The organism is Ancylobacter moscoviensis, from assembly GCF_007559435.1.
Lineage (GTDB): Bacteria > Pseudomonadota > Alphaproteobacteria > Rhizobiales > Xanthobacteraceae > Ancylobacter > Ancylobacter moscoviensis.
This window is the reverse complement of the sequence record NZ_VMBP01000003.1, coordinates 395798-484525: the sequence shown is the minus strand read 5'-3', so window position 1 is coordinate 484525 and position 88728 is coordinate 395798. Positions and strand designations below refer to the sequence as shown.

At 67.7% G+C, this 88728-nt stretch carries 87 protein-coding genes, 1 tRNA gene and 1 riboswitch; of the genes, 47 read left to right on the top strand and 41 right to left on the bottom strand.

Annotation, left to right across the window (positions count from 1 at the left end; translation table 11 throughout):
- Nucleotides 1-356: 356 nt before the first annotated feature.
- The 10 genes from gyrB to FO470_RS12315 form a co-directional block, all read right to left on the bottom strand.
- A complete protein-coding gene (gyrB, locus tag FO470_RS12360) occupies nucleotides 357-2795 on the bottom strand; it encodes a DNA topoisomerase (ATP-hydrolyzing) subunit B (RefSeq protein ID WP_144343248.1) in 2439 nt (812 codons plus the stop codon).
- Between the two features lie 57 nt (nucleotides 2796-2852).
- On the bottom strand, nucleotides 2853-3467 hold the full coding sequence (locus FO470_RS12355; RefSeq protein ID WP_144343247.1) for a LysE family translocator: 615 nt from the start codon (nucleotides 3465-3467) through the stop codon (nucleotides 2853-2855).
- Nucleotides 3468-3600: 133 nt separating this feature from the next.
- Complete coding sequence (recF, locus tag FO470_RS12350; protein ID WP_144343246.1) at nucleotides 3601-4785, bottom strand: DNA replication/repair protein RecF; 1185 nt, start codon at nucleotides 4783-4785, stop codon at nucleotides 3601-3603.
- Entirely contained in the window at nucleotides 4782-5897 is a 1116-nt protein-coding gene (dnaN, locus tag FO470_RS12345; RefSeq protein WP_144343245.1) for a DNA polymerase III subunit beta, read from the bottom strand. Before dnaN ends, recF begins: the two co-directional genes overlap by 4 nt.
- Before the next feature lie 273 nt (nucleotides 5898-6170).
- Entirely contained in the window at nucleotides 6171-7592 is a 1422-nt protein-coding gene (gene dnaA, locus FO470_RS12340; RefSeq protein WP_144343244.1) for a chromosomal replication initiator protein DnaA, read from the bottom strand.
- A 1240-nt stretch (nucleotides 7593-8832) separates the two neighbouring features.
- A complete protein-coding gene (gene rpsT / locus FO470_RS12335; protein ID WP_144343243.1) occupies nucleotides 8833-9099 on the bottom strand; it encodes a 30S ribosomal protein S20 in 267 nt (88 codons plus the stop codon).
- 204 nt (nucleotides 9100-9303) lie between these two features.
- Nucleotides 9304-10077 carry an enoyl-CoA hydratase gene (locus FO470_RS12330; RefSeq protein WP_144343242.1) on the bottom strand — a complete coding sequence of 258 codons (774 nt, stop codon included), beginning with the start codon at nucleotides 10075-10077 and terminating at the stop codon, nucleotides 9304-9306.
- Nucleotides 10078-10139: 62 nt separating this feature from the next.
- Nucleotides 10140-11039: a bifunctional DNA-formamidopyrimidine glycosylase/DNA-(apurinic or apyrimidinic site) lyase gene (gene mutM, locus FO470_RS12325; RefSeq protein ID WP_144343241.1), complete on the bottom strand. Its 900-nt coding sequence runs from the start codon at nucleotides 11037-11039 to the stop codon at nucleotides 10140-10142.
- Between the two features lie 47 nt (nucleotides 11040-11086).
- The gene (locus tag FO470_RS12320; protein WP_246659575.1) at nucleotides 11087-11734 is read right to left on the bottom strand and encodes an HAD-IA family hydrolase; all 648 of its coding nucleotides are present in this window, start codon (nucleotides 11732-11734) and stop codon (nucleotides 11087-11089) included.
- Between the two features lie 10 nt (nucleotides 11735-11744).
- The gene (locus FO470_RS12315) at nucleotides 11745-12260 is read right to left on the bottom strand and encodes an invasion associated locus B family protein (protein ID WP_144343240.1); all 516 of its coding nucleotides are present in this window, start codon (nucleotides 12258-12260) and stop codon (nucleotides 11745-11747) included.
- A 308-nt stretch (nucleotides 12261-12568) separates the two neighbouring features.
- Between FO470_RS12315 and coxB the strand changes: the two genes are divergently transcribed.
- From coxB to FO470_RS12240, 15 genes are all read left to right on the top strand, one after another.
- Nucleotides 12569-13474 (top strand): cytochrome c oxidase subunit II, encoded by a 906-nt coding sequence (gene coxB, locus FO470_RS12310; protein WP_144343239.1) that lies wholly within the window; start codon nucleotides 12569-12571, stop codon nucleotides 13472-13474.
- 65 nt (nucleotides 13475-13539) lie between these two features.
- Nucleotides 13540-15132: a cytochrome c oxidase subunit I gene (gene ctaD, locus FO470_RS12305; protein WP_144343238.1), complete on the top strand. Its 1593-nt coding sequence runs from the start codon at nucleotides 13540-13542 to the stop codon at nucleotides 15130-15132.
- Between the two features lie 196 nt (nucleotides 15133-15328).
- Entirely contained in the window at nucleotides 15329-16282 is a 954-nt protein-coding gene (locus tag FO470_RS12300; RefSeq protein ID WP_144343237.1) for a heme o synthase, read from the top strand.
- Nucleotides 16283-16304: 22 nt separating this feature from the next.
- A complete protein-coding gene (locus tag FO470_RS12295) occupies nucleotides 16305-16526 on the top strand; it encodes a hypothetical protein (RefSeq protein ID WP_144343236.1) in 222 nt (73 codons plus the stop codon).
- Between the two features lie 7 nt (nucleotides 16527-16533).
- Nucleotides 16534-17154: a cytochrome c oxidase assembly protein gene (locus FO470_RS12290; protein WP_144343235.1), complete on the top strand. Its 621-nt coding sequence runs from the start codon at nucleotides 16534-16536 to the stop codon at nucleotides 17152-17154.
- Between the two features lie 72 nt (nucleotides 17155-17226).
- Nucleotides 17227-18075 (top strand): cytochrome c oxidase subunit 3, encoded by an 849-nt coding sequence (locus FO470_RS12285; protein ID WP_144343234.1) that lies wholly within the window; start codon nucleotides 17227-17229, stop codon nucleotides 18073-18075.
- A 155-nt stretch (nucleotides 18076-18230) separates the two neighbouring features.
- On the top strand, nucleotides 18231-18617 hold the full coding sequence (locus FO470_RS12280; RefSeq protein ID WP_144343233.1) for a DUF983 domain-containing protein: 387 nt from the start codon (nucleotides 18231-18233) through the stop codon (nucleotides 18615-18617).
- On the top strand, nucleotides 18614-19393 hold the full coding sequence (locus FO470_RS12275; protein WP_144343232.1) for an SURF1 family protein: 780 nt from the start codon (nucleotides 18614-18616) through the stop codon (nucleotides 19391-19393). Before FO470_RS12280 ends, FO470_RS12275 begins: the two co-directional genes overlap by 4 nt.
- Nucleotides 19394-19572: 179 nt before the next feature.
- Nucleotides 19573-20982 (top strand): threonine synthase, encoded by a 1410-nt coding sequence (gene thrC / locus FO470_RS12270; RefSeq protein ID WP_144343231.1) that lies wholly within the window; start codon nucleotides 19573-19575, stop codon nucleotides 20980-20982.
- Entirely contained in the window at nucleotides 20979-22265 is a 1287-nt protein-coding gene (locus FO470_RS12265; protein ID WP_144343230.1) for a M16 family metallopeptidase, read from the top strand. The genes thrC and FO470_RS12265 overlap by 4 nt, the downstream gene beginning before the upstream one ends.
- A gap of 20 nt (nucleotides 22266-22285) precedes the next feature.
- A complete protein-coding gene (locus tag FO470_RS12260; protein WP_144343229.1) occupies nucleotides 22286-22942 on the top strand; it encodes a GNAT family N-acetyltransferase in 657 nt (218 codons plus the stop codon).
- Nucleotides 22943-23108: 166 nt separating this feature from the next.
- On the top strand, nucleotides 23109-23423 hold the full coding sequence (locus FO470_RS12255; RefSeq protein ID WP_144343228.1) for a (2Fe-2S)-binding protein: 315 nt from the start codon (nucleotides 23109-23111) through the stop codon (nucleotides 23421-23423).
- A gap of 115 nt (nucleotides 23424-23538) precedes the next feature.
- Nucleotides 23539-24015: a bacterioferritin gene (bfr, locus tag FO470_RS12250; RefSeq protein ID WP_144343227.1), complete on the top strand. Its 477-nt coding sequence runs from the start codon at nucleotides 23539-23541 to the stop codon at nucleotides 24013-24015.
- Nucleotides 24016-24264: 249 nt separating this feature from the next.
- On the top strand, nucleotides 24265-25314 hold the full coding sequence (locus FO470_RS12245; protein WP_144343226.1) for a Fe(3+) ABC transporter substrate-binding protein: 1050 nt from the start codon (nucleotides 24265-24267) through the stop codon (nucleotides 25312-25314).
- Between the two features lie 84 nt (nucleotides 25315-25398).
- Complete coding sequence (locus FO470_RS12240) at nucleotides 25399-27117, top strand: ABC transporter permease (protein ID WP_144343225.1); 1719 nt, start codon at nucleotides 25399-25401, stop codon at nucleotides 27115-27117.
- Here the strand turns inward: FO470_RS12240 and FO470_RS12235 are convergent.
- Nucleotides 27087-29054, bottom strand: coding sequence for an acetoacetate--CoA ligase (locus FO470_RS12235; RefSeq protein ID WP_144343224.1), 1968 nt, complete (start codon nucleotides 29052-29054; stop codon nucleotides 27087-27089). The two genes, FO470_RS12240 and FO470_RS12235, sit on opposite strands and share 31 nt — an antisense overlap.
- A 261-nt stretch (nucleotides 29055-29315) precedes the next feature.
- Here FO470_RS12235 and FO470_RS12230 point away from each other — a divergent pair, with 261 nt between their 5' ends.
- The 4 genes from FO470_RS12230 to FO470_RS12215 all read left to right on the top strand — a co-directional run bounded on the left by FO470_RS12230 (nucleotide 29316) and on the right by FO470_RS12215 (nucleotide 34876).
- Nucleotides 29316-31172, top strand: a complete 1857-nt coding sequence (locus FO470_RS12230; RefSeq protein ID WP_144343223.1) for an AsmA family protein — start codon at nucleotides 29316-29318, stop codon at nucleotides 31170-31172.
- Between the two features lie 721 nt (nucleotides 31173-31893).
- Nucleotides 31894-32892 (top strand): hypothetical protein, encoded by a 999-nt coding sequence (locus FO470_RS12225; protein ID WP_144343222.1) that lies wholly within the window; start codon nucleotides 31894-31896, stop codon nucleotides 32890-32892.
- A 116-nt stretch (nucleotides 32893-33008) separates the two neighbouring features.
- Complete coding sequence (locus tag FO470_RS12220; RefSeq protein WP_335880692.1) at nucleotides 33009-33746, top strand: recombinase family protein; 738 nt, start codon at nucleotides 33009-33011, stop codon at nucleotides 33744-33746.
- Nucleotides 33747-33814: 68 nt separating this feature from the next.
- Nucleotides 33815-34876: a type IIL restriction-modification enzyme MmeI gene (locus FO470_RS12215; protein ID WP_246659574.1), complete on the top strand. Its 1062-nt coding sequence runs from the start codon at nucleotides 33815-33817 to the stop codon at nucleotides 34874-34876.
- Here the strand turns inward: FO470_RS12215 and FO470_RS12210 are convergent.
- Together FO470_RS12210 and FO470_RS12205 are read right to left on the bottom strand one after the other, a co-directional pair.
- Nucleotides 34845-35966, bottom strand: a complete 1122-nt coding sequence (locus FO470_RS12210) for a DUF6538 domain-containing protein (protein ID WP_144343221.1) — start codon at nucleotides 35964-35966, stop codon at nucleotides 34845-34847. The two genes, FO470_RS12215 and FO470_RS12210, sit on opposite strands and share 32 nt — an antisense overlap.
- A gap of 69 nt (nucleotides 35967-36035) precedes the next feature.
- Nucleotides 36036-38762, bottom strand: a complete 2727-nt coding sequence (locus FO470_RS12205) for a PAS domain-containing sensor histidine kinase (protein WP_144343220.1) — start codon at nucleotides 38760-38762, stop codon at nucleotides 36036-36038.
- A gap of 318 nt (nucleotides 38763-39080) precedes the next feature.
- On the opposite strand from FO470_RS12205, the gene FO470_RS12200 reads away from it, so the two are divergent.
- From FO470_RS12200 to groL, 4 genes are all read left to right on the top strand, one after another.
- Nucleotides 39081-39464: a phasin family protein gene (locus tag FO470_RS12200; protein ID WP_144343219.1), complete on the top strand. Its 384-nt coding sequence runs from the start codon at nucleotides 39081-39083 to the stop codon at nucleotides 39462-39464.
- 242 nt (nucleotides 39465-39706) lie between these two features.
- On the top strand, nucleotides 39707-40195 hold the full coding sequence (locus FO470_RS12195; protein WP_144343218.1) for a phasin: 489 nt from the start codon (nucleotides 39707-39709) through the stop codon (nucleotides 40193-40195).
- 296 nt (nucleotides 40196-40491) lie between these two features.
- Nucleotides 40492-40788 carry a co-chaperone GroES gene (gene groES, locus FO470_RS12190; RefSeq protein ID WP_013165451.1) on the top strand — a complete coding sequence of 99 codons (297 nt, stop codon included), beginning with the start codon at nucleotides 40492-40494 and terminating at the stop codon, nucleotides 40786-40788.
- 46 nt (nucleotides 40789-40834) lie between these two features.
- A complete protein-coding gene (gene groL, locus FO470_RS12185; protein WP_144343217.1) occupies nucleotides 40835-42472 on the top strand; it encodes a chaperonin GroEL in 1638 nt (545 codons plus the stop codon).
- Between the two features lie 85 nt (nucleotides 42473-42557).
- Here groL and FO470_RS12180 read toward each other — a convergent pair whose 3' ends face one another.
- Nucleotides 42558-43181 carry a MarC family protein gene (locus tag FO470_RS12180; RefSeq protein ID WP_144343216.1) on the bottom strand — a complete coding sequence of 208 codons (624 nt, stop codon included), beginning with the start codon at nucleotides 43179-43181 and terminating at the stop codon, nucleotides 42558-42560.
- Between the two features lie 158 nt (nucleotides 43182-43339).
- Between FO470_RS12180 and FO470_RS12175 the strand changes: the two genes are divergently transcribed.
- The gene (locus tag FO470_RS12175; RefSeq protein ID WP_144343215.1) at nucleotides 43340-44008 is read left to right on the top strand and encodes a ribonuclease HII; all 669 of its coding nucleotides are present in this window, start codon (nucleotides 43340-43342) and stop codon (nucleotides 44006-44008) included.
- On the opposite strand, the gene cydB is transcribed toward FO470_RS12175, so the two are convergent.
- The 3 genes from cydB to FO470_RS12160 all read right to left on the bottom strand — a co-directional run bounded on the left by cydB (nucleotide 44005) and on the right by FO470_RS12160 (nucleotide 47492).
- Nucleotides 44005-45027, bottom strand: a complete 1023-nt coding sequence (gene cydB / locus FO470_RS12170) for a cytochrome d ubiquinol oxidase subunit II (protein ID WP_144343214.1) — start codon at nucleotides 45025-45027, stop codon at nucleotides 44005-44007. The two genes, FO470_RS12175 and cydB, sit on opposite strands and share 4 nt — an antisense overlap.
- 3 nt (nucleotides 45028-45030) lie before the next feature.
- On the bottom strand, nucleotides 45031-46443 hold the full coding sequence (locus FO470_RS12165; protein ID WP_144343213.1) for a cytochrome ubiquinol oxidase subunit I: 1413 nt from the start codon (nucleotides 46441-46443) through the stop codon (nucleotides 45031-45033).
- Nucleotides 46444-46568: 125 nt separating this feature from the next.
- Nucleotides 46569-47492: a uracil-DNA glycosylase gene (locus FO470_RS12160; RefSeq protein ID WP_144343212.1), complete on the bottom strand. Its 924-nt coding sequence runs from the start codon at nucleotides 47490-47492 to the stop codon at nucleotides 46569-46571.
- A gap of 104 nt (nucleotides 47493-47596) precedes the next feature.
- On the opposite strand from FO470_RS12160, the gene FO470_RS12155 reads away from it, so the two are divergent.
- Both FO470_RS12155 and FO470_RS19695 read left to right on the top strand, forming a co-directional pair.
- Nucleotides 47597-49273 (top strand): electron transfer flavoprotein-ubiquinone oxidoreductase, encoded by a 1677-nt coding sequence (locus FO470_RS12155; RefSeq protein ID WP_144343211.1) that lies wholly within the window; start codon nucleotides 47597-47599, stop codon nucleotides 49271-49273.
- 7 nt (nucleotides 49274-49280) lie between these two features.
- Nucleotides 49281-50303 carry a hypothetical protein gene (locus tag FO470_RS19695; protein WP_246659573.1) on the top strand — a complete coding sequence of 341 codons (1023 nt, stop codon included), beginning with the start codon at nucleotides 49281-49283 and terminating at the stop codon, nucleotides 50301-50303.
- Here the strand turns inward: FO470_RS19695 and FO470_RS12145 are convergent.
- Complete coding sequence (locus FO470_RS12145; RefSeq protein ID WP_144343210.1) at nucleotides 50300-50761, bottom strand: DUF6790 family protein; 462 nt, start codon at nucleotides 50759-50761, stop codon at nucleotides 50300-50302. The two genes, FO470_RS19695 and FO470_RS12145, sit on opposite strands and share 4 nt — an antisense overlap.
- 293 nt (nucleotides 50762-51054) lie before the next feature.
- On the opposite strand from FO470_RS12145, the gene phnC reads away from it, so the two are divergent.
- From phnC to FO470_RS12125, 4 genes are all read left to right on the top strand, one after another.
- Nucleotides 51055-51897: a phosphonate ABC transporter ATP-binding protein gene (gene phnC, locus FO470_RS12140; RefSeq protein ID WP_144343209.1), complete on the top strand. Its 843-nt coding sequence runs from the start codon at nucleotides 51055-51057 to the stop codon at nucleotides 51895-51897.
- Between the two features lie 14 nt (nucleotides 51898-51911).
- Entirely contained in the window at nucleotides 51912-52916 is a 1005-nt protein-coding gene (phnD, locus tag FO470_RS12135) for a phosphonate ABC transporter substrate-binding protein (protein ID WP_144343208.1), read from the top strand.
- Nucleotides 52917-53122: 206 nt separating this feature from the next.
- The gene (phnE, locus tag FO470_RS12130; RefSeq protein WP_144343207.1) at nucleotides 53123-53965 is read left to right on the top strand and encodes a phosphonate ABC transporter, permease protein PhnE; all 843 of its coding nucleotides are present in this window, start codon (nucleotides 53123-53125) and stop codon (nucleotides 53963-53965) included.
- A gap of 105 nt (nucleotides 53966-54070) precedes the next feature.
- Complete coding sequence (locus FO470_RS12125; RefSeq protein WP_144343206.1) at nucleotides 54071-55813, top strand: ABC transporter ATP-binding protein/permease; 1743 nt, start codon at nucleotides 54071-54073, stop codon at nucleotides 55811-55813.
- A gap of 7 nt (nucleotides 55814-55820) precedes the next feature.
- Here the strand turns inward: FO470_RS12125 and clcA are convergent, their stop codons facing one another.
- From clcA to FO470_RS12105, 4 genes are all read right to left on the bottom strand, one after another.
- Nucleotides 55821-57101 carry a H(+)/Cl(-) exchange transporter ClcA gene (clcA, locus tag FO470_RS12120; RefSeq protein ID WP_246659572.1) on the bottom strand — a complete coding sequence of 427 codons (1281 nt, stop codon included), beginning with the start codon at nucleotides 57099-57101 and terminating at the stop codon, nucleotides 55821-55823.
- A 177-nt stretch (nucleotides 57102-57278) separates the two neighbouring features.
- The gene (locus FO470_RS12115) at nucleotides 57279-58229 is read right to left on the bottom strand and encodes an ABC transporter substrate-binding protein (protein ID WP_144343204.1); all 951 of its coding nucleotides are present in this window, start codon (nucleotides 58227-58229) and stop codon (nucleotides 57279-57281) included.
- Between the two features lie 80 nt (nucleotides 58230-58309).
- Nucleotides 58310-58426, bottom strand: a riboswitch (TPP riboswitch).
- A 44-nt stretch (nucleotides 58427-58470) separates the two neighbouring features.
- Nucleotides 58471-59673 (bottom strand): winged helix-turn-helix domain-containing protein, encoded by a 1203-nt coding sequence (locus FO470_RS12110; RefSeq protein ID WP_144343203.1) that lies wholly within the window; start codon nucleotides 59671-59673, stop codon nucleotides 58471-58473.
- Between the two features lie 61 nt (nucleotides 59674-59734).
- Nucleotides 59735-60487, bottom strand: a complete 753-nt coding sequence (locus FO470_RS12105) for an ABC transporter permease (protein WP_144343202.1) — start codon at nucleotides 60485-60487, stop codon at nucleotides 59735-59737.
- A 161-nt stretch (nucleotides 60488-60648) separates the two neighbouring features.
- Between FO470_RS12105 and FO470_RS12100 the strand changes: the two genes are divergently transcribed.
- The 3 genes from FO470_RS12100 (at nucleotide 60649) to FO470_RS12090 (ending at nucleotide 62994) form a co-directional block, all read left to right on the top strand.
- A complete protein-coding gene (locus FO470_RS12100; protein WP_144343201.1) occupies nucleotides 60649-61488 on the top strand; it encodes a universal stress protein in 840 nt (279 codons plus the stop codon).
- 159 nt (nucleotides 61489-61647) lie between these two features.
- A complete protein-coding gene (locus tag FO470_RS12095; protein WP_144343200.1) occupies nucleotides 61648-62748 on the top strand; it encodes a choloylglycine hydrolase family protein in 1101 nt (366 codons plus the stop codon).
- A 96-nt stretch (nucleotides 62749-62844) separates the two neighbouring features.
- Nucleotides 62845-62994, top strand: a complete 150-nt coding sequence (locus tag FO470_RS12090; RefSeq protein ID WP_186291937.1) for a hypothetical protein — start codon at nucleotides 62845-62847, stop codon at nucleotides 62992-62994.
- On the opposite strand, the gene FO470_RS12085 is transcribed toward FO470_RS12090, so the two are convergent.
- From FO470_RS12085 to FO470_RS12070, 4 genes are all read right to left on the bottom strand, one after another.
- Complete coding sequence (locus FO470_RS12085) at nucleotides 62991-63380, bottom strand: A1S_2505 family phage non-structural protein (protein WP_144343198.1); 390 nt, start codon at nucleotides 63378-63380, stop codon at nucleotides 62991-62993. The genes FO470_RS12090 and FO470_RS12085 overlap by 4 nt on opposite strands.
- Before the next feature lie 126 nt (nucleotides 63381-63506).
- Nucleotides 63507-63583 (bottom strand) — tRNA-His (locus FO470_RS12080).
- A 108-nt stretch (nucleotides 63584-63691) separates the two neighbouring features.
- The gene (locus tag FO470_RS12075) at nucleotides 63692-64456 is read right to left on the bottom strand and encodes a TIGR02186 family protein (protein WP_144343197.1); all 765 of its coding nucleotides are present in this window, start codon (nucleotides 64454-64456) and stop codon (nucleotides 63692-63694) included.
- The gene (locus FO470_RS12070; protein ID WP_144343196.1) at nucleotides 64453-65379 is read right to left on the bottom strand and encodes a sulfite exporter TauE/SafE family protein; all 927 of its coding nucleotides are present in this window, start codon (nucleotides 65377-65379) and stop codon (nucleotides 64453-64455) included. The genes FO470_RS12075 and FO470_RS12070 overlap by 4 nt, the downstream gene beginning before the upstream one ends.
- 337 nt (nucleotides 65380-65716) lie before the next feature.
- On the opposite strand from FO470_RS12070, the gene FO470_RS12065 reads away from it, so the two are divergent.
- Nucleotides 65717-67003, top strand: a complete 1287-nt coding sequence (locus FO470_RS12065; protein ID WP_144343195.1) for a PQQ-dependent sugar dehydrogenase — start codon at nucleotides 65717-65719, stop codon at nucleotides 67001-67003.
- Between the two features lie 62 nt (nucleotides 67004-67065).
- Nucleotides 67066-67392 (top strand): c-type cytochrome, encoded by a 327-nt coding sequence (locus FO470_RS12060; protein WP_246659571.1) that lies wholly within the window; start codon nucleotides 67066-67068, stop codon nucleotides 67390-67392.
- Here FO470_RS12060 and FO470_RS12055 read toward each other — a convergent pair.
- The 3 genes from FO470_RS12055 to meaB all read right to left on the bottom strand — a co-directional run bounded on the left by FO470_RS12055 (nucleotide 67370) and on the right by meaB (nucleotide 69516).
- Entirely contained in the window at nucleotides 67370-68026 is a 657-nt protein-coding gene (locus FO470_RS12055) for a pyroglutamyl-peptidase I (RefSeq protein WP_144343194.1), read from the bottom strand. The two genes, FO470_RS12060 and FO470_RS12055, sit on opposite strands and share 23 nt — an antisense overlap.
- Before the next feature lies 1 nt (nucleotide 68027).
- Nucleotides 68028-68414, bottom strand: coding sequence for a response regulator (locus FO470_RS12050; RefSeq protein WP_144343193.1), 387 nt, complete (start codon nucleotides 68412-68414; stop codon nucleotides 68028-68030).
- Between the two features lie 109 nt (nucleotides 68415-68523).
- Nucleotides 68524-69516, bottom strand: a complete 993-nt coding sequence (gene meaB, locus FO470_RS12045) for a methylmalonyl Co-A mutase-associated GTPase MeaB (RefSeq protein WP_144343192.1) — start codon at nucleotides 69514-69516, stop codon at nucleotides 68524-68526.
- A 203-nt stretch (nucleotides 69517-69719) separates the two neighbouring features.
- Between meaB and FO470_RS12040 the strand changes: the two genes are divergently transcribed.
- Nucleotides 69720-69923 (top strand): CsbD family protein, encoded by a 204-nt coding sequence (locus tag FO470_RS12040; protein ID WP_144343191.1) that lies wholly within the window; start codon nucleotides 69720-69722, stop codon nucleotides 69921-69923.
- Nucleotides 69924-69993: 70 nt separating this feature from the next.
- On the opposite strand, the gene FO470_RS12035 is transcribed toward FO470_RS12040, so the two are convergent.
- From FO470_RS12035 to FO470_RS12025, 3 genes are all read right to left on the bottom strand, one after another.
- Nucleotides 69994-70851, bottom strand: coding sequence for a branched-chain amino acid aminotransferase (locus FO470_RS12035; RefSeq protein WP_144343190.1), 858 nt, complete (start codon nucleotides 70849-70851; stop codon nucleotides 69994-69996).
- A gap of 11 nt (nucleotides 70852-70862) precedes the next feature.
- Complete coding sequence (locus FO470_RS12030; protein WP_144343189.1) at nucleotides 70863-72245, bottom strand: M20/M25/M40 family metallo-hydrolase; 1383 nt, start codon at nucleotides 72243-72245, stop codon at nucleotides 70863-70865.
- Nucleotides 72246-72371: 126 nt separating this feature from the next.
- A complete protein-coding gene (locus FO470_RS12025; RefSeq protein WP_144343188.1) occupies nucleotides 72372-73901 on the bottom strand; it encodes a helicase HerA-like domain-containing protein in 1530 nt (509 codons plus the stop codon).
- A gap of 199 nt (nucleotides 73902-74100) precedes the next feature.
- Here FO470_RS12025 and folP point away from each other — a divergent pair, with 199 nt between their 5' ends.
- Entirely contained in the window at nucleotides 74101-74943 is an 843-nt protein-coding gene (gene folP / locus FO470_RS12020; protein WP_144343187.1) for a dihydropteroate synthase, read from the top strand.
- Nucleotides 74933-75472, top strand: a complete 540-nt coding sequence (gene folK, locus FO470_RS12015) for a 2-amino-4-hydroxy-6-hydroxymethyldihydropteridine diphosphokinase (RefSeq protein ID WP_144343186.1) — start codon at nucleotides 74933-74935, stop codon at nucleotides 75470-75472. The genes folP and folK overlap by 11 nt, the downstream gene beginning before the upstream one ends.
- A 62-nt stretch (nucleotides 75473-75534) precedes the next feature.
- On the opposite strand, the gene FO470_RS12010 is transcribed toward folK, so the two are convergent.
- Nucleotides 75535-75867 carry a hypothetical protein gene (locus tag FO470_RS12010; RefSeq protein WP_144343185.1) on the bottom strand — a complete coding sequence of 111 codons (333 nt, stop codon included), beginning with the start codon at nucleotides 75865-75867 and terminating at the stop codon, nucleotides 75535-75537.
- 179 nt (nucleotides 75868-76046) lie between these two features.
- Between FO470_RS12010 and FO470_RS12005 the strand changes: the two genes are divergently transcribed.
- A complete protein-coding gene (locus FO470_RS12005) occupies nucleotides 76047-77033 on the top strand; it encodes a zinc transporter ZntB (RefSeq protein ID WP_144343184.1) in 987 nt (328 codons plus the stop codon).
- An 84-nt stretch (nucleotides 77034-77117) separates the two neighbouring features.
- Nucleotides 77118-77489 (top strand): hypothetical protein, encoded by a 372-nt coding sequence (locus FO470_RS12000; RefSeq protein WP_144343183.1) that lies wholly within the window; start codon nucleotides 77118-77120, stop codon nucleotides 77487-77489.
- A 66-nt stretch (nucleotides 77490-77555) separates the two neighbouring features.
- Here FO470_RS12000 and FO470_RS11995 read toward each other — a convergent pair whose 3' ends face one another.
- Nucleotides 77556-78152 (bottom strand): superoxide dismutase, encoded by a 597-nt coding sequence (locus tag FO470_RS11995; protein ID WP_144343182.1) that lies wholly within the window; start codon nucleotides 78150-78152, stop codon nucleotides 77556-77558.
- A 378-nt stretch (nucleotides 78153-78530) separates the two neighbouring features.
- Here FO470_RS11995 and FO470_RS11990 point away from each other — a divergent pair, with 378 nt between their 5' ends.
- Nucleotides 78531-79484: a hypothetical protein gene (locus FO470_RS11990; RefSeq protein WP_144343181.1), complete on the top strand. Its 954-nt coding sequence runs from the start codon at nucleotides 78531-78533 to the stop codon at nucleotides 79482-79484.
- A 54-nt stretch (nucleotides 79485-79538) separates the two neighbouring features.
- Here the strand turns inward: FO470_RS11990 and FO470_RS11985 are convergent, their stop codons facing one another.
- The gene (locus tag FO470_RS11985) at nucleotides 79539-81650 is read right to left on the bottom strand and encodes a S9 family peptidase (protein WP_144343180.1); all 2112 of its coding nucleotides are present in this window, start codon (nucleotides 81648-81650) and stop codon (nucleotides 79539-79541) included.
- A complete protein-coding gene (gene msrB / locus FO470_RS11980) occupies nucleotides 81647-82084 on the bottom strand; it encodes a peptide-methionine (R)-S-oxide reductase MsrB (protein WP_144343179.1) in 438 nt (145 codons plus the stop codon). Before msrB ends, FO470_RS11985 begins: the two co-directional genes overlap by 4 nt.
- Before the next feature lie 366 nt (nucleotides 82085-82450).
- Between msrB and FO470_RS11975 the strand changes: the two genes are divergently transcribed.
- Nucleotides 82451-82873 carry a Ros/MucR family transcriptional regulator gene (locus FO470_RS11975; protein ID WP_144343178.1) on the top strand — a complete coding sequence of 141 codons (423 nt, stop codon included), beginning with the start codon at nucleotides 82451-82453 and terminating at the stop codon, nucleotides 82871-82873.
- A 56-nt stretch (nucleotides 82874-82929) separates the two neighbouring features.
- On the opposite strand, the gene FO470_RS11970 is transcribed toward FO470_RS11975, so the two are convergent.
- Nucleotides 82930-83232, bottom strand: coding sequence for a hypothetical protein (locus tag FO470_RS11970; protein WP_246659579.1), 303 nt, complete (start codon nucleotides 83230-83232; stop codon nucleotides 82930-82932).
- A gap of 270 nt (nucleotides 83233-83502) precedes the next feature.
- On the opposite strand from FO470_RS11970, the gene FO470_RS11965 reads away from it, so the two are divergent.
- On the top strand, nucleotides 83503-83799 hold the full coding sequence (locus FO470_RS11965) for a helix-turn-helix domain-containing protein (RefSeq protein WP_246659578.1): 297 nt from the start codon (nucleotides 83503-83505) through the stop codon (nucleotides 83797-83799).
- The gene (locus FO470_RS11960; protein ID WP_144343176.1) at nucleotides 83792-84340 is read left to right on the top strand and encodes a DUF6456 domain-containing protein; all 549 of its coding nucleotides are present in this window, start codon (nucleotides 83792-83794) and stop codon (nucleotides 84338-84340) included. Before FO470_RS11965 ends, FO470_RS11960 begins: the two co-directional genes overlap by 8 nt.
- On the opposite strand, the gene FO470_RS11955 is transcribed toward FO470_RS11960, so the two are convergent.
- Together FO470_RS11955 and FO470_RS11950 are read right to left on the bottom strand one after the other, a co-directional pair.
- Entirely contained in the window at nucleotides 84334-84768 is a 435-nt protein-coding gene (locus FO470_RS11955) for a SufE family protein (protein WP_144343175.1), read from the bottom strand. The two genes, FO470_RS11960 and FO470_RS11955, sit on opposite strands and share 7 nt — an antisense overlap.
- 94 nt (nucleotides 84769-84862) lie before the next feature.
- Complete coding sequence (locus tag FO470_RS11950; RefSeq protein ID WP_144343174.1) at nucleotides 84863-85360, bottom strand: DUF5330 domain-containing protein; 498 nt, start codon at nucleotides 85358-85360, stop codon at nucleotides 84863-84865.
- 218 nt (nucleotides 85361-85578) lie between these two features.
- Here FO470_RS11950 and FO470_RS11945 point away from each other — a divergent pair, with 218 nt between their 5' ends.
- Both FO470_RS11945 and FO470_RS11940 read left to right on the top strand, forming a co-directional pair.
- Entirely contained in the window at nucleotides 85579-86271 is a 693-nt protein-coding gene (locus FO470_RS11945; RefSeq protein ID WP_144343173.1) for a peptidoglycan-binding domain-containing protein, read from the top strand.
- A 1-nt stretch (nucleotide 86272) separates the two neighbouring features.
- On the top strand, nucleotides 86273-86623 hold the full coding sequence (locus FO470_RS11940) for a DUF1491 family protein (protein ID WP_144343172.1): 351 nt from the start codon (nucleotides 86273-86275) through the stop codon (nucleotides 86621-86623).
- Here FO470_RS11940 and FO470_RS11935 read toward each other — a convergent pair.
- Entirely contained in the window at nucleotides 86620-87822 is a 1203-nt protein-coding gene (locus FO470_RS11935; RefSeq protein ID WP_144343171.1) for a DUF2336 domain-containing protein, read from the bottom strand. The genes FO470_RS11940 and FO470_RS11935 overlap by 4 nt on opposite strands.
- A 143-nt stretch (nucleotides 87823-87965) precedes the next feature.
- Here FO470_RS11935 and FO470_RS11930 point away from each other — a divergent pair, with 143 nt between their 5' ends.
- Nucleotides 87966-88160, top strand: coding sequence for a hypothetical protein (locus FO470_RS11930; RefSeq protein WP_144343170.1), 195 nt, complete (start codon nucleotides 87966-87968; stop codon nucleotides 88158-88160).
- Here FO470_RS11930 and FO470_RS11925 read toward each other — a convergent pair.
- Nucleotides 88155-88700, bottom strand: a complete 546-nt coding sequence (locus FO470_RS11925) for a DUF1254 domain-containing protein (RefSeq protein WP_144343169.1) — start codon at nucleotides 88698-88700, stop codon at nucleotides 88155-88157. The two genes, FO470_RS11930 and FO470_RS11925, sit on opposite strands and share 6 nt — an antisense overlap.
- Nucleotides 88701-88728 lie beyond the last annotated feature (28 nt).

The following is an 88728-nucleotide window of genomic DNA, read 5'->3' as shown; positions in this document are numbered from 1 at the left end:
CGGGGAAGCGGGGGTGCGCGGGCCCGACCGGGGCTGTGCGGTGGTGCGGGGGGGGCGGGCCGCGAAAAGACCGCCCCCAGGGGCCCCGGGCCTGGGCCCGGCCACCCATGACGTCGACGGGATGGGGAAACGGATGAGCGCAAGACCACCCGATCAGGATATTCACCGAGGGGCGTGCCCCGGGAGCCGCTCTTAACCTCTCCCCACCGGGGAGAGGTCGCCGCGCAGCGGCGGGTGAGGGGGGCGCACGCTTGCGGAGCATCGACGCCCCTCACCCCAACCCTCTCCTCCACGGGAAGAGGGAGTTCGCCGCAGACGACCTCGGCTCTCGCCGCAGGACGGCGACGATCTTTCGGTCAGACGTCCACGCTCGCCCGCAGCGCGTTGTCCTGGATGAACTCGCGGCGGGGCTCCACCACGTCGCCCATCAGGCGGTTGAACAGGTCGTCGGCATCGGCGACCTCCTTCACCTTCACCTGCAGCAGCGAGCGGGCGTTGACGTCGAGCGTCGTCTCCCACAGCTGCTCGGCGTTCATCTCGCCGAGGCCTTTGTAGCGCTGCAGCGCGATGCCCTTGCGGCCGGCGTCGGTCACCGCGTCGAACAGGTCCATCGGGCCGTAGACCACCGTGTCGGCGCCCTTGCGGCGCAGCGTGGCCGGCTCGGCGTGCACTTCCTGAAGTTCGGCGGCGAGCGTGTCGAGGCGGCGCGCCTCGGCCGAGCCGACGAAGGTGGCGTCGAGCACCGCCACTTCCTTCACGCCGCGCACCGTGCGGGTGAAGGTGAAGCCGGCGCCGTCCGCCGTGCCGGTCCAGCCGCGCTCGGTGTCATCGGCGATGGTGTCGAGCCGCCCGGCGATGGCCGTGGCGGTCGCGGCGGCCCGCTCCTCGTCGAGCAGCAGGCCGGGGGCGAAGGCGCCGGCGATGGCGGCCTGCTCGACCACGGCGCGGTTGTAGCGCGGGTGCAGCACGTTCATCACGTGGCGGAAGGTACGGGCGGCCTCCAGCGCGTGGCGCAGGTCGCCGCCGGCGCGCACCTCGCCGGAGGTGAGCAGCAGCGAAGCGTCCTCGAGGCCCTGGTTGATCAGGTAGTCCTCGAGCGAGCGCTCGTCCTTCAGATACTGCTCGGACTTGCCGCGCGAGACCTTGTAGAGCGGCGGCTGGGCGATATAGACGTGCCCGCGATCCAGAAGTTCCGGCATCTGCCGGAAGAAGAAGGTCAGCAGAAGTGTGCGGATATGGGAGCCGTCCACGTCCGCGTCCGTCATGATGATGATCTTGTGGTAGCGCAGCTTGTCGACGTTGAAGTCGTCGCGGCCGATGCCGGTGCCGAGCGCGGTGATCAGCGTGCCGATCATCTCGGAGGACAGCATCTTGTCGAAGCGCGCGCGCTCCACGTTCAGGATCTTGCCGCGCAGCGGCAGGATCGCCTGGAAGGCGCGGTTGCGGCCCATCTTGGCCGAGCCGCCGGCCGAGTCGCCCTCGACGATGAACAGCTCGGACTTGGCCGGGTCGCGTTCCTGGCAGTCGGCGAGCTTGCCGGGCAGGGAGGCGACGTCGAGCGGGTTCTTGCGGCGGGTGAGTTCACGCGCCTTGCGCGCGGCCTCGCGGGCGGCGGCGGCTTCCACCACCTTGGTCACCAGCGACTTGCCCTCGGCGGGGTGCTCTTCCAGCCAGGCGCCGAGCGCCTCGTTGACGAGCGCCTCGACCACCGGGCGCACCTCGGAGGAGACCAGCTTGTCCTTGGTCTGCGAGGAGAATTTCGGGTCCGGCACCTTCACCGAGAGCACGGCGGTCAGGCCCTCGCGGCAGTCCTCGCCGGTGGGCTCGACCTTCTCCTTCTTGGCGATGCCCGAGCGCTCGGAATAGCCGATCACCTGCCGCGTCAGCGCGGCGGCGAAGCCGGTGAAGTGGGTGCCGCGGTCGCGCTGCGGGATGTTGTTGGTGAAGCACAGCACGTTCTCGTGGTAGCTGTCGTTCCACGACATCGCGCATTCGACGCTGATGCCGTCCTTCTCGGCGCGGATCACGATCGGCTTGGGCAGCAGCGCCTGCTTGGAGCGGTCGAGATACTGCACGAAGGCCTCGACGCCGCCCTCATACATCATCTCCTCGCGCTTCACCTCGGCATGGCGCGCGTCGGTCAGCACGATGCGCACGCCCGAGTTCAGGAAGGCGAGCTCGCGCAGCCGGTGCTCCAGCGTGGCGTAGTCGAATTCGATATGGGTGAAGGTCGCGGGGCTCGGCACGAAGGTGACCATGGTGCCGCGCCGGCCCTCAGGCGCCGGGCCCTTCACCGCCAGCGGCGCCTCGGCGTCGCCGTGGCGGAAGCGGATGTGGTGCTCCAGCCCGTTGCGCCAGATGGTCAGGTCGAGCGTGGTGGACAGCGCGTTCACCACCGAGACGCCGACGCCGTGCAGGCCGCCGGAGACCTTGTAGGAGTTCTGGTTGAACTTACCGCCGGCATGCAGCTGGGTCATGATGACCTCGGCTGCGGACACGCCCTCTTCCGGGTGGATGTCGGTCGGGATGCCGCGGCCGTTGTCGGTCACGGTGACCGAGCCCTCGGCGTTGAGCGTCACCGTCACCTCGTCGGCATAGCCCGCCAGCGCCTCGTCGATGGCGTTGTCCACCACCTCGTAGACCATGTGGTGCAGGCCGGAGCCGTCATCGGTGTCGCCGATATACATGCCCGGGCGCTTGCGCACGGCGTCGAGGCCGCGGAGCACCTGGATCGACTGCGCGCCATAATCCTCTCCATTCGAGGACGGGGCGGCGGCGTTGTCGGGTTCGGCCATGGATATCAGCTCTACGAATCGTTTGAATTGACAGAGATTTATAGCGCAATCGCGCGGTTATTTCGTGGCCACCAGAACCGCCGCGCCCGCCATGGCGGTGCCGCAGGCCCGGTTCACCAGCCGCACGCCGCGCGCGCTGCCGACGAAGTGCCGGGCCCGGTGCGCCAGCGCCACATAGGTGCTGAACACCAGCGCCAGCACCACGGCGATGATGCCCGAAAGCTCGGCGAAGCCGAGCACGGTCAGGCGGTTGAGGTCGACGATGGTCGGCAGCAAAGCGAGATAGAAGGCCATCGCCTTGGGGTTGCCGAGCGTCATGCCGAGCCCGGTGAGGAACAGGCCGAAGCGGGAATCCGTCTCGCGGATCTGCACGGCCTCGCCGATCTGCGCCTGTGCCGTCCAGAGCTTCCAGGCGAGATGGACGAGATAGCCGGCCGCCGCGAGCCGCACGAGGAAGAACAGCGAGCCCAGCGCCGCCGCCAGCGCCGCCAGGCCCAGTGCCGCGGCCGCCAGCCACACCATGTCGCCCAGCACGATGCCGGCGACCAGCGGCGCCGCGCCCTCGCGTCCGCGCACCAGCGTCCGCGCGATGATCGCGATCACGCTCGGTCCGGGGGAGGCGGCGGCCAGCGCCAGCGCGGCGGCGAAGATGAGGAGGTCGATGACGGCCATGATGCCCTAACGTGCGTGCGCACTTGCGTGCACGGCTGTTCACACGCGTACGTACGCGCGCGAGGCCCCTCAGATACGCCTTCGGGGCGCGGAATTCAAGATTCCGCGCCGTATGCAGGGCACGCCGCGCGGCCTATCGCGCATCCGGGGGCATCGCCTCGACACGCCCCGGCGTCACCGCGAAGCGTTCGGCCCGCGCGTCCAGCGCGGCGAAGGCGGAAGGGTCGGCGCCGGTCATCCACACCTGCCCGCCCAGCGCGTCGAGCGCCTCGAACAGCGCGGCCCGGCGGGCGGGGTCGAGATAGGCGACGACGTCGTCGAGCAGCATCACCGGCGCCATGCCGGCCATCTCGCCGACGAGGCGTGCATGGGCGAGGGCGAGGCCGATCAGCAGCGCCTTCTGCTCGCCCGTCGAGCCCTGCGCAGCCGAAATCGCCTTGGGGCCGTGGCCGACGATCAGGTCGGTGAGGTGCGGGCCGTCCAGCGTGCGGCCGGCGGCGCGATCGCGGGGACGCGCGGCGCGCAGCGTGGCGCGGTACTGGTCCTCGACCACGGTCGCCGGCTCGCGCCCCAGCGCCCGCTCCACCTCGCCCTCCAGCGCCACCGTCGCCCAGGGAAAGGGGGAGGCGTTGTCGGGGGCGGCCTCGCGCCCCTTCGCGATGCCGGCGGCGAGGCGCCGCACGGTTTCCAGCCGCGCCGCCGCCACCGCCACGGCCAGCGCCGCCAGTTCCTGCTCGACGGCGTCGAGATAGCGCGGATCGGTGGAGGGCTCTTCCAGCAGCCGGTTGCGCGCCCGCAGCGCCCGCTCCAGCGCGTTCACCCGCGCGCCGTGCTCGGCGTCCACCGCCAGCACCAGCCGGTCGAGAAAGCGGCGGCGTTCGGAAGGCGGGCCGAGGAACAGCCCGTCCATGTCCGGCGTCAGCCATGTCACCCGCACATGGTCGGCGAAGGCGGCGGCGGAGCCCACCGGCTCGCCGTCGACGCGGCAGCGGCGCGTGCGGGCCTCGCCGTCGGGCTCGACGCCGGTGCCGAGCGTGACCTCGCCATAGGCGCCCTCGACCACCGCCGAGACCGCCCATCCGGCCGCCGGCGTCCCGTCCGGCCCGCGCGCGGCGAACTGGTCGAGCGAGGCGCGCCGCAGCCCGCGCCCCGGCGCAAGCAGCGAGATGGCTTCGAGGAGGTTGGTCTTGCCGGCGCCGTTGGGGCCGGTCAGCACCACCGGCCCGGCACCGGCCCGCAGCTCCGCGACATGGTAGCTGCGGAAATCCGTCAGTCGCAGGCGGGTGATGCGGGCGGGCGGGGTCGTGCGGGGGCTCACACGCGCATCGGCATCAGCACGTAGAGCGCGCCGCGCTTGTCCGGGTCCTGCACCAGGGTGGGGGAGCCCGGATCGGCGAGCTTCAGCTCGGCCGTGCCGCCTTCGATCTGCGAGGTGATGTCGAGCAAATAGCGGCTGTTGAAGCCGATATCGATCGGCTCGGCGGCATACTCGACCTCGATCTCCTCGGTCGCGCTGCCCGAATCCGGGTTGGTGACGGAGAGGGTCAGCTTGCCGTCGGCGATGGAGAGCTTCACCGCCCGGCCGCGCTCGCTCGCCACGGTCGACACGCGGTCGACGGCCGAGGCGAAGTCGGCCTTGTCCACCACCAGCGTCTTGTCGTTGCCGAGCGGGATCACGCGGCCATAATCCGGGAAGGTGCCGTCGATCAGCTTGGAGGTCAGCACCACGCGGTCGAGCGAGATGCGGATCTTGGAGCTGGAAAGCTCCACCGTCACTTCGGCGTCGGCGTCCTCGGCGAGGCGCTGGATCTCGGCGACCGCCTTGCGCGGCACGATCACGCCGGGCATGCCGGTGGCGCCGGCGGGCGCCGTCGTCTGCGCCTGCGCCAGGCGGTGGCCGTCGGTCGCCACCGCGCGCAGCACCGGGCCGCCGGCGTCGGCGACGTGCAGGTAGATGCCGTTCAGATAATAGCGGGTCTCTTCGGTCGAGATGGCGAACTGCGTCTTGTCGACGAGCCGCTTCAGCTCGCCGGCCGGCAGGGTGAAACTGTGCGTCATCTCGCCGGCGGCGAGGTCCGGGAACTCGGTCTCGGGCAGGGTCTGCAGCGCGAAGCGCGAGCGGCCGGCGCGCACGGTCAGCGTGCCGCGGTCGCCGGAGGTCTCGATCTGCACCTGCGAGCCCTCGGGGAGCTTGCGGACGATGTCGTAGATGGTGTGCGCCGGCACGGTGGTGGCGCCTTCCTGGCCCACCTCGGCCGGGATCGTCTCGACGATCTCGATGTCGAGGTCGGTGGCGCGCAGCGCGAGGCCGCGCGCATCGGTGCGCATCAGCACGTTGGCGAGGATCGGAATGGTGTTGCGCCGCTCGACGACACGATGAACGTGGGCCAGAGACTTGAGCAACTCGGCCCGCTCGACGGTGACCTTCATGGCCGCGACACCCGTGGCTTTACGAGAAAAGGAACGCGCACGGGGCGCGGCTGGCTGGGCTCGCCCGGCCATGCGCCCCGGGCGGACGGCGCGGGCGCGCCGCCGGGGGCGTCGACATTGCCGTCAGCGGCGTGCCAAGGCAAGCGGCGCTCCCTGTGGAAGCGCTGAATTGGTGGGGAAATCTGCGGGAATGACGGGGAAAGCGCCCGGCGGCCCGCAATGCGGCCTCGCCCGGCGCTCGCTCCGATGGGCGCCGGCGCGCGGCGCCCCTTCTCACTCGTCGTTCACCAGTCGCTTCAGCGTCTCGACCTCTTCGGCCAGCACGCGGTCGGTGCCCACCAGCCCGTCGATCTTGCGCACGGCGTGCAGCACGGTGGTGTGGTCGCGCCCGCCGAAGCGCCGGCCGATCTCCGGCAGCGAGCGCAGGGTCAGCGTCTTGGCGAGGTACATCGCGATCTGGCGCGGCTTCACCACATTGGCGGTGCGGCGCTGCGAAAGGATGTCGGCACGGCTGACATTGTAGTGCTTGGCGACGATGCGCAGGATGTCGTCGACGCGCACGCGCTTGGGCTCGCTGGAGCGCACGAGGTCGCGCACGGCGGTCTCGGCCATTTCCAGCGTGATGGCGCGGGAGGTGAGTTGGTTGTGCGCCAGCAGGCGGTTCAGCGCGCCGTCGAGGTCGCGGCCGTTCTGGCCGCAATTACGGGCGATGAAGTTCAGCACGTCCGGCGGCACGGTGAAGCCGGGATGCTGCTGGGCGAGCATGGCGACGCGGGCCGAGAGTATCTCCAGCTTCAGTTCCTCGTCGAGCGGGGCGATCTCCACCACCAGCCCGCCGGCAAGGCGCGAGCGCACGCGCTCTTCCAGCGCGTCGAGTTCCGCCGGCGGACGGTCGGCGGCGATCACCACCTGACGGCCGGAATCCATCAGCGCGTTGAGCGTGTGGCAGAATTCCTGCTGCACGCTCTTGCCCTGCAGGAACTGCAGGTCGTCGATCACCAGCGTGTCGATGCCGCGCAGCTGCTCCTTGAAGGCGAGCGCCGACTGGCTCTTCAGCGCGGCGACGAAGCCGTACATGAAGCGCTCGGCGGTGAGGTAGACGACGCGGCGGCCCTTGTCGGCGCCGGCGGCGGCGATGGCCTGCAGGAGGTGCGTCTTGCCGAGGCCGACGGCGGCATGGAGATAGAGCGGGTTGAACACCGGCCCACTGCCGACCGCCGCGTCCGCCACCTTCTGCGCCGCCGCATGGGCGAGGCGGTTGGAGTCGCCCAGCCGATAGGTCGCGAAGGTCAGGCGCGGGTCGAGCGGCGAGCCGTTCGAGACCTCGGCCGAATTGGCGGTGACCGCGGCGGACGCGTTCGCCGGCTCGGCGGCGGGGGCGCGGGTCGCGACGGCCGGCGTCACGGTGCGGATGGTCGCCGGCGCGCTGCCGGGCGCGCGCAGCACGGCGGTGCGCACGATCAGCTCGACGCGGTCGGCCGAGGCCTCTTCCTGCCAGAGCGAGGCGAGGCGCTCGATATAGTGCTGCTGGATCCAGGTCTTCAGGAAGCGCGTGGGCACGGAGAGCCGCACCGTGCCGTCATGGATGCCGTCCAGTTCGAGGCGCGGGAACCAGCTCGAATAGACCTCTTCGCCGATCTCGGCGCGCAGGCGCCGGCGAACGCGGTCCCAGGCCCCACGGGCATCGGCGTCCAAACCTGCCCGGGCTCCGGCTCGTGCGGCCGCGCCGGAAAACGGGCCCTGGCCTGAGGGTTCGATGCCATCGGATTTGAACATGATCGCTCCGCGTTTCTTGTGCGGTTGTTGGGAAAGCACGAAGGGGGACGACACCGCAGCGATGGCTTGCGCGGCCATCGGGGTCGGGCACCCTTCAATGCGCATGGAAAGGCTGACGCGCCTTCAGCAGGCCGTCCGTCAATCGCTCGGCGATGTCCTTAGACGACCGGAGTGGAAGCCTCAACCGGGAGGCTTGCCGAAGAAGACCTGGGGCTCGGAACAGACGTCGCCTGACAGAGGGTCCGGTGATTGATCGTGGCAGATCTGCATGTTCGCCGTGGGATCGGCGATGCAATCTGGGCACGCACCCTCGCGCGCGTTCGTTCGCGTCATCATAGCAGCCCCTTTACGGCAAGTTCGTTTGCCGCCCTAAACAGTCTTCGTTTTTATAAGTGCAACTATATAAGCACGCTGTTACGCACTACACGTGTGGGTTCTCCCCGGTTGCCCGAGGAGACGTGTGGTTTCGCAAGAAACATTGCGAAATGCCGAGGAGTACGGGTGATGATTACAGCACACGACGCGCTCCTCACGGTGAAATGAGCAGTTCGAAAACTCAACTTTTCGCTGAGGTGCCCGGCGGAACCGGATGAACTCACCATACACAGGCCCCCCCTCCGGTGCAACGCCGTTGGTGCAGATGAGAGCTGTTCGAGGCGCGCAGGCGGGGTGATTCGGCCGCCCAAAAAAGAACCATCAGTCGGCAAATCTCTGAGTCACTTGCAAGATTCAGCGGGCTCGGATGACGGGTCTTTCCGCAGCTAATTTTCCCTCCCGCAGCGCGGTCGGGGCGTGGGGCGTGCCGATTCGGAAGGTGGGTTCCGGCGTGGGGAATAAGGTATTGAGATATATTGCATATTTTTGCGCGACGGATTGCGGCGAAATCGGCTCCGTATGAGCTGCTGCGCCTGCTTCGTGCGTTCGGAAGAGTCAAGTCTGCGCGGGAGTCATTAACCGGTTCCTTCCGGTTCGTTAACGTCGTGTGACAGTTGGGCAACGGCGTCCACGACGGCTCCATGACATCCCGCCCCGCGCCTCCCGCCGCCCGTCCGGAGGCGCTGGCCTCGGCGGTGGCAAACGCAAAAAGCCCGGCACGACGGCCGGGCTTTCTGCAAACTTGCGGTTGTGTGTCGCTAGGGAAGCGACCGGCCGCCGAAACTCAGGCGCTGAGCTTGGCGAGGCGCTGCGTCAGGCGCGAGACCTTCCGCGAAGCGGTGTTCTTGTGCAGCACGCCCTTCTGGGCGGCGCGCATGATTTCCGGCTCGGCGGCCTTCAGCGCGACGCCGGCGGCGTCCTTGTCGCCGGCGGCGATGGCTTCCTCGACCTTGCGGACGAAGGTGCGCATCCGCGAGCGGCGGTTCTTGTTGATCTCCGTGCGGCGCTCGATCTTGCGAGCCGCCTTCTTGGCGGAGGGCGTATTGGCCATCGGCCGTCCTCTTCGTCGTCGCAGGAAACGGCGATCGCCGCTCGTCCCGGAATTCGGTTGCAAAGGATAAAGCGGAGCCAACCCGGAGGAGCCCCGCGCGAGTGGCGGGCTTATAGTCGGAGGGCGCGGTGCCGTCAATATGAAAGGCGCGCACCAGCCCTGCACGGGAGGGGTTTCGCGCGCCTCGTCCTTACGGCGCAAACCTTACCGGTTCTGAAACGAGGCGCCCCGCTTCTCGGCGAAGGCGGCCATGCCTTCCTTCTGGTCGGCGGTGGCGAACAGCGCCTGGAACAGCCGGCGCTCGAATCGGATGCCCTCGGCGAGCGTCGTCTCGAAGGCGCGGTTGACGCTCTCCTTGGCCATCATCACCGAGGGGAGGGAGAGGCCGGCGATGGTCTCGGCGACCTTCATCGCCTCGGCACGCAGCTCAGCCAGCGGCACCACCCGCGAGACCAGGCCGTAGCGGTCGGCCTCCTCGGCGGTCAGCGTGCGCCCGGTGAGGCACATCTCCATCGCCTTGGCCTTGCCGATGGCGCGGGTGAGGCGCTGCGAGCCGCCGGCCCCCGGCAGGATGCCGAGCTGGATCTCCGGCTGCCCGAAGCGGGCATTGTCGGCGGCGAGGATGATGTCGCACATCATGGCGATCTCGCAGCCGCCGCCGAGCGCATAGCCCGCCACCGCCGCGACCACCGGCTTGCGGCAGCGCGACAGCCGCTCCCAGCTGGTGATGAAGTCGTCCGTGTAGGTCGCCGGGAAGGCCAGCGGCTGCATTTCCTTGATGTCGGCGCCGGCGGCGAAGGCGCGCTCGGAGCCGGTGAGGATGATGCAGCCGATGCCGGCATCCGCCTCGAAGGCGTCGAGCGCCCGGCCGAGTTCGGCGATCAGTTCCCCGTTCAGCGCGTTCAGCGCCTTCGGGCGGTTGAGGGTGATGACGCCGACGCGCCCGTTGGTCTCGACGAGAATGTTGTCATAGGCCATGGCGCGGCGTCTCCTCTCGCGTGGCATGGGGTGTCGGCGGCAGGCTACCGCAGAGCGGCAGGCTAGCGCTGACAGGCGGCACAATAAAAGGTCGAGCGCCCGCTCTGCACAAGCCGGGCGATGGTGCCCCGGCAGCCGGGGTTCAGGCAGGCCTCGCCCTCGCGGTCATAGGCGCGGAAGGTGTGCTGGAAATAGCCGAGCGTGCCGTCCACCTGCGCGTGGTCGCGCAGCGTCGAGCCGCCGGCGGCGATGGCCTCCTCCAGCACCAGCCGGATGGTCTCGACCAGACGGCGCGCGGCGGCGGTCGGCTTGCCGGCGGCGGTGACGAGGCTCGCCGCCGGCCGCTCGGGAGAGAGGCCGGCGCGGTGCAGTGCCTCGCACACATAGATGTTGCCGAGCCCGGCCACGACCTTCTGGTCGAGCAGCGCCGCCTTCAGCGGGGCGCGCCGTCCGGCCAGCTCCCGCGCCAGGCTCTGCGCGTCGAAGCCGCCGCCGAGCGGCTCGGGGCCGATGTCGCGGAACAGCGGATGTTCATCGAGAGCGGCGCGCGGCACCAGCAGCATGGCGCCGAAGCGGCGCGGATCGTTGTAGATCACCTCGACGCCGCCCTCGAGGCGGAAGACGACATGGTCGTGAGCGGCGGCCTTGGAGCGCGCCATGACGAAGTCGCCCGGCGTCTGCGGGATGCCCGCGTCGGGTTCGATGCGGAACGAGCCGGACATGCCCAGATGCATCACCAGCACCTCGGGCGTCCCCTCGGCGCCGGCGTCGAGGTCGGCCAGCAGGTATTTGGCGCGCCGGCCGAGGCGCAGGATGCGTCGGCCGGTCAGCCGCTCGGCGAAGCGCTCGGGCAGCGGCCAGCGCAGGTCCGGGCGGCGGGCGACGGCGGCGAGGATGCGCCGGTCCTCCATGACCGGGGCGAGGCCGCGCCGGACGGTCTCGACTTCAGGAAGCTCGGGCATGGCCGGCGGACCTCACGCGGGGAACGGCAATCGGCAGGGACACTTTATTATATGGGGAGCAGCCCCAGCTCCCGCAGGAAGCCGCGCAGCTCGTCCACGTCGCGGAAGCAGTGCGCCCTCAGCCCGGCGGCGATGGCGCCTTCCACATTGGCGCTCTTGTCGTCGATCATCACCGCGTCGGCCGGGTCGACGCCGTAGAGCGCGGCGAGGCCTTTATATATGGCGGGGTCGGGCTTCTTGCTGCCGAACTCGGCGGCGACGTGCATGGCCGGGCCGAACAGCGCGCGCAGCCCCGGCACCAGCACGTCGAAATGCTCCTTCATGATGTGGCCGTTATTGGTCAGCAGCGCGATGGGCACGCGGGCGCGCACCTGCGCCACCAGCCCCAGCACCTCCATGTCGAGCGTCATGGCGAGGGCGCGCGTGCGCAGCCATTCGGCGCGACCGAAGGGGATGCCGATCGCCCCGGCGATGGCGGAGAGATAGGCGTCGGGCATCAGCGCCCCGACATCGGAGGCCTCCTCGATCCCGCTGGTCCAGATCAGCCGCTCGACATCGGCGACCGTAAGCCCCGCCATCGCGCCGATGGCGGCGCGCCGCGCGTCGACGTCGTAGCGCAGCAGCACGTCGTCCATGTCGAAGATGACGAGGCGCGGCGGAGCGGGAGGGGGTGTGTCGGAGGGGGCGGGGGGCACCTGCGCCTCCTCACGGAAGCGCGTCGAAGCCTTCGCCGAAGCCCTTGAGGCTGAGCGGGATGCCGATGCCTTCCTCCGGCGTCTGGAAGACGATGAAGGTGGCGTTCTGGCCGGTGCGCATCTGGCCGATCAGCTTGTCGTCCATCACCACCTCGGCGACGCAGCCATTGGGCACGCAACGCACGAAGCCGGCGCGGCCGACATCGACGTTGTCGATCTTCAGCCCGAGGCCGGAGGGCAGCAGCACGCCGAGCGGGGCGAGCACGCGCAGCAGGCGGCTCTTCTGGTCGATGGTCTTCAGCACGATGACGGTGAGGCCGACATTCGGGCGGTCGTCCGCCTGCACGCTCTGCAACAGCACGCACTGTTCGGCCTGCGCTCCGGGCGGCGTGTCGCAGCGTATCTGCCATTCGCCGTGCACCGAGCGCACGACACCCTGGGCCGACGCATGGTCGGCGGTGGCCAGAAGGGCTGCGACGGCAAGCACCGCAAAAAAGGCTGAACGGAGTGCCGCGAGGCCGGGCATGGCTCTCTCCTGAAAATGTCGTCCGGTATGTCTTCTAAAGAATCGCCAGCCGGGGACAAGGCGAATCGTCGCCGTATCCCCGCCGACGCCGTCAGGCAGGAGCGGGTACAACGCCCGAGCGCGATGTCAAGAATGCGGCGCCGGGGCTCGCCTTGCAGGTAGAACAGTTCCAGGCACCCGACGTCATGTCGCAGGAGCAGGGGGGCTCCGGTGCGTTGCTCAGGTGTCCTTTTTGTGTTTGATGAAGATCAAATGCCACTGGCCCGACACGCGATCGCCATCGCCGTTACCGGGTCGCGGGGAGTTGAATGGGAGTGACGTTCGCGATGAAATCGTGGATCCGCAACACGGCGCGTATGGCCGCCGGCTTTGCCGGAGCGGTCTTCGGCCTGCTGGTGCTGCTTGGCACGGGGGCCGCGCTGGCCGGCACGGGACAGCCGTCGCCGTGGCAGATCAATCTTCAGGGGGCGGCCTCTCCGGTGATGGAGAGCATTCACTCCTTCCACTTCTTCCTTCTGGTGATCATCGTCGCCGTCGTCCTGCTGGTGCTGGTGCTGCTGATCGTCGTGATGGTGAAGTTCAACGAGAAGGCCAATCCGGTGCCTTCGCGGACGACGCACAACACCCTCATCGAGGTGGTGTGGACGGTCGTGCCGGTGCTGATCCTCGTGGCGATCGCGATTCCCTCGTTCCGTCTGCTCTTCCTGCAGCTCGACCTGCCGAAGGCGGACCTCACCGTGAAGGTGACGGGCCACCAGTGGTACTGGTCCTACGAGTATCCCGATAACGGCGCCTTCGCCTTCGACAGCATGATGGTGCAGACCGCCGACCTGCAGCCCGGCCAGCCGCGTCTGCTGGCGGTCGACAACGAGGTCGTGGTGCCGGTCAACAAGGTGATCCGCATCCAGGTCACCGCCGCCGACGTCATCCATTCCTTCGCCCTGCCGTCCTTCGGCGTGAAGATCGACGCCCTGCCGGGCCGCCTGAACGAGAGCTGGTTCCAGGCGACGAAGGAGGGGGTGTATTATGGTCAGTGCTCGGAACTCTGCGGCAAGGACCACGCGTTCATGCCGATCGCGATCCGCGTCGTGAGCGAGGCGGATTTCGCCAGCTGGGTCGAGGAGGCCAAGCAGAAGTTCGCGGCGGTTGACGCGCCTGCGCCGCAGGTCGCGCAGATCGAGCCGGCCGCCGGGGTGGCCATCTCGGCGCGCTGAGGCGCGCCGATACCGCGATTTAGAGTTTCGAAGCGCGCGAGAGCGCGCGAATGAGGGACGGTTCTATGGCAAACGCAGCCGGTCACGCGGGCGATCCGACGGGTTGGAAGCGCTGGGTCTACTCGACCAACAACAAGGACATCGGCCTGATGTACCTGATCTTCGCCATCGTGGCGGGGATCGTGGGCGGCATCCTGTCCATCGGCATCCGCATGGAGCTGCAGGAGCCGGGGATGCAGATCTTCGCCGATCCGCAGACCTTCAACGTGTTCACCACCGGCCACGGCCTCATCATGATCTTCTTCATGGTGATGCCGGCGATGATCGGCGGCTACGGCAACTATTTCGTGCCGCTGATGATCGGCGCGCCGGACACCGCCTTCCCGCGCATCAACAACGTGGCCTTCTGGCTGCTGCCGCCTTCCTTCGCGCTGGCGATCATGTCGCTCTTCGTCGAGGGCGCGGCCGGCTCCACCGGCTTCGGCGGCGGCTGGACGATCTATCCGCCGCTCTCCTCCAAGCTCGGCCATCCCGGCCCGGCGATGGACCTGCTGATCCTGGCGCTGCATCTGTCGGGCGCGTCCTCGATCCTCGGCGCGATCAACCTGATCACGACGATCCTGAACATGCGCGCCCCCGGCATGACGCTGCACAAGATGCCGCTCTTCGCCTGGTCCCAGCTCGTGACCGCCTTCCTGCTGCTGCTGTCGCTGCCGGTCCTGGCGGGCGCCATCACCATGCTGCTGACGGACCGCAACTTCGGCACCACCTTCTTCGACCCGGCCGGCGGCGGTGATCCGATCCTGTTCCAGCACCTGTTCTGGTTCTTCGGCCACCCCGAGGTGTACATCCTCATCCTGCCGGGCTTCGGCATCATCTCGCACATCGTGTCGACCTTCTCGCGCAAGCCGATCTTCGGCTATCTCGGCATGGCCTACGCGATGGTCGCGATCGGCGTGGTCGGCTTCGTCGTGTGGGCGCACCACATGTACACGGTCGGCCTGTCCTCCTCGACGCAGGCCTATTTCGTCGCCGCCACGATGATCATCGCGGTGCCCACCGGCATCAAGATCTTCTCCTGGATCGCGACGATGTGGGGCGGCTCGATCTCGATGCGCGTGCCGATGCTGTGGGCGATCGGGTTCATCTTCCTGTTCACCGTCGGCGGCGTCACCGGCGTCGTGCTCTCCAACGCCGGCATCGACCGCTCGCTGCACGACACCTATTACGTGGTGGCGCACTTCCACTACGTGCTGTCGCTGGGCGCCGTGTTCGCGATCTTCGCCGGCTGGTACTACTGGGCGCCGAAGATGTTCGGCTACATGTACAGCGAGACCATCGGCAAGATTCACTTCTGGCTCACCTTCATCGGCGTGAACCTGGTGTTCTTCCCGCAGCACTTCCTCGGCCTCGCCGGCATGCCGCGCCGCTACGCGGACTATCCGGACGCCTTCGCCGGCTGGAACTTCGTCTCCTCGATCGGTTCCTACATCTCCGGCTTCGCGGTGCTGGTGTTCCTGTTCGGCATCTGGCGCATGTTCGCCAACAAGGTGCCGGCCGGCGCCAATCCGTGGGGCGAGGGTGCGACCACGCTGGAGTGGACGCTGAGCTCCCCGCCGCCCTTCCACCACTTCGACGTCCTGCCCAAGATCAAGTGATCGACCGGACGGCGTGAGGGAAAGACCCGGCGCGATTTCGGTCGCGCCGGTCGCATGAAAAGGGGAGGGCGCGCCGCTTCGGCCGCCTCCCGCAGGACCGGCGGCCGCCCCGCGCCATGCGCGCCAGCGAGCGCGCCCCGCCGGGAACGGACGCATCGCCAGGGCCGCGGCCCCGGCCCGATGCCGGAGTGAGTTGATGAGCGACGTCGCCTCGCGCGAATACGACCTGAGCCAGACCGAGCCGCGTCCGCTCGACGCGCCGTCCTATGCCTCCGTGTCGGACTACATCGCGCTGCTCAAGCCGCGCGTCATGTCGCTGGTGATCTTCACCGCGCTGGTCGGCATCGTGCGCGCGCCGGGCGAAGTGCATCCCGTCATCGCCTTCACCGCGCTGCTGTGCATCGCCATCGGCGCGGGCGCGTCGGGCGCGCTCAACATGTGGTGGGACGCCGACATCGACGCGGTGATGAGCCGCACGAAGCGCCGCCCGATCCCCGCCGGCCACGTCACCCCCGGCGAGGCGCTGGCCTTCGGCCTGACGCTCTCGGTCGGCTCGGTGCTGGTGCTCGGCCTGCTGGTCAACGAGCTTTCGGCCGCGCTGCTCGCCTTCACCATCTTCTTCTACGCCGTCGTCTACACGATGTGGCTGAAGCGCTCGACGCCGCAGAACATCGTCATCGGCGGCGCCGCCGGCGCCTTCCCGCCCATGGTGGGCTGGGCGGCCGCCTCGGGCGGCATCGGGCTGGAGAGCATCCTGCTCTTCCTCATCATCTTCTTCTGGACCCCGCCGCACTTCTGGGCGCTGGCGCTCTACAAGTCCGGCGACTACGCGCGCGCCGGCGTGCCGATGCTGCCCGTGGTGTCCGGCACCGCCGAGACGCGCCGCCAGATCCTGCTCTACACGCTCATCCTGGTGCCGCTCGCCATGTCGCCCTTCTTCCTGGGCATGGCCGGGCTCGCCTATGGCGTGGTGTCGGGCATCGCCGGCGGGCTCATGCTCCTGCTCGCCGTGCAGGTCTATCGCCGCCGCGAGGGCGCGCCGGCCGAGCAGGCCGCGCGCCGGCTCTTCGGCTTCTCGATCCTCTATCTCTTCCTGCTCTTCGCCGTCCTGCTCGTGGAAGCGGTGGCGCCGGCCGGTCTGGGGCTGTGAGCGCATGCTGGCGAGGGTGACCATGGCCGACGAGAACAAGACGCCGCAGACGCCGAAGCTACAGGCGCCGAAGCCGCAGACCCCGGCTCCCGAGATCGAGGGCGTCGTGCTCACCGAGGAGCAGAAGCGCCGCCGCCGCGCCCGCTCCGTCGCGATCGCGCTGACGCTCGCGGCGCTGTGCGTGCTGTTCTATGTCGTCACCATCGTGAAGCTCGGCCCCGCCGTGCTCATCCGGCCGTTGTGAGGGTGTGATGGCAAACGCTCCCGACCCCCGCCCCGAAACGACGCCCGCGTCGGTCCCGCGCCCGGCCCGCCGTCATCGCGTGGTGGCGCTCAGCTGCGCCGCCTTCGTCGCGACCATGGTCGGCGCCTCCTATGCCGCCGTGCCGCTCTACCAGATGTTCTGCCAGGTCACCGGCTTCGGCGGGGCGACCAAGGTGGCCGCGGCGGCGCCGGAGAAGGCGCTCGACCGCGAGGTGGAGATCCGCTTCGACGCCAATGTCGCCCCGGGCCTCGCCTGGTCCTTCGAGCCGGAGCAGCGCTCGGTGACGGTGCGCGTGGGCGAGACCAAGCTCGCCTTCTACAAGGCCACCAACCGCAGCAGCGAGCCGGTGACGGCGACCGCGACCTACAACGTGGCGCCGGCCCAGTCCGGCTACCACTTCGCCAAGATGCAGTGCTTCTGCTTCGAGGAGCAGACCCTGCAGCCGGGCGAGACGCTCGACATGCCCGTCGTCTTCTTCGTCGATCCCGCCTTCGTCGAGGATCCGGAGATGAAGGGCGTCAAGACCATCACCCTTTCCTACACCTTCTTCCCCAAGGCGACGCCTGTCGCTGCCGGCAAGGCGAAGGACGGAAAGGCACCCTTGTAGACGGGCGGAACGCCACATTGCGGCCGCGGTGACGGCCCGCTAGAGAAATAGACGGAACGGAGAGCGCGACCCATGGCCCAAGCCCACGCTGAAGCCCACGCCAAGCAGCACGATTACCACCTCGTCGAACCGAGCCCGTGGCCGTTCGTCATTTCGGTTTTCGCCTTCGTCCTCGCGGCGGGCGCCGTGTTCTGGATGCATGGCCAGCTCACCGCCCTGGTGATGGCGGCCGGTTTCATCGGCGTCGTCTACACCATGATCGTGTGGTGGCGGGACATCATCCGCGAGGGTGAGCACGAGCACGCCCACACCCCGGTGGTGCAGCTTCACCTGCGCTACGGCATGATCCTGTTCATCGCCTCCGAGGTGATGTTCTTCGTCGCCTGGTTCTGGGCCTTCTTCGACGCCTCGCTCTATTCCGGCGAAGCGATCAACTACACCCGCGCCGAGTTCACCGGGGGCGTCTGGCCGCCGAAGGGCATCGAGACCTTCAACCCGTGGCACCTGCCGCTGCTGAACACGCTGATCCTGCTGACCTCCGGCACCACGCTGACCTGGGCGCACCACGCGCTGGTCCATGGCGACCGCGAGAGCGCCAAGTGGGGCCTGTGGCTCACCGTGATCCTCGGCGTCCTGTTCTCGATCCTGCAGGGCTTCGAGTACAGCCACGCGGAGTTCGCCTTCTCGGGCAACATCTACGGCGCCACCTTCTTCATGGCGACCGGCTTCCACGGCTTCCACGTCATCGTCGGCACCATCTTCCTCGCCGTGTGCCTCGGGCGGCTCTATGCCGGCCACTTCACGCCGACCCATCATTTCGGCTTCGAGGCGGCGGCCTGGTATTGGCACTTCGTCGACGTCGTGTGGCTGTTCCTCTTCACCTTCATCTATGTGTGGGGCAGCGCGGGCGCTCCGCACTGAGGCCGGCACGACAGCAGATCGAAGGGGCGGCTTCCGGCCGCCCCTTTTTCATTCGGCAGCCGCCTTTTTCGTTCAAAGGCGAGCCGGCATCAGATATGCGGCATCGGTCATCCCCCGGATTTCCAGCCGCGGGCGAATGGGAGTAGAAGCCGCTCATGGATCTTCAGCCCTTCCACACCGGTGTCTCGCCCTACGCGGCGGGGCTCACCTGCAGCTGCCCGCGCTGCGGCCGCGGCCGCCTGTTCAACGGCTTCCTCACCGTCGCGCCGTCCTGCGACAAGTGCGGCCTCGACTACAGCTTCGATGATTCCGGCGACGGCCCGGTCGTCTTCATCATCCTGGCGGCGGGCTCTCTGGTCGTCGGCCTCGCGCTCTGGGTGGAGCTCACCTGGGCGCCGCCGCTGTGGCTTCACGCGCTGCTGTGGACGCCGCTGGTGCTCATCTCGACGCTCGGCCTGCTGCGGCCGCTCAAGGCCACGATGATTGCCCTGCAATACGCCAAGAAGGCCGAGCCTGGGCGTCTCGACAAGGGCGGCTCGTGACCCCTTCTCCCGCGTCCCCGGTCGCCGGCGCTTCCCGGCAGTCCCGGCCGGCATGGCGCAAGCTGCTGCCGGCGGCGCTGGTCGTGCTCGCCGTCTTCGGCGTGCTGGTCGGCCTCGGCACCTGGCAGATGCAGCGCCTCGCCTGGAAGGAAGATCTCATCGCCAAGGTGCAGGCGCGCGTGCATGAACCGGCCCAGCCGGTGCCGGTCGAGGCGGAATGGCCGCAGGTCGGCTACGAGCAGGACGAATACCGCCATGTCACCGCGCAGGGGCGCTTCCGGCATGATCTGGAAGTGCAGGTCTATGCACTGGTCGATTCCGCGCCGGACGGCTCCGGCGGGCCGGGCTACTGGGTGGTCACGCCGCTGGTGATGGCGGATGGCTCGACCATCCTCGTCAATCGCGGTTTCGTGCCGCTCGACCGGCGGGCGCCGTCGAGCCGGGCGGAAGGGCAGGTGGACGGTCTCGTCACCGTCACCGGCCTGCTGCGCATGCCCGAGGATGCCGGCCCCTTCACCCCCGGCAACGATCCGGCGAAGGACAGCTGGTTCGTGCGCGATCCGCTGGCCATCGCCGGGGCGAAGGGCCTCCTGCGCACGGCGCCCTTCCTCATCGACGCCGACGCGGCGCCCAATCCCGGCGGCTTGCCGGTCGGCGGGCTGACGCGGGTCAATTTCTCCAACCGCCATCTCGAATACGCGCTGACCTGGTACGGGCTGGCGGCGACGCTGCTTGCCGTCTTCGCCGCTTTCGTGTGGTCGCGCCTGCGCCGCTGAAGCGCTACACGGTGCTACTGCGCGCTACTCCCATGGCGCCCTTGCGCTACGGTTTTTGCTACCCGCTTGCTACCGTTGCGATACGCGCTGCTACCCAAACTGCACGCGGCGCCACCGATTGCTTGCCTCCGGCCGGCCCCGCCACTAGTTTGCCGCCGACTTTTCCAGCGGAGGCGCGTGTGCGCTACATCTCGACCCGCGGCGAGGCTCCCGTGCTCGCCTTCTCCGACGCCCTTCTCGCCGGCCTCGCGCGCGACGGCGGCCTCTACGTGCCCGAGACCTTCCCGGCCCTGGCGCCGCAGGAGATCGCCCGGCTCGCCGGCCATTCCTATGCCGAGGTGGCGGGGCGGGTGATCGCGCCCTTCGTCGACGCGGTGTTCACGCCCGAGGTGCTGCGCCCGATGCTGGAGGAGGCCTATGCCAGCTTCCGTCATCCCGCCACCACGCCGCTGGTGCAGATCGCCCCGAACCGTTTCGTGCTGGAGCTTTTCCACGGCCCGACGCTCGCCTTCAAGGACGTGGCGATGCAGCTTCTCGGCCGCATGATGGACCATGTTCTGGTCGAGCGGGAGCAGCGCGCCACGATCGTCGGCGCCACCTCCGGCGACACCGGCAGCGCGGCCATCGAGGCGTTCCGCAGCCGTGCCCGCACCGATGTGTTCATCCTCTATCCCGCCGGCCGCGTCTCCGAGGTGCAGCGCCGCCAGATGACGACGGTGCCGGACGCGAACGTCCACGCCATCGCGGTCGAGGGCACGTTCGACGACTGCCAGGCGCATGTGAAGGCGATGTTCAACAACCACGCCTTCCGCGACCGCCTGCAACTCGCGGGCGTCAATTCCATCAACTGGGCCCGCATCGTCGCACAGGTCGTCTACTATTTCGTCGCCGGCGCCGCCCTCGGCTCCCCTCATCGCCCGGTTTCCTTCGTGGTGCCGACGGGCAATTTCGGCGACGTGCTCGCCGGCTTCGTCGCCAAGCGCATGGGCCTGCCGGTCTCGAAGCTCACCATCGCCACCAATGTGAACGACATCCTCGTCCGCACGCTGAATTCCGGGCGTTACGAGGTGACGGGCGTGGTGCCGTCCTCCTCGCCGTCCATGGACATCCAGGTCTCCTCGAACTTCGAGCGCGTGCTGTTCGAGGCGCTGGACCGGGACGCCGGGGCGCTGCGCGGGCTGATGGCGTCGCTCAACCAGTCGGGCGCCTTCTCACCATCGAACCGGGCGCTTGAGGCGATCCGCGCCGATTTCGACGGCGGTCGCACCGACGAGGCGCAGACCGCCGAGACCATCGCACGGGTGCGCCGCGAGGCCGGCTACCTGCTCGACCCGCACACGGCCGTTGCTGTTTCCGTCGCCGAGCGCATCAAGCACGATCCGCATGTGCCGCAGGTGGTGTTGGCGACCGCCCATCCCGCCAAGTTCCCCGACGCGGTGGAGCGGGCCTGCGGCGAGCGCCCGGCGCTGCCGCCCCATCTCGCCGACCTCATGGAGCTCCCGGAGCGCACCCCGACCCTGCCCAACGACATTTCGGCGATCGAGGCCTATATCGCCAGGCATGCCCGCGCGGCGGAGAATGTCGCGTGAGCCGGGACGACGCGCCGGGCCCGCGCATCACGCGGCTCGATAGCGGCGTGACCGTCGTCACCGACGCGATGCCCCATCTCGCCACCGCCTCCCTCGGCATCTGGGCCGGGGCCGGGGCGCGCGACGAGGAGCCCGATGAGCACGGAATCTCACACCTGCTCGAACACATGGCATTCAAAGGCACGAAGCGCCGCTCCGCCCGCGCTATCGCCGAGGAGATCGAGGCGGTCGGCGGCGACATCAACGCCGCCACCAGCGTCGAGCACACGACCTACAATGCGCGGGTGCTCGGCGAGGACGTGCCGCTCGCTCTCGACGTGCTGTCGGACATCCTCACCGAGCCGGCCTTCGACCCCGAGGAACTGGCGCGCGAGCACAATGTGATCGTGCAGGAGATCGGCGCCGCGCTCGACACGCCGGACGACCTTGTCTTCGATCTGTTTCAGGAGCGGGCCTTCCCCGGCCAGCCGATCGGGCGCTCGATCCTCGGCACGCCCGAGACGGTGCGCTCCTTCGGGCCGGACCGGCTACGCGCCTATCTCGCGCGCAACTACCGGGCACCGAAGATGATCGTCGCCGCCGCCGGCGCGGTCGAGCATGAGGCGGTGGTGGAGGAAGTGGCCAAGCGCTTCTCCGGCTTCGCTGCCGCGGACAAGCCAGCCCCGGCGCCGGCGCGCTATCAGGGTGGAACGGAAATCGGCGGCGGCCGTGACCTCGAACAGGCGCACATCCTGATCGGCCTGCCGGGCTTGTCCTACCGCGATCCGGCCATTCACGCCCTGCAGGTGTTCACCAACATCCTCGGCGGCGGGATGTCCTCGCGACTGTTCCAGGAGGTTCGCGAGGCGCGGGGCCTGTGCTACGCGGTCTACTCCTTCCACTGGGGCTATGCCGACACCGGCCTGTTCGGCGTCTATGCCGGCACGGATGGCGGCGACGTGGACGAACTCGTCGATGTGGTGGTGGACCAGATCGAGACGACGATCGAGACGCTGAGCGAGGGCGAACTGGCCCGCGCCAAGGCGCAGGCCAAGGTGGGGCTGCTGGCGGCGCTGGAAAGCTCCGGTGCCCGGGCCGACCAGCTGGCCCGCCAGATGCTGGCCTTTGGCCGGCCGATCCCGCTGGAGGAGATCGTCGCCAAGGTCGAGGCGGTCACCCTCAATGACGCCAAGGCGGCCGGCCGGGCCCTCGTGGGGCGGGGGCTTCCGACCTTTACGGCCCTAGGCCCGGGAAAATCTCTTGAAACGGCGGCGCGCATCGCGGAACGTCTGTCGGCAGCATAATCCGCCTTACGGCATCACGCATGGCCCTGTTCCGCACGGTTTCCTGGCATGAGCCGCCGATGCTCATCGAAGGCGAGCGCGTGCTGCTGCGCATGCCGCAGATGTCGGATTTCGCGGCATGGTCCGCGCTGCGCGAGCAGAGCCGGCCTTTCCTGACGCCGTGGGAGCCGACCTGGCCGCCCTACGATCTCACGCGCGGCTCGTTCCGACGCCGCATGCGCCGCTATGCGCGGGACGTGCGCGAGGACATCGCCTATCCCTTCCTCGTCTTCAGCGCCGCCGACCGGACCCTGCTCGGCGGCGTGTCGCTTTCCAATGTCCGGCGCGGCGTCACCCAGACGGCCAGCCTGGGCTACTGGATGGGTGCGCCCCATGCCGGCAAGGGCTTCATGGGCGCGGCAGTGCGCACGCTCCTGCCTTTCGCCCATACGACGCTCGGCCTGCGCCGCATCGAGGCGGCCTGCCTGCCGCACAACACGCCGTCGATCCGTTTGCTGGAAGGCGCCGGTTTTCGGCGTGAAGGCTATGGGCGGGAGTATCTGTGCATCAACGGCCTGTGGCAGGATCACCTGCTCTATGCCCGTCTGGCGGGCGACCCGATCGGGCCGGCGCGGGGTCTTGAGGCCCCCAGTTTAGTGCCGTTCGAAAGTGGAAAAGAGTTGAGCGGTGACGCCTAATCTGGAACGTCTAAAAATTGGATCGACGAAGACTTGCCAGATCGCATCACGCAATCGATAGATCGGCATTTGCCGATTGACGGCGTCGAGGAATAGCGCGAAAAAGAAGCAGAGAGCCATTTTTAGAATAATTCTAAAAGGCTGATCACTTCGGTTCTGCCTCTCGATGATTGTCTGCTCGTGCAATGTGCTTTCCGACCGTCAGATCCGCAGCGCGGTGACGGAAACGGAGGCGGCTGTCCGGACGGTCGGGCAGGTCTACCGCTGTCTCGGCTGCAGCGCCCAGTGCGGTCGCTGCGCGCGCACCATCCGCAAGCTCATCGACGACGTGAACGCCTCGAACTGTGGCGGCTGCCCGCTGGATTGCCCGGTCTCGACGCATTCCCATGCCGCGCATGACTACGCCCTGCAGGATCATGCAGGCCATACGCACACTGCTCACGCCAACGATCTTTCCGCACTTATTGTCGCGGCGGAGTAAGGGCCGCCGCTTTCCCGGCATGGCGTATGCGGGGGAAGGGTGCACGAGTCGGTTGCCTATTTATTAGAATTTTTCTAAACAGGTAGCGCATGCTCAAGAAAAGAGAGGCGCTGCCATGAAGGGCGATCCCAAAGTCATCGAATATCTCAACCGCGGCGTCCGGTCGGAGCTCACCGCGATCAACCAGTACTGGCTGCATTATCGCATGCTGGACAACTGGGGCTACAAGAAGCTCGCGGCCAAGTGGCGTGCCGAGTCCATCGAGGAGATGCAGCACGCGGATCGTTTCATCGACCGTATCCTCTTCCTCGAAGGCCTGCCGAACCTGCAGGTGCTCGATCCGCTGCGCATCGGCCAGGACGTGAAGGAAGTCATCGAGTGCGACCTCGCGGCCGAGATCGAGGCCCGCGCGCTCTATCAGGAAGCCGCGACCTACTGCGATTCCGTGCAGGACTATCCGAGCCGCGACCTGTTCAAGGAACTGATGGCGGACGAGGAAGGGCACATCGACTTCCTTGAGACCCAGCTCGACCTGATCGCCAATCTCGGCCTGCAGCTCTACGCCCAGCACCACATTGGCGGCCTGGACTGAGCGTTACGCACCTGCGCGGACAAGACGGAGGCCGGTCCCAGCGACCGGCCTTTTTCGTGCGAACCGGGGAAGTGTTTCGGCACCTCTCCAATCCTGGCTCACTACATTTGCATTAGACTTATTCTAAGTTATTGATCTAACGTAGCTTTTCATTGACCGTCCCATAGCCCTCGGCTACCGCCTGCGCGCACCTTACGTCAATCCCGCTTCCGGCCGGTCCGGCGGGGCGACTGCACGCAGGAGACGCCAATGACCATCAGAACGCCGAACGCCGTCACTCGCCGCCTCGCGCTTGGCGGTTTTCTTGCCGTCGGTCTTGCCTTCGCGCCGCTCGCGGCTTCGGCGGAGGAGGTCGTCAACGTCTACACCACCCGCGAGCCCGGCCTCGCGAAGCCGGTGTTCGACGCCTTCACCGAGAAGACCGGCGTCAAGGTCAACAGCGTGTTCGTCAAGGATGGCCTTGCCGAGCGGGTGAAGGCCGAGGGCGCGGCCTCGCCGGCCGATGTGTTGATGACCGTCGATATCGGCAACCTGCTCGATCTGGTCGATCAGGGCGTGACCCAGCCGCTGAAGTCCGACGTGCTGGAGAAGGCGATCCCCGCCAATCTGCGTGGCCCGACCGGCGACTGGTTCGCCGTCTCCATGCGCGCGCGCGTCGTCTATGCCTCGAAGGACCGGGTGAAGCTTGACGCCATCACCTATGAGGATCTCGCCAAGCCGGAATGGAAGGGCAAGATCTGTATCCGCTCGGGCAAGCACCCCTACAACACCGCGCTGATCGCCGCCTACATCGCCCACCACGGCGAGGCGAAGGCCGAGGAATGGCTGAAGGGCGTGAAGGCCAATCTCGCGCGCAAGCCGGCTGGCGGCGACCGCGAGAACGCCCGCGACATCCTCGGCGGCATCTGCGATCTCGGCGTCGCCAATTCCTACTATGTGGGCCTGATGCGCTCCGGCAAGGGCGGCCCCGAGCAGGAAAAGTGGGCCGAGGCGATCAACGTCATCCTGCCGACCTTCGAGGGCGGCGGCACCAATGTGAACATCTCCGGCGCCTCGCTCGCCAAGAACGCGCCGAACCGCGACAACGCCGTGAAGCTGCTGGAATTCCTGGTCTCGCACGAGGCACAGGACGTCTATGCCAAGGCGAACTTCGAATATCCGGTGGTGGCCGGCTCGCCGGTCGATCCGATCATCGCCGCCTTCGGCCCGCTGAAGATCGACAATCTGGATCTCGCCAAGATCGGCCAGTACCGCAAGGCGGCGGCCGACCTCGTCGACAAGGTCGGCTTCGACAACTGATCACAACGAAGGGCGGCGCCTCGCGTGCCGCCCTTTCCGTTGCGCCGGCGGGAAGGCCGGCGTCTTGGTGGTGAACGAGCATCCATGAGTTCGGTGACGACGGATCCGGCGGGGGGCTACCGGCCAAGCAGCGTTTCCGGCATCGCCGGCGCCAGCGGTCGGATCCTGCGCGCCGGTGCGGTCGCCATCGTCGCACTGGTGCTGCTGCCCATCGCCGCCCTCGTCTTCACCGCCGCGCAGAGTTCCGGCGATCTGTGGCCGCACATCCTGCGCAACGTGCTGCCGGTCGCCATCACCGATACCGCGCTGCTCGCCATCGGCGTCGGCCTTATCGCGGGCACCATCGGCACCGGGACCGCCTGGCTGGTGGCGGTGTGCCGTTTTCCCGGACGCGGCATCTTCGAGTGGGCGTTGCTGCTGCCGCTCGCCATCCCGACCTACATCCAGGCCTATGTCTATGTCGACGCGATCCATCCGCTGGGGCCGATCCCCACCGCGATCCGCGCCGCCCTGGGCATGACGAACCCGCGCGATCTGTGGCTGCCGGAGGTCCGTAACCTGCCGGGCTGCATCGTGCTGCTGGGCCTCGTGCTCTATCCCTATGTCTACCTGCCGGCGCGTGCCGCCTTCCTTGTGCAGACGGCCTCCGCCCTGGACGCGGCGCGCACACTCGGCCATGGCGCGACGGGCACCTTCTTCCGCATCGCCCTGCCACTCGCTCGCCCGGCCATCGCGGTGGGGGTGACACTGGCGCTGATGGAAACGGTGAACGACATCGGCGCCTCCGAATTCCTCGGCGTGCAGACGCTGACGCTGTCCATCTATTCCACCTGGCTCAACCGTTCGAGCCTGCCAGGCGCGGCGCAGATCGCGCTGTTCATGCTGCTGGTGATGATTGCGCTCGTGATGCTGGAACGCTGGGGCCGCCGGCATATCAGCCACGCCAATGTTGGCGCCCGCTCGCGCCCGCCCATGCGGCGCCAGCTCGCGGCCGGACAAGCGACGCTCGCCTTCCTCGCCTGCCTGCTGCCGGTGGCGCTCGGCTTCCTGCTGCCGGCCGGACATCTCGTTCACGCGGCCTATGGTCGGTACATGTTCAACGGTCTGCCCGAGACCGTGTTCGTGGAGGTGCTGAACACGGCCTTGTTCGCGGCGATCGGAACGGCTCTGGCGCTTGGCTGCGGGCTGCTCCTTGCCATTGCCGCGCGGACCGGGACGGTCCGTTCGTCTCGGCTGCTGCGCCTGGCGGCGGTCGGCTACGCGGTTCCCGGCACGGTGCTGGCCGTCGGCCTGCTGGTGCCGTTGGCGGGATTCGACAACCTCGTCTCCTCCACCGTCCAGTCGCTCGGCGGCACGGCGACGGGGCTCATCCTCTCCGGCTCCGGCGCGGCGCTGATCATCGCCTATGTGATCCGCTTCCTGGCGATCCCCGTCGGCGCGCTGGAGACCGGCTACGAGAAGGTCGGGATGACGCTCGACATGGCGGCGCGCAGTCTCGGTGAGCGCCCGGGCGGCGTGGTGCGCCTGATCCATCTGCCGCTGCTGCGCCCCGCGCTCGGGACGGCGGCGCTGCTGGTCTTCGTCGACTGCATGAAGGAACTGCCGGCGACGCTGATGCTGCGCCCGCTGAACTTCGAGACGCTCGCGAGCCATGTCTACAGCGAGGCCGCGCGCGGTTCCTACGAGGACGGCGCCTTCGCCGCCCTGCTCATTGTGCTGGTCGGCTTGATTCCGGTGATCCTGCTGGCGCGGCTAAGCCGGCCGCGCCATGATCAGGAACCGAGTTCCGGCAGGTCCCGGTAGAGTTCCAGGGCTTCCGGATTGGCGAGGGCTTCGGTGTTCTTGACCGGGCGGCCATGCACCACGTCGCGCACGGCCAGTTCGGTGATCTTGCCGGAGCGTGTGCGGGGAATGTCGGTCACTGCGATGATCTTGGCCGGAACGTGCCGCGGGCTGGCGCCGGTGCGGATCTGTGTCCTGATGCGCTTCTCCAGATCGGCATCGAGGCTGACGCCCTCCTTCAGCCGCACGAACAGCACGACGCGCACGTCGTTGTCCCAATCCTGGCCGATGGCGATCGCCTCGACGATCTCGGGGATCTGTTCCGCCTGGGCGTAGATCTCCGCCGTGCCGATGCGCACGCCCTGCGGGTTGAGCGTCGCGTCGGAGCGGCCGTGAATGATGATGCCGCCATGCTCCGTCCATTCCGCAAAGTCGCCATGGCACCACACGTTCGGGAAGCGCTCGAAATAGGCGGCGCGGTACTTGGCGCCCTCCGGGTCGTTCCAGAACATCACCGGCATGCAGGGGAAGGGGCGGGTGCACACGAGCTCGCCCCGCTCGCCGGTCACTGGCTTGCCCTCGTCCGACCACACCTCGACCGCCATGCCGAGGCCGGGAGCCTGGATCTCGCCCTTGTAGACCGGCGAGGTCGGATCGCCGAGCACGAAGCAGGAGATGATGTCGGTGCCGCCGGAGATGGAGGCGAGATGCAGGTCCGCCTTGATCGCCTCGTAGATGAAGGAGAAGCTCTCCGGCGCCAGCGGCGAGCCGGTCGAGGTTAGCGCCTTGAGGGCGGAGAGGTCATGCGTCTCGCCGGGGCGGATGCCTTCCTTGCGCAGCGAGTCGATGTACTTCGCCGAGGTGCCGAACAGCGCGAAGCGCTCCTTCTCGGCATAGTCGAACAGCACGCCGGGCGTGGGTGCGAAGGGCGAACCGTCAAACAGGCACAGCGTCAGCTCGCTGGCGAGGCCGGTCACCAGCCAGTTCCACATCATCCAGCCGCAGGTGGTGAAATAGAACGCCCGGTCCCCCGGCGCGAGGTCGCAGTGCAGCCGGTGCTCCTTGATGTGCTGGAGCAGAGTGCCGCCCGCGCTGTGCACGATGCATTTGGGCACCCCGGTGGTGCCGGAGGAGAACAGGATGAAGGCCGGGTGGTTGAACGGCAGACGCTCGAAGGTGAGCGGGGCCGGCGCGAAGGGGGCGATGAAGGCGTCGAGCGAGGCGCCGTTCGGCAGGCCGGCGGCGACTTCCTCGGCATTGCCCAGATAGGGCACGATCACCGTGCGCACCGCGGTCGGCAGATGCGGCACGACGCTCCTCAGCTTGTCGCCGATGGAGACACGCTTGCCGTTGTACCAGTAGCCGTCGCAGGCAACGTATACCTTGGGCTCGATCTGGCCGAAGCGGTCGAGAATGCCGCGCTCGCCGAAATCCGGCGAGCAGGAGGAGAAGACGGCACCCAGGGAGGTGGTCGCCAGCATGACGGCGATGGTCTCGGGCAGGTTCGGCAGCGTCGCTGCCACCCGGTCGCCCACGCCCACGCCCGCTGCGCGCAGCGCCTGCTGAAGCCGGGAGACGAGCTCCGTCAGCTCGCCGAAGCTGACATGGCGCTCGACCTTGTCCTCGCCGCGGAAGATCAGCGCCACGCTCGCGGGATCGCGCGGACGCAGCAGGTTCTCGGCGTAGTTCAGCGTCGCCTCGGGAAAGAACCGCGCGCCGGGCATGCGGTCGGCATCGACCAGCGCGGGCCCCCGGCGGTCACCGATGACGTCGCCGAGCTGCCAGATCTCTTCCCAGAACGTGCCGGGCTGCTCGATCGACCAGCGATGCAGCGAGCGGTAGTCGCTCAACGCTGTACCGTGGCGGGCATTCACCGTTGCGATGAAGGAGGCGATCCCGGTACGGGCGACCCTTTCGGGGCTCGGCCTCCACAGCGGTTCCTGGCCCGTCTCGCCCATTCGTCCCCTCCGTCCCCTCACGCCGCGCCGCTCGCCGGATCGCGGTCCGCCTCTGCGACGACTCATAGCGCCGGGCCCGGCTTCTGTCAGGCCATCAAACAGACACAGACAGCCAACATGTTGCAGCCGCTCAGGAGGGGCTTGTGTCCGCTGGCGCGACCCATCTTTCGGCTTATATCCAGGCCGATGCCGGGTCGCATGCTTGCGCCGCTTCGCCCCAATGCTGTAGCGAGGCTTCGGGGGCAATAACCGACGCTAATAATGAAGAAACTCGTTCCGATCCTTCTTCTGCCCGTTGTGGTGGCGCTGGCCGCCGGCATTCTTGCGCCCAAACTCGCCTCGGAAGCGCGGTTGAGGAGCGAAGTGGAGACGATGGTGCAGGCGGCGATCGGGCAGCGCCCCGTCATCGACGGCGCCGTGAGTTTTTCGGTTTTTCCCTGGCCGGCCATCGACATGGCGGGCGTGTCCATCGACCATCCGCGCGCGCGGCTCGAGGCGGGTTCGGCGCGAATCGTGCTCGACCTCCTGCCTTTGCTTACCGGCCGCGCGAGCGCCGACCATATCGAGCTGACCGATGCCGACCTCACCCTGGCCGATCCGGGCGAGGGGGTGGACGCGCTGGCGGCGCTGGTCGCGGGTCTCGGCACCGCGCAGTCCGAGGCCGATGTCTACGTGACGGATGGCAGCCTCAAGATCGCTCATGCCGATGGCGACGAAGCGGTGATTCCGGAGGCGGACATTCGTCTCGGCTGGCGCGGCGGGCGTGACGCCACGGCGAAGGGGCGCGTGGTCTGGCGCGGCGAGCCGCTGGAGGTGGACGCTACGCTGAGCGGCCTCGCCGCTCTCGCTTCGGGTGGGGCGGGCAGTCTGCGCCTGTCGCTCTCGGGCGCACCGGCGGAGCTGTCCTTCCAGGGCGGGGCGCGTCTTGCCGGCGGGCCGGTGGTCACCGGCGCGCTCACCGTCGCGTCGCGGCAACTTCGCGATGCTTTGGAATGGCTTGGGCTCGACGCTCCCACGGAGCGTGGCTTCGGCGCCTTCAACCTGCGCGCCAATGCCCTGCTGTCGGAACAGGGCGCGGTGCTCAGCGAGGCCCGTATTGATCTCGACGGCAATTCCAGCGTGGGTGCCTTCAACCTGCGCCTCGACGGTGGCCACGCCAATCTGCAAGGCTCGCTCGCCAGCGAGTCCTTCGATCTTTCTCCCTATGGGCAGCTCAGCCTTGCCGGTTCGCAGGGCGGTAGCTGGAGCCGAGAATCGATCGATCTCCGGCGCACGCGCGCGCTCGACGCTGACCTGCGCCTTTCCGCCACGCAGCTGCGCGTCGGTGATGCCGTCTTGCAGCGCATGGCGGCGAGTGCCGCGCTGAAGAGCGGCAAGCTTTCCATCGCCATCGGCGAGGCAGAGGCGTGGGGGGGCATCTTCCGCGCTGCCTTGCATGTGTCGCCGGTGGACACGGGCTCCGGCGCGGATGTGCGTCTCGATCTTTCCGCCGACGATGTGGCGCTGGCCAAGGCGCTGGGTGAACTGTTCCGGCTGCAGCGACTGGAGGGCACGGGTTCCTTTCGCCTCTCGGCGGGAGGCTCCGGCGCGAGCATGATGGAAATCGTCCAGAAGCTGAGCGGTGCTTTCACACTGACCGGCGAGAACGGCGCGCTGGTCGGCATCGATGTCGGGCGCATCCTGTCCCGTCTGGAAAAACGTCCATTGTCGGGCGCGGGTGATCTGCGCGGCGGGCGCACGCCTTACGACGACATTGTCATCGACGCGAGCATCCGGGACGGCATCGCCAAGCTGGATCGCATCGATCTCACCAGCGCCAAGCTGCGCATCGCCCTTTCCGGCGAAAGCTCGATCGCCCAGCGCGATCTCGATTTTGCCGGCACGGCGCAACTCGTTTCGGAAGCGGGGCAGAAAGTGGAAACGGCGAAGACCGGCGCGGTCGCGGCGGATGCCGCTCGCGCCGCGCCCGTCGCCTTCGAGCTGCCCTTCATCGTGCGGGGCGAGTGGGAGCGGCCGATCGTTCTGCCGGACCCGCAGGCGCTCATCCGCCGTTCCGGCGCCGCGCGCCCGCTCTTCGGAAGTCCTGACGCGATGGGCGTCGCCGGGCCGCTGCCCTGAGGGTGCACTAGGAGCCAGGCGTGCCGCGGGCTCCCCATTCCCCTTCGACGTCTTTCATGTGGCGTTGTGAGACGGGAACGCGCTGACGGTTCCTGAGGTGCAAGGTGCCCGTACGCCCCGCTCGACGGCATCTTCCGCCACCCGTGGGCGCGGGGTTCGCGTTCGAAAGCGTCTTGGCCGCGCTGATATGCCGGGCGCCGCACCTGTGCCTTGCTCCATCGAGCGACGAGAGTCGAGGCGGCCGACCCATGCTTCCACCCGACGGCCCTCGGCCGCGCGCTACGCGACGCGCTGCTGTTGCCGGTCGCCGAGATCGCCGGCAACGCGAAGGGGCCGGCCTGCTCCCAGCGTTGGCTCCGCTTCTCCGAGCTACTCCGCCAGCACGCGCGTCGAGGGGAAGGTGCTTGCCGGATAGGGGCGCAGCTCGTTGATATATAAAAGGTTTATTCGGCCATTGATGACGCCAATGGACCAGAGTGACGGACTGGCGTCAAGCCTGCTGGATAGTTTACGGCAGCGATGTGAGCACGCGTCCGAAGTCGGAGAGTTGAGCAAAATCCCCCCTCTGCCCTCGTCTAACTGAATTTCCTCGGTGCGCTCGGCGCGTGGGCACCGGATAGCGTGCAACGCTACTCGCAGCCGTGGGAATCGTCTCTTGCATCTATACCGAGAATGAGAGTCGGCGGTACAGTTAGGCGGTACTCGGGAGCGGGGGGGCGCAGTGACCGACGTAAGCGACGCAAACGACGCTGGTTCTAATAAGCAGCATATTGGCTGGAAGCACTTTCTCATCTTTGTCATTGCTCCTGCTTTGGTGGCCGGGTTCTTTTCCCTTGCCCCTAAGCTCTATGACGAGATAACGAGGCCGAAATCCATCCTGCAGTACAGTGTTATTTCTGGGCCGGGACTTCCCAAAGGAAATGAGTTCCAGCGGATATTTGCCGTGGTCATTGCGAACGAAGGGAAGACGGGGTTGACCGATGTCACGGTCCGGATGCGGGACCCCAGCGGTAAAATCGAGAGCCTTGCGGTCGGCGAGAACATCTTGGCGCCTCAGGTCGCGACAGGGCCGGATGGAGGATTGGTCCGTATTCCTCGGATGCTGCCAAGCGAGCGCTTAACCATCTCGGCTATGACGGCGACGCCCAACGTGGAGCGCGGGCTCGATGTCTCCGTAAGAAGTTCTGAGGTGTTGGGCAGTCTGATGCCAACAGCGACAACAGATGAACGACCGTGGCTTTCTCTCCTTGGAGCAGCAATGTCCGCGCTGTCCGTTGCAATCATGTCTACGGCGATTGCCGTGAGGATGCGCTCCAAGCGGATGAGCTTCGTGTTAGGTAGGAGGAGGAGTGACAGGTCGGAGTTGGTGAGCTTAATCGCAGGGCTAAGCGGCGTTGTCGTCTTAGACAAGGAAACCGCTCTTGCGGATCACGAACTCAGGTACGTGGGACTGGCAGATGCATTGCTGATCGCAGGTCTGAAGGGCGATCAAGATATCAAGAAGCGATGTGTGGCCGCTCTTAAGGCTATATTGTTGATAGACGGTATCGCTGAGGGCAGCCTCATTGTTGTGCGAGAGAACCTCGCCCAATTGGGCGAACACTTGTCCGAGGAGGAGTTCGCGGAGGTACGTAAACAAGCGAGCCGACTTTCCCGCGCTGAGCTGCGTGCCAAAATTATAAAACTCCTTTCTGCCCCGCGAGAGGCCAACGTCCAATAGACCTTGCCCATCCGGACACGTCCGCTTCTGCGCCCAAGTGCGTCCAATAGGATGGGTGTTGACATTTTGGGCGGGCTCGACTCTCATGTCTGGACCTTTTGGACACGAGGCAGAGCATGTCGCGCATTGTCGATCCGCTTGAACGGCTGCTGAAGCAGCAGCAGAAGCTCGAACGCCAGCGGGCGCGGCTGGAGCGCGAGGCGGCGGCCCTTGCCGGGATGCGGCCGGGCGAAGGGCCTCCCCAGCCTCGCCCCAACGGCACGCCCATGCCGCCCCCGGCGCCGCTGCTGGTCGGCTATGCGCGTACCTCCACGGCGGAGCAGGCGGCCGGGCTGGAAGCGCAGCAGCGGGACCTTAGCGCAGCCGGGTGCGGGCGGGTGTTCAGCGAGCAGGCGTCTTCGGTGGGCAGCCGTGCGGAGCTGGTGCGGGCGATGGACTTCGTGCGCGAGGGCGACACGCTGGTCGTCACCAAGATTGACCGGCTGGCGCGCTCCACCATCCACCTGTGGGATATCGTCCGCGACCTCGACATGAAGGGCGTCAGCTTGCGGGTGCTGAATCTCGGGGGCGAGATGGTGGACACACGCAGCGCCACCGGGCGGCTGATCCTCAATATCTTCGCGGGGTTTGCGCAGTTCGAGCGCGAGATGATGCTGGAGCGCCAGAAGGAGGGCATCGCCAAGGCCAAGGCCGAAGGGCGCTACACCGGCCGCAAGCCCTCGGCGCGGTTGAAGGCGGATGACGCACGGCGACTGCATGCGGAGGGCAAGACCGTGACCGAGATAGCCAAGGCCCTCGGCATTGGCCGGGCAAGCGTATATCGGGCGCTGGAGACGGCGCCGGGGACCGCATAGGATACCGCATTGCCGGCCGCATGACGGAAGGCTAGCCTCGCAGCTCTCCTCGTGTCATTTGGGCCGGCATGACCGACGTCGAGCGCTTCATTTCCCGTTGGACAGGCCGTGACGGTGGGCAGGAGCGCGCCAACTACGCCCTGTTCCTCACCGAGTTCTGCCGCCTGATCGGCGTGGAATCTCCGGAGCCGGCCGCGCACGCCACCGAGCTGAACGCCTATGTCTTCGAGCGGGCCGTGACGTTCCGCGAGCCAGACGGCTCCACCGCCAAGGGGCGCATCGACCTCTACAAGCGCGGCTGCTTCGTACTGGAGGCCAAGCAGAGCAGGCAGGGCGAGGGACCGAAGGCGGCGGGAGGGGAGCAGCAGGCGCTCTTTCCCGTTGAGGAGCCGCCGCAGGGGCGTCGCGTGAGCCGCCGTTGGGACGTGCTGATGATGAACGCCCGCCGTCAGGCGGAGGACTACGCCAAGGCGCTACCGCCTGCCGAGGGCTGGCCGCCCTTCCTCATCGTCTGCGATGTCGGCAACTGCTTCGAGCTGTATGCGGACTTCTCCGGGCAGGGGAAGAACTATGCGCAATTCCCGGATCGGCAGGGCTTCCGCATCTTCCTGCAAGACTTGCGCTCGGAGGAGGTCCGGGAGCGGCTGAAAAAGGTCTGGACCGACCCGCACAGCCTCGACCCGACCAAGCGCGCCGCCAAGGTCACACGCGACATAGCCGAGCGCCTCGCCAAAGTGTCGAAGTTCCTTGAGGAACAGCGCGGACCGGACGGCACGCCGCGCTACAAGCGCGAGGCCATCGCCTCCTTCCTCATGCGCTGCCTGTTCACCATGTTCGCGGAGGATGTGGAGCTTATCCCGAAGGAGAGCTTCAAGCGCGTGCTGGACCGCAGCCGGGTGACCCCGGAACTGCTGCCGGAACTGGTCGGGCAGCTCTGGGAGGCGATGGATACCGGCGCCTTCGCCTTCGCCATCGAGGCCAAGGTGAAGCGCTTCAACGGCTACCTGTTTAAGGACCGCACGGTGCTGCCGCTGCCGCGCGAGGAGATTGGCGAGTTGTTCGAGGCCGCCAAGGCGAACTGGCGCGAGGTGGAGCCGGCTATCTTCGGCACGGCACCCAGCGCCGCGTGAAAGCCTGCGTCGGGTTCTTCGGGTCGTCAGGCACGGCCAGCGCGGCGCCAAGCACGGCCTTGATCTCATCGGCCCGGAAATTCGGCTGGCGTTCGCGCACTCGCTTGGGCGTCTTCGGCTTCACAGCCGCAGCGGCATTGCTGGTCAGTACCCGCCCGCCCTCATAGGACGCGGCCCAGCCCAGAACCGATTTGAGGGCCGTCAGACTGTTGTCGCGGATGGTCTTGCCGGAGACGCCTTCAACCTCTAGGCGGTGCTTCACCCATCGCCAGAGGTCATCCTCGGTGATGGACCGCACATCCATACCGTTCAGGAAGGCGTCACAAGCCTTGATCGACGGGGCGTAGACCTTCAGCGTGCCGGGAGAAATTTCGGGATGGGCAGCCTTCCACCGCTCGAACAGCACCGGCAATGTCAGCTTCTCGCCTGACGCAGCAGCAGCGCCAGAGGGCTTTGAGACCGGCGCAGCACGCTCCCACACCGGGAACCGCGCGAGGCGCTCATCGGGGCTGTAGTCGCCCCTAGCAAGCTGCATGAGCCGCTGGTGAGCGGCATAGAACTGGTCCTCCATCGCCTCCATGAACAGCGGGAGCGAAGCTGGCGCGAGGGTCACACCCTCGTCCACGAAGAATTGAGCGAGGTGTCCCCGGTCGTGCAGGAAGGCATGCACCCGCTGCGTCGTCTTCGGCCCACGCGGCCTCTCATCCAGAGGCGAGATGTCACGCTCATCCAGCAGGCCGCCTGTAGCCTCTAACTCGTGCAGGGCATCAAGCGCTTGCTGCCACCCCTCGGGTGTGGTGGCGGCATCATCGTCATGCCGTGCCACGAACCACTGGTACCAGCGCCCCGCCAAGGCCAGAGCCTGCTTTCGGGAGAGAACGGTTATGCCGCTCGCCAGCGCAGCGAACCGCGCCTCCCACTCGGCATGCAGTTCGGCGTTCCGCCTGCGGGCCTCGTCGCGGTCAGTGCCCAGCCATCGCACTATCTCGGTCTTGCCCAGACGAGGACGAATGGCGGCGGGAACCACCTTGCGGAAACGCCAGCGTCCTGACGTCCGGTTGAGCTTCGGAGAGGGGTAGGCCATCTGCATTCTGGGTCGCCTCACTGGACCAAAGAGGCGGCCGAAACTCCTTTTAGATCAACAGTCTGTTGGAAACGCTCACTCCGCCAGCACACGCGTCGAGGGGAAGGTGATCTCGACGATGGTGCCGACATCCACTGCGCTGCGGATGTTGAAGCTGGCGCGGTTGGCTTCGGCCAGCGCCTTGGTCAGCGGCAGGCCGAGGCCGGTGCCGCCCGAGCCGGCTCGTCCGGAGGTCGCGATCTGGCGGAACGGCTCCATGGCGATGGCGACGTCCGCCTCCGACATGCCGATACCGGTGTCGCGCACCCTCAGCACCACCTCGCCGTTTTCGGTCAGCGTGGTCGACAGGATCACCTGGCCGCCCGGCTGGGTGAACTTCACCGAGTTGGAGACGAGGTTCAGCACGATCTGGCGGATCGAGCGCGCATCCGCCACCACCGGGGGAAGGTCGGTCGCCAGCGAGGAGCGCACGACGATGCGCTCGCGGTTCGCCTGCGGCTGCATGATGCCCATGCACTGCTGCACGATCTCGTTGAGCGACACGCTGGTGAAGGCGAGGTCGAGCTTGCCGGCCTCGATCTTGGAGAGGTCCAGCAGGTCGTTGATCAGCGAGATGAGATGCTCGCCGGAGGCGTGGATGTCCCTGAGATAGTCGCGGTAGCGCTGGTTCTCGATGGCGCCGAAGCGCTCCTCCATCATGACCTCGGAGAAGCCGATGATGGCGTTGAGCGGCGTGCGGATCTCGTGGCTGATCTTGGCCAGGAAGTCGGACTTGGCGAGGTTGGCGCGCTCGGCGAGGCGCTTGGCCTCGATGAGTTCCTCCTCCGCCTTCTTCCACTGGGTGATGTCGCGCAGCACAGCGCAGAACTTGGTCGGGTCCTCGCCGACCCGGCCCACGGTCATGAACAGCGGGATCAGCCCGCCCTCGCGCACGCGGCCGATCACCTCGCGCCCGTCGTTCAGCACGCTGGCGACGCCGTTGGAGGCGAGGCCGTCGAGATAGTCGACAGCGGCGCGGTGGCTCTCGGGCGCCAGCAGCAGGGTGAAGGCCTCGCCCTTCACGTCGCCGGCGTTGAAGCCGAACAGGGCTTCCGCCGGATGGTTCATCGACAGGATGGTGCCGGCGGCGTCGATCAGCACCACGCCGTCCGTCGCGGTGTCGAGGATGGCGCGCAGTTCGCGACTGGAGCTTTCCGCCTCGCGCAGGGCCAGTTCGGCCTGGCGCAGGCGCTCGTCCGCCTCGACGGCTGGGCTGACGGGCGCGCCCGCGACGCGGTGAAGAACATAGAGCATCGCCATGCCGCCCTCCCACGGGGCGGACATCAACCGGGCCTCGACAGTTATCGGGAGACCGGCAGCGGTCGTGATGGTCAGCGCGCGTCCATCATCCTCATCGGCTTCCGGCGCATCGCCGAACAGGGCGGCGAGGCCGCCGGCAGCCTCCAGCGCGGCAAGGTCGGCATGGCCGGTCCAGTCGAGCAGAGCGCGGTTGGCATAGAGCAGGCGGTCGCCCCGGAATGCGATCATGCCGAGCGGCAGGCGGTCGAGGACCGGGCGCTCGCCATCGGCCAGCACCCGCTGCAGCCCGTCCGGCTCCGGCCGTGGAGCCGGCGTGGCCGGAGCGATGACGGAGGGCGGCATCGACGCCGGAGGCGAGGGGGCAGCGGCCTCGTCGCGGAAGGTCGGTGCTTCCGGCGCAGCGGCTTCCTGCCCCGCCTGGGAGGGCTGCGCCTCTTCGGCAGGGATGGGAACTTCCGATGCGGGAAGATCGCCAAAATCGTCGACGCCCTCCAGCCGGGCACCAAGCGCGCGGGCGATCTCGCGGAAAGCGTTGCGCTCGCCGTTGGAGAGGCCCTCCCATGAGGCGCGCGCGTTCTCGCCACGGCCGTTGTCGGTGCGGGCCCCTTCGCCATTGCCGCGCAGCGGCACGACATTGGGCGCGGAGGGCACGATGCTGAGCGTAACACGAACCGGCGGCTGGCCTTCCGTTGCGGCGGGAGGCATGGGCGTGGCAGGAGGTGCGGGAGCGACCGGCGGCTGGGGCGTCGCCATGCGCGGCGGCGCGGTTGGTGTCACGGGTTCCGGCGCGGCCTCGCGGACGAGCCCGGCGGGGACCGGCTGGCGACCCTTCACGATGCCGAAACCGCGCATGCCTTCGCCGCGGATGGGCGCGCCGCCGAGTTCGATGTCGAGCGCATCGCCATGGGTCGTCGGCAGCAGCACCGGCAGATGATTGAAGCTGAGCCCTTCCAGCACCGCCCGGTGGGCGCCGGGCGCGCCGAGCGCGTGCCAGTCGAGGCCGGCGAGATCCTCGGGCGTGCGGCCCAGCGCGGCGGCAAGGCGGGGATCGACGGCGCCGAGCCGCGCGTCGAGGCCGGTACGCCAGGTGAAACGCGCAGGCAGGGCAGGGGCGGTGGGCTGCTCGGTCCGCGATGGCACCGGGGCGACAGTTGGTGCCGCCGCCTCGATGGTGGGCACCGCATCCAGTCCGACGAGCAGGACGGCCCGGGCGGTGCCCGAGACGAGCAGGCTGCAGGCGAAGGTGGCGGGAGTGAGCCGGCCCGGCAGGCGCAGGCGTTCCATGCGCGCCGGGCGGCCGGGACGCAGGCCGGGGGCGAGCCGGACGGCGAAGGCGGCGGCGCTCGCCTCGTCCAGCACCGCGCGGCCCGAGGCATTGGCGGCGATCAGCGTGCCATCGGCATGCACGAGAACGGCCGGCGCCGCCGCCGCAAGAGCGGTGGCCGCCTGAGCACGCAGCGCTTCGATCGCCGCGCCGCCGAAACCGTCCATCGGTGTGTTCATCGTCGTCCGAATGATCCCGCCGGCCCGAGCCGGAAGCAGATGGCGGGCCGAGGGACGGTCCACCGCTGAAGCCTAACAATAGTGCGGGCCGGCGTCCGGTGCCATGCGGACCGGCCCTTGTCGCGCCAGCTTCATCGTTTCCGGTTAATCGGTTCCCACCGATCCCGGTTAATCAGTTGCAACCGGCGAGACGACGCGCGGCCGATTTCGATTGCCTTTTGCGACGCATATAATACTTTCGTCGTAGGCATAGGCCCGAATTGATCGGCGGCCGGGAGCGATTACCATAAAAGCACCATTCAGGAGGGAGTTTGCGCGATGGCCGATGACCCGAAACTCGAAATCCCTCCGGAGCTGCGTACCATCGCCGAGCAGGGCGTGGATCAGGCGCGCGCGGCGATCGATGGCTTCCTCAATGCGGCGCACAAGGCGCTCGACGATGCCGGGCGTCAGCTCGACGTGGCGCATGACAGTGCGCGTGATCTTGGCCGGACCACGCTGGAATTCGCGGAAGAGAATATCGCGGCCGGGTTCGACTTCGCCTCTCGCCTTGCCAAGGCCTCCACGGTCGACGAATGGGCGCGCCTGCATGCGGAATATGTGAAGGAGCAGGCCTCGCGCCTCACCGAGCAGGCCAAGACCATCGGCGAGCATGCCGGTGCCGCCACGGGCCTCGCCACCGGGAAGAAGACGGGGAAATAGTCCCTGTCCGGGTCTCCCGAACGGCGCATGGCGACCTATTTCCAGCGCAGTGACGAAAAAATCGCTCAGTCGGGTTGATTGTGCATTGCAATATGATATTGCAGTGCACAATTATGGCGTACGAGACATGGCAGGGCATCGGGAACCGCTCCTGACGCTGCGTCTGCCGGTCACGGCGTGGCCGCCCGCGCGGGAGCGGCTGTCGCCTTTCTGGTTTCGCCGCGTATGCGAGGAGAGAACCCATGGTTGAGGCCACCACCGCCACCCCGAAGAAGGCCGCCAAGGCCGCCACGTCCGCTTTCGAAGCGGCGCTGCCGAAGCTCGACATCCCGGCCAACCTCGAAGTGCCCGCCGTCGTGCGGGAGATGGCCGAGAAGGGCGTGCAGAGCGCGCGCGACGCTTACGAGAAGCTGAAGTCGAGCGCCGAAGAGACCACCGACCTGCTGGAAGATGCCTATTCGACCGCTTCCAAGGGCGTGGCCGAATACAATGCCGTGGCGCTGGAGTCGCTGCGCACCAACGTGAACGCGGCCTTCGACTATGTCGGCGCGCTGCTCGGTGCGAAGTCCGTCTCCGAGGCCGTCGAGCTTTCCACCGGTCATCTGCGCAAGCAGTTCGACGTGCTGTCGGCCCAGGCCAAGGAACTGTCGACCATCGCCCAGAAGGTGGCGACCGACACCGCCGAGCCGATCAAGGCCTCGGTCGAGAAGACCATCAAGAAGTCGGTCTGATCGCCGTCGCGGTGCCGCGCTCGTCGTCGCGGCCTGCTCGGAAAGCTGTTCGGGAAAACCCGGTCCGCCATGCGGGCCGGGTTTTTTCGTGCGTGCCGAAGCGCCGGGAAAGCTGCGCCGAAAAAACGCTCGCGTCCGGCGTTTTTCCCGCGCCGGCGTGCCTTGACACCCCTTCGCGGCCTGCCTATCTCGGCGGCGGTTTGGCACTCGTTTGGGAAGAGTGCTACTAACTGCCCAGCCTATTGCTGCTCACGAGCGCCATGCCGGCGCGAGACAGGAAGACCGAGGATCAACCGATGGCCAAGCTGAAGTTCCGCCCCCTGCATGACCGCATCGTGGTGAAGCGCCTCGATGCCGAGGAAAAGACCGCAGGCGGCATCATCATTCCCGACAGCGCCAAGGAAAAGCCCTCGCAGGGCGAAGTCGTCGCCGTCGGCCCCGGCGGCCGCGACGAGGCCGGCAAGCTCGTGCCGCTCGACGTCAAGGCCGGCGACAAGGTGCTGTTCGGCAAGTGGTCGGGCACCGAGGTCAAGATCGACGGTCAGGACCTGCTGATCATGAAGGAATCCGACGTCATGGGCATCGTCGGCTGACGCTGGCTGAAGACCCTCGACGCAACACCATTCAGGAGTAGGCCACATGGCTGCCAAGGACGTAAAATTCGCCGGCGATGCCCGCGAGCGCATGCTGCGCGGCGTCGACATTCTCGCCAACGCGGTGAAGGTCACGCTCGGCCCGAAGGGTCGCAACGTCGTCATCGAGAAGAGCTTCGGCGCTCCCCGCATCACCAAGGACGGCGTGTCGGTCGCCAAGGAGATCGAGCTCGAGGACAAGTTCGAGAACCTCGGCGCGCAGCTCGTGCGTGAGGTTGCCTCCAAGACCAACGACCTCGCCGGCGACGGCACCACCACCGCCACCGTGCTCGCCCAGGCCATCGTCCGCGAGGGCGCCAAGTCGGTCGCCGCCGGCATGAACCCGATGGACCTGAAGCGCGGCGTCGATCTCGCCGTCGCCGAGGCCATCAAGGACATCTCCAAGCGCGCCAAGAAGGTGAAGAACACCGACGAGGTCGCTCAGGTCGGCACCATCTCCGCCAACGGCGATGCCTCGATCGGCGAGATGATCGCCGGTGCGATGCAGAAGGTCGGCAACGAGGGCGTCATCACCGTCGAGGAAGCCAAGACCGCCGAGACCGAGCTCGAGGTCGTCGAGGGCATGCAGTTCGACCGCGGCTACCTCTCGCCCTACTTCATCACCAATGCCGAGAAGATGACCGTGGATCTGGAAGATCCGTACATGCTCATCTTCGACAAGAAGCTCTCCGGCCTGCAGGCGATCCTGCCGGTCCTCGAGCAGGTCGTGCAGTCCGGCAAGCCGCTGCTGATCATCGCCGAGGACGTCGAGGGCGAGGCCCTGGCCACCCTCGTCGTCAACAAGCTGCGCGGCGGCCTGAAGGTTGCGGCCGTGAAGGCGCCGGGCTTCGGCGACCGCCGCAAGGCCATGCTTGAGGACATCGCCATCCTGACCGGCGGTCAGGTGATCTCCGAAGAGCTCGGCATCAAGCTGGAGAGCGTCGGCCTCGCCATGCTCGGTCGCGCCAAGAAGGTGATCATCGAGAAGGAAAAGACCACCATCGTCGATGGCGTCGGCAAGAAGAAGGACATTGAGGGCCGCGTCGCGCAGATCAAGGCGCAGATCGAGGAGACCACCTCGGACTACGACCGTGAGAAGCTGCAGGAGCGTCTGGCCAAGCTCGCCGGTGGCGTCGCGGTCATCCGCGTCGGCGGCGCGACCGAGGTCGAGGTCAAGGAGAAGAAGGACCGCGTGGACGACGCGCTCAACGCCACCCGCGCGGCGGTCGAGGAAGGCATCGTCCCCGGCGGCGGCATCGCCCTGCTGCGCGCCAAGAAGGCGGTCGAGAAGCTGACCTCCGACAACGCCGACATCGCGGCCGGCATCAAGATCGTGCTGCGCGCGCTCGAGGCGCCGATCCGTCAGATCGCCGAGAACTCCGGCGTCGAGGGTTCGATCGTGGTCGGCAAGGTGCTCGAGTCGAAGGACCAGAACTTCGGCTTCAACGCCCAGACCGAGCAGTTCGTCGACATGATCGCCTCCGGCATCGTCGACCCGGCCAAGGTCGTGCGCACCGCGCTGCAGGACGCCGCTTCGGTCTCCGGCCTGCTCATCACCACCGAGGCGATGATCGCCGACCTGCCGAAGCCGGCGTCGGCTGCCCCGGCGATGCCGGGCGGCGGTATGGGCGGTATGGACTTCTGATCGAAGTCCGACACGCTTCGAATACGGACGGGCGCGGCGTAGGCCGCGCCCTTTTCGTTTGCGCGGGTGCCGGTCGGCGGCGACGTCAGATCGGCGGCAGGTGGAGCCACTCAGCGGCGGCGCTGAGGACGAGGTCGACCGCCAGCGCGGCGAGGATCATGCCCATCACCCGGCTGATGATCGAGGCGCCGCCACGGCCGATGAGGTGCACCAGCCGCCCCGCCGCCAGCATGATCGCCAGCGTCACCAGCAGGACGATGCTGAAGGTGACGATGGTCATGGCCCGCTCCGGGAAATCGTGCCGGGCATTGTCGGTCAGCACCACGGCGGCGAGCATCGCCCCTGGACTGGCGATGGAGGGGATGGCGAGCGGATAGATCGCGATCTCGACCGGGTTCTGCTCGGCCGGTGCCCGCGCGTCCATATGGCTGGTGCCGTGGATCATGCTGAGCGCGAACAGGAACAGCACGATGCCGCCGGCGATCTGGAAGGACTCGATCGAGACGTCCATCGAGCGAAGCAGCCAGTGCCCGGCCATGGCGAAGAACACCAGCACGCCGAAGGAGACGAGTACCGAGAGCAAGGCCGCCTTGTTGCGGTCGGTCGCGTTCAGGCCGGCGGTGACGGCCAGGAAGACGGGGAGGGTGCCGAGAGGATCGATGACCACCCAGAGGGTGACGAATTCCTGTATGCGTTCAGACCAGTTCATCGCCTGCCCGTGTTCAACCTAACGTCACGTCGCCCGATTCCGCCTGCCGGCGCTACCGCGGGATGGTTGCATCCCGTCCTTCCGGGCGCCATCGTGCGTCATCGCATCCGAGTCGTCGACCGGGAGGCGGTACTGACGCCTATCTGAGACCCCTGAACATGGCCGCCGCACGACAGAAGCCGGACTTTTCGTTGGAGCGCGCCGCTCTGAAGGCCGGCGAGGCACCGGTGGCCGGGGCCGACGAGGTAGGGCGGGGCCCCTGGGCGGGGCCGGTGGTTGCCTGCGCCGTGGTCCTCGATCCCAGGCGCGTGCCCAAGGGGCTGGACGATTCCAAGCGGCTCACGGCCGTGCGGCGCGAGGCGCTGTTCGACGAGATCTGCGCCACGGCCGAGGTGTCGCTGGCCTTTGCTCCGCCCTCGCGTATCGACGGTCACAACATCCGGCAGGCGACGCTGTGGGCTCTTGCACAGGCGGTCGCGGGCCTGCCGTGCAGGCCGCGTCTCGTGCTGGTGGACGGCAACGATCTGCCGCCGCTCGCTTGCGCCGGGCGCACGATCATCGGCGGGGACGCGCTCGTCGCCTCGATCGCGGCGGCTTCCATCGTCGCCAAGGTAACGCGCGACCGGCTCATGGCTTCGCTCGGCCTCGCCCATCCCGGCTACGGCTTCGAGCGGCACATGGGCTACGGCACGCCCGAGCATCAGGCGGCGCTCGCCCAGCTCGGGGTCTGCCGCCACCACCGCACGTCCTTCGCGCCAGTGCGCGCGCGCCTTGCCGGCGAGACCGTCATCGAGACGGCGGAGCTTGCCGAGCTCGACGAGGTTTAGTGATAGCCCTCGCCTTCGCGCACCTTGCCGCGGAACAGCCAGTACACGAAGGCGATGTAGCCCAGGATGATCGGCAGCATGAAGATGGTGCCGATGAGCATGAAGACCTGGCTCGCCGGCGTGGCGGCGGTTTCCCACACGGTCAGGCTCGGCGGCACGAGGTAGGGGAAGATCGAGATGCCGATGCCGATATAGCCGAGCAGGAACAGGCCGATGACGCCGAAGAAGGGCAGGTGCTCATGCCCCTTGTCCAGCCAACGCCAAACGGCATAGGCGAGCAGCAAGGTGAGCAGCGGCACTGGTGCCAGATAGAACAGGTTCGGCGTGGTGAACCACCGCTCGGCGATGCGCGGGAAAGCGACGGGGGTCCACAGACTGACGATGCCCATCAAGACCAGCACCGCAACCAGCAGCACCTTGGCATGGGCGCGGGCGCGGATCGCAGTGGCGCCATCTGTCTTCATCACCAGCCAGACGCTGCCGATCAGCGCGTAGCCCGCGACCACGCCGAGGCCGCATAGCGCGGCGAAGGGCGTTGCCCAGTCCAGCGGGCCACCGGCGAAGGCGTTGTTCTCCACCTTGATGCCCTGCACGAAGCCGCCGAGCAGCACGCCCTGGAAGAAGGCGGCAAGGGTCGAGCCGCCGGTGAACGCGATGTTCCAGAGATACCGGCTGGTGTCGGCGACATGGCGGAACTCGAAGGCGACCCCGCGGAACACCAGCGCCAGCAGCATGAAGATGACCGGCAGGTAGAGCGCCGGCATAACGATGGAGTAGGCGAGGGGAAAGGCGACGAGCAGGCCGCCGCCGCCGAGGATGAGCCAGGTCTCGTTGCCGTCCCAGAACGGGGCGACCGAGTTCATCATCTGGTCCCTCTCCCGGTCGCTGCCGGCGAAGGGAAAGAGGATGCCCATGCCGAGGTCGAAACCGTCCAGCACCACATACATCGCGATCGCCACCGCCAGCAGCAGCGACCAGATCACGGGCAGGTACCATTCCATGCCGAGGCTGATGTCCATGACTCATTCCCCCGCAGCGTTGATGGCAGCGCGCGTCGCCTCGTGAGCGGAGGTGAGCGGCCGGTTCGGCAAGCCCTCGGGCGGCTCCAGCGCCGGACCTTCGGGACCCTTCACGATCAGGCGGTTGATGTAATAGATGCCGCCCGAGAAGACGCAGGCATAGACCAGGACGAACAGGGCGAGCGTCGTCGCCACGGCCCAGCCGGCAACCGGCGAGACGGCATCCACCGTCCGCAGGATGCCGTAGGCCACCCAGGGCTGGCGGCCGACCTCGGTGACGAACCAGCCGGACAGGATGGTGATGAAGCCGATGGGCCAGATGTGGCGGATCGGCGCGAGATACCAGTCGCTCTCGAACAGCCGGCGGCGCCACAGCAGGAAGGCACCCAGCCAGCCGACCGCGATCATCAGCAGGCCCATGCCGACCATGACGCGGAAGGCGAAGAACGGAATGGCGACCGGCGGCCGGTCCTCCGGCGGGAAGGCCTTCAGTCCCTTGAAGGTGCCGTCCCAGCTATGGGTGAGGATGAGGCTGCCGAGATGCGGAATGGCGATCTGGAAGTCGTTGCGCTCCTCGGCCTCGTTCGGGATGGCGAAGAGCACCAGCGGCACGCCGCCCGCCACACCGTCCGTCTCACCCCAATGGGCCTCGATGGCGGCGATCTTCTCGGGCTGGTGCTCCAGCGTATTGAGGCCGTGCGCGTCGCCGATGAAGGCCTGGACCGGGGCGAGGATGGCGATGAGGCCGATGGCCATGCGCATCATGGTGCGCCCGTCCTCGGGATGGCGCCCGGCATAGACATAACGGGCGCCGACGGCGAGCACGACGAAGGCGGTGGTGAGGTAGCAGGCCGTCACCATGTGGGCGAAGCGGTAGGGAAAGCTCGGGTTGAAGATCGCCGCCAGCCAGTCCACCGGATGGGCGACACCGTTGACGAGCTCGTAGCCGGCCGGCGTCTGCATCCAGCTGTTGGCGGCGAGGATCCAGAAGGCCGACAGCGAGGTACCAAGCGCCACCATGATCGACGAGAGCACGTGGAGGCCGCGCGGCACCCGGTTCCAGCCGAACAGCATGATGCCGAGGAAAGTGGCCTCGAGGAAGAAGGCGGTCAGCACCTCGTAGCCGATCAGCGGCCCGATCACGTTGCCGGCGACGTGGGAGAAGCGGCTCCAGTTCGTGCCGAACTGGTAGGAGAGCACGATGCCCGACACCACGCCCATGCCGAAGGACACGGCGAAGATCTTGGTGAAGAAGCGGGCGATGCGATGGTAGCGCTCGGCACCCGTGGTGATCCACAGCACTTCCAGCGTCGCGATATAGGCCGCGAGGCCTATGGTGAAGCTCGGGAAGATGATGTGGAAGGAGATGGTGAAGGCGAACTGGATGCGCGCCAGAAAGACGGGATCGAATTCCATCGGGCTCCCCCTGTACCATCACCGCTTACGAACGGTGATGGCGGTAGATTAAGCCGGCTGTTGTTACCATGGAATAACTCAAATCAACTGTCCGCTAAGATATTCCCGTCGTGCGGGAGCGGGCGTCAGTCGTTCGAGCGCGCCGGCAGCGCGGCGAGGCGGCTCTCTATGGCCAGCATGTCGCGCCAGGCCATGCGCTTGCCGAGCGGCGTGCGCAGCAGATAGGCCGGGTGGAAGGTGGCGAGCGCGGGAATGACGCGCGTGCCAGTGTCGTAATCCATCCAGCGGCCGCGTGCCTTGGTGATGCCGTCACGGATGCCGAGCAGCGTCTGGGCCGAGGGGCCGCCGAGACAGACCAGTACGTCGGGATTCGCCAGTTCAATCTGCCGCCGGATGAAGGGCAGGCAGATAGCGGTCTCCTGCGGGGTCGGGGTGCGGTTGCCGGGCGGACGCCACGGCACGACGTTGGCGATGTAGGCGGCCGTGCGGTCGATGCCGATGGCGGCCAGCATGCGGTCGAGCAGCTTGCCGGAGCGGCCGACGAAGGGCTTGCCCTCGATATCTTCGTCGCGACCGGGCGCCTCGCCGACCAGCATGAGCCGCGCCTTCGGGTTGCCGTCGGCGAAGACGAGCCGCGTGGCGGTGTGCTTGAGCGGGCAGCCGTCGAAGCGCTCCAGCAGTTCGCGCAGGGCCTCGAGGGTCGGTGCGCTCGCGGCGGCCTCGCGGGCCTCGACGGCGGCGAGGTCGGGCGGCGGTGGTGCCTCGCCCGGCAGGGCCGGACTGGGCTGCGGTCCCGAGGGCGCGCGGTGCGGAGCGGAGGCGGGGCGCGGGGAGGTGAAGGCGGGAGGAGCGGTCGCAGTGCGCGGGCCGGCCCCTTCCGCCGGTCGTGTGGCGAGGCGGGCGGCAGCGGCGCTGCGTTCGGCGGCGCTTTCGGCGAAGCGGTCGACCGGCTCGTCACCCAACGCGACATCGACGCCCGCCTCCAGGTGGAAGGCGAGGTTGTCGGCAATCGTGTCGTGGCGGCTAAGTATCGAACTCATAAGGGGCATTCTTCGCGTCGGTTCGCTCATCCTATCCGTCGGACGGACGGTTGTCAGGCCGGGACAAGCGTGGAAGAAGTCCAATCAGCAGGTTGCGTCGGCGGAGGCAGGAAATGGACGCGGCAGAAATGCCGGCTCGCGAGGCCATGGAGTTTGATGTCGTGATCGTCGGCGCGGGCCCGGCCGGCCTCGCTGCGGCGATCCGGCTGAAGCAACTCGCCGAGGATCTCGCCGTCGTGGTGGTTGAGAAGGGCTCGGAGGTCGGCGCGCACATCCTTTCCGGCGCGGTGATCGACCCCGTGGGTCTCGACCGGCTGTTCCCCGACTGGCGCGAGGATCCCGACGCGCCGCTGAAGACGCCGGTGACGGACGACCGCTTCTATTTCCTCGGCCCTGCCGGTGCGCTGCGGCTGCCCAACGCGCTGATGCCGCCGCTGATGAACAATCACGGCGCCTATATCGGCTCGCTCGGCAATGTCTGTCGCTGGCTGGCAGCGAAGGCCGAGGCGCTGGGCGTGGAGATCTATCCCGGCTTCGCCGCCGCCGAGGTGCTCTATGACGAGGCCGACCCGTCCAAGGTCGTCGGCATCGCCACCGGCGACATGGGGATCGGCCGCGACGGCGAGATCACCGACCGCTTCACCCGCGGGATGGAGCTGCGCGCCAAATACACGCTGTTCGCGGAAGGCGCGCGCGGCCAGCTCTCCAAGCAGCTCATCGCCCGCTACGATCTCGGTGCGGGGCGCGAGCCGCAGAAGTTCGGCATCGGGCTGAAGGAGCTGTGGACCGTGCCGCCGGAGAAGCACCGGCCCGGGCTGGTGCAGCATTCCTTCGGCTGGCCGCTCGACAGCGCGACCGGCGGCGGTTCGTTCCTCTACCATATGGAGGATAATCAGGTGATGGTGGGCTTCGTCGTCCACCTCAACTACGCCAATCCCTGGATCGCGCCGTTCGAGGAATTCCAGCGCTTCAAGACGCATCCGCTGGTGCGCGGGACGCTGGAGGGCGGCAAGCGCATCTCCTACGGCGCGCGGGCGATCACCGAGGGAGGCTTCCAGTCGGTGCCGAAGCTGGTCTTCCCCGGCGGGGCGCTCGTCGGCTGTGCGGCCGGCTTCGTCAACGTGCCGCGCATCAAGGGCAGCCACAACGCGGTGCTCTCGGGCATGCTCGCCGCCGAGGAGGTGGCGAGGGCCCTCGCCGACGGCCGCGCGCACGACGTATTGGAGGGCTACGAGGCCGGATGGCGCGGCTCCGATATTGGCCGCGACCTGTGGAAGGTGCGCAATGCCAAGCCGCTCTGGTCGAAATTCGGTACCTATGTCGGCATCGCGTTGGGCGGGCTCGACATGTGGACGAACACGCTTTTCGGTTTTTCGCTCTTCGGCACGCTCGGTCACGGCAAGCCGGACCACGCGACGCTGGCGCCGGCCGACAAGGCGCAGAGGATCGATTATCCCCGGCCCGACGGCGTCGTCTCATTCGACCGGCTCTCCTCCGTGTTCCTGTCGAACACCAATCACGAGGAGGATCAGCCGATCCACCTCAAGGTCGCCGACCCGGCGCTGCAGAAGGCGTCGGAGCACGAGGTCTATGGCGGCCCCTCGGCCCGCTATTGCCCGGCAGGGGTCTATGAATGGGTCGAGGAGGGGGAGGCGTCCGGCGGCGCGCGCTACGTGATCAACGCGCAGAATTGCGTTCACTGCAAGACGTGCGACATCAAGGACCCCAACCAGAACATCACCTGGGTGGCGCCCGAGGGCGGCGGCGGTCCGAACTACCCGAACATGTGAGGCTGGCATGCCGGCACGGCTTCTCGCAGCGCTTCTCGTCGCCGGCCTTGCTTCCTCCGCCGTGGCCCAGGAAGCACCCGACTACGGCCGCTACCGCGAAGGATTGTTCCTGCGCTACCTGAATGCCGAGCCGGGCGCGCTCGACGCCGTACCGCGCATCGGCGTCTCCTTCGGCGGCGAGCCGTTGCGGGCGGAGCTCGATTCCGGCTCGACGGGGATCGTGGTCGCGGCGGAATTCCTGCCCGGCTTCGAACAATTGCCGTCGCAGGGGCCGGCCCGGCTCACCTATACGAGCTCCGGCCGCGTGATGCTCGGGCAGTGGGTCGTGACGCCTGTGTCGCTGGTCGGCCGCGAGGGGGCGAGCGTGCAGACCGAGCCGATGCCGGTGCTGGTGGTGACCGAGGTGCAGTGCCTCGACCGTGCGCGCGACTGCACGCCGACGACCAGCCCGCGCAACGTCGCCATGGTGGGTGTCGGTTTCGCCCGCGAGGGCGACCAGCAGAACCAGAGCACGCCGGACAAGAACCCGCTGCTGCGCATCGCGGGCGGCGCGGGGCCCCGCCGGCAGGGCTATATCCTCGCCTCCGAGGGCGTGCATGTCGGCCTCACCCCCGCCAACACGCGCGAGGCCTTCCGCTACCTCAAGCTCGACCGCCGGCCGGACGGGACGGACTGGCAGGCGACGCCGGCCTGCATCTCGCTCGGTGGAGCAACGCCGCCGGCGTGTGGCACGGCGCTCGTCGATACCGGCGTGTCGGTCATGTACATGACCGTGCCGGCTGCGCAGGCCGCCGGTGCCGAAGGCACGCTGCCGCCGGGCACGCAGGTGGCGATCCGCGTCGGCCGGGGCGAGGCGGCCTTCCCGCTCTACGGCTTCGCGGTGGGAGACGGCTCACCGCTCGCCCCGAGCGCCATCCACCTGCGGGTGGCGGAGGACCGGACTTTCGTCAACACCAGTTTCCACCTGCTGAACGGCTATGACGTGCTGTTCGACGGGGAGGGCGGCTATGTGGGCTTCCGCCAGCGCTAGAACAGGCTGAGCACGAAGGCGGCGAGCAGGACGATGGCGCCCCAGAAATCGGTGATCATCGCCACATTCTCGCGCATGTTCCGGTTCGGGCGCAGGAGGTGGTTGACGCCGGCGAGGCCGAGGAACAGCCCGCCGATGAAGGCGACGGGCAGCGCCCAGATCGAGAAGACGATCGACAGCACGCCGGCGAGGCCCGTCGACACGTTGGCGAAGCCGAGTTCCTGCGCCAGCACGTGCACGCGCGGCTCGTCGATGCCGAGGATCGTCTTCGCCGTGTAGCCGGGCCGGAAGATCTGCGAGAGGCCGGCGACGAGCAGGCGCACGCCGACCGCCCAGAAGACGAACCACTTGGTGGCCACGGCGAGGAAGCCGCCAATGCCCGTGGTCGTGGCCATCTCCGTGCCGATGCTGATCAGCGGCGCGACCACCATCGTCAGCAAGACGATCACATAATACATCGAATCCCCCACCGTTCCGACCACGCGGACCCCGCGCGAATGTGCGAACGCGTGCGAGGCAGAGTCAACGACGGCGAGGGCGTCGTCCTCGCCGTTTCCGTCAGGGGAGTAAGAGTCTTCGCGAAAAAAAAGGTGATGGCGCGCCCGACTCCAGCGGGATGGGCGCCCACGACGCGCAAGGGCACGCCATGCCCCGTCGGTGGCTCGTCACGGAACTGTAACATCAGCTTCATCCACCCGTCACGACGCGCCGCTACCCCAAGCCGGACTTCAACAGGCCGGCGGGAGATCCGATGGCGGCAGCGCTGCAACTCGATCGTGTGAGCAAGACCTACGGCGCGATGCGCGCCGTGGACGATGTCTCGCTCACGATACGGGAAGGCGAACGCGTGGCGCTGATCGGCGCTTCGGGCTCGGGAAAATCGACGCTGATCCGGCTCGCTTCCGGGCTGATCCTCGCCGACTCGCAAGGGCGGGGCACCGGCGCCGTGCATGCCTTCGGCGTCAAGGTGCAGGAAGCCGGCCGACTGTCTGCCGAGGTACGTTCGGCGCGCCGCAACATCGGCCTCGTCTTCCAGCAGTTCGCTCTCGCCGGGCGCCTGTCGGTGATGACCAATGTGATGGTGGGCGCGCTGGGGCGGATGAACGCACTGCGCGGCACACTCGGCCTCTTCAATTCCGACGAGCGTCGCACCGCCTATGCGGCCCTTGCCGAGGTCGGCATCGCCCAGCACGCCGCCAAGCGTGCGCGCGAGCTTTCCGGTGGCCAGCAGCAGCGCGTCGCCATCGCCCGCGCCCTGGTGCAGGGTGCCCGGCTCGTTCTGGCGGACGAGCCCATCGCCTCGCTCGACCCGAAGTCGGCCAAGCGCGTGATGGACACGCTGGTGACGATGAGCCGCGACCACGGCATCGCGCTGGTCGTCTCGCTGCATCAGGTGGACTACGCGACGACCTATTTCGACCGCGTGATCGCGATGAATGCCGGCCGCGTCGTGTTCGACGGCCCGGCTTCCCGCATCAACGCCGGCTTCCTTACCGAACTCTATGGCGCCAGCGCCGAGGAACTGATCCTGCCGAGCCAGTTCGCGGTGACGCCGCCGCCGGCCGAGGCCGTCCTTTCCCAGACCGTATCCTGACAGGAGCTACGTCCATGAAACGCCTGATCGTCGCCGGCCTTGCGCTGGCTGCCCTCGCCAGCGCTCCGGCGCGTGCCGAGGAAGTGAAGGAGCTGAACTTCGGCTTCATCTCCACCGAGTCCTCCGCCAACCTCGCCAAGAGCTTCGAGCCCCTTCTGAAGGATCTCGAGAAGGCGATCGGCGTGCCGGTGAAGCCCTTCTTCGTCGGCGACTATGCCGGCGTGATCGAGGGTATGCGCTTCAAGAAGGTCGATATCGGCTGGTTCGGCAACAAGTCGGCCATGGAAGCGGTGGACCGCGCCAACGGCGAAGTCTTCGTGAAGACCGCCAAGCCGGACGGTTCCTCGGGTTACTATTCGCTGATCGTCACCAATGTCGACCGCAACGACATCAACGATCTCAAGGACGTGCTCGACTGCTCGAAGGGCTACAACTTCGGCAACGGCGATCCGAACTCCACCTCGGGCTTCCTCGTCCCGAGCTACTATGTGTTCGCGCTGAACAATGTCGACCCGAACAAGTGCTACAAGCGTGTCGTGACCTCGAACCACGAGGGTAACCTGCTGGCGGTCGCCAACAAGCAGGTCGATTTCGCCACCAACAACACCGAGAACGTCTCGCGCCTCCAGGCGACCCGTCCGGAAGAGGCGAAGAAGATCAAGGAAGTGTGGCGCTCGCCGATGATCGCCGGCGATCCGATCGTGTGGCGCAAGGACCTGCCGGCCGACCTGAAGGCCAAGATCTACACCTTCTTCATGACCTATGGCCGCAACGGCACGCCGGAAGAAGTCGCGCATGCGCGTGAAGTCCTGGCCAAGACCTCGGACGGCTGGGGTCCCTTCCTCGCCTCCTCCGACGCCCAGCTTCTCCCGATCCGCCAGCTCGAGCTGTTCAAGACCCGCGTGAAGGTCGAGAAGGACGAGAAGATCTCGGCCGACGACAAGGTCGCGCAGCTCAAGAAAATCGACGCCCAGCTCGCCGATCTCGAGGCCCAGCAGAAGAAGCTGCCGGCCATGTGAGCCGCGGCGGGCGCGGTGCGCCTGCCATGCCTGCCGGAAAGACGGGTCCCGGAGCGGCTGAAAGGCCGTCTCCGGGATCGCCGCAAGAAGACGACCGAGACCACGGCCGGATCATCGGCCGAGACCGCCGAACCGAGACGCCCGGCAACGGGACATGATCCTTGCCGCCGCCTCGACGCGGCCGGGCTGACGACAGGGACACCGCGATGTTTGCCACCGAGACCGACCGTTCCGCCCATCGCGCTGCCGAGCGTGCTGTCGAGCGCACCATGCCGGCCCCGCCGGTGACGCCGCTCGCCACGCGGCTGACGCATCTCGCGCTCGCCGCCGTCGCCGTTGTCATCCTGGTCTTTGCCTGGCACGAGGCAGAGATGAACCCGGCGCAGCTGATGCGCGACGCCGGCAACATGGCGACCCTCGGTGCCGACTTCCTGCGTCCCGACTTCACCGACTGGGACGTCTATGTGAACGCCATGCTGGAGACGCTGGCGATCGCCATCTGGGGCACGCTGCTCGCCGTGATCGCGGGCATCCCGCTGGGCATTCTCTCGGCCGACAACGTGGCGCCGCACTGGCTGGTCTTCCTCGTGCGCCGGCTGATGGACGCCTGCCGCGCCATCAACGAGCTGGTCTTCGCGCTGATCTTCATCGCCGCCGTGGGCCTCGGCCCCTTCGCCGGCGTGCTGGCGCTGTTCGTGCACACCACGGGCGTGGTGGCGAAGCTGTTCTCCGAGGCGGTCGAGGCCATCGACCCGGCGCCGGTGGAGGGCATTCGCGGCACCGGCGGCACCTGGCTGCAGGAGATCATCTACGGCGTGCTGCCGCAGGTTCTGCCGCTGTGGATCTCCTACGCGCTGTACCGCTTCGAATCCAATGTCCGCTCCGCGACCGTGCTCGGCATCGTCGGCGGCGGCGGCATCGGCATGACCTTCAACGAGACCATGCGCGGCTTCCTCTATTCGCAGGCCTCCGCGATCCTGATCATCGTCGTGCTGACGGTTTCCGTGCTCGACATGGTCAGCCAGCGCGTCCGCAAGAAGTTCATCTGAACGGGCAGGCGCCGAAACCTCTCCAAACCTTAATCTGGCGGCCACTGTCCGGCCAGTATCGGCGCGCCTAGATGGCGGGAACCCGCCGTTCCCGGAGAAGCTTCCTTGCGCGCCATCCTCTCCCTGCTTGCCGATGTCTGGCGGCTTTCCATCCCCTATTTCCGTGGCGAGGACCGATGGCGGGGCGGCGCGCTGCTCGCGGGCGTGGTCGCGATGGAGGTCGGCTGGGTCTACGCGACCGTGCTGATCAACGAGTGGAACAACGCCTTCTACAACGCGATCCAGGAGAAGGACTACGCGGCCTTTACCCACCAGCTCTGGCTGTTCTCCTTCTACGCCGCCTGCGCCATCGCCGTGGCGGTCTACCAGGTCTATCTGCGCCAATGGCTGGAGATCCGCTGGCGCACCTGGATGACGGAGAAGTACCTCACCGCCTGGCTGGCCCATGAGACGCACTATCGGATGCGGCTGAAGGGCGACACGGCGGACAACCCCGACCAGCGCATCGCCGAGGACATCCGCACCTATATCGGCCAGACCATCAGCCTGTTCATCGGGCTGCTCAACGCGGTGATGACGCTGGCCTCCTTCGCGGTGATACTCTGGGGCCTGTCGGGAAATTTCTCGTTCAATCTCTTCGGCAAGAGCTGGGACATTCCCGGTTATCTCGTCTGGGCGGCCTTCGCCTATGCGGCGCTCGGCACGCTGATTGCCCATCTCATCGGCCGGGTGCTGGTGAAGTTGAATTTCGACCAGCAGCGCTACGAGGCGGATTACCGCGTCGATCTGGTGCGCGTGCGCGAGAATGGCGAGCAGATCGCGCTGATGAACGGCGAGCCAGTGGAGCGCGAGCGGCTGCTGGGGCGCTTCGGGCATGTGGTGCACAATTTCTGGGGCATCATGATCGCCCAGAAGCGGCTGACCTGGTTCACCGCCGGCTATGGCCAACTCTCGGTGATCTTTCCCTTCGTCGTCGTGGCCCCGGCCTATTTCTTCGGCTCCATCCAGCTCGGCCAGCTCATGCAGACCTCCTCTGCCTTCGAACGGGTGCAGGGATCGTTCTCCTTCTTCATCGGCGCCTATTCGACGCTGGCGGAATGGAAGTCGGTGGTCGATCGTCTGGTCGGCTTCGAGAAGTCGGTGATGGCGACGCAGGCGGAGACGCTGCGCAGCCAGTTTCGCCAGATGCCGGCGAAAGGGAGCGCACCTCTGGAGCTTGCCGATATGGAAGTCCGCCTGCCGGACGGGCGGGCCTTGCTCACCGTCGACGGTCTGGAGATCCACCGGGGCGAGCGCGTGCTGCTGACCGGCCCTTCCGGCAGCGGTAAGAGCACGCTGTTCCGCGCCATCGCCGGCATCTGGCCCTACGGGCGTGGCGAGGTGTCGCGTGCGCCGGGCGCGCGCGTGCTGACGCTGCCGCAGCGACCTTACCTGCCCATCGGCTCGCTGCGCGGCGCACTGGCTTACCCCGACCCGGAGGGAAAGTACGGTAGCGAGCGGTTGCGCGAGGTGCTGGAGACCGTCGGTCTGCCGGGCTTTGCCGCGCGTTTGGACGAACAGGGCCTGTGGCCGGCCATCATGTCGGGTGGCGAGCAGCAGCGGCTGGCCATCGCCCGCGCCCTGCTGATGAAGCCCGACGTGCTGCTGCTCGACGAGGCGACCTCTGCCCTCGACGAGCCGGGGGAGGCGGCGCTCTATCGCGTGCTGCGGGAGAAGCTGCCGGAGACGGCGTTGCTGTCGATCGGCCACCGCTCCACCCTGCTCGGCCTGCATGAGCGGCACATTGAGCTGCGGCGTGACGGGCAGGGGCCGGCCCGGCTTGAGGCCGCCCGCCTCGCCACGGCGTGACGCGACCTCAGCGCGGCGCGTGGGAGGCGCGGCCTTCCGCCTCGATCGCCAGCGTGCGTTCCAGCAGGATCTCGTAGATCGGCCGGCCACCGAGCCATTGCGAGGTCATGTTGGCGAAGATGGCGGTGAGCATCACCGGCACCAGCACGGCGTAGGCGCCGGTGAGCTCCAACACCAGTACCATCCCGACCAGCGGCGCGCCGATGGTGGCGGCGAACAGGCCGCCCATGGCCGTGATCGCGAAGGCGGTCTGCGCCTGCTCGGGCAGGGGCAGCACGGTCGCCAGCGCCGAGCCGTAGCAAAGGCCGACGGTGGTGGCGAGCGCGAGGATCGGCGCGAAGATGCCGCCGGCGACGCCGGTGGAATAGCTCGCCATGGTCATGACGAAGCGCAGCAGGACGATGACGGCGAGGATGGCGAGCGGCCGGCCTTCCCTGGTCAGCTCGACGGCGAGCAGTTCGCCGCCCTGCGTCGCTTCGGGCAGTACCAGCACGAGTACGCCGATCATGAGGCCGACGATGGCGGGGAAGATGTAGAAGGAGTGCCGCAGGCCGAGTGCGCGCACGCGGTCCAGCGACCAGACCAGCGTACGGTTGAACGCGACGCCGACCACGCCGAGCAGCACGCCGAGGCCGATGAAGGCCGGCAGCAGCCCATAGGGCATCGTCGAGACCTCGAGCAGCATGTAGGGCGTGTCGCCGGTCAGATACTCGGTCACCACGGCGCTCGCGATGGAGGCGAGGACGACCGCGATGTAGGTGCGCGAGCTGTAGGGAAATTGCCGCCGCGTCTCCTCGATGACGAACAGTACCGCGGCCAGGGGAGCGTTGAAGGCGGCGGCGAGTCCGGCCGCGCCGCCGGCCGCCAGCAGGCCTCGCATGTCTTCCGACGACCATTTCATCAGGTCCGACGCGGCCTTGGCGACCGAGGCGCCGATATGGATCGTCGGTCCTTCCCGGCCGAGAACCAGGCCGGAGGAGAGCGACAGCAGACCGCCGACGAACTTCACCGGCAGCACGAGATGCCAGCGCACCTCGCGCAGCCCCTCCATCGCGCCCTCGATCTCCGGCACGCCCGAGCCGCTGGCCTCCGGCGCGAAGCGGCGTACCAGCCAGAGTGAGACGAGGGTCATGATGGCGGCGACGACGGCCGCGGCGGCATAGAGTGCGGGGCCTTCCAGCCGGAGCGTGCCCTGCAGATAGGCGGGCCAGGCGGCCCCCAACCCATTCACGCCGGCATGGAAGGCGGAGCCGAGAACGCCGACGACCGTGCCGACCAGCGCGGCCACGATGTAATAAGCTCCGTTTCCTGCGCCCGCCTTCATGCCTTCCCCCATGCTCCCGACCTGTGGTGCATCGGTAGCATTGCAGGTCGGGAGCCGGAAGGATCGCGGGCCGTTTTCAGGCGGTCCCGATGCCGCATCCTGCGATGCGCCGACGGGGTTTCCGCGGGAAAGGTGGGCGGCTCAGGGCAGAGCCGGCGCGTAGGTGGAGACCGGCTCGACCGTGTCGATGAGCTTGTGGCTCTTCATGAATTCACCGAAGCGGGCGTAGCGTTCGCCGTCCAGCGCGGCCGGCGCGTGGGCGAAGCGGCGCAGCGTGTCCGTCCAGGCGGTGCGGTTCAGCTCGTCGTCGAGCTTGGGGTTGGCTTTCACGAAGATGCCCCATGCCTCGTCGGGATGGTTGAGGACATAGATCGTGGCGTCCTCCACCGCGGCGAGGAAGCGCTTGAGGCGGGGATCGGCGAGCTTGTCCTTGTGGGCGACGTAGATGAGCTCGTCGAATACTGGCACGCCGTGCTCTTCGGGGAAGAAAGCGCGGCCTTCCTTGCCCTCCAGCCGGATCTGGGTGAGCTCGAAATTGCGATAGGCGCCGATCACTGCATCGACCTTGCCGGAGACGAGGGCGGGCGAGAGGGCGAAATTGACGTTGATCATGGTGACGTCGCCCGGCTTGAGCCCGGCGCTCGCCAGCATGGTGCCGAGCAGCGCGTCCTCGAAACCGGCCACGGAATAGCCGACCGTCTTGCCTTTCAGATCGGCGATGGACTTGACCGGCCCGTCCTTCAGCACGACCAGCGCGGTGAGCGGGGTGGAGACCAGCGTGCCGATGCGCGCGAGCGGCAGCCCCTCCTTCACCGAGAGATAGAGGTTCGGCTGATAGCTGACCGCGATGTCCGCCTGCCCGGCGGCGACGAGGCGCGGGGGGGCGGAGGGATCGGCGGGCGGCACCAGCTCGACATCGAGGCCGTGCGCGTCGAAGAAACCCTTCTCCTTCGCGATGATCAGCGGCGCGTGGTCCGGGTTGACGTACCAGTCGAGCAGGACGGTGAGCCTGTCGGCGGCGCTGACGGGGACGAGGCCGAGCGCGAGGACGAATAGCAGGCCGGCCGTCTGCGCGGCGAATTTCTTGAACATGGATCTCCTCCCATCTGGAGATCCGGCGCATGAGCTCTCGGGGGAAATCCGGCGCGGGCGCCACGCTCTGCGTGGATCGGGCTCCGCCATCGTTCCGTCCCTTCGCCGGCATGACCCGGATCAGGTTCAAAGGGTCTGGCGGTTGCCATCTCAGCCCCTTCGGCCTTTCGGCCGGCGGGACACCCCTCGGACGCCAGCACGCTAGCATCGCTGGCATGCCAGGGCAAATGGGAGCCGGCGCTCACTCTCCGCGCCAGCCATCGAGATAGACGGTGCGTTCCACCCCGGCAAAGCGGCCGAGGCGGGAGAGCTCGGCGTCGAGGGCGGAAAGGCGGGCCGTGGAGGCGCGCACGCCCGGCTCCAGCCACAGCCGGCGCACGTCGAGCGTGCCGGCCTTGCGGTCGGCTTTCATGTCGATGCGCCCGACCAGTCGATCACCCTCCAGCAGGGGGAAGACGTAATAGCCATAGACCCGTTTCGGCGCGGGCACGAAGACCTCGATGCGGTAATTGAAGCCAAACAGCCGCTCCGCCCGGTTGCGGTCGCGCAGCAGCGGGTCGAACGGGTTGAGCACGCGCAGTCGGGCGGGTGGCGGCGGCAGCGTCGTGAAAATCTCGGCGCTGCCGGCGAAGGCGTGCGAGGCGCGGGGGCGCGAGCCGTCCGCCGGGGCGATCAGCACCGGTTCCAGCCGCGCGGCGTTGCCGGCCACCCACTGGCGGGCTTCCTCCGGCGAGATGAGCCCCCAGAAGGCGGCGATCTCGCCATGGGTAGCGAAGCCGAGCCTTTCCAGCGCAGAGGTGCAGGCCCAGTCGACGAAGGCCTCACGCGTCACCTCGCCCCCGTAGTGGCGGGAGGGGATCACGCGCTCGGCGAGATCGTAGACCTTCTGGAAGCCTTCGCGCCCGGCGATGGCGAGGTTGCCGGTGCGCCAGTGATATTCGAGCGCGGTCTTCTCCGGGTGCCAGTTCCACCAGCCACCCGGCGGGCGCTTCGGGGATTCGGTATCCTGCTCGAAGTCGCGGGCCATGAGGCGGCCTTCCGCCCGCACCCGCTCCAGCACGTGGTCGACATAGCTCTCGAAGCCGTTCTCGTGCCAGGAGCGCCAGCGGTCCGCCAGCGTCTCGCGGGCCCGGGCGAAGCGGTGCTTCCAATAGGCGAAGAAGGCGCTCGGGATGATGGCCGCGTCGTGCGTCCAATGCTCGAAGAGCTCGCCATCCTTCTCAAGCAGGGCGGCAAGATGTTCGCGCCGGTAGGTCGGATTGCGCGAGAACAGAATATGGTGGTGTGCTCGCTCGACCGTCGCGATGCTGTCCACCTGCACGAAGCCGAGGTCGCGGACGAGTTCCAGCAGTCCCGCCTTGGTGAGCTTGCCGCGCGCCCGGCTGAGTTCCTGCTTGGCAAGAAAGATGCGGCGGGCGTCGGAGTTGGAGAGGTGAATCGCCATGCCGCATCTTGGCAAAGTTCCCTCTTTGTTCCAAGCGCCGGAATGCGCCCAATCGGGGAGGCTACGCCAGGACGGTTTCCGGGGCCCAGGGGAGCAGGCGGGTCAGTACGCGGTCGACGAGGGTGAAGAGCAGGAGCGCCACGGCGAGCAGGATGGCGAGCGCGGCAAAGACCATGTCGGTCTGCATCCGCGCGTTGGAGTAGAGCATGAGATAGCCCAGGCCCGCCGAGGCGCCGACCCATTCGCCCACCACCGCGCCGATGGGCGAGACGGCGGTGGCGACGCGCAGGCCCGAGGCCAGCGCCGGCAGGGCGGCGGGAATGCGGATGAAGCGCAGCGTCTGCGCGATGCCGGCGCCGTTCAGCCGCGCGAGGTCGACGAGGCCCTGCTCGGTGCGGGCAAGGCCGTCATGGAAGGCCGAGGCGACGGGAAAGAAGATGATAAGGCTCGCCATCACGATCTTCGAGGCGAGGCCGAAGCCGAACCAGATGACGAGCAGCGGCGCGATGGCGAACACCGGCAACGCCTGCGCCACCAGCAGCACCGGCCGCATTGCGCGCCGCGCCAGCGGCGAGGCCGCCATGGCCAGCGCGCAGACGATGCCCAGCGCCGAGCCGCAGATGAGTCCGAGCAACATCTCGCCCAGCGTGATGGCCGCGTTGTGGGCGAGGATGTCCGCGTTGTTCCACATGGCGAGGCCGATCCGCAGCGGGCCCGGCAGGATGTAGGCCGGCAGGCCGAACAGCCGGACGGCGCCTTCCCACAGGGCCAGAAGCACGAAGGTGATGGCGAGCGCGCGCCCTATGGCGGCCATGCGGCGAATTCCTACATCAGTTACAGCACTTATAGTCGGCGGGCGGCGGCTGCGCGACCGTTGCCGCCGTCGGGCCGAAGCGGTGCGGGACTACTTGACGGCCGTCAATGGGACGACACTTGATTGGAACAATATTTCAAAGGGACAGAGAGGAGGAACCGATGATCAAGGACATTCTCGTCAGCCTGCGCGTGGGTGAGGGACCGGGCGACGTTGCCGTGGATTATGCGGCATCGGCCGCGGCGGCGCTGGGTGCGCATCTCACCGGCGTGGCGGTGAGCTACGAGATCGATGTGCCGCCGGTCTACACGGAAGCCTTCTCGACGGATTTCATCGAGGCGCAGCGGGCGGAAAGCCAGCGGCTCGCGCAGCAGGCGGTGGAATATTTCGGCGAGGCGGCCCGCTCGGTGGGGCTGTCCGGCGAAGTGCGCCTGATCGACGGCACGCCGGGCGGCGCGGCCGAGCAGATCGGCGTGATGGCCCGCCTCTATGATCTCGCCATCGTCGGTCAGGCCGATCCCGACCGCATGGGCGCCGAAGAGGTGATCACCGAGGCGGTGCTGTTCGATTCCGGGCGGCCGGTGCTGATCGTGCCGCGCAAGCAGCAGAAGCCATTCTCCGCCAAGCGCATTCTCGTGGCGTGGGACGGCGGGCGCGCGTCGGCGCGCGCGGTCGCGGAGGCCCGTCCCCTGCTCGCCCATGCCAATCTGGTCGAGGCGGTGGTGGTGGACAGCGGCAAGTCCCGGAAGGGCATCGATCTTCCCGGTGCCGACCTCGCCCGCCATCTCGCGCGCCACGAGAAGACCGTCGAGCTGCGCCGGCTGGTACCGGGCGCCGACGAGAGCATCGTCGACGTACTGCTGAAGGAAGTGGCGGCGCGCGACATCGATATCGTGGTCATGGGCGGCTACGGCCATTCGCGGCTGCGCGAATTCGTGCTCGGCGGCGTCACGCGCGACATGCTGGAGCGCATGACGGTGCCGCTGCTGCTGGCGCATTGAGGCGCCGCAGGAGTTGGGTTCAATCAGGCCCGGCGCTCGCGCCGGGCCTTTCTTTTAGGCGGGCTTGCCGAAAGTCGATCTTAAAGCGGCGCGTGGCAGCGTCGGCTCGTCGCGTCGAGGCCGTCTGGCGCTCGAGCGGCAAGGGTGGGGGAAATGACGATGAAACGAGTTCTCGCGACCGCGCTGGCCTTGATGGCCACGATCAACATGTCCGTCGCCTGTACCGCGGTCGACCTTGCCGCGGCCGACGGCAGCGTCATTGCCGGACGCACCATGGAATGGGCGTTCGACATGAAATGGACGTTGGTGAGCCAGCCCAGGGGCACCACGCTGACGCTGACCGCGCCGAAGGCGAGCGGCCTGCCGCCGGTGAGCTTCACCACGAAATACGCGGTGGTCGGCGTGAGCGCGGCCATCATTCCTGGAGGCGCGCTGCTCGACGGGCAGAATTCCGAAGGCCTCTCCATGAGCGGCAACTTCCTGCCCGGCTTCACGCAGTACCAGACGGTGACGAAGAACGATAAGGCCTATCAGTCCGTGCTGACCTTCGGAGCCTGGGCGCTGGGCGGCTTCGCCAGCGTCGCCGAGCTGCGGACCGCCCTGCCGGGGATGAGGGTGTGGGCCGACGATACGCTGCCTACCGGCCCGACGCCGGCGACGCTGCATTTCGTCTTCGTCGACCGGAGCGGCGCGGGCATCGTGGTCGAATATGTCGGCGGCGAGCTGAAGATCCATGACAACGCCGCGCACGTGCTGACCAACGCGCCGACCTATGACTGGCACCTGAACAATGTGCGCAACTATCTCAGCCTCTCCACGGTCGCGGTGGCGAGCCAGCGGGTCGGCACCACCAACGTCACAGAGCTCGGGCAGGGCGGCGGACTGATCGGCCTGCCGGGCGACTACACGCCGCCCTCGCGCTTCGTGCGCGCGACGATGCTGCGCCACAACGTCACCCAACCGAAAGATGCGGCCGAGGCGGCGCAGGCCGTGGGTCACATCCTCAACAATGTCGATATCCCGCTCGGCATCGCCGAGTTCAAGCAGCCGGACGGCACGCTGGGCTCGGACTACACGCAGTGGGTAGTGGTCAAGGACCTGACCAATAACCGCCTGATGATCGCCGACTACGCGCACCGGCTGAACTATCTGACCATCGACCTCGCCCCGCTGTTCGCGCAGGACAAGCCGAGCGCGAAGCTGGTGGATGATCTGCCCTATCCACAGCCGGTGGCGGGCGCCGAGGTGCTGGCTCCCTGAGCAGAACTCGCGCCTTCGATAGACACCGGACCGGCCATCATCTGGCCGCGCGCTTGCATGGTCGCTGCGCGGCGGTTCAGACGAGGAGGTCCGGCCATGTCGAAAGAACGGGCGCGTGCGGTGGATGCCTTCGCCGCTGCCTATGCACGCAAGCGGGGCGGGCGCGTTCGCGTGCGGCCCGACGTGTGGCGGGAGCTGCGGGAGGCCGGCGCGGACATGTCGCTCTACATCTGCGACGCGCGCTAGCCGTCCTTGGCGGTGTCGGGGTTGTCGGGCGAGAGAACGGCGCGGAACTCGTCCGGTAGCATCACGTTCTCCGGCGCCTCCTTGAACATCGGCGCGATCTGCTCCGGCGTGTAGCCGGCATGGCCGCAGCCGATCGGCGTGAGCTGAAAAGTGAGATCGGGCCGCGCCCGGGCGAATTTGAGGAACCTTCGGACGAATTTCTCGATCTCGCCGAGCGGCAGCGTCTCGATGTTCCAGTCCTTGGTCGGAATGGCGAAGCTCGTGCCGGTGAGGCCGAAGCCGACGCCCCATTCCGCCCCGCGATTCTCGTAGGCCCAGCGGGCGGCGCCGCCGCCGTGGATGCCGGCGAGATTCGAGCCGAAGACAAAGACCGGATTGCGCGCCATGACCATCTCTCCTCCCGCCATCTCTGGCGAATGAGGACGCCAGGGGTCAAGCGAGAAGAACGCAATCGGCCCGTCCGGCAATACCGGCAGGAAGCTTAGGGGCGGAAATGTGCGTGAAAGCTTATCTGGTACAGCTGGGTGGGCTCGAACCACCGACCTCCGGTTCCACAGACCGGCGCTCTAACCAACTGAGCTACAGCTGCGTGCCAGAACGGCGCGGAACCTACTTTGGCGGCCCGCGCTTTGCAAGACCGCCGCGTCCGCTTCGTGCAGGCCGTGGACAAGAATGCGACGGGGCGGGGAGAAGGTCTTCAATCGCGCCGGAAAGCGAGGTTGGCGACGAAGCCGACGGCGAGGGCGCCGAGCGCGGTGACGATGCCATAGAGCCAGGGGTGACCCTGCGCCGTGCTGGCGACGGTTTGCTCGAAGTCGATCTTCGCCACTTCCAGCGTCAGCGCCCCTCGTTCGGAGAGGGCTCCATCGGCGAAGGTCTTCACCACCACGTCATAGGTACCGATCGGCGCCGTGCCGGGGATGGGGATGGCGGCGCGGAAAACATGCGGCGCGATGAACTCGACGCCATCGGTCTTCTCGACATAGAGGCCCTGAGCCTGTTTCACCCGGAGGAAGGCCTGCCGGAACGGATCGCCCGCTACGACGTCGGCATAGTCGCTGCCCACGCGCTGAAGCAGGTGATTGTTGGCGAAGCCGGCCTGCTCCTGCCGTAGCACCTCGGCATCGGCCATCAGGGCGGGATCGCGGTTGCTCAGCACGGCGAGGTAGGAAGGGGCCGCGAGAAAGGAACGACTGTCGACATTGACCCACAGGCCGAGCCGGCGCTCCTTGCGCCAGGTGACGAAGCTCTCGTTCGGCCCGCGAACGGTAACGACGACGTCATAGAGGCGCGAATCCCGGCGTGCCTCGTCCGCGCCGATGACGCCGAACAGTACAATGCTCTCGCCGGCGAAACTCGACGTAATGGTGACGCGCGACTTGGAGAGCGACAGCACGAGGCCCTCCGCCTGCGCCGGAGCGGCAAGCGCCAGGAGGAGGAAAAGTGCGAGCGCCCGGCTCATCGCGCGCGCTCGTCGATGGTGACGGCGTAGAGATCGGCCGGGCGGGTGGTCTGGTCCACCGCCACGCGGATGCCGACCGCGAGCACGAGGAGGCCGAGCAGCAGCCGCAGGTTCTCCGCCTTCATCGACTGTCCGGCGCGGGTGCCGAACTGCGTGCCGATGGTGCCGCCGACCATCAGGACGAGCCCGAGAACGGCGTCCACGGTCTGGTTGAGCACCGCGTGCATGACGATGGCGGCGACCATCGTCACCAGCGTGAGCATCAGCGAGGTCGCGACCGAGGTCAGCGTGGGCACGCGCAGGAGGTAGATGAGCGCCGGCACCAGCAGGAAGCCGCCGCCGATGCCCATCAGCGCGCCGAGGAAGCCGATGGCGAAGCCGATCGTCACCACCGGGATGGCGGAGACATAGATCCGCGACTGGCGGAAGCGCATCTTGAACGGCATGCGCAGGAACCACGGGTGCGCCCCTGGCCGCTTCACGCTCGCCTTCTCGCCCCGCCACTCGCGCAGCAGGGCGCGCAGGCTCTCGACCACCATCAACGTGCCGATGGTGCCGAGAAGGACGATGTAGGTGATGGCGATGACGAGATCGAGCTGGCCGAAGCGGCGCAGCACCATGAAGGTGACGACGCCCGCCAGCGTTCCTGTCAGACCTCCCGTTAGAAGCACCAGGCCGAGCTGCACATCCACCAGCTTGCGCCGCATATAGGTCAGCGTACCGGAGAAGGACGAGGCGGCCATGTGGGTGGAGACGCTCGCCACCGCGACGGCCGGGGGCACGCCGAGGAAGATGAGCAGGGGCGTCATCAGGAAGCCGCCGCCCACACCGAACATGCCCGAGATGAAGCCCACCGCGATCCCCATGGCGAGGAGGGTGAAGATGTTCACCGGCAGTTCCGCAATCGGAAGGTAGATCGTCACAGAATGGTTCCCGCAGGCGGGCGTCGCTTCCGCGCAGGATTTAGCAGCATTTGGCTAACAGCGGGTGACCGGCCGCATGCGGCCCTCTCGCGCAAGCGCGCGCGAGGGCAACCGGTTTCGTTATGTAATACATTATTATTCGTAATTAAATTATCATTTAGAGGCAATGCGTGTAGTATTATAATGCTACATATTCGAGGCGTTTGCGATCGTTTCAAGATTATTATTAGGAATTATTCGCATAGGGCATGATTTCTGACTTAACGTCAGCGGGGCGCGTGCTAGCCTGCGAGCGTCAACGGACCCGCACGAGGTCCGGGATTCTAGGAGGAAACCAATGTCCATAATCCGGCGTGGCCAGCGTTCCGCTGTGCTGCTGGCGTCGACCATGCTCGCGGGCGTCATGATGATCGCGGCTCCGACGCAGGCGCAGCAGTCGACCGACAATCTCGAAAAGCTGTCCAATTTCCAGTCCACCGGCGCCTCCATGGAAATGGAGACGGTGCCGCAGACCGGCCCGCGCGTCGATGCGTTCAACAAGACGCTCTCGGGCATCAAGCTGCCGGACGGCTTCAAGATCTCGCTCTACGCCATCGTGCCGGATGCGCGCGAGATGGCGGTCGGCCCGACGACGGGCGTCGTCTTCGTGGGCACCCGCAAGGCGAAGGTCTGGGCGGTGACGGACCGCGACAAGGACCGGGTGGCCGACGAGGTGAAGGTCTTCGCGCCGTCGATCCAGTTCAAGCTGCCGCACGGCGTGTGCTTCTCCAAGGACGGCTTCCTGTTCGTGGCCGAGCAGAACCGTGTCCTGCTCTTCCCGGCGGCGGAGTTCTTCTATGAGGGGCCGGACGTCGCGGCCTTCAACGTCGTCAAGCAGGGCGACCTGATCCCGCCGAACGAGGAATCGTTCAACCATACGGCGCGTGTCTGCCGTATCGGGCCGGACGACAAGCTCTACATCACGCTCGGAAACCCCTTCAACGTGTTCGCGCCGGAGAAGTTCGATCTCTACAAGAAGAACGGCATCGGCGGCATCGTGCGCTTCGATCGCGATGGCAAGAACCGAGAGGTCTATGCGTGGGGCATCCGCAACTCGGTGGGCATGGACTTCAACCCGAAGGACAAGACCCTCTGGTTCACCGACAACCAGGTCGACGGCATGGGTGACGACATCCCGCCCGGCGAGCTGAACCGGGCCACCAAGGCGGGCCAGAATTTCGGCTTTCCCTATTTCGGCGGCGGCTCGGTCCGCACTGCCGAATACAAGGACCAGCAGCCGCCGGCCGACGCGGTGAAACCGGAGGTCGAGATGCCGGCGCACGCCGCCGATCTCGGCATGACCTTCTATACCGGCCAGCAGTTCCCGCAGAAATACCGCGGCGGCATCTTCTCGGTGCAGCACGGCTCGTGGAACCGCACCACGCCGGTGGGCGCACGGGTCATGTTCACACCGGTGAAGGAGGATGGCACCGCCGGCAAGCCGGAGGTGTTCGCGGAGGGCTGGCTGACGCCGAACGGCGAATATCTTGGCCGCCCGGCCTCGGTGGCGCAGCTCAATGACGGTTCGCTGCTGGTGTCGGACGACACGTCCGGCGCGATCTACCGCATCTCTTACGGCAACTGAGCCGCCTCGCTCCCGCTGCCCACGGGCGGCGGGAGCATTCCATCGATCGCCGGGAACAGCTTATGAAATGGTCTTTCTTCATGCCGCTCCTCGCGGCATCGATGTTGTGCGCGCCGGCCATGGCGCAGGATGCGAAGGTCGGGCGGGCCAAGGCTTCGGCCCAATGCGCCGTCTGCCACGGGCAGAACGGCGTCGCCCAGATGCCGACCGCGGCAAATCTCGCCGGCCAGCAGGAACTCTATCTCGTCAAGGCGCTGGAGGACTTTCGCTCCGGCAAGCGCGAGAACGAGATGATGACGGTGGTCGCCAAGGGCCTGTCCGACGCCGATATCGCCAACCTCGCGGCCTGGTTCGCTTCCATCCCTGTCACCGTTCAGCCGCTGCCCTGACGGTGGCCGGAATGGCGGGACGACACTGGCCGGCGAGGGCGACGAGCAGCGCTTCCAGCGCCCTTCGAAGCCGTGCCTGCGAAAGCGCGCCGGGGCGCGGCAGCGGGATATGGACGAAGACGGCGAGGCGCGGTCCGCCGTCGGCCCGTCGCCCAGCCCTCGCCCAGCCATAGGCACGCCAGGCGAGAGCGTTGCAGATATAGCGGCCGGCATCGCGCGAGAGGCGCGCCGGCACGCCGGCTTCGCGCAGGGCCCGGAGCAGCGGCATTGGCGCCGCCGCAATCCGGCGGCTGGCCGGTGCCCCCGTCTCCAGGAGACGTGCGGCGGGACGCTTGCGGGTCACATCCGGAAAAGGGCCGGTGGCGTTGCGGGCCAGCGTCTCGATGGCGACATGGCGGCGGCGCCCGGCGACGCCGAGCATCAGCACGATGTCCGGATCGAAAGCGTCGAGGGTCGCGGCGAAGGCCTCCGCCTCGGCCCAACTCGTCGGCAGGATGCTCAGGGTGAAGTCGGCCGGCCTGAGCTGCGGGCTGCGGGTCAGGGCGCCCGCCAGCACCGCGGAGGGGTTGCGCGGCATGCCGGGAAAGGGGCCGAAGCCAGTGACGAGGATGCGCGGGCCGGTGCCGTGCGGCATCTCAACCGGTGCGCTCGGCGAGCGCCCGCGCCAGCGCGTTCTCGAGATCGGCGAGCTGGAACGGCTTGTTCAGCAGCGGGCGATCGCGCCACGCCTCGTCGATGGCGCAGCCGGTGTAGCCGGTGGAGAAGACAATGGGGATGCCGTGGCCGGTGACGGCACGGGCGATGTCGTAGCTGTGCCCCTCGCCCAGATTGAGGTCGAGCACGGCGACGTCGAAGTCACGATGACGGGCGGCGACGAAATTCAGCGCGCCGGCGATCCGGCTTTCGGTGCCGACAACGACGGCGCCCAGCTCTTCCACCATGGCTTCGATCATCGCGGCGACCAGCGTTTCGTCCTCGACAATGAAGACACGCTGTCCGGCCAGCTCGCGCCGCTCGTCCATTCGCCCCGTTACCCCTTCGCCCCAGGCATCCACAGCCGGCCCCGATCCGGCAGCGGCATTTTGTGGTTAATGAATAGTTTACCGCCAATCGGGCTTTTTTGCGCGCCGGCTACCAGCCGAAGAGACGCGCGATCTTCGAGGCCCCGAGCGTGGGCGACAGCGTGCCGGCGGCGACGGCGCGCTCGATCGCCGGAAGCTCGGCCCGCAGCGTGGCATCGGCGCGCATGCGGTCGCGCAGGCGGTCGTCGAACAGCGTCCACATCCACTTGACCTGCTGGGCGCTGCGCTTGTCCGCGAATGCGCCCGCGAGCTCCGCGCGCTCGCGATGCAGCCGCACCTGCGACCACAGCTCCTCGATGCCGGCGCCGGTGAGGCCGGAATAGGTGAGCACCGGCGTCGACCAGTGCGCCTCGCGTCCGCCGAGCACGTGCAGTGCGGCGCGATATTCGCTGGCCGCCGCCTTGGCTCGGGTGGCGTTGGCGCCGTCCGCCTTGTTCACCGCCACGATGTCGGCAAGCTCGATGATGCCCTTCTTGATGCCCTGAAGCTCATCGCCGGCGCCAGGAAGCATGAGCACGAGGAAGGTGTCGGTCATGTCGGCGACGGCGGTTTCCGACTGGCCGACGCCGACCGTCTCCACGAGGATGACATCGTAGCCGGCGGCCTCGCACAGCAGCATCGTCTCGCGGGTGCGCGCCGCAACGCCGCCGAGCGTGCCGGCCGAAGGCGAGGGGCGCACGAAGGCCCGCTCGTCCATCGAGAGGCGGGCCATGCGGGTCTTGTCGCCGAGGATCGACCCACCCGTGCGGGTGGAGGAGGGGTCCACGGCCAGCACCGCGACGCGATGGCCCTGATCGAGCAGATAGCTGCCGAGCGCATCGATGGTGGTGGACTTGCCAACGCCCGGCACACCGGTGATGCCGACGCGCATCGCCGCTCCGGTGAAGGGCAGCAGCGCCTGCAGAAGCTGCTCCGCCAGCGCGCGATGCTCGGCCTTGCGCGATTCCACGAGCGTGATGGCCCGCGCCAGCATGGCGCGGCGGCCGGCGCGCACGCCTTCCACGAGATCGTCGAGCGAGGGGAGGGGCTGGGCGTGGATCAAATCGGGGACCTGCGCGTTGTCGGGGGGATGCTAGAGCATTTCCCCAGGCGAGAAAATCGTCTGGACGGGAAGATGTACTCCAGGCTCTTGAAACTAGAGCATTTTCCTTCCGCGAGGGTGGTCCAGCCATCCGAACGGGCGACGGCTCCGGCAGCCACCCCTGCCCGACGAGGCACGAACCTTATCTCAACAGGGAGAGCCCCATGAACTGGGATCGGATTGAAGGCAACTGGAAACAGCTCAAGGGTCAGGTGCGCCAGCAATGGGGCAAGCTGACCGACGACGATATCGACCGCCTGCACGGCAAGCGGGAGGAGCTGGAGGGCGTGCTGCAGGAGCGCTACGGCCTCGCCAAGGATGAGGCCAACCGGCAGATCGACGACTGGACCCGCCGCTTCAAGATGTGACGGCATCGCGCATGCGGTACGATGCGCGACCGGAACGCAGCCCCCCGCCTTCCGGCGGGGGGGCTTTGCGTCAGGGATGGGCGAAATCCCAGTAGAGCTTGCGGGCTTTGCGGTAGACCGGCCCCGGCTGAAGGTCGCGCTCCTCGATGCGGGTGATCGGCGAGACCTTGGAGTAGTTGCCCGTCGTGAAGATCTCGTCTGCGCTCTTGAAATCGGCCCAGCTGAGCGTGCCTTCGATCACCTCGACGCCGGCCTCGCGCAGCAGGCCGATGGTGCGGGTGCGGGTGATGCCGGCAAGGAAGGTGCCGTTGGCAGCCGGCGTCAGGGCGACACCGTCCTTCACGATGAAGATGTTGGCGGTGGCGAGCTCCGCCACATTGCCGAGCATGTCGCACAGGGCGGCATTGTCGAAGCCTCGGCTACGGGCCTCAACCAGCGCGCGGCTGTTGTTGGGGTAGAGGCAGCCCGCCTTGGCGTCGGTGACGGCGCATTCGATGGTCGGGCGGCGGTAGCGAGACAGGGTGATGGAGGTGCCGCGCGTCGGATCGGGCATGGCCGCGTCGTAGATGCTGAGGCACCAGCGGGTCGATTCCGGGTCGGCGTCGACCGTGCGCGCGCCGGGATACTCGGCCCAGTACATGGGACGGATATAGAGCGCGGCGTCCGGCGGGAAGCGCTTCAGCCCGGCATGGGTGAGTTCGACCCACTTCTCGACGGAGACGACCGGCTTCAGCCCCATGGCGACCGCCGAGCGGTTGATGCGCAGGCAGTGCAGGTCGAGGTCGGGCGTCACGCCCTCGAAGGCGCGGGCGCCGTCGAAGACCGAGGTGCCCAGCCAGGCGGCATGGGTGCGCACGCCCATGATCGGCACGTTGCCCTCGTGCCACGCGCCGTCGAAATAGGTCCAGGTCTGCGAGTGTCGTGACATGGGCGCGCCTCCTACTGCGCCAGCGCCGCGAGGATGCGGACCCAGCTCCGGATGCCCTTGTGGAACGAGGTGAGGTCGTACTTCTCGTTCGGCGAGTGGATGCGGTCGTCGTCGAGCGAGAAGCCGACAAGCAGCGTGTCCTGCCCGAGCACCTTCTTGAACTGCCCGACGACCGGGATGGAACCGCCTTCGCCCACCGTGACCGGCGGCGTGCCCCACTCGTCCCCCAGCGCCTTGGCGGCCTTCGCGAGATCGGGATTGTCGTGCGTCACGGCGACGGCCGGGCTGCCCTCGCCGCCGAGGAACTCGACCGAGCAGTCGGCGGGGATTTGCGCGCGGATGAAGGCGCGCACCGCGTCGCGCACCTGAACCGGATCCTGGTTCGCCACGAGGCGGCAGGAGATCTTGGCGGTGGCGATGGAGGGGATGACCGTCTTCGAGCCTTCGCCGATATAGCCGCCCCACATGCCGTTCACCTCGAAGGTGGGACGCGAGGAGATGAGCTCGATCAGCAGCCGGTCCTTCTCGCCGGAGGGCAGCGAAAGGCCGACCGGCCCGAGGAAGTTCTCCGGCGTGAGGTCGAGCTTCGACCACGCGGCCTTCATGTAGTCCGGCGGCTCGACGACGCCGTCGTAGAAGCCGGGAATGGCGACGTGGCCATTGGCGTCGTGCACGGCGGCGATGGCCTTGGAGAGCACGTGCAGCGGATTGGCGGCAGCACCGCCATAATAGCCCGAGTGCAGGTCGCGGTCGGCGGCGTGGACGACAATCTCGTCATGCATCAGGCCGCGCAGCGACAGGATGATGGAGGGCGTCTGCGCGTCCCACATGCCGGTGTCGCAGACGAGCGCGAGGTCGGCCTTCAGTTCGTCCTTATGCGCGGCGACGAAGGGGCCGATATTGGCGGAGCCGCTCTCTTCCTCGCCCTCGACCATCACCGTGACCTCGACGGGGAGCTTGCCGGTCGCCTTGACGAAGGCGCGGCAGGCCTCGACGAAGGTCATCACCTGTCCCTTATCGTCGGCCGAGCCGCGGGCGACGATGCGCTTCACGCCCTCCGCGTTCTCGACGATGCGCGGCTCGAAGGGCGGGCTCTCCCACAGGTCCAGCGGATCGACCGGCTGTACGTCGTAATGGCCGTAGAACATCACGCGCCGCGCGGCGCCGCCGTTCGAGGCGGCGGTCACAATGGGGTGGCCGGGCGTGTCGTTCAGCTTCGTGGCGAAGCCTAGCGAGGCGAGGTCGTCCGCCAGCCACTGGCCGGCGCGGCGGCACTCTGCGGCATAGGCGCGGTCGGTCGAGATGGAGGGGATGCGCAGGAAGGCGAAAAGGCGCTCGATGGAGGCATCGAGATCGGCGTCCACGGTGGCGAGAACGCGGTCGAGATCGGCCATGGCCGGGGTCCTTGTCCTGGAAAAGTCGTCCCGGCGCGGTGTCGGCTGGCGTCGGAAGGGCCGGTTCGGGGGAGTAGTCCCGGCGCCGCGGTGATGCCGCCCGCCGGGACATGGCATCGGGGAGGGCTAGCGGCGCCGGGCGCCGCCGAGCACGTTGCGCAGGATCGCCTTGGTGACTTGATTGGTGACTTCGCGGGTGACCTGCCGCGTGACCTGCTCGCCGACGCTCATGCGGCCGCGCGGGCGCGTGCCGAACAGGCCGCCGAGCACGCTTTCCAGCAGGCCGCCGCCGGCCGTGGCATCAGCCTCGGTGGGGGCGGGGGCGTTGCGCGAGGCGGGCGTCGGCGCGGCCTCGGCCGGCGCGGTCTCCTCGGCGCGCTTAGTCAGCACCTCATAGGCGGATTCGCGGTCCAGCGTCTGATCGTAGACATCGCGCACCGGGCTCTGCTGGATGGCGAGCTGGCGCAGCTCCGGCGTGATCGGCCCGACGCGGCCAGCGGGCGGGGCGATCAGCGTGCGCTCGACCATGGAGGGCGTGCCGTTGCCCTCCAGCATGGAGATCAGCGCCTCGCCCTTGCCGAGCTCGGTGATGACCTGAGCGGTATCGAGCTTGGGGTTGGGGCGGAAGGTATCGGCCGCCGCCTTGACCGCCTTCTGGTCGCGCGGTGTGAAGGCGCGCAGGGCGTGCTGCACGCGGTTGCCGAGCTGGGCGAGCACGCTCTCAGGCACGTCGAGCGGGCTCTGCGTGACGAAATAGACGCCGACGCCCTTCGAGCGGATGAGGCGCACCACCTGCTCGACCTTCTGCAGCAGCGCCTTGGGCGCCTCGTTGAACACGAGATGCGCCTCGTCGAAGAAGAAGACGAGCTTGGGCTTGTCCGGGTCGCCGACCTCGGGAAGTTCTTCGAACAGCTCGGAGAGCAGCCAGAGCAGGAAGGTGGCGTAGAGCTGCGGCGAGCCCATGAGCTTGTCGGCGGCGAGCAGCGAGATCGTTCCGTAGCCCGAGCGCGGGTCGATGCGCATCAGGTCGCTGATCTTCAGCGCCGGCTCGCCGAAGAACTTGTCGGCGCCCTGATTCTCCAGCACCAGCAGCGAGCGCTGGATGGCACCCACCGTGGCGGCGGAGACATTGCCATAGGTGGTGGTGAGCTTGGCCGCGTTCTCCGCCGTGAAGGCGAGCATGGAGCGCAGGTCCTTGAGGTCCAGCAGCAACAGGCCCTGCTCGTCGGCGATGCGGAAGACGACGTTGAGCACGCCTTCCTGCACCTCGTTGAGGTTCATCAGCCGCGCCAGCAGCAGCGGCCCCATCTCGGACACGGTGGCGCGAACGGGATGGCCCTGCTCGCCGAACAGGTCCCAGAAGATGACCGGGAATTCGTCCGGCACGTAGTCGACGCCGATTTCCTCGCAGCGCTTGATGATCCATTCCTGGCCTTCGCCGGGCATGGCGATGCCGGAGAGATCGCCCTTGATGTCGGCGGCGAAGACCGGCACGCCGGCACGGGAGAAGCCTTCCGCCAGCGTCTGCAGCGTGACGGTCTTGCCGGTGCCGGTGGCGCCGGTGGCGAGGCCGTGGCGGTTCGCCAGCCTGAGAGTGAGATATTCCGGCTTTTCGCTCTTGCCGACGAATATCTTGCCGTCGATGTCTCCGGACATGGCCGCCTCCTGCCAGCGAACTGTGAACGCGCGAACCATGCGCGCTTCCTCGGCCACCTTTAGAGCGCAGGCGGGGGCGGTTCGGCAAGCGGTGCCGCACGCTCACCGCCGTCTCAATCGTGGCCTCGACCATCGAGCGGCTTGCGTTCCGCGTTACGGCGCGCGATTTGGAACGAAAGACCGCAACGCCGGGAACATCATGGCCTGCCTCACCCCGCCCACCCAACGCCTCTTCGACGCGCGCGGCCGCCGGCTCGATTATGCCGACCGCACGCTGGTGATGGGCATCCTCAACGTCACGCCCGATTCCTTCTCCGACGGCGGGCGGAGCGCGGCCCTGTCGGACGCGGTGACCAATGCCTGGCGATTGGTCGACGAGGGCGCGGACATTCTCGACATCGGTGGGGAATCGACCCGACCCGGCCATACGCCCGTGCCGGCGGAAGAAGAATTGCGGCGCGTGCTGCCGGCGGTCGAGGCGCTGGCCGAGCTGCCGGTGCCGATCTCCATCGACACGCAGAAGGCATCGGTGGCCGAAGCGGCGCTTCAGCGCGGCGCGGCCATCGTCAACGACATATGGGGGCTGATGGGCGATCCGGAGATGGCGCGCGTCGCCGCCGCCTACGATGCGGGCGTGGTGGCCATGCACAACCGGACCAATGTCGATCCGGCCGTGGATATCGTCGCCGATATCGTGGCCTTCTTCGAGCAGTCGCTGGAGCGCGCGGCGCGCGCCGGTATCCGGCCCGAGCGCATGAGCCTCGACCCCGGCATCGGCTTCGGCAAGACCTTCGAGCAGAACCTGCGCGCCCTCTCCGCGCTCGGGGAGTTCGTCCGGCTCGGCTTCCCGATCCTGCTGGGCACTTCGCGCAAATCGCTGATCGGCAAAGTGATCGAGACGACGCCGGCCGAGCGGCTGCCGGGAACCATCGCGTCCAACGTGCTCGGCATTGCGGCTGGCTGCGCCATCATCCGCGTCCATGACGTCGCCGCCCATGTGCAGGCGGCGCGGGTGACGGAGGCGATCCTTCATGCCTCCTGAATTTTTTATCCGCCGGCCGCGCAAGGTCGAGAGGCGCATCGCCTATCTCTGCCTCGGCTCCAATCTCGGCGACCGGGCGGGGACCATGGCGAAGGCGGTGGGGCTGATCGCCCGCACCGGGTTGAAGATCATCGCGCGCTCGTCGCTCTACGAGACGCCGCCCTGGGGGCCGGTGCCGCAGGGGCCGTATCTCAATATGGTGGTGGCGGTCGAGACGGAGCTTTCCGCCCGCGAGCTGCTCAACATGCTGCTCGGCGTCGAGCACGCCTTCGGGCGTGACCGCACCCGCGAGGTGCGCTTCGGGCCGCGTACGATCGACATCGACATCCTGCTCTACGGCGACGAGGTGGTGGCAGAGCCGGATCTCGAAATTCCCCATCCGCGCATGATGGAGCGCGCCTTTGCGCTGATTCCGCTGGCCGAACTGGCGCCGGATCTCGTGGTGCAGGGCGTGCCGGTCCGCGCGGCACTGGAGAAGCTCGACCGCAGCGGCATCGTGAAGGTCGATCCCCAGCCCGTGACCTATTGACGGGCGGTGCGGAAACGCAAAAGGCGGCGGATCGCTCCGCCGCCCTTGGATCCGAGGTGCCGTCAGCGGCAGACCTCGACATTGCGGTAACGCGGCTCGCCCCAGCGGTTGTAGAAGGTCTGGGTCTCGGTCCAGCAGCGCGGGCGATAATAGTTGTTCGCGGCTCCGGCGGCGAGGCCGCCCACCACCAGGCCACCGATGATGCCGGCGGCGACGGCCGCGCCGTTATTGTGGCGACGGTGGCCGTAGTAGTAGCCAGGTCCTCCCCAGCCCGGGCCGCCCCAACCGCGGCCGTGGCCGCGCCAGCCATCGGCTGCGGCGGGAACGGTGGAAGCGAGGGTGAGGCCCGCCAGGGCGAGCGCGGCGAGCTTGGTAGCCTTCGGGTAGCGGATCATGACGTCCTCGGTAAACTCTGCTAGTCGCTCGCGGCCGGGATTGGCCGTTGATGGAGGCAAAGCTAGCTCCCGTCCCCCGAACCCAAACTGAACCGGCTGTTGCAAAAGGTTCATCAAACTGAACGCATTCCAATCCGTCCGTTCATCCGGCGTTCATCCCGGAAATCAGGAGCGCAGCTTTGCCGGACTACGATAGGGAAGGTCTCGTAAGCGCCTGGGCATTCGACGGCGCGGGTGGAGCGCGGCGGATCGACTGGGACGAGATCCGGCGCGGGCCGCCGGACGGAAACGGCTTCGACTGGATCCATCTCCAGCAACTCGATCATGCGCATGGCCGGACCTGGCTGTCCGATGACAGCGGCATCGATCCGTCCATCGTCGAGTCGCTGAACGCGGCCGAGACGCGCCCGCGCTGCGCACTGTTCGACAATGGTGCCTTCCTCAATCTGCGCGGCATCAACCTGATGCCCTATTCGCTGCCGGACGAGATGCACTCGATCCGCTTCTGGGTGGAGCCCCGCCGTATCGTTTCGGTGCGCAAGCGCTCGCTCTCGGCGGTGGGCGATTTCGAGGATGCGATTGCGCGCGGGCGGGCCCCGCGCACGCAAGGCGAGTTCGTCGCCGACCTGTCCATGCGGCTGGTGGACCGGATGGACACGGTGATCACCGCGCTTGCCGAGGACGCCGACGAGCTCGAAGAGCTGGTGCTCAGCGCCACGCTGTCCAATCTCAGTCCGAAGGTCTCGGAGGTCCGGCGCGTCGCCATCATCCTGCGCCGCTACATCGCCCCGCAGCGCGAGGCGCTGAACCATTTCTCGCTGGAAGATGCCGAATGGCTCTCGCCGCGCGACCGCAACCGGCTTCGCGAGGCCGCAGACCGGGTGACGCGCTTCGCCGAGGAACTCGACTCGGTGCGCGACCGGGCGGCTGTGATCCACGACCAGATGGTGGAGCGTCGCGCCGAGCAGATGAACCGCTCCATGCTCATCCTCGCCGCCGTGACGGTGATCTTCGCGCCGTTGACGCTGATCACCGGCCTGATGGGGATGAACGTCGAGGGCATACCCGGCTCCCAGGACCCGAACGGTTTCTGGGGGGTGACGGTGCTGGCGGCGCTTCTCGGCGTCGGTCTCGTCGCGTTTCTGCGCGCGATACGCTGGCTGTAGGTCCCTTTCCGCCCGGGCCGGCGGTATTACATTGAAAACGGGCGGAAGCCGCGAAGGTCGCCTCTTCCGCGGGAGGAGCGTGTCATGACGCGCGTGATTCCGATCGGCTGTGCCGGAGTGCTGGCGACGATTCTGGTGGTCGCTGCCGGAGCGCCGACGGCGAAGGCCTATGAGTTTACCGGCACCTTCCCGGGGGGAGACTGCCGCCGGATGGCGGCGTCCACACCGCCGGCGAAGCTCTGGTACGGCCATTTTACCGGCCGCCGGCAGTCGCCCTGGAATGTGGACTTCATCGAGGGCCGGACGGTGGACGGCTGCTTTCGCACCAAGGCGGAATGCGACAACTGGCTCTACCAGTGGCGCTCGGCCTGGCAGCTCAATTTCTGGAACGACTACTGCGTCAGGGGATGGCCGCCCGCGCCGCGCGGATGGCGCCCGCGCACGCAGGGCCAGTAGAACGCAAAACGCCGCCGCCCGGTCGGGCAGCGGCGTCCATGCGGGACCTGCGAACGGCCCAAAGGCTCAGACGGCCTTGGAATAGAGCTGGGCGACATATTCCCAGTTCACCAGGTTGTCGACGAAGGCCTTGAGGTAGTCGGGGCGGCGGTTGCGGTAGTCGATGTAATAGGAGTGCTCCCACACGTCGACGCCGAGGATCGGGGTCGCGCCCTTGACCAGCGGGCTCTCGCCGTTCGGGGTCTTGTCGATGACGAGCTTGCCGTCCTTGACCGCGAGCCACGCCCAGCCGGAGCCGAACTGGGTGACGCCGGCCTGGACGAAGTCTTCCTTGAACTTCTCGACCGAGCCGAGGTCCTCGACGATCTTCTTCTCGAGCTCACCCGGGATGGCGCCGCCGCCATTCGGCTTCAGCCAGTTCCAGAAGTGCAGGTGGTTGTAGTGCTGGCCGGCATTGTTGAAGAGGCCGGCGTTCTTGCCGTAGGAGCCCTTGACGATCTCCTCCAGCGACTTGCCTTCCCACTCCGTGCCCTTCAGCAGGTTGTTGCCGTTGTTGACATAGGCCAGGTGGTGCTTGTCGTGGTGGTATTCCAGCGTCTCGCGCGACATGTACGGGGCGAGAGCGTCGTAGGAATAGGGAAGATCAGGAAGCGTGAAGGACATCGAATCTGTCTCCGCGAAATGAAATCCGGCCGAACCCCGGCGCGGGAGCTTCCACGGGTGCGCGAGCACCGCGAAAGATCGGCGCTGATTAGATAGGTCGGTATCGACCCGCGGACAACCAAAAGCATCGCGCGCGCCCGATTTCTTCCCCCGCCTTCGGAGGGGTGGAAAAGAGGCGGCCGTAGGGGAGAGGCACGGCGCTTTCGTTAAAGCGACACTAGACGTAAGGTCTCATAATGAAGGACCGGCTGCGAATCGGTCCCGTGGAGTTTGTTGATGGGTGCAATAGTCATCGGAATCGGGGCGGCGCTTGCCGTGCTTGGGTTCGTCCTGGGAGCGATGGGCTACGGCTCTTCGGAGACGGCCGGAGCAGGCCGCATGATGACGGTCGGCAGTTCCATTTTTATTGGTGGACTTCTGCTCGTTGCCCTCGGTTCCATTCTGCGGGTCTTGCGTGAAATCGCCGACAAGCTGGAAGGCGCGGTGCATTTCGAGCCGGAGGAAGACGAGTTCCACACCGGCCACGGCCCGGCGGGCTACGTCGCCGCCGGCCATGCTCCGGGAGCGGCTTCCGCGGCGTCCGCCCGTGTCGTGGAAGAAGAGGAATTCGTCGCCGTTTCGACCGCCCTCCCGGAAGACGAGCCTGCCCTGATCGAAGAGCCGACGGCGGAGGAGCGTGGACTGCCGTCCTGGTTCCGCCGCAAGCGTCAGGAAGAGGCCGGGCTGGCACGGGACGAGGAGGTGGAGCTGGAGCCCGAGGCTTCGCCGCTCGTGCGCGAGCCGGCGCCTGATTTCGATTCGCTTCCCTCGCCCCGCCCGGCTCCTGCGGAACCGTTTCGCGCGGAGCCCGTGCGGCCGGAGCCGTCGCGGGTCGAATCTTCCCGTATCGAGCCTCCGCGCCGCGAGCCGCCGCCCTTCCTTCGCACGGGCTCGCCCGAGCGCCCGGCGCCGGGTCTCGGGGGCGAGACCTTCGAGCCTCGCGTACCCGAGCCGCGTCTGCCCGACCCCCGCGCTCCTGAACCCCGTGCTCCCGAAACGCGCCTTTCTGAGCCGCGCCCTCCCGAGCCGCGCCCGTCGCGGCCGCCGGAGGAGGCTCCCGCCGAGCCGCCGGCGTTCCTGCGCGATGCCGATCTTCTCTCCGGCGAGCCGGAAGTGGAGGAGCCGGAGGCGGAGCCCGACGTCACGGTGCTGAAGTCCGGCACCATCGGCGGCATGGCCTACAAGCTTTATTCGGACGGCTCGATCGAGGCGGACCTGCCCGACGGCACGCTGCGCTTCGCCTCGCTGCAGGAGTTGCGCGACCATGTGTCCGGCGGCGCCAATCGCGCCTGAACCGACCAGCCGATGACATAAAAGGAAGGGCGCCTCGCGGCGCCCTTCGTCGTTTCAAAGCCCTGTCGCGGCCCCTGCCATGGCCAGGGCGAAGGCGTAGACCATGGCGGTTTCTTCCAGCCGGTCGAAGCGCCCGGCGGCGCCTCCATGGCCGGCTTCCATATTCGTGCGCAGCAGGAGGGGCCGACTGTCGGTCTTCATCTCGCGCAGCCGCGTCACCCATTTCGCCGGCTCCCAATAGGTCACCCGCGGATCGGTGAGGCCGGCGAGCGCGAAGATCGCCGGATAGTCCTTCGCCGCGACATTGTCGTAGGGCGAATAGGCGCGGATGGTGGCGAAGGCTTCCGCGTCGGTGATCGGGTTTCCCCATTCCGGCCATTCCGGCGGGGTAAGGGGCAGCGTGTCGTCGAGCATGGTATTGAGCACGTCGACGAAAGGCACTTCCGCGACGATGCCGGCAAAAAGCTCTGGCCGCATGTTCGCGACGGCACCCATCAACATGCCGCCGGCCGAGCCGCCATGGGCGACGATGCGGTCGGGCGCGACGATCTTCTCGGCCACCAGATGTTCGCCGGCGGCGATGAAGTCGGTGAAGCTGTTGGTCTTCTTCGCCAGCTTGCCTTCCCGGTACCAGCGCCAGCCCTTCTCCGTGCCGCCGCGTATATGGGCGATGGCGTAGACGAAGCCGCGATCCACTAGTGACAGGCGCGAGGTGGAGAAGCTCGCGGGAATGGAGATGCCGTAGGCGCCGTAGCCATAGAGGAGGCAGGGGGCGGTGCCGTCGAGCGGCGTCTCCCTGGCGAAGAGCAGCGAGACGGGAATGAGTTCACCGTCCGGCGCCGGGGCCATCAGCCGGCGGGTGACGTAGCGCGCCGGATCGTGCCCGGAGGGCACTTCCTGGCGCTTGCGCAGCACGCGGGCGCGGCTCTCGACGTCATAGTCCCACACCTCGGAAGGGGTGGTCATCGAGGAATAGGTGAAACGGATCTCGGTCTTGTCGAAACCGTAACCGGGGTCGAAGCCGAGCGCGTAGGCCTCCTCGGCGAAGGCGACGACATGCTCCGATCCGTCCTTGAGTGCGCGCACCACGATGCGCGGCAGGCCATCCTCGCGCTCCAGCCGGACCAGATGATCGCGGAACGCGCTCTGCGAGAGCAGGAGCCTGCCCGGCTTGTGCGGCACCAGATCGCGCCAGCTGGCGCGCCCGGGGCTGGCAAGCGGGGCGGTGACGATCTTGAAGTCCTCGGCCTCGTCGGCGTTGGTCTCGATGATCAGGCTCTCCACGCCTCCGAGGGAGGGGTGGTGCTCGACCCCGTAGCGCAGGCCCGGCTCGCGCGGCTCCACGCGGACCGGCGGGGCGAGCGGCGCGTGCAGGTCGAGCAGCCAGACCTCGCTGGTGTCGTGGTCGCCGCAGGAGATGAGGCCGAAGCGGCCGGACTGCGTGCGCCCGAGCGAGACGAAGAAGCCCTTGTCCGGCTCCTCGTAGATGAGCACGTCGTTGGCCGGGTCCGAGCCGAGCAGGTGGCGGTAGACGAAGCTCGGCCGGTGCTCGGCGTCGCGGCGGATGTAATAGATGTGCCGGCCGTCCGCACTCCAGAGCACGTCTCCGGTGGTCTCGGTGACCACGTCCGGCAGGTCGGTGCCGGCGGCGATGTCGCGGATGCGCAGCGTGTAGTACTCCGACCCGGCCTCGTCGGCCGTCCAGGCGTACAGCGCGTGGTCGGGCGACTGCTGGGCGTCGCCGAACTGGAAATAGGCCTTGCCCTCGGCCAGGGCATCGCCGTCGAGCAGTATCGTTTCGCCCGCGACGGCGCCTGCCGGCCGCCGGCAGATCAGCGGGTGCTGGCCACCTTCGCGGAAGCGGGTGAAATAGGCGTAGGGACCGTCCGTCGCCGGAACGGATGCGTCGTCTTCCTTGATGCGCGCACGCATCTCCTTGACGAGGGTGCGGCGCAGATCGGCATGCGGGGCGAGCCAGGCATCGGCGGCCGCGTTCTCCGCCTCCAGGAAGGCCCGGATGTCGGCATCGAGCACGGACGGGTCGCGCATGACCTCGCGCCAGTTATCGGCGCGAAGCCAGGCGTGCGGGTCGACAAGGGTCTGGCCATGGAAGCTGCGGACCAGCGGCGGATGGGTGGGGGCCGTCACGGCGGGGCGCGTGTTCACGAGGCGGCACCCGGCGCGTCGGGCTCATCGGCCTTGAAGGAGAGGGCGACGCCGTTGATGCAGAAGCGTTGCCCCGTCGGGCGCGGGCCATCCGGGAAGACATGGCCGAGATGGGCGTCGCAGGTGGCGCAGCGCACCTCGATGCGGTGCATGCCGTAGGAATGGTCGTGATATTCGGTGACCGCCTCGGCATCGACCGGCTGGAAGAAGCTCGGCCAGCCGGTGCCCGATTCGAACTTGGCGTTGGAGCGGAACAGCGGCGCACCGCAGCAGACGCAGCTGTAGAGACCGGGTTCCTTCTGCGCCAGATGCGGGCCGCTGAAGGCGCATTCGGTACCGTGGCCGCGCGTCACGCGGTACTGCTCGGGGGTCAGTTCGGCACGCCACTGCGCGTCCGTCTTCACCACTCTGGGTCGGCGGGAGGGCTGGTTCATCGCGGAATCCTTGAGGTTTTCCGCAGAGATAATCGTCCCCTCCCGCTCCGGCAAGTGTTGGTGCCCTTCACGAAGTCTTGCCTTGCCCCGCAAGAGGCCGGAGCCAGCTTGAAAATAGGCAGCTTGTCCAACTTGAGCTTGATCTAGCTCAGGGACAGTCTGGCGCCCCTGGGTCAGCACGCAGAATTGTGTTGGAATTTGTTCGAAAAATCTTGTTATCGGCGGGCGCGAAGTCTATCTATCAGATTGTATCCAGGCGCCGAATGAAGATGCGCCGACGTGACGTATTCCCCTGCACGTCTGCGGATGCGGCACGGCGCCCACATGTGGCGTCACGGTTTATCGATGTCATTTGAAGAACGAGCCATGAGCGACACCAAGGACGCTGACAGCTATATCGAACTGGCCGCCGACATCGTCTCGGCATATGTGAGCAACAATGCGGTTTCGGCCAATGATCTGACCGCCCTCATCGGCGATGTGCACGGCGCCCTGCAGCGCGTGGACAAGGGCCAGGCCGAGCCAGTCGTGGAGCCGCTGAAGCCGGCGGTGCCGGTCAAGAAGTCCGTCATGCCGGACTACATCGTCTGCCTCGAGGACGGAAAGAAGTTCAAGTCGCTGAAGCGCCACCTGCGCACGCAGTACAACCTCACGCCGGAAGAATACCGCGAGAAGTGGGGTCTGCCGTCCGACTATCCGATGGTCGCGCCCAACTATGCGGCGGCGCGCTCGGCGCTGGCCAAGGAGATGGGCCTCGGCCAGCAGCGTCGGCGTTCCGCGCGCGGTTGAGACACAAAGCTGAGACGCGCGGCCGGTTCGCCGGCATGAAAGAGAACGGAAGGCCGTCACCTGGGGTGGCGGCCTTTTTCGTTGCGCACGTCGGCGTACTCCTGTGTTGCGCCGACAACTGGTGATGGGCCTTCCGCCTCAGCAAGCAGCCGGCGCAGGGCCGCGTGACGCAGGGCGTCATATCCCACGCCGCAGCGGGCCGCGCGGCGCTCCAGGCGAAGCATTCGGCGCAGATTGATACCGCGCTCCTCGCCGGATTGTCCCAGAAAGGGCCGCAACGAGGCGGCCCGGGCGGCGATGGCTTCCGCCGGCTCATCGCTTCGTACCGCCCGGATGCGGCGGGCTCGACGGGTGTGCATGTTCAACCTCGCTGATCCATGCGCGCCAGTATCGGCAAGGTGGCGAGGGGTGCGGATAAATTTCCTATTTTCTGAACGGCGCAGTTCTGATTGTGGCTTCTGTGTACAATGTTCTCTTTTTGTTCTTGATTGCGGGCGGCATGGATTATAGGCTTGTATTCCTATCAAGGAGGCAGCCCCATGCTCCCACGCAGCGAAGTCGAAACGGCCGATTCCACCCATCCATTCCATACCGACGCCCCCCGCAGAGAACCTTGCCTTGTGGCGGCGATGCATGCCGCGGAAGCGGTGGGCGTGCCGGTCGATGTCGTCATCGGGTCGCGCCGGCGTGATAGCCGCTGCACCTCGGCGCGGGCGCTGGGAATGTATCTGGCCCATGTCGGGCTTGGACTACCGATGACCCGCGTCGCGGCCGGTTTTGGCCGTCACCGCTCCACCGTCGCCCATGCCTGCCGCAAGATCGAGGAACGTCGCGAGGTTGCCGGCTGGGACCGCTGGGTGGCCGCGCTGGAAGAGAGCGTGCGCGGGCTGGCGGGTGCCCCTATGTCGGGAGGCGCGCATGTCTGAGCCGCGGATCGACCATGTCGAGATCGAGATCGACGGTGCGCGGACACGCGTCGCCGTGGACCTTGAGGAAAGCCCGCTCGGCTGGCTCGCGCGTCGGCGCGGGCGGGACGGACGCAGCTTCGTCTCACCGGTGCAGCTCATCGCCGGCGAGCGGCTCCGGGTGGATTTTACCCGCGCGGGAATGACACCGCGCCTCGGCGCCGACTGGGAGGCGGTGGCGCGTGGCAGCCGGCGGGGGCTCGTCCCCGGTCTCAATGCGTCGGAAGCGATGCTGGCGGCGCGTCAGCGCCTGTCACGTGCGCTGGAGGCGACGGGACCGGAATTCTCCGGCCTTCTCTTGGATGTGTGCTGCTTTCTCAAGGGGGTGGAGCAGATCGAGCGGGAGAGGGGCTGGCCGGCGCGCACCGCCAAGGTCGTCCTGTCGCTTGCGCTGGGTCGGCTGGCCCGCCACTACGGGCTGGCGGAAGTGGCGCAGGGGCCGGAACGAACACGCAGCCGCGCCTGGAGGGCGGGCGACGTGACGGGTGATGCGTCTCAGTGAACCGCGTCGGCGAGGACCCGCCGCGCCTCGGCGCGGATGCGCTCGACCATGGAGCGCAGGCCGTTGGAACGCTGGGGCGTCAGGTGTTCCTTGAGGCCGATGCGCTCGAACACCGAGGTCGGATCGGTGGCGGCGATGTCATGGGCCGGACGGCCGGAATAAAGCGCCAGAAGGATGGCGACGAGGCCACGCACGATGTGGGCGTCGGAGTCGCCGAGGAAGACGAGGTGCGGGCCATCGTTGTCCGGCCGGGCCTCGCTCACCAGCCAGACCTGGCTGGCGCAACCCTGCACCTTCGACTGCTCGGTGCGTCGCTCCTCCGGAAAGGGCGGCAGGGTACGGCCGAGCTCGATCAGGTAGCGGTAGCGGTCGTCCCAATTATCGAGAAGCTCGAAGTCCTCGATGATGCTGTCGATCTTTGATGTCATCGGCGCCTCTTCAGCCGCATATAGGGGCGCCGTGGGGGCGAGCGCAATGGCTGGGGCCGCTGCGCGCCCGCTCTTTCGTCGCGGCGGCTGATGCTCAGGCCGGGCGCCGGGGAGGACGCGGCACGGCGCCGGCTGCCGGCTCGGCGGGGGCTTCCGCCGGCGATGCGCCGGTGACGGCGGGCGGTGTGAGCGGCAGGGACGCGGCCGGCTGGCGCGGACCCTGCCATCCCGGGCTGAGGTCGTGGGCGTTCAGCGTGTCGCCGGCGGGCGTGCCCGCGGCGCGGGCGGCCGCCTTGCGCTTTTCCTCGATGATCTGTTCGGACAGATAGCTCAGGGCGAAGCGGGCGCCGGCTTCCGCGCGCTCGCCGATGACCTCGATGAGCCCCGCGCCGATGGCACAGGCATTGGGCTGGCGCGCGCAGAAGCCGCTCGCGTCGGCGACAGCCGAAGTGGCGGCCGAGAGCGCGTCCATTGCGCTGACCTTCGAATCCGTGACTGCCGTGGTGCCGTTCGACGACGGCCCGCCTACCACTGCGGGCAGCAGCAGGAAGACGACGGTCAGCCAGAAACCGATGCGCAACAGGAAAAACATGATCCGTCTCGCGGAAGCTCGCCTCGATGGTTCTTCAGGTGCCGCAGAATAAGGGCTCCGGGTTGCTCAACCGGTGTCGGAATCACGAAAATTCCGACGATCGCGGAAAGCGGCTGTTAAGGACGTCGCCGTTTTAGGGTTCGCTTAAACCCCTGCATGGCAGAGTGCCTCGCGACGGCACGGATGCCTCCCGAAACGGTTGCCACGAAACGGTTGTCATGCCCCGATCCTACGCAAGCGACCTTCTGGTGGACGAAATCGACCTTGGAAGCGAGCGCGTCGCGATTCCTTCCTTTCGTGCCGGCTGGCGCCGCTCGGACCTGTTCATGATGGTCCTCGCCGCTGCCGCCAGCACGGCGATCCTGTTCAATGCGCTGGGGCTGCAGCAGGGGCGGTCGGGCACCATGCCGCGTCAGGCGGCGGCACCGACTCCTACGGCCGCGCCCGCCGACATCCGTCAGGTGAATGGTTCCGGCGGTGCCGCGCCGCAGGCCGCGACCAGCGCGCCGCAAGCCGCGCCCGCAGCCTCGGCTCCCGCGCAGCCCGAGACGCCTCCGGCCTCGCTCGCCGTGGCGCCGCTGCCGCCGATCAAGCCTGCTCCTCCTGCGCCGCGCCCGGCCGCCGTTGCGGCGGCCCCCGCCGCGCTGCCTGCGCCCGCCCCTGTGGCGAATGCGTCGCCGGCCGGGCTCGTTCCGCCCGGCGAGGTGCCGGTGTCGCCGCGCATCATGGATGTCCAGAAGGCGCTGGCGCGGCTCGGCTACGGTCCCATCCGCATCGACGGAAAGCTGGGGACGACGACCGAAGAGGCTATCCAGCGCTTCGAGCGCGACCGCCGGCTGCCGGTGACCGGGCAGCTTTCCGACCGCGTGATCCGCGAACTGAACGCGGTCGCGGGCCTTTCCATCCAGTAGGATGACGAGCCGCCTCAAGAGCGCGATCTGGGTCTCCGCCCTCGTGCGCCGCGCGAATGGCGCGGGCGCCTTCGCCGCCGTGCGTCGGCGCGGGGCCGAGGAGGCCGGTGCGATCTTCGTGAAGGTGGCGACGCTCGACGGCAACGCCGCGCTCTACGGGCCAGCCCTGCCCTCGCTCGATCGTGAACCCGAGCCGGGAGAGCGGCTGTTCACGCCGCTGCTGCCGCCGGGCAGCCCGGAACGCGACGCGGAAGAGCGGATGGCGCGCGAGATGCGTTACGATTCTGACCTGTGGTTCGTCGAGATCGAGGACCGGGAAGGCCGGTCCTTCCTCGATCTGGCGACGGACTAGCCGTTGCGGCGCCGGTCCTCGGCGGTTTCCGGCGGGGCCTGGGCGGCGGAGTGCGGAACGGCATAGCTGCGCATCGAGGGCGCATCTTCCGGCCGCTCGCGCGTCGGGCGCCGGCCGGAACGCCAGGACGCCACCAGATGCTGGGCACTGGCGAGCGGAAGCGAATCGAACATCTCGGCAAGGCGTGCCATTTCCTCCGCCGAACGGCCGGTGGCCGGATGCAGGCGGAACAGGACCCGCGAAAGGATGGCGAAGGACAGGCCGAGCGTCCGTGCGGCGACCGCCATCGCCTGGCCGGTGGGGTCCGCCACGATGCGGGCGGCATTCTCTGGCGTGACACTGAGCGTGCGTTCGATGAGCCGGGCCAACTCGCCGGTGCCGGTCGCCTTGGCCGCGTCGAGCAGGGCATCGATGAAGCCGGCCGGGGGAACGACGGCGCGCTCGACAAGCGGCAGCGGTGGCAGGGTGACGAGCCGGGCGATGAGGGCGGCACGCTCCTCTGGGCCGGCGGCGAAGAAATCGATGGCTGGCGCGGGCGCGCTCTCGGGGTCGGGCAGGTGGGCCCCGGGAGTTCCCGTTTCGGCTTCGGCGTCGGCGGCAGCCGAAACCTCGGTGGGTTCCGCCGTCACCGCGACCGGGGGAGGGGCATGCCCCATGTCGTCGACGGCAGCTGCCGGGGATGGGGAGGTGGCGGGTTCCTCCGCCATCTCGCTCGTCCCGTCCGGTGAATCCTCCCGCTCTCCCTGTTCCCGGCGGTGGTGCACCAACTCGGCGATGCGACGGGCGAGGGCGGGAGAGACGTCGCGGCGCGCCGCGATGGCGGCGAGGTGCGCCGGGGCCGCGCGCTCGGCCAGATCGGCGAGATCGGCTTCGCTCAATACCGGCGAGAGGCGGAGGACGGGGCCGGCGAGGGAGAGCGGCGCGGTCGCGAGATAAAGGGCCAGTGCACGCGGCATCGCCGGATTCGGCGCCAGTTCACGGATGTGCTTGGCGGCGACCGGCACCTCGACCGCTTCGATGAGGCGTATGGCGAGGGTGACGAATCGCGCCTCGGCCGCCTCGTTCTGGACGGGATGCCGAAGGAACTCCTGAACGAGCAGCCGCAGCATGTCCGGGCGCGTGTCCCCGAGCGAGTCCGGATGGACGCGCCGCGCCGGGTCGATCGGATCGGATGGGCCGAAGCCGGGGGTGGAAGGCATGGACGGCGGAGCGCTCGCGAATGGTATCTGACACTTCCGACGGGAAGCGCGAAACCAAGCTAGGCGGCGAACGTTAGAAAGCCGTTAACCATAATGACCCGTACTGGGGATCAGGTCCGGTTGACGGAGCAACGGAGGGCGCGATGGGCGCGGTGGTGCCGTTTCCGATCCGTCGGGCGCAGGGGAAAACCCGCGGCGTCCGTGTGCCGCCCGATATGACGGGCGAAATCGTCATTCTTCAGGTCGTGCAGTTCGTGCGGCCGGAACAGGTGCCTCTGGTGCCCGCCGCCAAAAAGTCTCGCATCAAGGTCAGTGCCCCGATCCGCGAGCCGCTATGAGGCGGGGCCGCAGGTCGCGGCATCCATCCGCGCCCGAACCTCGTCGCGGGCGCCGCGCTCGCGCACCAGCGCGCGGATGATGACGATGCCCTCGTCGCTGGGCGATTCGACGATCAGGCGGTCAGCCGCCGTCACCTCTTCGTCCTCCGGCAGCGCGGCGCGCTGCTTGGCATTCATCAGATCGAGCTCGATGATGCTGCGCCCGGCCGAGCGGTCGTTGATGGCGTAGAAGGGCATGCCGTAGCGCGTGTAGAACGACACCGAGGTGTAGTCCTCGGTCGTCGGCACCCGCACCTTCAACGGCCCCTCGCCGAGATCGTAGAGGCACACCGCCGAGATGAAGGCCGGATCGGCCGCCGGCAGCACCGCGCCGAGCGCGGAGGGATCGTCGATCTGTGCCACCATATTGGGGCTGCCGACGGCGGAAAGGCGCGCATAGGCGTCCTGCTCGGCGAGATAGGGCAGCATCAGCACCGCCACCAGATGAACGATGGCGCCGAGCACGATGCCCGCGACGATGGGCAGGATGAGGCGGGTCATCGGCGGGCGCTCCCGCGAAGCGAGGGGA

Excerpts from the sequence above, each read along its gene's own strand:
- FO470_RS11940 (WP_144343172.1), top strand. The coding sequence starts at position 86,273 with ATGACGAGCCGCCTCAAGAGCGCGATCTGGGTCTCCGCCCTCGTGCGC.
- FO470_RS12245 (WP_144343226.1), top strand. The coding sequence starts at position 24,265 with ATGACCATCAGAACGCCGAACGCCGTCACTCGCCGCCTCGCGCTTGGC.
- gyrB (WP_144343248.1), bottom strand. The coding sequence starts at position 2,795 with ATGGCCGAACCCGACAACGCCGCCGCCCCGTCCTCGAATGGAGAGGAT.
- FO470_RS12000 (WP_144343183.1), top strand. The coding sequence starts at position 77,118 with ATGACGCGCGTGATTCCGATCGGCTGTGCCGGAGTGCTGGCGACGATT.
- FO470_RS12300 (WP_144343237.1), top strand. The coding sequence starts at position 15,329 with ATGAGCGACGTCGCCTCGCGCGAATACGACCTGAGCCAGACCGAGCCG.
- FO470_RS12315 (WP_144343240.1), bottom strand. The coding sequence starts at position 12,260 with ATGCCCGGCCTCGCGGCACTCCGTTCAGCCTTTTTTGCGGTGCTTGCC.
- FO470_RS12180 (WP_144343216.1), bottom strand. The coding sequence starts at position 43,181 with ATGAACTGGTCTGAACGCATACAGGAATTCGTCACCCTCTGGGTGGTC.
- FO470_RS11975 (WP_144343178.1), top strand. The coding sequence starts at position 82,451 with ATGAGCGACACCAAGGACGCTGACAGCTATATCGAACTGGCCGCCGAC.
- FO470_RS12175 (WP_144343215.1), top strand. The coding sequence starts at position 43,340 with ATGGCCGCCGCACGACAGAAGCCGGACTTTTCGTTGGAGCGCGCCGCT.
- FO470_RS12195 (WP_144343218.1), top strand. The coding sequence starts at position 39,707 with ATGGTTGAGGCCACCACCGCCACCCCGAAGAAGGCCGCCAAGGCCGCC.
- folP (WP_144343187.1), top strand. The coding sequence starts at position 74,101 with ATGGCCTGCCTCACCCCGCCCACCCAACGCCTCTTCGACGCGCGCGGC.
- coxB (WP_144343239.1), top strand. The coding sequence starts at position 12,569 with ATGGGAGTGACGTTCGCGATGAAATCGTGGATCCGCAACACGGCGCGT.
- FO470_RS12030 (WP_144343189.1), bottom strand. The coding sequence starts at position 72,245 with ATGGCCGATCTCGACCGCGTTCTCGCCACCGTGGACGCCGATCTCGAT.
- FO470_RS11990 (WP_144343181.1), top strand. The coding sequence starts at position 78,531 with ATGATGACGGTCGGCAGTTCCATTTTTATTGGTGGACTTCTGCTCGTT.
- msrB (WP_144343179.1), bottom strand. The coding sequence starts at position 82,084 with ATGAACCAGCCCTCCCGCCGACCCAGAGTGGTGAAGACGGACGCGCAG.
- FO470_RS12160 (WP_144343212.1), bottom strand. The coding sequence starts at position 47,492 with ATGCCCCTTATGAGTTCGATACTTAGCCGCCACGACACGATTGCCGAC.
- FO470_RS12025 (WP_144343188.1), bottom strand. The coding sequence starts at position 73,901 with ATGTCCGGAGACATCGACGGCAAGATATTCGTCGGCAAGAGCGAAAAG.
- FO470_RS12330 (WP_144343242.1), bottom strand. The coding sequence starts at position 10,077 with ATGGCCTATGACAACATTCTCGTCGAGACCAACGGGCGCGTCGGCGTC.
- FO470_RS12290 (WP_144343235.1), top strand. The coding sequence starts at position 16,534 with ATGGCAAACGCTCCCGACCCCCGCCCCGAAACGACGCCCGCGTCGGTC.
- groES (WP_013165451.1), top strand. The coding sequence starts at position 40,492 with ATGGCCAAGCTGAAGTTCCGCCCCCTGCATGACCGCATCGTGGTGAAG.
- FO470_RS12060 (WP_246659571.1), top strand. The coding sequence starts at position 67,066 with ATGAAATGGTCTTTCTTCATGCCGCTCCTCGCGGCATCGATGTTGTGC.
- mutM (WP_144343241.1), bottom strand. The coding sequence starts at position 11,039 with ATGCCCGAGCTTCCTGAAGTCGAGACCGTCCGGCGCGGCCTCGCCCCG.
- FO470_RS12240 (WP_144343225.1), top strand. The coding sequence starts at position 25,399 with ATGAGTTCGGTGACGACGGATCCGGCGGGGGGCTACCGGCCAAGCAGC.
- FO470_RS11970 (WP_246659579.1), bottom strand. The coding sequence starts at position 83,232 with ATGCACACCCGTCGAGCCCGCCGCATCCGGGCGGTACGAAGCGATGAG.
- FO470_RS12230 (WP_144343223.1), top strand. The coding sequence starts at position 29,316 with ATGAAGAAACTCGTTCCGATCCTTCTTCTGCCCGTTGTGGTGGCGCTG.
- FO470_RS12040 (WP_144343191.1), top strand. The coding sequence starts at position 69,720 with ATGAACTGGGATCGGATTGAAGGCAACTGGAAACAGCTCAAGGGTCAG.
- FO470_RS12050 (WP_144343193.1), bottom strand. The coding sequence starts at position 68,414 with ATGGACGAGCGGCGCGAGCTGGCCGGACAGCGTGTCTTCATTGTCGAG.
- FO470_RS12295 (WP_144343236.1), top strand. The coding sequence starts at position 16,305 with ATGGCCGACGAGAACAAGACGCCGCAGACGCCGAAGCTACAGGCGCCG.
- FO470_RS11945 (WP_144343173.1), top strand. The coding sequence starts at position 85,579 with ATGCCCCGATCCTACGCAAGCGACCTTCTGGTGGACGAAATCGACCTT.
- FO470_RS12065 (WP_144343195.1), top strand. The coding sequence starts at position 65,717 with ATGTCCATAATCCGGCGTGGCCAGCGTTCCGCTGTGCTGCTGGCGTCG.
- phnD (WP_144343208.1), top strand. The coding sequence starts at position 51,912 with ATGAAACGCCTGATCGTCGCCGGCCTTGCGCTGGCTGCCCTCGCCAGC.
- FO470_RS11965 (WP_246659578.1), top strand. The coding sequence starts at position 83,503 with ATGCATGCCGCGGAAGCGGTGGGCGTGCCGGTCGATGTCGTCATCGGG.
- FO470_RS12235 (WP_144343224.1), bottom strand. The coding sequence starts at position 29,054 with ATGGGCGAGACGGGCCAGGAACCGCTGTGGAGGCCGAGCCCCGAAAGG.
- FO470_RS12035 (WP_144343190.1), bottom strand. The coding sequence starts at position 70,851 with ATGTCACGACACTCGCAGACCTGGACCTATTTCGACGGCGCGTGGCAC.
- cydB (WP_144343214.1), bottom strand. The coding sequence starts at position 45,027 with ATGGACATCAGCCTCGGCATGGAATGGTACCTGCCCGTGATCTGGTCG.
- FO470_RS12280 (WP_144343233.1), top strand. The coding sequence starts at position 18,231 with ATGGATCTTCAGCCCTTCCACACCGGTGTCTCGCCCTACGCGGCGGGG.
- FO470_RS19695 (WP_246659573.1), top strand. The coding sequence starts at position 49,281 with ATGCCGGCACGGCTTCTCGCAGCGCTTCTCGTCGCCGGCCTTGCTTCC.
- FO470_RS11930 (WP_144343170.1), top strand. The coding sequence starts at position 87,966 with ATGGGCGCGGTGGTGCCGTTTCCGATCCGTCGGGCGCAGGGGAAAACC.
- FO470_RS12085 (WP_144343198.1), bottom strand. The coding sequence starts at position 63,380 with ATGGCGCGCAATCCGGTCTTTGTCTTCGGCTCGAATCTCGCCGGCATC.
- FO470_RS11935 (WP_144343171.1), bottom strand. The coding sequence starts at position 87,822 with ATGCCTTCCACCCCCGGCTTCGGCCCATCCGATCCGATCGACCCGGCG.
- phnE (WP_144343207.1), top strand. The coding sequence starts at position 53,123 with ATGTTTGCCACCGAGACCGACCGTTCCGCCCATCGCGCTGCCGAGCGT.
- FO470_RS11950 (WP_144343174.1), bottom strand. The coding sequence starts at position 85,360 with ATGTTTTTCCTGTTGCGCATCGGTTTCTGGCTGACCGTCGTCTTCCTG.
- FO470_RS12100 (WP_144343201.1), top strand. The coding sequence starts at position 60,649 with ATGATCAAGGACATTCTCGTCAGCCTGCGCGTGGGTGAGGGACCGGGC.
- FO470_RS11925 (WP_144343169.1), bottom strand. The coding sequence starts at position 88,700 with ATGACCCGCCTCATCCTGCCCATCGTCGCGGGCATCGTGCTCGGCGCC.
- FO470_RS12215 (WP_246659574.1), top strand. The coding sequence starts at position 33,815 with ATGACCGACGTCGAGCGCTTCATTTCCCGTTGGACAGGCCGTGACGGT.
- FO470_RS12115 (WP_144343204.1), bottom strand. The coding sequence starts at position 58,229 with ATGTTCAAGAAATTCGCCGCGCAGACGGCCGGCCTGCTATTCGTCCTC.
- dnaN (WP_144343245.1), bottom strand. The coding sequence starts at position 5,897 with ATGAAGGTCACCGTCGAGCGGGCCGAGTTGCTCAAGTCTCTGGCCCAC.
- FO470_RS12075 (WP_144343197.1), bottom strand. The coding sequence starts at position 64,456 with ATGAGCCGGGCGCTCGCACTTTTCCTCCTCCTGGCGCTTGCCGCTCCG.
- rpsT (WP_144343243.1), bottom strand. The coding sequence starts at position 9,099 with ATGGCCAATACGCCCTCCGCCAAGAAGGCGGCTCGCAAGATCGAGCGC.
- FO470_RS12155 (WP_144343211.1), top strand. The coding sequence starts at position 47,597 with ATGGACGCGGCAGAAATGCCGGCTCGCGAGGCCATGGAGTTTGATGTC.
- FO470_RS12355 (WP_144343247.1), bottom strand. The coding sequence starts at position 3,467 with ATGGCCGTCATCGACCTCCTCATCTTCGCCGCCGCGCTGGCGCTGGCC.
- bfr (WP_144343227.1), top strand. The coding sequence starts at position 23,539 with ATGAAGGGCGATCCCAAAGTCATCGAATATCTCAACCGCGGCGTCCGG.
- ctaD (WP_144343238.1), top strand. The coding sequence starts at position 13,540 with ATGGCAAACGCAGCCGGTCACGCGGGCGATCCGACGGGTTGGAAGCGC.
- phnC (WP_144343209.1), top strand. The coding sequence starts at position 51,055 with ATGGCGGCAGCGCTGCAACTCGATCGTGTGAGCAAGACCTACGGCGCG.
- FO470_RS11960 (WP_144343176.1), top strand. The coding sequence starts at position 83,792 with ATGTCTGAGCCGCGGATCGACCATGTCGAGATCGAGATCGACGGTGCG.
- FO470_RS11995 (WP_144343182.1), bottom strand. The coding sequence starts at position 78,152 with ATGTCCTTCACGCTTCCTGATCTTCCCTATTCCTACGACGCTCTCGCC.
- FO470_RS12205 (WP_144343220.1), bottom strand. The coding sequence starts at position 38,762 with ATGAACACACCGATGGACGGTTTCGGCGGCGCGGCGATCGAAGCGCTG.
- FO470_RS12220 (WP_335880692.1), top strand. The coding sequence starts at position 33,009 with ATGTCGCGCATTGTCGATCCGCTTGAACGGCTGCTGAAGCAGCAGCAG.
- FO470_RS12260 (WP_144343229.1), top strand. The coding sequence starts at position 22,286 with ATGGCCCTGTTCCGCACGGTTTCCTGGCATGAGCCGCCGATGCTCATC.
- folK (WP_144343186.1), top strand. The coding sequence starts at position 74,933 with ATGCCTCCTGAATTTTTTATCCGCCGGCCGCGCAAGGTCGAGAGGCGC.
- FO470_RS12200 (WP_144343219.1), top strand. The coding sequence starts at position 39,081 with ATGGCCGATGACCCGAAACTCGAAATCCCTCCGGAGCTGCGTACCATC.
- FO470_RS12090 (WP_186291937.1), top strand. The coding sequence starts at position 62,845 with ATGTCGAAAGAACGGGCGCGTGCGGTGGATGCCTTCGCCGCTGCCTAT.
- FO470_RS12210 (WP_144343221.1), bottom strand. The coding sequence starts at position 35,966 with ATGCAGATGGCCTACCCCTCTCCGAAGCTCAACCGGACGTCAGGACGC.
- FO470_RS12010 (WP_144343185.1), bottom strand. The coding sequence starts at position 75,867 with ATGATCCGCTACCCGAAGGCTACCAAGCTCGCCGCGCTCGCCCTGGCG.
- FO470_RS12145 (WP_144343210.1), bottom strand. The coding sequence starts at position 50,761 with ATGTATTATGTGATCGTCTTGCTGACGATGGTGGTCGCGCCGCTGATC.
- FO470_RS12055 (WP_144343194.1), bottom strand. The coding sequence starts at position 68,026 with ATGCCGCACGGCACCGGCCCGCGCATCCTCGTCACTGGCTTCGGCCCC.
- FO470_RS12255 (WP_144343228.1), top strand. The coding sequence starts at position 23,109 with ATGATTGTCTGCTCGTGCAATGTGCTTTCCGACCGTCAGATCCGCAGC.
- FO470_RS12285 (WP_144343234.1), top strand. The coding sequence starts at position 17,227 with ATGGCCCAAGCCCACGCTGAAGCCCACGCCAAGCAGCACGATTACCAC.
- FO470_RS12095 (WP_144343200.1), top strand. The coding sequence starts at position 61,648 with ATGAAACGAGTTCTCGCGACCGCGCTGGCCTTGATGGCCACGATCAAC.
- FO470_RS12165 (WP_144343213.1), bottom strand. The coding sequence starts at position 46,443 with ATGGAATTCGATCCCGTCTTTCTGGCGCGCATCCAGTTCGCCTTCACC.
- FO470_RS11955 (WP_144343175.1), bottom strand. The coding sequence starts at position 84,768 with ATGACATCAAAGATCGACAGCATCATCGAGGACTTCGAGCTTCTCGAT.
- FO470_RS12105 (WP_144343202.1), bottom strand. The coding sequence starts at position 60,487 with ATGGCCGCCATAGGGCGCGCGCTCGCCATCACCTTCGTGCTTCTGGCC.
- FO470_RS12110 (WP_144343203.1), bottom strand. The coding sequence starts at position 59,673 with ATGGCGATTCACCTCTCCAACTCCGACGCCCGCCGCATCTTTCTTGCC.
- groL (WP_144343217.1), top strand. The coding sequence starts at position 40,835 with ATGGCTGCCAAGGACGTAAAATTCGCCGGCGATGCCCGCGAGCGCATG.